Origin of the sequence: Phyllobacterium sp. 0TCS1.6A, assembly GCF_026420825.1 — a bacterium.
Classification (GTDB): domain Bacteria; phylum Pseudomonadota; class Alphaproteobacteria; order Rhizobiales; family Rhizobiaceae; genus Phyllobacterium.
Map to the genome: position 1 here is coordinate 1 of NZ_JAPMAB010000001.1, position 113408 is coordinate 113408.

At 62.0% G+C, this 113408-nt stretch carries 107 protein-coding genes (1 of these 107 running past the window's edge); 54 read left to right on the forward strand and 53 right to left on the reverse strand.

Annotation, left to right across the window (positions count from 1 at the left end):
- A partial coding sequence (locus OSJ75_RS00005; RefSeq protein WP_267225978.1) for a hypothetical protein occupies positions 1 to 191 on the forward strand: 191 nt, incomplete at its 5' end.
- Between the two features lie 48 nt (positions 192 to 239).
- Here OSJ75_RS00005 and OSJ75_RS00010 read toward each other — a convergent pair.
- On the reverse strand, positions 240 to 1001 hold the full coding sequence (locus tag OSJ75_RS00010) for an SDR family NAD(P)-dependent oxidoreductase (protein ID WP_250018539.1): 762 nt from the start codon (positions 999 to 1001) through the stop codon (positions 240 to 242).
- 357 nt (positions 1002 to 1358) lie between these two features.
- Here OSJ75_RS00010 and OSJ75_RS00015 point away from each other — a divergent pair, with 357 nt between their 5' ends.
- The 6 genes from OSJ75_RS00015 to OSJ75_RS00040 all read left to right on the forward strand — a co-directional run bounded on the left by OSJ75_RS00015 (position 1359) and on the right by OSJ75_RS00040 (position 7064).
- Positions 1359 to 2966 (forward strand): ABC transporter substrate-binding protein, encoded by a 1608-nt coding sequence (locus tag OSJ75_RS00015; RefSeq protein WP_250018540.1) that lies wholly within the window; start codon positions 1359 to 1361, stop codon positions 2964 to 2966.
- Positions 2967 to 3087: 121 nt separating this feature from the next.
- On the forward strand, positions 3088 to 4092 hold the full coding sequence (locus tag OSJ75_RS00020) for an ABC transporter permease subunit (RefSeq protein WP_250018541.1): 1005 nt from the start codon (positions 3088 to 3090) through the stop codon (positions 4090 to 4092).
- 12 nt (positions 4093 to 4104) lie between these two features.
- Positions 4105 to 5016: an ABC transporter permease subunit gene (locus tag OSJ75_RS00025; RefSeq protein WP_250018542.1), complete on the forward strand. Its 912-nt coding sequence runs from the start codon at positions 4105 to 4107 to the stop codon at positions 5014 to 5016.
- Between the two features lies 1 nt (position 5017).
- Positions 5018 to 5875, forward strand: a complete 858-nt coding sequence (locus OSJ75_RS00030) for an ABC transporter ATP-binding protein (protein WP_267225985.1) — start codon at positions 5018 to 5020, stop codon at positions 5873 to 5875.
- Positions 5872 to 6705: a dipeptide ABC transporter ATP-binding protein gene (locus tag OSJ75_RS00035; RefSeq protein ID WP_250018544.1), complete on the forward strand. Its 834-nt coding sequence runs from the start codon at positions 5872 to 5874 to the stop codon at positions 6703 to 6705. Before OSJ75_RS00030 ends, OSJ75_RS00035 begins: the two co-directional genes overlap by 4 nt.
- A gap of 77 nt (positions 6706 to 6782) precedes the next feature.
- Positions 6783 to 7064: a hypothetical protein gene (locus OSJ75_RS00040; protein WP_250018545.1), complete on the forward strand. Its 282-nt coding sequence runs from the start codon at positions 6783 to 6785 to the stop codon at positions 7062 to 7064.
- A 3-nt stretch (positions 7065 to 7067) separates the two neighbouring features.
- Here OSJ75_RS00040 and choV read toward each other — a convergent pair whose 3' ends face one another.
- The 3 genes from choV to OSJ75_RS00055 all read right to left on the reverse strand — a co-directional run bounded on the left by choV (position 7068) and on the right by OSJ75_RS00055 (position 9971).
- Positions 7068 to 8108, reverse strand: a complete 1041-nt coding sequence (gene choV, locus OSJ75_RS00045) for a choline ABC transporter ATP-binding protein (RefSeq protein ID WP_267225989.1) — start codon at positions 8106 to 8108, stop codon at positions 7068 to 7070.
- Complete coding sequence (choW, locus tag OSJ75_RS00050; protein ID WP_250018547.1) at positions 8105 to 8947, reverse strand: choline ABC transporter permease subunit; 843 nt, start codon at positions 8945 to 8947, stop codon at positions 8105 to 8107. The genes choV and choW overlap by 4 nt, the downstream gene beginning before the upstream one ends.
- Positions 8948 to 9026: 79 nt before the next feature.
- The gene (locus tag OSJ75_RS00055; protein ID WP_267225992.1) at positions 9027 to 9971 is read right to left on the reverse strand and encodes a choline ABC transporter substrate-binding protein; all 945 of its coding nucleotides are present in this window, start codon (positions 9969 to 9971) and stop codon (positions 9027 to 9029) included.
- Between the two features lie 188 nt (positions 9972 to 10159).
- On the opposite strand from OSJ75_RS00055, the gene OSJ75_RS00060 reads away from it, so the two are divergent.
- The 6 genes from OSJ75_RS00060 (at position 10160) to OSJ75_RS00085 (ending at position 17547) form a co-directional block, all read left to right on the forward strand.
- Entirely contained in the window at positions 10160 to 10747 is a 588-nt protein-coding gene (locus tag OSJ75_RS00060; RefSeq protein WP_267225994.1) for a thymidine kinase, read from the forward strand.
- Between the two features lie 115 nt (positions 10748 to 10862).
- Entirely contained in the window at positions 10863 to 11951 is a 1089-nt protein-coding gene (locus OSJ75_RS00065; RefSeq protein ID WP_250018550.1) for a hypothetical protein, read from the forward strand.
- Between the two features lie 3 nt (positions 11952 to 11954).
- Positions 11955 to 13103 (forward strand): hypothetical protein, encoded by a 1149-nt coding sequence (locus OSJ75_RS00070; RefSeq protein ID WP_267225996.1) that lies wholly within the window; start codon positions 11955 to 11957, stop codon positions 13101 to 13103.
- 1 nt (position 13104) lies between these two features.
- Positions 13105 to 15015, forward strand: a complete 1911-nt coding sequence (locus OSJ75_RS00075) for an AAA family ATPase (protein WP_267225998.1) — start codon at positions 13105 to 13107, stop codon at positions 15013 to 15015.
- Positions 15015 to 16301 (forward strand): DUF6638 family protein, encoded by a 1287-nt coding sequence (locus OSJ75_RS00080; protein WP_267226001.1) that lies wholly within the window; start codon positions 15015 to 15017, stop codon positions 16299 to 16301. The genes OSJ75_RS00075 and OSJ75_RS00080 overlap by 1 nt, the downstream gene beginning before the upstream one ends.
- A gap of 115 nt (positions 16302 to 16416) precedes the next feature.
- Positions 16417 to 17547: a DUF2333 family protein gene (locus OSJ75_RS00085; protein WP_250018554.1), complete on the forward strand. Its 1131-nt coding sequence runs from the start codon at positions 16417 to 16419 to the stop codon at positions 17545 to 17547.
- A 57-nt stretch (positions 17548 to 17604) separates the two neighbouring features.
- Here the strand turns inward: OSJ75_RS00085 and OSJ75_RS00090 are convergent, their stop codons facing one another.
- Positions 17605 to 18066, reverse strand: a complete 462-nt coding sequence (locus OSJ75_RS00090; protein ID WP_250018555.1) for an Lrp/AsnC ligand binding domain-containing protein — start codon at positions 18064 to 18066, stop codon at positions 17605 to 17607.
- A gap of 110 nt (positions 18067 to 18176) precedes the next feature.
- Here OSJ75_RS00090 and putA point away from each other — a divergent pair, with 110 nt between their 5' ends.
- The 7 genes from putA to OSJ75_RS00125 all read left to right on the forward strand — a co-directional run bounded on the left by putA (position 18177) and on the right by OSJ75_RS00125 (position 30489).
- Positions 18177 to 21269: a bifunctional proline dehydrogenase/L-glutamate gamma-semialdehyde dehydrogenase PutA gene (gene putA, locus OSJ75_RS00095; RefSeq protein WP_267226003.1), complete on the forward strand. Its 3093-nt coding sequence runs from the start codon at positions 18177 to 18179 to the stop codon at positions 21267 to 21269.
- Positions 21270 to 21348: 79 nt separating this feature from the next.
- A complete protein-coding gene (locus tag OSJ75_RS00100; RefSeq protein ID WP_267226005.1) occupies positions 21349 to 23025 on the forward strand; it encodes a formate--tetrahydrofolate ligase in 1677 nt (558 codons plus the stop codon).
- Positions 23026 to 23283: 258 nt separating this feature from the next.
- A complete protein-coding gene (locus OSJ75_RS00105; RefSeq protein WP_267226007.1) occupies positions 23284 to 25467 on the forward strand; it encodes an anthranilate synthase in 2184 nt (727 codons plus the stop codon).
- A gap of 39 nt (positions 25468 to 25506) precedes the next feature.
- Complete coding sequence (locus tag OSJ75_RS00110; RefSeq protein WP_267226009.1) at positions 25507 to 26415, forward strand: cation diffusion facilitator family transporter; 909 nt, start codon at positions 25507 to 25509, stop codon at positions 26413 to 26415.
- Positions 26416 to 26701: 286 nt separating this feature from the next.
- Positions 26702 to 27658, forward strand: a complete 957-nt coding sequence (locus OSJ75_RS00115; protein ID WP_267226011.1) for an alpha/beta hydrolase — start codon at positions 26702 to 26704, stop codon at positions 27656 to 27658.
- 310 nt (positions 27659 to 27968) lie between these two features.
- The gene (gene leuA / locus OSJ75_RS00120) at positions 27969 to 29666 is read left to right on the forward strand and encodes a 2-isopropylmalate synthase (RefSeq protein ID WP_250018561.1); all 1698 of its coding nucleotides are present in this window, start codon (positions 27969 to 27971) and stop codon (positions 29664 to 29666) included.
- A 262-nt stretch (positions 29667 to 29928) separates the two neighbouring features.
- Complete coding sequence (locus OSJ75_RS00125) at positions 29929 to 30489, forward strand: hypothetical protein (protein ID WP_267226013.1); 561 nt, start codon at positions 29929 to 29931, stop codon at positions 30487 to 30489.
- Here OSJ75_RS00125 and OSJ75_RS00130 read toward each other — a convergent pair whose 3' ends face one another.
- A complete protein-coding gene (locus tag OSJ75_RS00130) occupies positions 30490 to 31419 on the reverse strand; it encodes a metallophosphoesterase family protein (protein WP_250018563.1) in 930 nt (309 codons plus the stop codon).
- Positions 31420 to 32129: 710 nt separating this feature from the next.
- Between OSJ75_RS00130 and OSJ75_RS00135 the strand changes: the two genes are divergently transcribed.
- A complete protein-coding gene (locus OSJ75_RS00135) occupies positions 32130 to 32600 on the forward strand; it encodes an NUDIX domain-containing protein (RefSeq protein WP_267226016.1) in 471 nt (156 codons plus the stop codon).
- A 2-nt stretch (positions 32601 to 32602) separates the two neighbouring features.
- On the opposite strand, the gene OSJ75_RS00140 is transcribed toward OSJ75_RS00135, so the two are convergent.
- Positions 32603 to 33586 carry a glutathione S-transferase family protein gene (locus OSJ75_RS00140; protein WP_267226019.1) on the reverse strand — a complete coding sequence of 328 codons (984 nt, stop codon included), beginning with the start codon at positions 33584 to 33586 and terminating at the stop codon, positions 32603 to 32605.
- A gap of 281 nt (positions 33587 to 33867) precedes the next feature.
- Here OSJ75_RS00140 and OSJ75_RS00145 point away from each other — a divergent pair, with 281 nt between their 5' ends.
- Positions 33868 to 34383 (forward strand): GNAT family N-acetyltransferase, encoded by a 516-nt coding sequence (locus OSJ75_RS00145; protein ID WP_267226020.1) that lies wholly within the window; start codon positions 33868 to 33870, stop codon positions 34381 to 34383.
- Between the two features lie 6 nt (positions 34384 to 34389).
- Here the strand turns inward: OSJ75_RS00145 and OSJ75_RS00150 are convergent, their stop codons facing one another.
- The 4 genes from OSJ75_RS00150 to OSJ75_RS00165 are packed head-to-tail and all read right to left on the reverse strand — an operon-like array spanning position 34390 to position 41211.
- Entirely contained in the window at positions 34390 to 36465 is a 2076-nt protein-coding gene (locus OSJ75_RS00150) for a hypothetical protein (protein ID WP_250019603.1), read from the reverse strand.
- A gap of 2 nt (positions 36466 to 36467) precedes the next feature.
- Complete coding sequence (locus OSJ75_RS00155; protein ID WP_267226025.1) at positions 36468 to 39293, reverse strand: DUF4159 domain-containing protein; 2826 nt, start codon at positions 39291 to 39293, stop codon at positions 36468 to 36470.
- Positions 39290 to 40204: a DUF58 domain-containing protein gene (locus OSJ75_RS00160; protein ID WP_267226027.1), complete on the reverse strand. Its 915-nt coding sequence runs from the start codon at positions 40202 to 40204 to the stop codon at positions 39290 to 39292. The genes OSJ75_RS00155 and OSJ75_RS00160 overlap by 4 nt, the downstream gene beginning before the upstream one ends.
- Positions 40204 to 41211: an AAA family ATPase gene (locus tag OSJ75_RS00165; RefSeq protein ID WP_250019606.1), complete on the reverse strand. Its 1008-nt coding sequence runs from the start codon at positions 41209 to 41211 to the stop codon at positions 40204 to 40206. Before OSJ75_RS00165 ends, OSJ75_RS00160 begins: the two co-directional genes overlap by 1 nt.
- Positions 41212 to 41334: 123 nt before the next feature.
- Between OSJ75_RS00165 and OSJ75_RS00170 the strand changes: the two genes are divergently transcribed.
- From OSJ75_RS00170 to OSJ75_RS00180, 3 genes are read left to right on the forward strand one after another with little or no spacing between them, the layout of a single operon-like run.
- Entirely contained in the window at positions 41335 to 41943 is a 609-nt protein-coding gene (locus OSJ75_RS00170; RefSeq protein WP_267226029.1) for a DUF1285 domain-containing protein, read from the forward strand.
- Positions 41940 to 42581 carry a CoA pyrophosphatase gene (locus tag OSJ75_RS00175; protein ID WP_267226031.1) on the forward strand — a complete coding sequence of 214 codons (642 nt, stop codon included), beginning with the start codon at positions 41940 to 41942 and terminating at the stop codon, positions 42579 to 42581. The genes OSJ75_RS00170 and OSJ75_RS00175 overlap by 4 nt, the downstream gene beginning before the upstream one ends.
- Entirely contained in the window at positions 42578 to 43849 is a 1272-nt protein-coding gene (locus OSJ75_RS00180; protein ID WP_267226034.1) for a CCA tRNA nucleotidyltransferase, read from the forward strand. Before OSJ75_RS00175 ends, OSJ75_RS00180 begins: the two co-directional genes overlap by 4 nt.
- 83 nt (positions 43850 to 43932) lie before the next feature.
- On the opposite strand, the gene OSJ75_RS00185 is transcribed toward OSJ75_RS00180, so the two are convergent.
- Positions 43933 to 44115, reverse strand: a complete 183-nt coding sequence (locus OSJ75_RS00185) for a DUF1059 domain-containing protein (RefSeq protein ID WP_250019610.1) — start codon at positions 44113 to 44115, stop codon at positions 43933 to 43935.
- A gap of 232 nt (positions 44116 to 44347) precedes the next feature.
- The gene (gene hemF, locus OSJ75_RS00190) at positions 44348 to 45262 is read right to left on the reverse strand and encodes an oxygen-dependent coproporphyrinogen oxidase (RefSeq protein ID WP_250019611.1); all 915 of its coding nucleotides are present in this window, start codon (positions 45260 to 45262) and stop codon (positions 44348 to 44350) included.
- A 155-nt stretch (positions 45263 to 45417) separates the two neighbouring features.
- On the opposite strand from hemF, the gene OSJ75_RS00195 reads away from it, so the two are divergent.
- Together OSJ75_RS00195 and OSJ75_RS00200 are read left to right on the forward strand one after the other, a co-directional pair.
- Positions 45418 to 45690, forward strand: coding sequence for a hypothetical protein (locus OSJ75_RS00195; RefSeq protein ID WP_250019612.1), 273 nt, complete (start codon positions 45418 to 45420; stop codon positions 45688 to 45690).
- A gap of 212 nt (positions 45691 to 45902) precedes the next feature.
- Complete coding sequence (locus OSJ75_RS00200) at positions 45903 to 47006, forward strand: ABC transporter substrate-binding protein (RefSeq protein ID WP_250019613.1); 1104 nt, start codon at positions 45903 to 45905, stop codon at positions 47004 to 47006.
- Between the two features lie 55 nt (positions 47007 to 47061).
- Here OSJ75_RS00200 and OSJ75_RS00205 read toward each other — a convergent pair whose 3' ends face one another.
- The gene (locus OSJ75_RS00205) at positions 47062 to 47529 is read right to left on the reverse strand and encodes a tRNA (cytidine(34)-2'-O)-methyltransferase (RefSeq protein WP_267226040.1); all 468 of its coding nucleotides are present in this window, start codon (positions 47527 to 47529) and stop codon (positions 47062 to 47064) included.
- A 339-nt stretch (positions 47530 to 47868) separates the two neighbouring features.
- Here OSJ75_RS00205 and OSJ75_RS00210 point away from each other — a divergent pair, with 339 nt between their 5' ends.
- The 6 genes from OSJ75_RS00210 to OSJ75_RS00235 all read left to right on the forward strand — a co-directional run bounded on the left by OSJ75_RS00210 (position 47869) and on the right by OSJ75_RS00235 (position 55342).
- The gene (locus OSJ75_RS00210; protein WP_267226042.1) at positions 47869 to 49719 is read left to right on the forward strand and encodes an ABC transporter ATP-binding protein; all 1851 of its coding nucleotides are present in this window, start codon (positions 47869 to 47871) and stop codon (positions 49717 to 49719) included.
- A 142-nt stretch (positions 49720 to 49861) separates the two neighbouring features.
- Positions 49862 to 51712, forward strand: coding sequence for an ABC transporter ATP-binding protein (locus OSJ75_RS00215; RefSeq protein WP_267226045.1), 1851 nt, complete (start codon positions 49862 to 49864; stop codon positions 51710 to 51712).
- A gap of 185 nt (positions 51713 to 51897) precedes the next feature.
- A complete protein-coding gene (gene petA / locus OSJ75_RS00220; protein ID WP_250019616.1) occupies positions 51898 to 52461 on the forward strand; it encodes a ubiquinol-cytochrome c reductase iron-sulfur subunit in 564 nt (187 codons plus the stop codon).
- A gap of 20 nt (positions 52462 to 52481) precedes the next feature.
- Positions 52482 to 53780: a cytochrome b gene (locus OSJ75_RS00225; RefSeq protein ID WP_250019617.1), complete on the forward strand. Its 1299-nt coding sequence runs from the start codon at positions 52482 to 52484 to the stop codon at positions 53778 to 53780.
- A 20-nt stretch (positions 53781 to 53800) separates the two neighbouring features.
- The gene (locus OSJ75_RS00230) at positions 53801 to 54664 is read left to right on the forward strand and encodes a cytochrome c1 (RefSeq protein WP_250019618.1); all 864 of its coding nucleotides are present in this window, start codon (positions 53801 to 53803) and stop codon (positions 54662 to 54664) included.
- Between the two features lie 132 nt (positions 54665 to 54796).
- Positions 54797 to 55342: an adenine phosphoribosyltransferase gene (locus OSJ75_RS00235; RefSeq protein ID WP_250019619.1), complete on the forward strand. Its 546-nt coding sequence runs from the start codon at positions 54797 to 54799 to the stop codon at positions 55340 to 55342.
- Between the two features lie 35 nt (positions 55343 to 55377).
- Here OSJ75_RS00235 and OSJ75_RS00240 read toward each other — a convergent pair whose 3' ends face one another.
- The 11 genes from OSJ75_RS00240 to lgt form a co-directional block, all read right to left on the reverse strand.
- A complete protein-coding gene (locus OSJ75_RS00240) occupies positions 55378 to 55854 on the reverse strand; it encodes a MaoC family dehydratase (protein ID WP_267227012.1) in 477 nt (158 codons plus the stop codon).
- Positions 55854 to 56321, reverse strand: a complete 468-nt coding sequence (locus tag OSJ75_RS00245; protein ID WP_250019621.1) for a MaoC family dehydratase — start codon at positions 56319 to 56321, stop codon at positions 55854 to 55856. The genes OSJ75_RS00240 and OSJ75_RS00245 overlap by 1 nt, the downstream gene beginning before the upstream one ends.
- A gap of 110 nt (positions 56322 to 56431) precedes the next feature.
- Positions 56432 to 57535, reverse strand: a complete 1104-nt coding sequence (gene ychF / locus OSJ75_RS00250) for a redox-regulated ATPase YchF (RefSeq protein ID WP_250019622.1) — start codon at positions 57533 to 57535, stop codon at positions 56432 to 56434.
- Between the two features lie 12 nt (positions 57536 to 57547).
- A complete protein-coding gene (gene pth / locus OSJ75_RS00255; protein ID WP_267226052.1) occupies positions 57548 to 58258 on the reverse strand; it encodes an aminoacyl-tRNA hydrolase in 711 nt (236 codons plus the stop codon).
- A 26-nt stretch (positions 58259 to 58284) separates the two neighbouring features.
- Positions 58285 to 58923, reverse strand: a complete 639-nt coding sequence (locus tag OSJ75_RS00260; protein WP_250019624.1) for a 50S ribosomal protein L25/general stress protein Ctc — start codon at positions 58921 to 58923, stop codon at positions 58285 to 58287.
- 206 nt (positions 58924 to 59129) lie between these two features.
- The gene (locus tag OSJ75_RS00265; RefSeq protein WP_250019625.1) at positions 59130 to 60062 is read right to left on the reverse strand and encodes a ribose-phosphate pyrophosphokinase; all 933 of its coding nucleotides are present in this window, start codon (positions 60060 to 60062) and stop codon (positions 59130 to 59132) included.
- A 145-nt stretch (positions 60063 to 60207) separates the two neighbouring features.
- The gene (locus tag OSJ75_RS00270) at positions 60208 to 60753 is read right to left on the reverse strand and encodes a hypothetical protein (RefSeq protein WP_267226054.1); all 546 of its coding nucleotides are present in this window, start codon (positions 60751 to 60753) and stop codon (positions 60208 to 60210) included.
- Positions 60754 to 60895: 142 nt separating this feature from the next.
- On the reverse strand, positions 60896 to 62047 hold the full coding sequence (locus tag OSJ75_RS00275) for a M24 family metallopeptidase (RefSeq protein WP_250019627.1): 1152 nt from the start codon (positions 62045 to 62047) through the stop codon (positions 60896 to 60898).
- A gap of 5 nt (positions 62048 to 62052) precedes the next feature.
- The gene (pgeF, locus tag OSJ75_RS00280; protein WP_267226057.1) at positions 62053 to 62838 is read right to left on the reverse strand and encodes a peptidoglycan editing factor PgeF; all 786 of its coding nucleotides are present in this window, start codon (positions 62836 to 62838) and stop codon (positions 62053 to 62055) included.
- Positions 62839 to 62892: 54 nt separating this feature from the next.
- Positions 62893 to 63987 carry a class I SAM-dependent methyltransferase gene (locus OSJ75_RS00285; protein WP_267226059.1) on the reverse strand — a complete coding sequence of 365 codons (1095 nt, stop codon included), beginning with the start codon at positions 63985 to 63987 and terminating at the stop codon, positions 62893 to 62895.
- Positions 63984 to 64835 carry a prolipoprotein diacylglyceryl transferase gene (gene lgt, locus OSJ75_RS00290; RefSeq protein ID WP_250019630.1) on the reverse strand — a complete coding sequence of 284 codons (852 nt, stop codon included), beginning with the start codon at positions 64833 to 64835 and terminating at the stop codon, positions 63984 to 63986. The genes OSJ75_RS00285 and lgt overlap by 4 nt, the downstream gene beginning before the upstream one ends.
- A gap of 241 nt (positions 64836 to 65076) precedes the next feature.
- Here lgt and OSJ75_RS00295 point away from each other — a divergent pair, with 241 nt between their 5' ends.
- Positions 65077 to 65379 carry an accessory factor UbiK family protein gene (locus OSJ75_RS00295; RefSeq protein ID WP_250019631.1) on the forward strand — a complete coding sequence of 101 codons (303 nt, stop codon included), beginning with the start codon at positions 65077 to 65079 and terminating at the stop codon, positions 65377 to 65379.
- A 22-nt stretch (positions 65380 to 65401) separates the two neighbouring features.
- Here OSJ75_RS00295 and OSJ75_RS00300 read toward each other — a convergent pair whose 3' ends face one another.
- Positions 65402 to 65575 carry a hypothetical protein gene (locus tag OSJ75_RS00300; RefSeq protein WP_250019632.1) on the reverse strand — a complete coding sequence of 58 codons (174 nt, stop codon included), beginning with the start codon at positions 65573 to 65575 and terminating at the stop codon, positions 65402 to 65404.
- 464 nt (positions 65576 to 66039) lie between these two features.
- On the opposite strand from OSJ75_RS00300, the gene OSJ75_RS00305 reads away from it, so the two are divergent.
- Positions 66040 to 66540: a YbjN domain-containing protein gene (locus tag OSJ75_RS00305; protein WP_250019633.1), complete on the forward strand. Its 501-nt coding sequence runs from the start codon at positions 66040 to 66042 to the stop codon at positions 66538 to 66540.
- Positions 66541 to 66552: 12 nt separating this feature from the next.
- Positions 66553 to 66888 (forward strand): tRNA-binding protein, encoded by a 336-nt coding sequence (locus OSJ75_RS00310; protein ID WP_250019634.1) that lies wholly within the window; start codon positions 66553 to 66555, stop codon positions 66886 to 66888.
- Between the two features lie 25 nt (positions 66889 to 66913).
- Here the strand turns inward: OSJ75_RS00310 and OSJ75_RS00315 are convergent, their stop codons facing one another.
- The 3 genes from OSJ75_RS00315 to OSJ75_RS00325 form a co-directional block, all read right to left on the reverse strand.
- Positions 66914 to 68209: an ATP-binding protein gene (locus OSJ75_RS00315; protein ID WP_416362508.1), complete on the reverse strand. Its 1296-nt coding sequence runs from the start codon at positions 68207 to 68209 to the stop codon at positions 66914 to 66916.
- 166 nt (positions 68210 to 68375) lie between these two features.
- Entirely contained in the window at positions 68376 to 69104 is a 729-nt protein-coding gene (locus tag OSJ75_RS00320) for a response regulator (RefSeq protein ID WP_250019635.1), read from the reverse strand.
- Positions 69105 to 69127: 23 nt separating this feature from the next.
- Positions 69128 to 69631, reverse strand: a complete 504-nt coding sequence (locus OSJ75_RS00325; RefSeq protein WP_250019636.1) for a MarR family winged helix-turn-helix transcriptional regulator — start codon at positions 69629 to 69631, stop codon at positions 69128 to 69130.
- A gap of 246 nt (positions 69632 to 69877) precedes the next feature.
- On the opposite strand from OSJ75_RS00325, the gene OSJ75_RS00330 reads away from it, so the two are divergent.
- The 3 genes from OSJ75_RS00330 (at position 69878) to OSJ75_RS00340 (ending at position 72074) form a co-directional block, all read left to right on the forward strand.
- Entirely contained in the window at positions 69878 to 70768 is an 891-nt protein-coding gene (locus OSJ75_RS00330; protein ID WP_267226065.1) for a branched-chain amino acid aminotransferase, read from the forward strand.
- A 136-nt stretch (positions 70769 to 70904) separates the two neighbouring features.
- Complete coding sequence (locus OSJ75_RS00335; protein WP_250019638.1) at positions 70905 to 71216, forward strand: hypothetical protein; 312 nt, start codon at positions 70905 to 70907, stop codon at positions 71214 to 71216.
- A gap of 210 nt (positions 71217 to 71426) precedes the next feature.
- Positions 71427 to 72074: an MBL fold metallo-hydrolase gene (locus tag OSJ75_RS00340; RefSeq protein ID WP_250019639.1), complete on the forward strand. Its 648-nt coding sequence runs from the start codon at positions 71427 to 71429 to the stop codon at positions 72072 to 72074.
- A 50-nt stretch (positions 72075 to 72124) separates the two neighbouring features.
- Here the strand turns inward: OSJ75_RS00340 and OSJ75_RS00345 are convergent, their stop codons facing one another.
- From OSJ75_RS00345 to OSJ75_RS00355, 3 genes are all read right to left on the reverse strand, one after another.
- Entirely contained in the window at positions 72125 to 72538 is a 414-nt protein-coding gene (locus tag OSJ75_RS00345) for a BA14K family protein (protein ID WP_250019640.1), read from the reverse strand.
- Positions 72539 to 72909: 371 nt separating this feature from the next.
- A complete protein-coding gene (locus OSJ75_RS00350; protein ID WP_250019641.1) occupies positions 72910 to 73125 on the reverse strand; it encodes a cold-shock protein in 216 nt (71 codons plus the stop codon).
- A gap of 376 nt (positions 73126 to 73501) precedes the next feature.
- On the reverse strand, positions 73502 to 74338 hold the full coding sequence (locus OSJ75_RS00355) for a transglycosylase SLT domain-containing protein (protein WP_416362509.1): 837 nt from the start codon (positions 74336 to 74338) through the stop codon (positions 73502 to 73504).
- Between the two features lie 143 nt (positions 74339 to 74481).
- Here OSJ75_RS00355 and OSJ75_RS00360 point away from each other — a divergent pair, with 143 nt between their 5' ends.
- The gene (locus OSJ75_RS00360; protein WP_267226071.1) at positions 74482 to 75201 is read left to right on the forward strand and encodes an HAD family hydrolase; all 720 of its coding nucleotides are present in this window, start codon (positions 74482 to 74484) and stop codon (positions 75199 to 75201) included.
- Here the strand turns inward: OSJ75_RS00360 and OSJ75_RS00365 are convergent.
- Both OSJ75_RS00365 and OSJ75_RS00370 read right to left on the reverse strand, forming a co-directional pair.
- A complete protein-coding gene (locus OSJ75_RS00365) occupies positions 75186 to 76700 on the reverse strand; it encodes a helicase HerA domain-containing protein (protein WP_250019644.1) in 1515 nt (504 codons plus the stop codon). The genes OSJ75_RS00360 and OSJ75_RS00365 overlap by 16 nt on opposite strands.
- A gap of 116 nt (positions 76701 to 76816) precedes the next feature.
- Positions 76817 to 77830, reverse strand: coding sequence for an NAD(P)-dependent oxidoreductase (locus tag OSJ75_RS00370; RefSeq protein WP_267226074.1), 1014 nt, complete (start codon positions 77828 to 77830; stop codon positions 76817 to 76819).
- Between the two features lie 138 nt (positions 77831 to 77968).
- Between OSJ75_RS00370 and OSJ75_RS00375 the strand changes: the two genes are divergently transcribed.
- Positions 77969 to 78568, forward strand: a complete 600-nt coding sequence (locus OSJ75_RS00375; protein ID WP_250019646.1) for a TetR/AcrR family transcriptional regulator — start codon at positions 77969 to 77971, stop codon at positions 78566 to 78568.
- Here OSJ75_RS00375 and OSJ75_RS00380 read toward each other — a convergent pair.
- Positions 78543 to 79844, reverse strand: coding sequence for an MFS transporter (locus OSJ75_RS00380; RefSeq protein WP_267226076.1), 1302 nt, complete (start codon positions 79842 to 79844; stop codon positions 78543 to 78545). The genes OSJ75_RS00375 and OSJ75_RS00380 overlap by 26 nt on opposite strands.
- Positions 79845 to 80018: 174 nt before the next feature.
- Here OSJ75_RS00380 and OSJ75_RS00385 point away from each other — a divergent pair, with 174 nt between their 5' ends.
- Positions 80019 to 80612: a TetR/AcrR family transcriptional regulator gene (locus tag OSJ75_RS00385; RefSeq protein WP_250019648.1), complete on the forward strand. Its 594-nt coding sequence runs from the start codon at positions 80019 to 80021 to the stop codon at positions 80610 to 80612.
- 18 nt (positions 80613 to 80630) lie between these two features.
- Here OSJ75_RS00385 and uvrB read toward each other — a convergent pair whose 3' ends face one another.
- The 5 genes from uvrB to OSJ75_RS00410 form a co-directional block, all read right to left on the reverse strand.
- Positions 80631 to 83438, reverse strand: a complete 2808-nt coding sequence (uvrB, locus tag OSJ75_RS00390; protein WP_267226080.1) for an excinuclease ABC subunit UvrB — start codon at positions 83436 to 83438, stop codon at positions 80631 to 80633.
- A 114-nt stretch (positions 83439 to 83552) separates the two neighbouring features.
- Entirely contained in the window at positions 83553 to 84464 is a 912-nt protein-coding gene (locus tag OSJ75_RS00395; RefSeq protein WP_267226082.1) for an HNH endonuclease, read from the reverse strand.
- A gap of 98 nt (positions 84465 to 84562) precedes the next feature.
- The gene (locus OSJ75_RS00400) at positions 84563 to 84820 is read right to left on the reverse strand and encodes a SemiSWEET family sugar transporter (protein ID WP_250019651.1); all 258 of its coding nucleotides are present in this window, start codon (positions 84818 to 84820) and stop codon (positions 84563 to 84565) included.
- 132 nt (positions 84821 to 84952) lie between these two features.
- Positions 84953 to 86122, reverse strand: a complete 1170-nt coding sequence (locus OSJ75_RS00405) for an alpha/beta hydrolase (RefSeq protein WP_250019652.1) — start codon at positions 86120 to 86122, stop codon at positions 84953 to 84955.
- A gap of 146 nt (positions 86123 to 86268) precedes the next feature.
- On the reverse strand, positions 86269 to 87465 hold the full coding sequence (locus OSJ75_RS00410; RefSeq protein WP_250019653.1) for a mandelate racemase/muconate lactonizing enzyme family protein: 1197 nt from the start codon (positions 87463 to 87465) through the stop codon (positions 86269 to 86271).
- A gap of 160 nt (positions 87466 to 87625) precedes the next feature.
- Between OSJ75_RS00410 and OSJ75_RS00415 the strand changes: the two genes are divergently transcribed.
- The gene (locus tag OSJ75_RS00415; protein WP_250019654.1) at positions 87626 to 88015 is read left to right on the forward strand and encodes an acyl-CoA thioesterase; all 390 of its coding nucleotides are present in this window, start codon (positions 87626 to 87628) and stop codon (positions 88013 to 88015) included.
- Here OSJ75_RS00415 and OSJ75_RS00420 read toward each other — a convergent pair whose 3' ends face one another.
- The 4 genes from OSJ75_RS00420 to OSJ75_RS00435 all read right to left on the reverse strand — a co-directional run bounded on the left by OSJ75_RS00420 (position 88016) and on the right by OSJ75_RS00435 (position 91846).
- Positions 88016 to 88438, reverse strand: coding sequence for a VOC family protein (locus OSJ75_RS00420; protein WP_250019655.1), 423 nt, complete (start codon positions 88436 to 88438; stop codon positions 88016 to 88018). It abuts the gene before it with no gap.
- 187 nt (positions 88439 to 88625) lie between these two features.
- The gene (locus OSJ75_RS00425; protein ID WP_267226087.1) at positions 88626 to 89591 is read right to left on the reverse strand and encodes an extensin family protein; all 966 of its coding nucleotides are present in this window, start codon (positions 89589 to 89591) and stop codon (positions 88626 to 88628) included.
- Positions 89592 to 89733: 142 nt separating this feature from the next.
- A complete protein-coding gene (locus tag OSJ75_RS00430; protein WP_267226089.1) occupies positions 89734 to 90618 on the reverse strand; it encodes a DMT family transporter in 885 nt (294 codons plus the stop codon).
- 85 nt (positions 90619 to 90703) lie between these two features.
- On the reverse strand, positions 90704 to 91846 hold the full coding sequence (locus OSJ75_RS00435) for a PQQ-dependent sugar dehydrogenase (protein WP_267226091.1): 1143 nt from the start codon (positions 91844 to 91846) through the stop codon (positions 90704 to 90706).
- A gap of 279 nt (positions 91847 to 92125) precedes the next feature.
- On the opposite strand from OSJ75_RS00435, the gene greA reads away from it, so the two are divergent.
- From greA to OSJ75_RS00450, 3 genes are read left to right on the forward strand one after another with little or no spacing between them, the layout of a single operon-like run.
- Positions 92126 to 92599, forward strand: coding sequence for a transcription elongation factor GreA (greA, locus tag OSJ75_RS00440; RefSeq protein WP_250019659.1), 474 nt, complete (start codon positions 92126 to 92128; stop codon positions 92597 to 92599).
- A gap of 2 nt (positions 92600 to 92601) precedes the next feature.
- Positions 92602 to 93660, forward strand: coding sequence for a glycosyltransferase family 4 protein (locus OSJ75_RS00445; RefSeq protein WP_267226094.1), 1059 nt, complete (start codon positions 92602 to 92604; stop codon positions 93658 to 93660).
- The gene (locus tag OSJ75_RS00450; protein ID WP_267226096.1) at positions 93657 to 94385 is read left to right on the forward strand and encodes a glycosyltransferase family 25 protein; all 729 of its coding nucleotides are present in this window, start codon (positions 93657 to 93659) and stop codon (positions 94383 to 94385) included. The genes OSJ75_RS00445 and OSJ75_RS00450 overlap by 4 nt, the downstream gene beginning before the upstream one ends.
- 12 nt (positions 94386 to 94397) lie before the next feature.
- On the opposite strand, the gene OSJ75_RS00455 is transcribed toward OSJ75_RS00450, so the two are convergent.
- Positions 94398 to 95021 (reverse strand): glutathione S-transferase family protein, encoded by a 624-nt coding sequence (locus OSJ75_RS00455; RefSeq protein ID WP_267226098.1) that lies wholly within the window; start codon positions 95019 to 95021, stop codon positions 94398 to 94400.
- Positions 95022 to 95261: 240 nt separating this feature from the next.
- Here OSJ75_RS00455 and OSJ75_RS00460 point away from each other — a divergent pair, with 240 nt between their 5' ends.
- Positions 95262 to 96464 (forward strand): pyridoxal phosphate-dependent aminotransferase, encoded by a 1203-nt coding sequence (locus tag OSJ75_RS00460; RefSeq protein ID WP_267226100.1) that lies wholly within the window; start codon positions 95262 to 95264, stop codon positions 96462 to 96464.
- A gap of 481 nt (positions 96465 to 96945) precedes the next feature.
- Here the strand turns inward: OSJ75_RS00460 and OSJ75_RS00465 are convergent, their stop codons facing one another.
- Together OSJ75_RS00465 and trxB are read right to left on the reverse strand one after the other, a co-directional pair.
- Positions 96946 to 97842 (reverse strand): LysR family transcriptional regulator, encoded by an 897-nt coding sequence (locus OSJ75_RS00465; RefSeq protein ID WP_250019664.1) that lies wholly within the window; start codon positions 97840 to 97842, stop codon positions 96946 to 96948.
- 59 nt (positions 97843 to 97901) lie between these two features.
- Positions 97902 to 98876, reverse strand: a complete 975-nt coding sequence (trxB, locus tag OSJ75_RS00470) for a thioredoxin-disulfide reductase (RefSeq protein ID WP_267226102.1) — start codon at positions 98874 to 98876, stop codon at positions 97902 to 97904.
- 276 nt (positions 98877 to 99152) lie between these two features.
- Here trxB and OSJ75_RS00475 point away from each other — a divergent pair, with 276 nt between their 5' ends.
- Positions 99153 to 100553, forward strand: coding sequence for a TrkH family potassium uptake protein (locus OSJ75_RS00475; RefSeq protein WP_250019666.1), 1401 nt, complete (start codon positions 99153 to 99155; stop codon positions 100551 to 100553).
- Positions 100554 to 100644: 91 nt separating this feature from the next.
- The gene (locus tag OSJ75_RS00480; protein WP_267226105.1) at positions 100645 to 101115 is read left to right on the forward strand and encodes an Lrp/AsnC family transcriptional regulator; all 471 of its coding nucleotides are present in this window, start codon (positions 100645 to 100647) and stop codon (positions 101113 to 101115) included.
- A gap of 106 nt (positions 101116 to 101221) precedes the next feature.
- On the opposite strand, the gene OSJ75_RS00485 is transcribed toward OSJ75_RS00480, so the two are convergent.
- Entirely contained in the window at positions 101222 to 101434 is a 213-nt protein-coding gene (locus OSJ75_RS00485) for a cold-shock protein (RefSeq protein ID WP_250019668.1), read from the reverse strand.
- A gap of 330 nt (positions 101435 to 101764) precedes the next feature.
- Between OSJ75_RS00485 and OSJ75_RS00490 the strand changes: the two genes are divergently transcribed.
- Positions 101765 to 103549, forward strand: coding sequence for an ABC transporter ATP-binding protein/permease (locus OSJ75_RS00490; protein ID WP_250019669.1), 1785 nt, complete (start codon positions 101765 to 101767; stop codon positions 103547 to 103549).
- A 21-nt stretch (positions 103550 to 103570) separates the two neighbouring features.
- On the opposite strand, the gene carB is transcribed toward OSJ75_RS00490, so the two are convergent.
- Positions 103571 to 107056: a carbamoyl-phosphate synthase large subunit gene (gene carB / locus OSJ75_RS00495; protein WP_267226108.1), complete on the reverse strand. Its 3486-nt coding sequence runs from the start codon at positions 107054 to 107056 to the stop codon at positions 103571 to 103573.
- A 322-nt stretch (positions 107057 to 107378) separates the two neighbouring features.
- Between carB and OSJ75_RS00500 the strand changes: the two genes are divergently transcribed.
- Positions 107379 to 108302, forward strand: a complete 924-nt coding sequence (locus OSJ75_RS00500; RefSeq protein ID WP_267226110.1) for a neutral zinc metallopeptidase — start codon at positions 107379 to 107381, stop codon at positions 108300 to 108302.
- A 9-nt stretch (positions 108303 to 108311) separates the two neighbouring features.
- Here the strand turns inward: OSJ75_RS00500 and OSJ75_RS00505 are convergent, their stop codons facing one another.
- Positions 108312 to 109031, reverse strand: a complete 720-nt coding sequence (locus OSJ75_RS00505; protein WP_267226113.1) for an aspartate/glutamate racemase family protein — start codon at positions 109029 to 109031, stop codon at positions 108312 to 108314.
- A gap of 141 nt (positions 109032 to 109172) precedes the next feature.
- Here OSJ75_RS00505 and OSJ75_RS00510 point away from each other — a divergent pair, with 141 nt between their 5' ends.
- The gene (locus OSJ75_RS00510; RefSeq protein ID WP_250019673.1) at positions 109173 to 109637 is read left to right on the forward strand and encodes an Lrp/AsnC family transcriptional regulator; all 465 of its coding nucleotides are present in this window, start codon (positions 109173 to 109175) and stop codon (positions 109635 to 109637) included.
- On the opposite strand, the gene OSJ75_RS00515 is transcribed toward OSJ75_RS00510, so the two are convergent.
- The 3 genes from OSJ75_RS00515 to carA all read right to left on the reverse strand — a co-directional run bounded on the left by OSJ75_RS00515 (position 109625) and on the right by carA (position 112029).
- Positions 109625 to 110191 (reverse strand): TetR/AcrR family transcriptional regulator, encoded by a 567-nt coding sequence (locus OSJ75_RS00515; protein ID WP_267226115.1) that lies wholly within the window; start codon positions 110189 to 110191, stop codon positions 109625 to 109627. The genes OSJ75_RS00510 and OSJ75_RS00515 overlap by 13 nt on opposite strands.
- Before the next feature lie 2 nt (positions 110192 to 110193).
- Positions 110194 to 110667, reverse strand: a complete 474-nt coding sequence (locus OSJ75_RS00520; RefSeq protein ID WP_267226117.1) for a nuclear transport factor 2 family protein — start codon at positions 110665 to 110667, stop codon at positions 110194 to 110196.
- A gap of 132 nt (positions 110668 to 110799) precedes the next feature.
- Positions 110800 to 112029, reverse strand: a complete 1230-nt coding sequence (gene carA / locus OSJ75_RS00525) for a glutamine-hydrolyzing carbamoyl-phosphate synthase small subunit (protein WP_267226120.1) — start codon at positions 112027 to 112029, stop codon at positions 110800 to 110802.
- Between the two features lie 277 nt (positions 112030 to 112306).
- On the opposite strand from carA, the gene OSJ75_RS00530 reads away from it, so the two are divergent.
- Positions 112307 to 112756, forward strand: coding sequence for a GatB/YqeY domain-containing protein (locus tag OSJ75_RS00530; RefSeq protein WP_250019677.1), 450 nt, complete (start codon positions 112307 to 112309; stop codon positions 112754 to 112756).
- Between the two features lie 226 nt (positions 112757 to 112982).
- Positions 112983 to 113408 carry the start of an autotransporter domain-containing protein gene (locus OSJ75_RS00535; protein WP_267226123.1) on the forward strand. The gene runs 3333 nt beyond the window's last position, so only the first 426 of its 3759 coding nucleotides appear in the window; it begins with the start codon at positions 112983 to 112985; its stop codon lies off the right edge, out of view.

Genomic DNA, 113408 nt, shown 5'->3' on the forward strand with positions numbered 1-113408 from the left:
GGGGTTGTCACTTCCGACTATCCGGCAACGCCACCCTTCCCCAGCAATCGAAACAGCACCGGAAGCTGCTCCCCCACCGGAAAGGATTTGTGCAGAATACCCCGGCTTCAAACAGGGGGGATAAGTTTTTTTGCGTGCCGGGGGGAAGAATGAGCGAAATCAGTAGCTTGCAGGGCGAAATATTTTTTTAGGCCGAAAATCTATCCCACCAGCAGGGCCATGAGAGGGAGGCGCGCCAATCACTTCGGGGCCATGCGGATGGCGCCGTCGAGCCGGATGGTTTCGCCATTGAGCATCGGGTTGTCGATGATGTGCAGCGCCAGCGCCGCATATTCCTCGGGCTTGCCGAGCCGCGAAGGGAAGGGGATCGAGGCGGCGAGGGAGTCCTGCACCTCCTGCGGCATGGCGAGCAGCATCGGCGTGCCGAATATGCCCGGCGCGATGGCCATCACCCTGATGCCGAAACGGGCGAGTTCGCGCGCCGCCGGGAGCGTCAGCCCGGCGATGCCGGCCTTCGAGGAGGCATAGGCGGCCTGGCCGATCTGGCCGTCGAAAGCGGCAACGGAGGCGGTGGAAATGATCACGCCGCGCTCGCCGCCTTCCAGCGGATCGAGCTTGGCCGCCCCGTCGGCGACGAGCCGCATCATGTTGAACGAACCGATCAGATTGACCTCGATCACGCGGCGGTAAAGCTCGAGGTCGTGCGGGCCGTCGCGGCCGACAATGCGGCCGGCATTGGCGATGCCGGCGCAATTCACCAGCACGCGCGGCGTGCCGAGCTCGGCGCCGATCCGGGCAATGGCCGCCTCGGCCTCGGAGGCGCTGGCGACGTTGCACGCGACGGCGATGCCGCCGATCTCCTGCGCCAGCGCCGTCGCCGCCTCGATGTTGATATCGACGATCGCGGTTCGCGCACCCGCCGCCGCCAGCGCCCGCGCCGTCGCTGCACCAAGGCCCGAGCCGCCGCCCGTCACAATTGCCGTCTGTCCGTCAAGCTTCACCTGGGCTCTCCTGTCATTTGCGGGCCGCATTCATGGATTTCGACTAGCACGAACGGAGTGGATTGGACAAACGCCCGGCTTGGCGCCCACAGCTCGGCTTTGCGCTCCGGTTTTGCGCTCAGGCGGGGCAAAATGCCCCCGATCGGCACGGGAGCGACGGTGGATTGGACGGAGATTTAGTGGAATCCACTGTTTTTCGATTTTCCAAGGGGCATTTTCCCAGAATTCCACATTATGATTATTGGTGTGGGTTGACTGCGAAGGAATCTGCTTGCATTGCGACATGGCAAAGGCTTCCATGCACGCTCGATTGCGGGCATGGGGGCCTGCAACAAAAAACCTCTGAAGGTGGACACCATGAATACCTACAAGAAACTCATTGCGGCCACGGCGCTTGCAGTGCTCGCCGGCGGTATGACGATGGGCGCGGCCTCGGCCAAGACCTTTGTCTATTGCTCCGAAGCATCGCCGGAAGGTTTCGATCCGGGCCTCTATACGGGCGGCAATACGTTCGACGCCTCCGCCCATACGGTCTATAACCGCCTGCTGGAATTCAAGCCCGGCACCACCGAGCCGATCCCCGGCCTGGCGGAAAGCTGGGAGATTTCCGACGACGGTCTCCAATATACGTTCAAGCTGCGCAAGGGCGTCAAGTTCCAGACCACGGATTTCTTCACGCCGACCCGCGACCTCAACGCGGACGATGTGATCTTCTCCTATGAGCGCCAGTGGAAGGCCGATCATCCCTGGAACAAATATGTCACCGGCACGTCGTGGGAGTATTTCGCGGGCATGGGCCTGCCGGAACTGCTGCAGTCGATCGAAAAGGTCGATGACATGACGGTAAAATTCACCCTCAAGCGCCGCGAAGCTCCGTTCCTCGCCAATGTCGCGATGCCTTTCGCCTCCATCATGTCGAAGGAATATGCCGACAAGCTCCAGGCCGACGGCGCCATGAACCAGCTGAACCAGAAGCCGCTCGGCACCGGGCCGTTCGCCTTCGTCGGCTACCAGCAGGATGCCGTCATCCGCTACAAGGCCAATCCGGATTACTGGGGCGGCAAGCAGAAGATCGACGATCTGGTCTTCGCGATCACGACCGACGCTTCGGTGCGTTACCAGAAGCTGAAGGCCGGCGAATGCCACCTGATGCCCTATCCGAACCCGAGCGACGTCGCCTCGATGAAGGCCGATCCGAACCTCAAGGTTGCGGAACAGGAAGGCCTGAACGTTGCCTATTTCGCCTACAACACCACGCAGGCCCCCTTCGACAAGGTGGAAGTGCGCAAGGCGCTGAACATGGCGATCAACAAGCAGGCCATCGTCGATGGCGTGTTCCAGGGCCTGGCAACGCCTGCCAAGAACCCGATCCCGCCGACGATGTGGTCCTATGACGAGGCGACGGTCGACGACAAGTACGATCCGGAAGCCGCCAAGAAGATGCTCGAAGAAGCAGGCGTCAAGGACCTGACGCTCAAGGTCTGGGCAATGCCGGTCGCGCGCCCGTACATGGTCAATGCACGCCGTGCCGCCGAGCTGATCCAGTCCGACTTCCAGAAGGTCGGCGTCAAGGTCGAGATCGTGTCCTATGAATGGGCCGAATATCTCGACAAGTCGAAGGACAAGAACCGCGATGGCGCCGTCATCCTCGGCTGGACCGGCGACAATGGCGATCCGGACAACTTCCTTGACACACTCCTCGGTTGCGATGCCGTCGGCGGTAACAACCGTGCACAATGGTGCAACAAGGAATTCGACGAGCTGGTGACGAAGGCCAAGGAAACGACTGACGTGGCAGAGCGTACCGCTCTCTACAAGCAGGCCCAGGCTGTCTTCAAGAAGGAAGCACCGTGGGCGACGCTCGATCACTCGCTGTCGGTCGTGCCGATGCGCAAGGGCGTCGAGGGCTTCCATCAGAGCCCGCTCGGCGACTTTGCCTTCGACGGTGTCGACATCGTCGAATAAAAAGGGTTACAACAATCTGAGGGATGCCCGGTTGCCGGGCATCCCTTCTTTGCTTCCCGCGCAGAAAAAACAAAAGGCGAAGGGCAAGCAGCGCCGCACGTCAGCGGCTAGAGGGTAGACAATGCTAAAATTTTTCGTGGGGCGCGTGGCCGTCATGTTCCTGACCTTCGTCGGGGTGTCGATCATCGCCTTTTCATTCATCCGCCTGTTGCCGGGCGATCCGGTGGCGCTGCTTTCGGGCGAGCGCGTCATGTCGCCGGAACGCCATGCGGCGCTGATGCACGATCTTGGCTTCGACCGGCCCATCGTCATCCAGTATTTCGACTATCTCTGGGGCGTCCTGCGCGGTGATTTCGGCACCTCCATCGTCACCAAGCAGCCGGTCCTCGACCAGTTCTTCCAGCTCTTCCCCGCGACGCTGGAACTGTCTGTCTGCGCCATCCTCTTCGCGGTGATCATCGGCATTCCGGCGGGCGTCTTCGCGGCCATCAAGCGCGGCTCCTTCTTCGATCAGGCGATCATGGGTACGGCGCTCATCGGCTTTTCGATGCCGATCTTCTGGTGGGGCCTGCTGCTCATCATGCTGGTGTCGAACACGCTGCAATGGACGCCGGTCTCGGGCCGCATCTCGCTGATGTTCTTCTTCCCGCCGGTCACCGGCTTCATGCTGATCGACTCGCTGCTTTCCGGCGAGACCGGCGCGTTCAAATCCGCCGTCAGCCATCTGATCCTGCCGACCATCGTCCTCGGCACCATTCCGCTTGCCGTCATCGCGCGCCAGACGCGCTCGGCAATGCTCGAGGTGCTTTCGGAGGATTATGTGCGCACCGCCCGGGCCAAGGGCCTCGGGCCGCTGCGCGTCATCGGCGTCCATGCGCTGCGCAATGCGATGATACCGGTCGTCACCACCATCGGCCTGCAGGTCGGCGTGATGCTTGCCGGTGCGATCCTGACCGAGACGATCTTTTCCTGGCCCGGCATCGGCAAATGGATGGTCGATTCCGTCAGCCGCCGCGACTATGCGGTCATCCAGGGAGCGCTTCTCATCATCGCGGCGACCATCATGATCGTCAATCTGGTGGTGGATCTGCTCTACGGTCTCATCAACCCACGCATTCGCCACTGAAAGGAGACGGTCATGTCAGAAACAACCGTTCATGGTGGCGTGTCCACCGATTCCTCGCTCCGACGCCGGCTCGCCGAATTCTGGTACTACTTCTCCGAGAATCGCGGCGCCGTCATCGGCCTCGTCTTCTTCCTGCTGCTCGTCCTCGTCGCCATCCTCGCGCCGTGGATCGCGCCGCACGGCCCCGCCGATCAATATCGCGACGCGGTGCTGCTTCCGCCGGTCTGGCAGGAACGCGGCAACGCATCCTATCTTCTCGGCACCGATGCGGTCGGCCGCGATATCCTGTCCCGCCTCATCTATGGCGCACGCTATTCGCTGTTCATCGGCGTCATCGTGACCTCGATCGCGCTGGTCGGCGGCATCGTCATCGGCGTCGTCGCCGGTTATTTCCGCGGCTGGGTCGATACGCTGATCATGCGGCTGATGGATATCATCCTCGCCTTCCCGTCGCTGCTGCTGGCGCTGGTGCTGGTCGCCGTGCTCGGACCGGGCCTGATCAACGCGATGATCGCCATCGCGCTGGTGTTCCAGCCGCATTTCGTGCGGTTGACCCGCGCGGCGGTGATGTCCGAAAAGACCAGGGATTATGTCATCGCCTCCAAGGTGGCGGGAGCCAGCCATTTGCGGCTCATGTTCAAGACCATCCTGCCGAACTGCACGGCGCCGCTCATCGTCCAGGCGACCCTGTCGTTCTCGAACGCCATCCTCGATGCAGCGGCCCTCGGCTTCCTCGGCTACGGCGCGCAGCCGCCCACACCCGAATGGGGCACGATGCTTGCCGATGCCCGTGAATTCATCTCCAGCGGCCAGTGGTGGGTCGTGACGCTCCCGGGCGTTGCCATCCTCGTCACCGTGCTTGCGATCAACCTCGTCGGCGACGGTCTGCGCGATGCCCTCGACCCCAAACTGAAGAGGAGCTGACATGCCAAAGCTGCTCGAAACAAAGAACCTCTCGGTAGGTTTCGAAACGAGTTCAGGCCAGTTCATGGCGGTGCAGGGCATCGACCTTTCGGTCGACGCGCGCGAAGTGCTCGCCATTGTCGGCGAGTCCGGTTCCGGCAAGTCCGTGGCCATGCTCGCGGTGATGGGCCTGCTGCCGAAGACGGCGACGGTGACCGCGGACAGCATGAGCTTCGACGGCCATGACATGCTCGCCATGAACGGCAGGCAGCGCCGCGAGATCATCGGCCGCGACGTCGCCATGATCTTCCAGGAGCCGATAGCCAGCCTCAATCCATGTTTCACCGTCGGCTTCCAGCTCGAGGAAGTGCTGCGCGTGCACATGAAGATGGACAAGAAGGCGCGGCGCGCCCGCGCCATCGAACTGTTCAAGCTGGTCGGCATTCCTTCGCCGGAGGAAAGGCTGAACTCGTTCCCGCACCAGATGTCGGGCGGTCAATGCCAGCGCGTCATGATCGCGATCGCCATTGCCTGCAATCCGAAGCTGCTGATTGCGGATGAACCGACAACCGCTCTCGACGTCACCATCCAGAAGCAGATCCTCGACCTGCTGGTCGGGCTGCAGGCAAAGCATGGCATGGGGCTGATCATGATCACCCATGACATGGGCGTCGTCGCCGAAACCGCCGACCGGGTGATCGTGCAATATAAGGGGCGCAAGATGGAGGAGGCCGACGTGCTTTCGCTGTTCGAATCGCCCAAACATCCCTATACGCGCGCGCTTCTTTCGGCATTGCCGGAAAATGCCACGGGAGACCGGCTGTCGACGGTGGCCGACTTCATGAAGCACGAGGCCGAAAGCGCAGGAGCTGCATCATGAGCGAGATCGTACTCGAGGGACGCAATATCGTCCGCGACTATCACGTCGGCGGCGGGCTGTTCAGCGCGGCCAAGACGGTGCACGCCGTCAAGGGCGTCAGCTTCAAGCTCGAAAAGGGCAAGACGCTGGCCATCGTCGGCGAAAGCGGCTGCGGCAAGTCCACGCTCGGCCGCATTCTGACGCTGATCGACCCGCAGACCTCCGGCGAACTCCTGATCGACGGCAAGGCGATCAACATCGCCCGCGACCGGGTGACGTCCGAGATGCGCCGCAAGGTGCAGATCATCTTCCAGAACCCCTATGGCTCGCTCAATCCGCGCCAGAAGATCGGCGAGGTGCTCGGGGAGCCGCTGCTGCTCAACACCAACAAGACTGCTGCCGAGCGGCGCGAACTCGCCATGCAGATGCTGGTCAAGGTCGGCCTCGGCCCGGAGCATTACAATCGCTATCCGCACATGTTTTCCGGCGGACAGCGGCAGCGCATCGCCATCGCGCGGGCACTGATGCTCAGCCCCAGCCTGCTGGTGCTCGACGAGCCGGTTTCGGCTCTCGATCTATCGGTGCAGGCGCAGGTGCTCAACCTGCTGGCCGATCTGCAGGACGAGTTCAACCTCACCTATGTGTTCATCAGCCACGACCTTTCGGTGGTGCGCTACATCGCCGACGAGGTGATGGTGATGTATTACGGCGAGGTCGTCGAATATGGCACGCGGGACGAGGTTTTCTCCAACCCGCAGCACGCCTATACCAAGACGCTGTTCGCGGCGACGCCGAAGTCCGACGTCGACAGCATCCGCGCGCGCATCGCCGCAAAGAAAGCTGCCGCTTGATTTAGCGCGCGGTTTATCCTTCACTTCTGGCGCCGGGCCTCGCAAGGGCCGGGCGCCAGACAAGCAGGAGGAAGCGCATGACCGACCGTCAGCCGATATCGACCGCACCCACGGATGGCTCCAAGATCCAGATTTTCTGGACCGACGAGGATGGCCAGGAAAACCAGTCGATCGGGCAGTACCGCTCGCTGGAGCGCCTGAAGGCCGGCGGCGGCCAATGGGACGAGACGGATGCGGGCTGGTGGGTGTTCACCGATTCCAGCACGCAGAAGAAGGTATCGCCCACGAGCTGGCAGCCCGCCGGCAAGTCCGATGAGGAGGCTGGCGACGGGGCTGGCGAGGAGGCCGAGGATCAGTGATCCTCAGTTCTTCTGGTGCTTCAGCAGGCCGCGCACGATGTCGTCGGCCGAGATCATCCCGAGAATAGCGCCGTTGTGAACCACGCCGACATCGCCGCTGTTCCTGGCGATCGCCTGCATGATGTCGCGGATCGGCGTCTCTGGCCGGGCCGTCGCCGCAAAGGGCCGCCCGGCGCGGCTGCGGTCGAGCTCGACCATCACGTCGGCGGCGGTCAGCACGCCCAGCGGGTTCATGTTGGCGACGAAGTCCGCCACATATTCATTGGCCGGGCGCATCAATATATCCTGCGCGGTGCCGCACTGGATGATGCGGCCGCCCTCCATGATGGCGATGCGATTGCCGATCTTCATCGCCTCGTCGAGATCGTGGCTGACGAAGACGATGGTCTTCCTGAGACGCTCCTGCAGGCTCAGGAGTTCGTCCTGGAGCCGGGTGCGGATGAGCGGGTCGAGCGCCGAGAACGGCTCGTCCATGAGAAGGATCGGCGCGCCCGTGGCAAAGGCGCGGGCAAGGCCGACGCGCTGCTGCATCCCGCCTGAAAGCTCGCCGACCTTGCGGTCCGCCCAATCCTTCAGATTGACGAGTTCAAGCTGCTGGCGGACGGCCTCGGCGCGTTCGGCACGGGAAACGCCCGAAAGTTCGAGCCCGAAACCGACATTTTCCTCGACAGTGCGCCACGGCAAAAGCCCGAACTGCTGGAACACCATCGACACCAGATGCTTGCGCAGGTCGCGCAATGTCGGCTTGTCGGCCTTGCCGACATCGATGGACCGGCCATTATTGTGCACGACGACGGAACCGCGCGAAATTGGATTGAGGCGGTTGATCGCCCGCAGCAAGGTGGATTTTCCGGAGCCGGACAGGCCCATCAGCACCAGGATTTCGCCCTCGGCAATGGTCAGCGAGCAATCATGGACGCCGAGCACATGGCCGGTTTCCGCCTGTATCTCGGTGCGGCTCCTGCCCTGGTCGGCCAGGGCGAGCGAAGCCTCCGTGCGCTTGCCGAAGACGATGGAGACGTTGTCGAGCGTTATCGCGGTCATTGGTCGTGCTCCTTGCCGGGGCGGAATATCCGGTCGAGCACGATCGCCACCACGACGATGACGAGGCCCGCCTCGAAGCCGAGCGCGGTGTTGACCGAGTTGAGCGCCCGCACCACCGGGACGCCGAGGCCGTCGGCGCCGACGAGGGCGGCGATCACCACCATGGAGAGCGAGAGCATGATGGTCTGCGTCAGACCGGCGAGAATCTGCGGCATGGCGTAGGGCAGTTCGATCTTCCACAGCAATTGGCTGGACGAGGCGCCGAAGGCCTCGCCGGCTTCGACGAGATGGATCGGCGTCGAGGAAACGCCGAGATGGGTGAGGCGGATCGGCGCCGGCAGCACGAATATCGCCGTTGCCAGCAGCCCCGGCACCATGCCGATGCCGAAGAAGACGATGGCCGGGATGAGATAGACGAAAGTCGGCAATGTCTGCATCAGGTCGAGAATGGGACGGATCGCGGCGTAGAATTTTGGCCGGTGCGCGGCGAGGATGCCGATTGGCACGCCGATGCCCATGCACAGGATGCAGGAGGAGAGCACCAGGGTCAGCGTCTCCATGGTCTCGCTCCAGTAGCCCTGGTTGAGGATGAAGAGGAAGCCGAGGATCGTCAGCAGCGAAACGGCGATGGAGCGCCGCAGGGCATAGGCGATCGCGGCGAAGATGGCGATCATGATCAACGGGTGCGGGTATTTCAGCACGAACATCAGCGCGTCGATGAAACCCTGCATGACGAGCGCGAGCCCGTCGAAAAAGCCCGCGAAATTGGTGGTGAGCCAATCAACAAGCGCCTTCGCCGTCTTCCCGACGGGTATCTTGTCTTCCGTCAACCAGTCCAAGCCGAATTGTCCCCCTGCATGATAGGATCAAAAGGCCACCCCGCGGGGCGGCCCATGACAAGTTTGAGTGCTCCGGCGGTTAGAGGCCGAGAGCTTCCTTGGCGGCGGGAAGGGCTTCCTTGCCGTCATAGGTGGTGACGCCGGCCAGCCATTGATCGAGGATCGCCGGATTGTCCTTGAGCCAGTCGGTGGCCGCTTCCGCCGCATCCTCGCCATCGTCGAGGATCTTGCCCATGATCTCGTTTTCCATCTGCAGATTGAATTTGAGATTGGTCAGGAACTTGCCGAGATTGGCACATTCGGCCGTGAAGCCGGCGCGCACATTGGTGTGGATGATGGCGCCGCCGAAATCCGGGCCGAAGACGTCATCGCCGCCCGAAAGATAGGCGAGCTTGAAGTTGGAGTTCATCGGATGGGGTTCCCAGCCGAGGAAGACGATCGGCTTCTCGCTCTTGGTATCCTTGGCGACCTGCGCGAGCATGCCCTGTTCGGACGATTCGGCCAGCTGGAAGTCCTTCAGCCCGAACTGGTCCTTGGCGATCATGTCGAGGATGAGCCGGTTTCCGTCATTGCCGGGCTCGATGCCGTAGATCTTGCCGCCGAGCTCATCCTTGAACTTGGCGATGTCCTTGAAATCCTTCAGGCCCTTGTCGTGGAGATATTGCGGCACGGCGAGCGTGTATTTCGCGCCGGTCAGGTTCGGGCCGAGGTCCTCGACGGTCTTGTTGTCCAGATAGGGCTTGATGTCGGCCGACTGGGTCGGCATCCAGTTGCCGAGAAAGACGTCGATGTCCTTCTTGCCAAGCGAGGCGTAGGTGACGGGCACGGAGAGCACCTTGATATCGGTCGAATAACCGAGCGCCTTCAGCACTTCGGTCGTTGCCGCGGTCGTCGCCGTGACGTCGGTCCAGCCGACATCGGCAAAGCGCACCGTCTTGCACGATTCCGGTTCCGCCGCGAGGGCCGCCGGGCTCGCGGCCAGGAGCGCCGCCAGGGCGACTGTCGTTTTGAACGTGATTTTCATCTGGTTCTCCCCTTCCGGCGTTTTCCGGATTTTTCAATTGTCAGAACCAAGCATCAATCGGCCGGGTGTTCAAGCATAGGCGCGCATAAAACGCGTCAAATCGCGACAGTTGTTGATATTCCGACAAAAGCTGTTGGCGACGGTTGACGCGAGGTTCAAGCCGCGCGGCAAGTCTGGTTAAAGCGGGCATGGCAAAACTCTATTTCAGCTATTCGGCAATGAATGCCGGCAAATCGACGCTGCTGCTTCAGGCCTCCTATAATTACCAGGAGCGCGGCATGAGGACGATGTTGTTCACCGCCGCGCATTATGCGGTGGACGGCGTCGGCAGGATCGTCTCGCGGCTCGGCGTCAGCGCCCCGGCGGAACTCTACCGCGAGGAAGACGATCTGTTCGCAAGGATCGAGGCAGCGAACGCCGCGGCGCCGCTGAGCTGCGTCTTCATCGACGAGGCGCAGTTCCTGTCGCGGCAGCAGGTATGGCAATTGGGACGCGTGGCGGACCGGTTGAACATCCCGGTCATGTGCTTCGGCCTGCGCACCGATTTCCAGGGCAAGCTCTTTCCGGGATCGTCGGAATTGCTGGCCATCGCCGATACGCTGCGGGAAATCCGCACGATCTGCCATTGCGGCGCCAAGGCGACGATGGTCGTGCGGCGCGACCAGCAAGGCAAGGCGCTGACCGAGGGGGCGCAGGTGGCAATCGAGAAGTCGGTCTATGTCTCGCTCTGCCGCAGGCATTGGGAAGACGAGACCGGGCGCATGACGGCGCCCTGATTCGGGTCGCCCAGCCAAATTATAATTGTATTTCTTTTCGCGCGGCAGCGGCGCAGCCTATATGCAATTGACGCGCCGATTGATAGTTTGTGGCCGTGGATAAGGGGAGACATGTATGGCGAGTTTGCAGAATTTCGATTCGGAAATCGAGAAAACCTCACAAATGGTCAAGGAGATGCGGACGAAGATCGACCAGTCCAGCGTCGTGCTCGATCAATTCGCCAAGACCGACGCCCGCATCGGCGCGCCGGATTTCGACATCGAGAACGCCCGCATCGAGGACGTCCTGCGCCAGCAGAAGGTGATGGAAGGCAATATCGCCGACCTCATCATCGGCCTCGAGGACGCCACGAACGTGTTCGGCGCCGAGTTCGAAAGCATGAAGGGCTATTCCGGCTGGGAAAAATTCGTCGGCATCTTCTCGAAGTCGAAGCAGCAGCGGCTGCGTTCGGACCGCGTGCGCAATATGTCGCTCGCCGGAAACCTGCAGGAGCTCCTGTCGAAATCCGACCGTATCGTCGGCATCCTGCGCGAACAGAAGAACGTTCTCGACGAGCGCTACAAGACTTCGGAAACCAGCCTCTCCGCCGTGATCGAGCGCCGCAAGGCGACGATCGCCGAGCTCGAGGCGACGCAGAAGCGGATCGAGGAACTCAATCCCCAGCTCCTCGACATCGAGAACCGCATCGCCTCGTCGACGGACCAGGGCGCGCGAACCGAGCTCGAGGGCGAGCGGTCCAAGCTCGCGACCGAATATAATGAGAGGCAGGCCAAGGAGCAGGAGCTCCTGGCCGAAAGCCAGACACTGGAGCGCTATACGTCAATGTTCCAGACTTTCGTCGATTCGCTCAACAACCAGATCGCGGCGCAGAGCACGCTGATCAACAAGCTGACCATCGATACGGAACAGCGCATCGTGCTCTACAAGGCGCTGGAGGATTCGCTGAAGACGGCGGCGCAGCAGGATGTCGCCCACAAGATCAATACACTTGGCAGCCAGGTCGACACGGCAGCCGAGGAGACGATGGCCGGTGTCGGCGCCGCGGCGCAGAAGCATATAGGCGATCTCCTTGAGATGCATGAAAAGAACATGGTCGGCTCGCAGGACATCCAGCGCCGCAAGAAGCTGGCCGACGACGCCTTTTCGCGGCGTTTTGCCGAAGTGTTGAAAAAGCACAATTCAGCGGACTACGTGCAGAGCTGATCCATGGCTCAGTCTGCTGAACTGACGGCTGCGGAGCGCTATTTCGATGCTATCCGCGCCGCGCTGGAAGGGTTGTCGGTGTTCCTGAACAATCGGGAATCCCCGCTCAACAAGCATGATCTCGTGGCGCAGACGGTCGCCGAATATCTGCAGCGGCTGACCGCTTCGTTCGAGTGCTGGCGCAATCGCATCGGCTTCACCGAACGCTTCCGCATCTCGCGGTCGGATAGCGGGTTTCCGGTGTTCCAGAATGTGCTCGAACTCGAGAACGACAAGAAGGGCGCGGCCGGGCGGCTGGCCTCGATCCCTGACGCCGACAGCCTGCGGGCCGAGATGGCGGATTTCATCCTGCGCCACCGGGTGTTTCCGGCCGAGCTGCAGAAGTCGATGGCCGAGCGGGTCTATCTCGAGACGGTGCAGCAGGGCGAGGTGTTCTCGCCCTTCCTGCTGCCGGTCACCATCCGGGTCGCGGTCAATCCGAAGACGGGCCGGCCCTATTATGTCGTGCATTGGGGCGCGTTCGACGGCACGTCCAACCTGCCGCTGGTCTACATGGCCGTGGTCGAGGATTCGTCCGGCGACATGGTCGATACGCTGGTGCGCGACGGCAAGCTCAATACGGACGTCAGGATACCCTTGCCCGTCGGCGGGCTGCTCAACCCGGAACTGGCGCGGCGCTTCGACGATTTCGCCGCCAGGAACTCCGCCTATTCGCTGTCGCCCGTCACCATCGCCACCAGCCTCGACAAGGACTTTCCGGAGCTGCACCCAAAGCAGTTGCGGCGCATCGTGCTTGGGCCGTTCTATACGGCCGGGATCACCGAACATAATCAGCGCGTGGCGGAAGTATTGGCGAAGGTGCGCAGGCCGGAGGATGCCTGGCTCCTCACCTGGACCTTGCAGGAAGTGTTCTCCACCGCCGAAAAGCCCGGCCGCCGCGGGCTGTGGTCGTCCGAACCCTCGCAGGAGGTGTTCCACATCAATACCGACGATCTCGAAGCGGCGCGGCAGGGCGTCAGCCATTATGAGCAACATGCGCTGGTGCCGCACGAGGCCTATCAGGCGCTCTACGCATCCGGTGAAGCATCGACCATTTTCACCGGTTTCCAGACGCATATATTGTCGAATGGCCAGGTAATCAGCGGGGTATGACATGGATATCGGCCTGACCACGATCGACGAGAAGGACATCGCCAGGCATCTCGCCACCGCCCAATCGATCGTGACGCGCTTCGTGGCCGTCGAGACGGGCGAAGGCAGGGGCCCGGCCGAGATCGCCGGGACGGGCCGGCGCTTCGTATCGACGGTTTCGACCGGCGGCCTGCGCAAGACGCGCGAGGTGGAACTGGCGCGGACGATCCAGTCGGTGCGGCCCGACGACCAGATGCTGTCGATCACGCAGCACACGCTGCTCTTCCGCGCCCGTCGGGGCGTCGCCGTTGCGCTTGCGGTGGCCGACATCTTCGCGCGGCAGAGCGATTTCGAAAGCCTGCGGGCGCGCAATGCCTCCGCGCCGCTGCAAGGCGAGGACGCGGCCCATTTCAAGCGGCTTCTCTCGGCGGCGTCCTATATCGCCGCCTTCACGCTCGCGGCCTATCTGGCGCAGTTCATCGAGGCGGATGGCGAGCCCGCCAATGACATCGCCGAGCCGGAATTCACCTTCGACACGGCGCAGGACGCGCTGAAATCCGTGATCGCCGGGCTCGACCGCGCCATGGCGGGCACGGCGGACGAGGCCGGCATGCTGCTCCACGCCAAGGGCTTCGCCGCGCAGGCGATCGAGGCGCTGTTGCAGCGCAAGGGGCGGTTCGAGGGGCTCGGCGTGTTCGAATCCATACATCTTCGTCTCGACAGCGACGATTTCACCCTGGACGGCTTCGACGTCGCGCCGTCGAAGAAGCGCACGCCGCTGGTCATGACCTTCCGCAAGCCGGAAGAGGTCGTCGGCAATCACATCGCCAAATACCAGTCGCTCAAGCTCGCCAAGATGCTGATGGCCTATGATTTCGACCGGCAGCTTAATCCTTTCGTCGAACTCGGCGGCTTCCTCTTCACCTTCATCGGCGATGGCGCGCCCGGCACCGGCAAGACGACGCTGATCCAGATGATCGCCGGGCTGCTCAATGATTACTGCCAGGTGGCGGGCTATGCCTTCCACTACGAGAATTTCGGCGTCGACCAGATTTCCTCCTATCAGGGCAAGTCCGGCCAGAATTGCCGGCAGTTCATCACCAATGTGCTCAATCCGCGCATCATCGGCTTCGGCACCATCGACGACATCGACCAGGTGGCGGCAAAGCGCTCGGACGACCGCGCCTCGTCGGGCCAGCAGGAGATCACCGGCGTGCTGATGGATGCCTTCGCCGGCGCCTCGACCGTCGTGCGCGGCAATTGCAGCTTCGGCATGTTCTCCAACTATCCCGAGAATGTCGACGATGCGCTGCGCCAGCGGGCAGGGGCGCGCTGGCTGGTGGACGGGCCGCAGACGCGCGACGATTATATAGACATATTCGCGCTGCTCGCCGGCAAGAACCACAAGATCCCGCTGGGCGAGCACCAGCTCTTCGAGGCGCAGCAGATCCAGCGCGCGGTGCAGACGGCCTATGAAACCCTGTCGAAGCCGCAGGAGGAGGGCATGCGGCTGGTCTATGAACGGTTCATCGCCGAACATGGCGAGCCGGAGACCATCGCCGATATCGGCACATATCTGCACATGATCAAGGAGCGCGAGCCGCGCTTCACCGGCCGGGCGATCAAGAATGTGACGGATGCGATCAAGATGCGGGCAATGGATATCGAACTGCCGGACGAATGGTTCGAACGGCCGGAAACTTTCATGCGCAAATCCTATGATGAGAAGAAGGCGATGATCGAGGAACTGCGCCAGCCCTTCACGATGGAAATGGTGCTTCAGGAAACCAATCGCTATGCGGATTCCGAATTCCGCTATTCCGATCGTTCGGACGATGCGGCGGTGGAAAAGATGATCCGCGATGCCCGCCTGCGCGAGCGGGCGGTGAAGCAGATCGAAACGCTGAAGACCGAGGGGCGGTGGGACGCCTGATGGACCTGCTTTACGAAAACGAGCTGATTTATGGCCGGCTGCTGCGGGTGGACCAGCCGCATCTGGTCGAGCGCTATAACAGGGCGCTGGCGTCCTTCGGCCTGCCGGCGACGAAGCTCGAAGCCTTCGATATCGACAGGACCGGCTTTTCGCCGCAGGTGGCGGCGGAACTGAAGGACCCGGCCTATCTCGACCCCAACGGCGTCAACCGGCGCTTCATCATCCTGACGCCCGCGCAGGCGCCGCTCCCGGTCGTCCACACGCAGTTCTCCAATACGTCGCAACTGATGTACGAGTTCTTCACCAGCAATGCGCGCGCCATCAATGCCCTGACGATCAAGGACGTCATCTATGGCGAGATCGAGGACAGCGTCTCGATCGTCAACGATATCGAGGACCTGCTTTCGATCAATCAGGTCGAATTCCGCGTCCTTTCCGCCCAGAACGTCATGGGCCAGGCGGCGGAGCTGCGCCTTCTGGTCGACAGGCTCAAGGACGAGCCGGACGCATGGCGCGACGATGCGATGCTGGAGCGCATGGTCGAGCTCGCCAAAGTGGCCGGGGACATCCGCGAGAATTCGCTGGTGCCGGACAAGGTGCTGTTTCGCCATTCGGCCTATTGGACCAGCCATTTCGGCGGGCTCTACGTCTTCGTCGACGATAACAGGACGACCGTCATCGGCGATCCGTCGGCGCCGGGTTTTCGCCGTTCGCGGCCCTGGCAGGTGGACTACATCTCCATCAAGGATGCCGAGCAGGTGTTCCAGTTCCTGGCGGTGACGTCGCGCATCGAGCTGCCGCGCGCGTCCTGGATCGAGCAATCCGGCTATCTGGAAAACCGGGGCGAGATGGTCATCCGCCATCTCATCCATGCGCTGGAACCGGAGCGCGACCTGGGCAGGATCGACCGCATCTGGCTGCAGACCTGGATCCATGCCAATGCCAGCCTCATCAATCATGACGGAACATGGCCCTTCCTCAATGCAGCCAAACGCGACCTCGCGCAGAACGGGCGCATCGACATGAACGAGGTCGATCCGCTGCGGCGCTTCCTCTTGATCAGGGCCTTGCCGCGCCATCCGGACGCCTGGCTGGTCAACCAGCTGATCAGCGATTTCGTGCCCTGGGACTTCCTCTCGCGCTACGTGTTCAACAAGCCGGGCTTCTATTCCGACTATCGAAACTGGAGCCCGAACTACCAGCACCATGTCGTCGACATGCTGAAGACGATGTATTTGAAGGACAAGGAGGGGCTGCGGAAGAAGCTCTATGGGCTCGCTTCCTAGGGCGCTGCGGCCAAAGCCGCCCAAAGTCGTTGTCGATGGTTTCAAAACATCCTATTTGAGATTGCAGAAGAGGCCGTCATAGCGGCCTTATGGACTTGGCCAGTGAGGAACCAGCATGCTCGAGCCCATCGTGAACTTTTTCAGCCGGATTTTCTCCCTTCTGGGCCGGGGGATCGGCTTCGTCATTGGTCTCCTGCTCTGGCCGTTTCTGTGGCTGGGCAGCTGGTACGGCCAGCGCGGCATCATCGCCAAGGCCGTGGTCGGGCTGGCGCTCATCGTCTGGCTGGGGCTCTATGGCTATTTCTTCTATGCCAGCCAGCTGTGGTCGAATTTCAACCCGGACTATGTCGCCGCCTATAATTTCAAGGAGAAGAACGTGCCGGCGGGCGAGCCGCTGACCGATCCGGCGCAGGCGGCTGGCACGCCGGCCAAGGCCTGCGCGCGCTCGGCCATCGTCGAGGTCACCGCCGACCTGACCGATTTCAACGTCAACCAGAATGCCTGGATATCGTCGATGCTGCTCTACAAGCTCGGCTTCTTCGGCATGGACTGGGACAGGACGCCGTTCCTCGACAACAAGGCATCGTTCCAGCGCGGCATCAATTCGGCCGTCCGGCGCACGGCGGTCGAACTCGTCGATACGCTCGGCCGCGTTCGCGGCACCTCGCAGATCGACGCCGATCTGCAGCGGGCGCGCGGCAATCTCCAGTTCACCGAGGATGCCTGGTATTTCGGCCTCAACCCCTTCGGCCCGAAGACGCCGACGCCGACCTATTACCGCACCGCCGTCAACGATCTGCGCACCTTCAACGGCAAGCTCGAAAACTGCAACGCGATCTTCGACGCCCGCGCCGACAATCTGATCCAGTTCATCGACCGCATCGCCAACGATATCGGCGCCACCTCCGCCATCCTCAAGGACCGGTCGGAGAATTTCAACAATGGCTGGTTCGACACGCGCGCCGACGACCGCTTCTGGTTCGCCTATGGCCAGCTCTATGCCTATTACGGGCTGATGAACGCCGCCCAGGTGGATTTCAACCAGGTGCTGACGGAAAAGCACCTCACTTCGCTGTGGGACGGCATGGACGGCCAGCTGCGCTCGGCCCTCGGCATCCAGCCCTGGATCATCGCCAATGGCAGCGAAGGCGGCTGGCTCCTGCCGAACCACCTGACCACGATGGGCTTCTACATCCTGCGCGTCCGCTCGAACCTGATCGACATCAAGCAGGTTCTCCAGCAGTAGCAGCTGTTATGCGGGGGGCGGACCGGGTGCCGGCCTCCTTGTTCAGGCAGGGTGAGGTCAGACGGGAAGCGACGAGCTTTCCTTGACCTCTTCCATGACCGCATAGGTGTGGGTTTCGCGCACGCCCGGCAGCGACAGCAGCGCGTCGGAGAGGAAGCGGCGGTAATGTTCCATGTCGGCGACGCGCGCCTTGACGAGATAGTCGAAGCCGCCCGCCACCATGTGGCACTCCATCACGTCGGGATTGCGCCGCGTGGCGGCGGCGAATGTCGCGAAGACGTCGGGTGTGGTACGATCGAGCTTGATCTCGACGAAGACCAGCATTGCGCGATCGAGCTTTTTCGGCGAAAGTTTGGCTGTATATCCAAGGATATAGCCATCGCGGGACAGGCGCTTGACCCGCTCGTTCGTCGCCGTCTGCGACAGGCTGATGCGCTCGGACAGTTCGGTATTCGAAAGCCGCCCGTCCTTTTGCAATTCGCGCAGGATGCGCCGATCGAGACTATCCAGATTCTTCATCGCTAAAATGCACCCCGTTTTTAGTGTTTTAACCCGATAATCTCTCGTTCATTGGTGAGAATAACCAAGTAAGATAGATTATATGGGAAAAATCAATCAGGAAAAGCTCGATGACCGAACAATTTAATGCCGACCGCAGTTTTTCAGCTCCCTATGCTCCCGACGACCAGAAACTGGTGGAGGATCTGCTGAATTCGATTGCGCTGCCGGAGGAAACCAACCGCCGGATCGACACGCGCGCGAGCAAATATATCGCCACCATCCGCAAGGAAGCCAGCGGCATTGGCGGCGTCGAGGATTTCCTGCGCGAATATGGTCTTTCGACCCGCGAGGGCCTCGCCCTGATGGTGCTTGCCGAGGCGCTGCTGCGCGTGCCGGATGCGGCGACGCAGGACAAGCTTATCGAGGACAAGCTGAAGCAGGGTCACTGGTCCGAGCACGAGCCGAGCGGCGATACCTGGTTCGTGTCCGCGTCCGCCTGGGCGCTCGGCCTGTCGGCCAAGGTGATCAAGCCGGGCGAAACGCCGGAAGGCGTGGTTTCCTCGCTCGTCAAGCGGATCGGGCTGCCGACGGTGCGCACCGCGACGAAGCAGGCCATGCGCTATCTCGGCCAGCATTTCGTGCTCGGCGAGACGATCAAGGATGCGCTCAAGCGCGCTGCCACCAACGAGGCCAAGGGCTATCGCCATTCCTTCGACATGCTGGGCGAGGGCGCGCGCACCCGCAAGGATGCCGCCAGCTACTTCAAATCCTATTCCGACGCCATCGATGCCATCGGCCGTGTCACCGGCAACAAGAAGCTGCCCGACCGGATGGGTATCTCGGTGAAGCTCTCCGCCCTGCATCCGCGCTATCTCGCCACGCATCATGCGCAGGTCATGGCGGAACTCGTGCCGGACCTGCTGGCGCTGGCCCAGAAGGCGAAATCCTACGATCTCAACTTCACCGTCGATGCCGAGGAGGCCGACCGGCTGGAACTGTCGCTCGACGTGATCGACCGCGTTTTCGCCGATCCCTCGCTCGATGGCTGGGATGGGTTCGGCCTCGCCATCCAGGCCTACCAGAAGCGCGCGTTGCAGGTGATCGAGCATGTGGACCGGCTGTGCGGCCGTCTTGGCCGCCGCATGATGGTCCGCCTGGTCAAGGGCGCCTATTGGGATACGGAGGTGAAGCGCGCGCAGGAGCGCGGCCTTGCCGATTATCCTGTCTTCACCCGCAAGCCGGCGACGGATGCGTCCTATCTTGCCTGCGCCCGCCGCCTGCTGGAGGCAAGGCCGCGGCTGTTTCCGCAATTCGCGACGCATAATGCGCTGACGGTGGCGATGATCCTCGAGATGGCCGGGGCGGACAAGAGCGGCTTCGAGTTCCAGCGCCTGCATGGCATGGGCGAAAGCCTCTACAAGCAGATCACCGAGCGGGACGACAGGATCGCCTGCCGCATCTATGCGCCGGTGGGCGGCTATCGCGATCTCCTGGCCTATCTTGTACGCCGGCTCCTGGAAAACGGCGCGAATTCCTCCTTCGTCTCCGTGGTGGGCGATAGCGGCGTGCCCATCGCCGACCTGCTGGTCCGCCCGGCGGAAAAGCTCAATGATGGCCGCGGCTACCGCCATCCGGATATTCCGCTGCCGCTGAAGCTCTATGGCAAGCGCGTGAATTCCGCCGGCGTCGAACTCGGCGACAGGAAGGAACTCGCGGCACTTTTGCATGGCATCGAGAAGGCCTCCCGCCCGGTCGGGGCTTTGCCGCTCGTTCCGAAGCTGCGGGCAAGCGGGGCCAGGCGGGACGTGGTTTCCCCGGTCGATGGTTCGCTCGTCGGCACGGTGGTCCCTGCCACCGCCGAAGAGGCGGCAATGGCCGTCGATGTCGGCCGTGCCGGCTTCGCCAGCTGGTCGCGGCTTCCGGTGGATACGCGTTCCAGGGCGCTGGAGCGGGCGGCGGAGCTCCTAGAGGAGCGGCGCGATCTCTTCCTCGACCTGCTCTCGCGCGAGGCCGGCAAGACGCTGGACGACGGCATTGCCGAGATACGCGAGGCGGTGGATTTCTGCCGCTATTATGCCGCCGAGGCGCGGCGCAAGTTCGGCTCGGACAAGTCCATGCCGGGGCCGACGGGCGAGGAGAACAAGCTGCGTCATCGCGGGCGCGGCACCTTCGTCTGCATCAGCCCGTGGAACTTCCCGCTGGCGATCTTCCTCGGCCAGGTGAGCGCGGCGCTCGCAGCCGGAAACACGGTCGTCGCCAAGCCGGCCGAACAGACGCCGCTCGTCGCCTTCGAGGCGGTCCGCCTGCTGCATGAGGCCGGCGTCCCTGCCGATGCGCTGCTCTATGTGCCGGGCGATGGCGCCGTCGGCGCCGCGCTGACCTCCCATCCCGCAATCGCCGGCGTCGCCTTCACCGGTTCGACGGATACGGCCTGGGCCATCAATCGCACCCTCGCCGCCAAGAAGGGGCCCATCGTTCCGCTGATCGCCGAGACCGGCGGCCTCAATGCCATGATCGTCGATGCGACGGCGCTGTCCGAGCAGGTGACGGACGATGTCGTCATGTCCGCCTTCCGCTCGGCCGGCCAGCGCTGCTCGGCGCTGCGCATCCTCTACCTGCAGGACGATATCGCCGACAACATGCTGGCGATGATCGAAGGCGCGGCGCGGGAACTGGTGCTTGGCGATCCGTCGCTGCCCTCCACCGATGTCGGGCCCATCATCGACCAGGACCAGCACGACATGCTGTCCGCCCATATCGCCGAGATGCGCAAGACGCAGAAGGTGCGCTTTGCCGGCGATGCGCCGGAAGGCGGGCTGTTCTTCGGACCGCATATCGTCGAGCTCGACGGGCCGCAGGCGCTGACGCGGGAGGTGTTCGGCCCCGTGCTGCATGTGGTGCGCTGGAAGGCCAGGGACCTCGACAAGGTGCTCGACCAGATCGCCTCGACCGGCTACGGGCTGACCTTCGGCCTGCATACGCGCATCGAAGCGACGGTCGCCAAGGTCGTCGATCGGCTCGATGTCGGCAATATCTACGTCAACCGCAACACGATCGGCGCGGTGGTCGGCACCCAGCCCTTCGGCGGCTCCGGCCTTTCCGGCACCGGCCCGAAGGCGGGCGGTCCGTCCTATCTCAGCCGCTTTGCCCTCGAACAGGTCGTTTCGGTCAATACGGCGGCGGCAGGGGGCAATGCCAGCCTGATCGCCATCGGCGAATAACCCTCGTTTGGGGATAGTTGTCGCGCGCTATCCCCAAACCGTCCCGGCGATGCTATGCAGGCACAAGGGAGAAACGCCCATGGCCAGTGTCAAATCCGATATCGAAATCGCCCGTTCCGCCAGCAAGAAGCCGATCGTCGAGGTCGGCGCCCGGATCGGCATACCGCCGGAACATCTCGTTCCCTATGGTCACGACAAGGCCAAGGTTTCGGCCAGCTTCATCAAGGGCAGGCAGGGCGCCAATGGCAAGCTCATCCTCGTCACCGCCGTCAGCCCGACGCCCGCCGGCGAGGGCAAGACGACGACGACGGTCGGCCTCGGCGACGGCCTGAACCGGATCGGCGAAAAGGCCATCGTCTGCATCCGCGAAGCCTCGCTCGGCCCCTGTTTCGGCACCAAGGGCGGCGCGGCCGGCGGCGGCTATGCGCAGGTCATTCCGATGGAGGACATCAACCTTCACTTCACCGGCGATTTCCATGCGATCACCGCGGCGCACAATCTGCTGGCGGCGATGATCGACAATCACATCTACTGGGGAAACACGCTCGATCTCGATACGCGCCGCATCACATGGCGGCGGGTGATGGACATGAACGACCGCGCCCTGCGCGGCATCGCCTCGGCGCTCGGCGGCGTTTCCAACGGTTTCCCGCGCGAATCAGGCTTCGACATCACCGTCGCCTCGGAAGTCATGGCGATCCTGTGCCTCGCGACCGATCTTGAGGACCTCGAGCGCCGGCTCGGCGAGATCATCGTCGGCTACCGCTTCGACAGGACGCCGGTCTATGCGCGCGACCTCGGGGCGGACAGGGCGATGGCGGTGCTCCTGAAGGATGCGATGCAGCCCAATCTGGTGCAGACGCTGGAGAACAATCCGGCCTTCGTCCATGGCGGGCCCTTCGCCAATATCGCCCATGGCTGCAATTCCGTCGTCGCGACGAAGACGGCGCTGAAACTGGCGGATTTCGTCGTGACCGAGGCGGGCTTCGGGGCCGACCTCGGCGCCGAGAAATTCTTCGACATCAAATGCCGCAAGGCCGGGCTGATGCCGGCGGCGGCGGTGATCGTCGCGACGGTGCGGGCCATGAAGATGCACGGCGGCATCGCCAAGGCCGATCTCGGCGCCGAGAACACGGCGGCGGTGAAGGCGGGCTGCGCCAATCTCGGCCGCCACATGGAAAACGTCCGCCAGTTCGGCGTTCCGGTGATCGTTGCCATCAATCATTTCACCGCCGATACCGATGCCGAGATCGAGACGCTCAAGGCCTTCGTCGCCGCGCATGGCGCGGAAGCGGTGGTGTGCAGGCACTGGGCGCATGGCTCGGCGGGCATCGAGGAACTGGCGCACAAGGTCGCGGCGCTCGCGAGGAGCGGCAGCGCGCAGTTTTCGCCGCTCTACGAGGACGAGATGCCGCTGTTCGACAAGATCGACACGATCGTCAAGCGCATCTATCGCGGCGCGGAGGCGGCCGCGGATGCCAGCGTGCTGGAACAGCTGCGCCGCTGGGAGGAGGCCGGCTATGGCCATCTGCCGGTCTGCATGGCGAAGACGCAATATTCGTTCTCAACCGATCCCGAACTGCGCGGCGCGCCGGTCAATCATGTGGTGCATGTGCGCGAGGTGCGCCTGTCGGCGGGCGCGGGCTTCGTCGTCGCCATCTGCGGCGAGATCATGACCATGCCCGGCCTGCCGAAATCGCCCGCGGCGGAGCGGATATTCCTCAATGAGGAAGGGCTGGTGGAAGGGCTGTTCTGAGGCGCCCGGCGCCGGGACGGCACTTCTGGGCAGCTGCTTCCAAATTTCCTGTTGCAAGCGGCGCCGGCTGGGGCTAACAATCGCGGCCATGAATACTGTCTGCATCATCTCGAATGGTTGGTGGTGGGTCGCGTCAAGCGGCCGCTAAAGCCTTTTGCATGCAGGTAAAAGGGACAGGGCCGCAACGGGTAATCCGGGCGGCCTTTTTGTTTGACCCCGTCCGGAATGCCCGAAAGCCAATGCAACAAGGAACGGAACATGCATAGAATTGAGGGTGACGTCGAGATTTTCGACACGAAGGGCGGGGTGACGATCACGCGGTCGCGGGCAGCGACGGATTACGCCACCGCCATCGACGGCTATGTGGATGCGCTGGATGAGCGGCGCGGCGCGGTCTTCTCGTCGAACTACGAATATCCGGGCCGTTATACGCGCTGGGATACGGCGATCGTCGATCCGCCGCTGGTCATAACCTCCAATGGCCGCCACATGACGATCGAAGCGCTTAATGGCCGCGGCGAGGTGCTGCTGGCGCCGATCCGCCAGGTGGTGAGCGATCTCGACGACGTGACGGTTTCGAACGCCAGCGCCGTGAAGCTCGATCTGGAGATCGCCCTGCCATCGCGGCCATTCACCGAGGAGGAGCGTTCGCGCATTCCTTCGGTTTTCACCGTGCTTCGGGCCATCGTGGCGCTGTTCTTCACCGAGGACGATGCAAATCTCGGGCTTTATGGCGCATTCGGCTATGATCTGGCCTTCCAGTTCGATCCGATCGAATACAAGCTGAAGCGCCCCGACGACCAGCGCGACATCGTGCTCTACCTGCCGGACGAGATACTCGTCGTCGATCACCATGCGGCGAAGGCATGGCTCGACCGCTACGATTACGCCTATGGGGGCCGATCGACGGAGGGGCTGCCGAGGACGACCGAAACCCGGCCATTCCAGCCGACCGACGCCATTCCGGGGCGCGGCGACCATAATCCCGGCGATTATGCCGAACTCGTCAAGAAGGCGAAGGAAAGCTTCATGCGCGGCGATCTTTTCGAGGTCGTGCCGGGCCAGACCTTCCATGAGCGTTGCGAGACGTCGCCCTCGGTCATCTCGCGCCGCCTCAAGGCGATCAACCCGTCGCCCTATTCCTTCTATATCAACCTTGGCGACAATGAATATCTGGTCGGCGCATCGCCGGAAATGTTCGTGCGCGTCGTCGGGCGGCGCATCGAGACCTGCCCGATCTCGGGAACGATCAAGCGCGGCGAGGACGCCATCGCCGATGCGGAACAGATCATAAAACTGCTGAATTCGAAGAAGGACGAGTCGGAGCTGACCATGTGCTCCGACGTCGACCGCAACGACAAGAGCCGCGTCTGCGAGCCGGGTTCGGTACGTGTCATCGGCCGGCGCCAGATCGAGATGTATTCGCGGCTCATCCATACGGTCGATCACATCGAAGGCCGCCTGCGCGAGGATATGGACGCCTTTGACGGCTTCCTGTCGCATGCCTGGGCGGTGACGGTGACCGGCGCGCCCAAATTGTGGGCGATGCGCTTCATCGAGGAGAACGAGCGCAGCCCGCGCGCCTGGTATGGCGGCGCCATCGGCATGGTCAATTTCAACGGCGACATGAATACGGGCCTGACCCTGCGCACCATCCGCATCAAGGATGGCGTGGCGCAGGTGCGCGCCGGGGCGACATTGCTCTATGATTCGGTGCCGGAGGAGGAGGAAGCCGAGACCGAGCTCAAGGCTTCCGCCATGATCGCTGCCGTCCGCGACGCCCACAAGAGCAACATCCCGGCGCAGGAGCGCGCGGTGGCCCGCGTCGGCGAGGGGCTGAACATATTGCTGGTCGATCACGAGGATTCCTTCGTCCACACATTGGCGAACTACTTTCGCCAGACCGGCGCGACGGTCACCACCGTGCGCTCGCCCGTGGCCGACGAGATCTTCGATCGCGTCAAGCCGGATCTGGTCGTATTGTCGCCCGGGCCCGGCATGCCGGAGGATTTCGACTGCAAGGCGACGATCAGGCGGGCGCGGGGCCGCCAGTTGCCGATCTTCGGCGTCTGCCTCGGCCTGCAGGCGCTGACGGAGGCCTATGGCGGCTCGCTGCGGCAATTGCACGTGCCCATGCACGGCAAGCCGTCGCGCATCCGCATCACCCGGCAGGGCAGGATATTCTCCGGCCTGCCGAAGGAAGTCACCGTCGGCCGCTACCACTCGATCTTTGCCGATCCGGTGCGCCTGCCGGATGAATTCATCGTCACCGCGGAAACCGAGGATGGCGTCATCATGGCGTTCGAGCACAAGAGCGAGCCGATCGCGGCCGTGCAGTTTCATCCCGAATCCATCATGACACTCGGGTCCAATGCTGGTATGCGCATGATCGAGAACGTCGTCGCACATCTGCCGCGGCGGGCAAAGGAGCGGGCGGCCTGACCGGCAGCCCGCATTGCATGGTCTGGTCCGGTGCTTGAAATGAATGGTGAGAACACGGTCAAGCGGCTGGCATTCTGGTCAATCTTCATCGGCGTGGCCGTGCTGGCGCTCAAATATTGCGCCTATTACGTCACCGGGTCGGTGGCGCTCTACTCCGATGCGCTGGAATCGATCGTCAATGTGGTGGCGGCGCTGGCGGCCTGGTGGGCGATCAGGGTAAGCCACAAGCCGGCGGACCAGAATCATCCCTATGGGCACCACAAGGCGGAATATTTCTCCGCCGTCATCGAAGGCGTGCTCATCATCCTTGCCGCCATCCTGATCCTGCGCGAGGTGTGGCTTGCCTGGGAAGCGCCGCGCCTGCTGGACCAGCCATGGACCGGCCTCGCCATCAACGGCGTCGCCTCGCTCATCAATGGCGTCTGGGGCTGGCTGCTCATCAGCGCGGGCCGCAGGCATCGCTCGCCGGCGCTCCTGGCCGACGGCAAGCACATCCTCACCGATGTCGTCACCTCCGTCGGCGTCTTTGCCGGCCTTGTCGGCGCGGTGCTGACGGGATGGACCGTGCTCGATCCGGCGCTGGCGGTGATCGTCGCGATCAATATCCTGGTGCAGGGCTGGGGCGTCATCGGCAATTCGGTGCAGGGGCTGATGGATGGCGGCGTGGCGACGGAGGAGACCATGCGCATCCGCGACATCATCTCCGCCAATGCCAATGGCGCGCTCGAAGTCCACGATCTGAAGACCCGCATCGCCGGCCGCATGACCTTCATCGAATTTCATCTCGTCGTCGAGGCCGACATGACCGTCGGCGATGCCCATGTCATCTGCGACCGGATCGAGGATGCGCTGATGAAGCAGATCCCCGATCTGGAAGTGGTCATCCATGTGGAGCCGGAGGACGAGGCAAAACTGCCGCCCGGCACGGCCGCAGTGCCCTTTGCGTGAGCCGCCGCCGTTGAGGCAAAGCCGCAACAGGCGTCACGATATATTTCAGTCGGTCATGATTTCGTTACAATTATGTTGACATAGAAGCAGCGTCACGTGACTAATCGCGTGGCAATGCGAATTCTCCGAAGCAATTCCGCGCAAAGCGCGAACATGGGGACAAGCTTTATACAGGATCATTCTCGCCGGGAGCGAGGATGCGGCACGCATGGCAGCTGGCTGAGCGCGGGTGGACGAACGCGGCTGTTTACAAATTTAGTTAACCTTTCACTACTAGGCTAAACTTATGGGTAAACACTTCAACTTTGCACTCATGGCGGGACTCTTCCTCGCGGTGGCCGCCATCGGTCCGGCCTCGGCGCGCGGCACCGATGACTGCGCCGTGAAATCCACTCCGGGCAAGGCAACGATCGTCACCGACGACGACGTTGATCCGCGTCCCGATACTGATAATATCCAGTCCGCCGATGCCTGCGCGCCGAAGAAGATCAAGACCGCGCCGCAGCCCACCGGCAAGGCTGTGCCGATAAATGTACTAGCCACGGGTGGTGTCAGCATCTTGAACAAGGCAGTTAAGGGCGAAATCATTCCGCAGAGCGAAGGCGCGCTCCGCGACGACCTGTCGTTCCGCTATCGCATCTACAGGCCGCAGGCCGCCAATGGCGATACGATGGTGCTGCTGCACGGCTCGGGACAGGACGAGACCAGCCTCGTTTCCTTCGCCTCGAAGATCGCGCCCAATGCGGTGCTTCTCGCCGTTCGCGGACGCGTCGTCCAGGATGGCTCGACCCGCTGGTACCGCCGGCTGACGCCGGTCAGCTTCGACCAGCAGGACATCCGCTCCGAGGCCACGGCCTTTGCCGAATTCCTCAGGCAGGCGACGGCCAAATACCGCTTCGACGCCAACCGCATGACCTTTCTCGGCTATTCGAACGGCGCCAACCTGATCAATTCGGTGATGATGCTCTATCCGGGCCTCGTCAAGCAGGCGGTGCTGCTGCGCTCGATGCCGGTGCTGACCGGCTCGGTCGATGCGGATCTGGCGCATGCGCGCGTGCTCACCGTGTCCGGCGCCGCCGACCAGCTCTATGCGCCCTATGCGCCGGCGCTGGAGGACATGCTGCGCTCGCATGGCGCGCGCGTCGAGGCCCGTTCGATCAAGTCGGACCATGGCCTCGGCAAGGATGATGTGCGCGTCGTCAGCGAATGGCTTTCCGGTGCGACCGCCCAGTTGAGAAAATAGGGTTTCCGCCCGGCTTCATTATCAAGATACTTGCATCATGGCGGCCAGTCGGTTACTTCTTGCCGCCATGAACACGCACGAGACATCTTTGTCCTTCTCCGTCCGCGCCCGCGGCACGGTTCGTCGTGCGCTACCGCTTCTTCTCGGCCTTATCGGCGATCGCCGGGCTCGTTGAGGAGCGTCCGGCGGTCGATGCCGCCGCAAGGCTCTCGCTCCTTACCCTTTACAAGACAAGTTCAACGCCTAAAAAGAATGCCGCGACTGCTGCCACCAGGCGCATCGGGCTGGAAACGAGAAGCAGATGACCGACATGATCAACCAATCAGCAAACAAGGGCATGCCGAGCGCGGCGCAGAAATACGAAGCCTATCCGCTCGTCGACATGAGAGACCGCCAATGGCCGTCGAAACGCATTGAAACCGCGCCGATCTGGTGTTCCGTCGACCTGCGCGACGGCAACCAGGCGCTGGTCGATCCCATGGGCCACGACCGCAAGGTGCGCATGTTCGCGCTGCTGCTCGACATGGGCTTCAAGGAGATCGAGATCGGCTTTCCCTCCGCCTCGCAGACCGATTTCGATTTCTGCCGCTGGTGCGTGGAGGAGGGCAATGTGCCGGACGACCTGTCGCTGCAGGTCCTGGTCCAGTGCCGGCCGGAGCTGATCGCGCGCACCTTCGAGGCATTGGAGGGCGCCAACCGGCCGATCGTGCATTTCTACAATTCCACCAGCGAATTGCAGCGCCGGGTGGTGTTCAACAAGGATGTCGGCGGCATCAAGGCCATAGCCACCGATGCGGCCAAGATGATCACCGACATGGCGGCGAAGGCCGGCGGTGGCTACCGCTTCGAATATTCGCCCGAGAGCTTCACCGGCACCGAACTCGAAGTCGCGCTCGACATCTGCAATGCCGTCAGCGAAATCGTCAGGCCGACCCCCGACAACAAGCTGATCATCAACCTGCCTTCGACGGTGGAGATGTCGACGCCCAACATCTATGCGGACCGCATCGAGTGGATGTGCAGGCAGCTCGACAATCGCGAAAACCTGATCGTCTCGCTGCACCCGCACAATGATCGCGGCACCGGCATCGCGGCGACGGAACTCGGGCTGATGGCCGGCGCCGACAGGGTCGAGGGCACGCTGTTCGGCAATGGCGAGCGCACGGGCAATGTCGATATCGTCACGCTGGCGCTGAACATGTTCACGCAAGGCGTCGATCCCGGCATCGACTGCTCCGACATCAACCGGATGAAGGAAGTCTACGAATATTCCAACCAGCTGGTGATACCCGAGCGGCATCCCTATGTCGGCGAACTCGTCTATACGGCTTTCTCCGGCTCGCACCAGGATGCGATCAACAAGGGCATGAAGGCGATCAAGCAGGCCAACAAGCCGCTGTGGGAAGTGCCCTACCTGCCGATCGATCCGCAGGATGTCGGCCGCAGCTATGAGGCGATCATCCGCATCAATTCGCAGTCGGGCAAGGGCGGCATCGCCTATATCCTGCAGGCGGATTACGGCCTCAACCTGCCGCGCGGCATGCAGGTGGAGTTCCGCGGGGACATCCAGGCGATCACCGACGAGGAAGGCAAGGAGATGCCTTCGCGGCGTATCTACGAGCGCTTCCAGGAGCTCTATGTCGAGCAGCCGGGCGGCCGCCTCAAATTCGTCGATCACCACACCTATCCGGATACTGAGCACAAGGGCATGCGCATCCTCTCCGCCGAGATCACCGATGGCGGCGAGACGAAGCGCATCGAGGGCAGGGGCACCGGGCCGGTCGATGGTTTCATCGATGCGCTGTCGCATTATCTCGGCTTCCGGCTGTCGGTGGTCAACTATTCGGAACATTCGCTCCAGCATGGTTCGGACGCCGCCGCCATCAGCTATATGGAGATCGAGCATCCGGGCGGGAAAATCTTCGGCGCCGGCATCAACAAGAACATCGTGACCGCCTCGCTCGAAGGCATCGTCTCCGCCGCGAACCGCATCCTCGCCTCGCGCTAGATTCGGGTCGCGAACAAGATGGATCGGGAGGTGTTTCGCCTCCCGGTCTTCGCGCCTAATGAATTAGAGCAAAGGCGCTGTTACACCAAAGGATAGGCCGAATTCCGCCAAGTTTCAGGTGCATTGAACGGGCAGGATTGCTACGCTCACGCGGTTCCGGATGTCCCGCGCGAGCGCTTTTTCTGAAAGTAAGATGCAAGAGAATTCCAACCCCAAAAGTCGGCTCAGCCTTGCAGAAGCAGTTCGCGGCGCGCAGATCGCCATGGCTGACAGGGGGGATTTTGCCAGCGATGCGCGCGAGGCCGATCTTGCCCGGATAGAGCTGCTGGCGCAGGATCTGCAGCCGGTGTTCGACGACGTGCCGGAGGACGACCAGCAATGGGATTTCGCCATCTCGAAAGGCCAGCAGCCGCGCCTGTGGATCGATGCGACCTCGCATGTGGTCATCGCCCGTGACCGGCGCACCTACCGGTTCCTGCGCGATACGCGCGCCGGGCGCATCGTCGTCGCCGAAGCGGTCGATATCCGCGCCATGGCCGATGCCGTCACCAATTACATCGCCGAGCGCATCGTCGAGCGGCGCTATCTGATGGAGGGGCGGCGCAGCGCCCTTGTCGATGCCAGGCCCGTCAAGGAAGCGAGGGAAGCGCCCGGCGCGCCGGTGGCGGTCACGGTGCCGGCCGGCAGCGCTCGGCAGCGGTCGCGCCTCAGCGCCTTCTTCACTGCCCTGTTCTGGTTCCTGATCGGCGCTTCGGCCGGTGCGGCGGCACTGGTGCTGTTGTTCCGGGAGCGCTTCGCCAGCCTTGCCGGTCTGGTCCAGTGACTAATATGTTCGCGCCAGTTGGGCGCCGACGGTCAGCTCATGTTCGCGGATCGTGCGGATGGTCATCTGCGCATCGACGATGCCGCGCTCCGTCATGCGGCATGTCCAGCCGGCATTGGTCCGCGCGATGCTGAAGAGATTGAACGCGCCGGCCGGCTTGTGGCTGCTGGCGAAGCCCTGGCTGGCGGATGGCACGCAGACTACCGGTATCGACCAGTCGGGCCCGCCTATCTGGTAGATGGTGGAAAGGTGGGTATGGCCGTGCAGCACGAGTTCGGCCCCGTGCTCGCGCACCGTGCGCTGGAAAAGCCCGATGCCGAGCAGGCGCTTGTGCGAGGGCGCAGCGCCGCGGACCGGCGGGTGGTGGATCATCACGACGCGGAACAGGCCGCGCCGGCCCGTCTCCGCCAGAATCTCGCCCAGCTTCTGCGCCTGCTTGCTGCGGATGTCGCCCGTTGCCATGAAGGGCGCCGTGGCGCGCGCCGATGAGACGCCGATGAGCGCGACGTCGCCGCGCACCCGCAGATAGGGAAATTCCACCGGGCTTTTCTCGGCGCTCTGGCGGTCGCCGCGCATCCATGCTTCCCAGAACAGCCGCGTCTTCTTCAGCGCGCCGGGCACATAGGCGTCGTGATTGCCGGGGACGACCGAGACATCGTCCGGATCGCCGAGCGTCTTCAGCCAGGCCCGCGCCGTTTCCAGTTCCTCGTCCAGCGCCAGATTGACGAGATCGCCGGTCACGGCAATGTGATCCGGCGCATTGGCCTTGAGATCGGCAATCACCATGTCGAGCGCGCCGCCGGCCATCGCCTCGCGCCGGTTGGAGCGCCAGTTGATATAGCCGGTAATGCGCTTTGAAATCAGCTCGCGCAGCGTCAGCGATGGCAGTGGCGACAGGTGTATGTCGGAGATGTGGGCGAGACGGAACATCGAATTAGCATTAGGGATTTATCGGCTCGAAATCCAGTGACAGAACAGTCGCACGGGCGGGGCCGTCGCTGCCGGTCTCTAAGCAATGGCAGGTACTGTACCGCGTGCTTCGACAAGCTCAGCATGAGGGAGGTTGGCTCATCATGAGGGAGGTGGTGGTCGTGCAACCCCTGCTGGATACAGAACATCCGCACCACGCCCGCGACAATCGCGTCTGGTCATTGAAATGGGGGGAGACGGGCGGTCTTCAGCGCGTCAGTAGGTATCAGGGTCGAGGTCCGAAGACCGCCCGCGACGTCTTTGCCTGCTGTTGCTGCGTTTGTCAGACGCAACAACCCGGAAACAAGAGCGCCACCTCCGTTTCCTTCTGCAGTTTGCCGGCCAATCGGGATTGTCACTTCCGACTATCCGGCAACGCCATCCTTTCCCAGCTTGTCGAAACAGCTCCGGAAGCTGCTCCCCCACTGGAAAGGACCGAATCAAAATAACCCGGTTCCAAAGTGGTGGGATAAGTTTTTTGCGTGCCGGAAGGAAGATTGAGCGAAATCAGCAGCTTGCAGGGCAAAATATTTTTTTAGGCCGAAAATCTATCCCACCGCGCGGGCCATGGGAGGGAGGGCGGGGTTTCAAACAACGCCGAAGCGGTTAGACTGACGGGCAGAATCTTTTTTGGGCCGGCTTCATGACGTGCCGCAGACGATGGATGTTCCATGGCGGATAATCGGCGCAGATGGCGGCACCGCCTGTTCCACACCTATTTCCTCATGCGCCGGCCGATGACGCTCGGCGCGCGCGGCGTGGTCTTCGACGAGGCCGAGAATTCCGTTCTCCTCATTCGCCATACCTATGTGCCCGGCTGGCAGTTTCCCGGCGGCGGCGTCGAGACCGGCGATACGCTGGAAGACACGCTGGCGCGCGAGATACTCGAGGAAAGCAGCGTCGAACTCACCGGCCGGGCGCACCTGTTCGCGATCTACCAGAACGCCCATGCCTCGCGCCGCGATCATGTCGCGCTCTATGTCTGCCGCTCGTTCCGGCAGGCGGCGCCCTTCGTGCCGAACCGCGAGATCGCCGAGGCGGCGTTCTTCCCGCTCGGCGCCCTGCCGGAGGGGACGACGCCGGCAACGCGCCAGCGCCTGGCGGAAATCTTCGAGGGCAGGGAGATACCGCTGGTCTGGTAGGCCTAGCTGCGGGCCGCGAACCGCCCGCGATCATGCGGCGCGCCATTGTCGATATCGGGGCCGAGCGGGATGATGCCCGTCGGGTTTATGGTCCTGTGGCTGCCGTAATAATGGGCCTTGATATGAAGCATGTTCACCGTCGGGGCGACGCCCTCGACCTGATGGAGATCGCGCAGATAATTCGACAGATTGGGATAGTCGGCGATGCGCTGCCTGTTGCATTTGAAATGGCCGACATAGACCGGATCGAAGCGCAGCAATGTGGTGAAGAGCCGCCAGTCGGCCTCCGTCAGCCTGTCGCCGACGAGATAGCGCTGGCCGGAGAGCCGCGCCTCGACCTCGTCCAATGTCGAGAACAGCTGCGTGAACGCCTCCTCATAGGCCTCCTGCGTGGTGGCGAACCCGGCGCGATAGACGCCATTATTGATGTTCGGATAGATGATGGCATTGATCTCGTCGATCTGGCTGCGCAGTTCGGCGGGGTAGAAATCCGGCGAGCCGTTGTCGCCGAATGCCGAATTGAACATGCGGATGATCTCGGCGGATTCATTGGAGACGATCGTGTCGCGCTTCTTGTCCCAGAGCACCGGCACGGTGACGCGGCCGGAATAGCCAGCATCGGCGCGCGTATAGACCTGGTGCAGATAGTCATAGCCGAAAAGATGATCGCCGGTGGCGCCGTCGCGGATGCGGAAGGTCCAGCCATCGGCGCCCATGAAATGATCGACGACGGAGAAGGAAACCTGTTCCTCGAGGCCTTTCAGCGCCCGGAAGATCAATGTGCGGTGCGCCCAGGGGCAGGCATAGGACACATAGAGATGGTAGCGGCCGGGCTCCGGCTCGAAACCGCCGCTGCCGTTCGGGCCGGGGCTGCCATCGGCGGTGATCCAGTTGCGGAACTGCGATTGCGAGCGGATGAACCTGCCGCCGCTCGATTTGGTGTCGTACCATTGATCATGCCAGACGCCGTCGACCAGAACACCCATTGCCGGTATCTCCTATTCCTGCCTGCCCCAATCAATAGGGACTGCCGCCGGCTTTGGCGAGGCGCATGGGGTGAACAATGCGTCACCATTCGCCGATGCGGCGGCGATTTTCCGGTTTACCTCGGCCGTTTTTGATGCTAGGCGGAAAAAATGGAGAAGATTTTGACAGGAAGCCTGTTCATCCGACGATGAACCTGACCCGCGCCGGAAAGGCGGCGGACACTTCCCGATTGCCTTCCTTGCTGGAAGGCGCAGCCGAACTCCATAAGAAGAATCCAAGCATGTTGAGCCATGTTGTAACCTATGTGCCGGAAGAGCCGGTGCATGATGCTGCCATCGAGGAAATCAACCGGGAAGCCTTCGGGCCCGGCCGTTTCACCCGCGCGGCCTACCGCATACGCGAGGGCGGCCCGCATGACAGGGCGCTGTCCTTCGTGGCGCTCAACGGTATCCATGTGGTCGGCTCGGTGCGGCTGACGCCGGTGCTGATCGGCGAAACGCCGGCAATGCTGCTCGGTCCGCTGGCCGTGCGGCCGGCATGGAAGAAGCAGGGCATCGGCGCCGCACTGATGCGGATGAGCATGGAGGCGGCGCGGACCGCCGGCCACCAGCTCGTCATTCTCGTCGGCGACGAGCCCTATTATGCGCCATTCGGCTTCCGCCCGATCAAGGGCCACCAGATCGAGATGCCGGCCCCGGTCGACCCGGAGCGCTTCCTCGCCTGCGAACTGCTGCCGCTGGCCCTGCAGGGCGTGCAGGGCAGGGTCAGGCATGCGGATTTCGCCGAGACTTGCTGACAGCGCTCAGCGCCCCTCGCGATACCACATGCCGCCGAGCACCAGGATCATCGCGGCAAGGCCGAGGAAGCCCGAGAACAGCGGCAGGCGATCGACGCTCTTCAGCACGGTTTCATTGGTGGGGCGCAGGCCGATCCAATTGTCGCCGCTGGCGCTGCCGGCACCGCGCGAGGCGATGATGCTCGGAATTTCGATGGCCTGCCGGTCGGCGGCGTCGCGGAGCCGGCGCGTTCCGCCGCCGCTCTGCTGCGCCAGCGGATCGAGCTTCGCGCCGGTCGAGACATTGTCGGCAAATTCGGGCGCATCGACCGGCCCGACATGGGCGAGCGTCGTCAGGTCGCCGCTGGCGATCTGATAGAGGCCGATATCCTTCATGGCGACCGAGGCGGTGAAGACGCCGGGTTCGGTCTCCGTCAGCGGTATCGAACGGTTTTCGCCGGTCGGCGTGATGACGCGCGCGGGCTCCGCCGTCTTGGCCATGGTCTGGCGGCGGATTTCGAGGTTGCGGCCGCTGCCTTTGGCGGTGAGCGCTTCTTCCTCGAGTTCCGGCTCCTTCATCAGCCAATGGGCGATGCGCCGGTAAAGGGCGGCATGGGGCCCGCCGCCTTCGAAGCCGCGCGCCCAGAGCCAGCCCTGGTCGGAGAGGAACATGCCGACGCGTCCTTCGCCGAGCCGGTTGAGCACGAGCAGCGGCTTGTCGCCGGCATCCATGACGACCTGGCCCTCGGGGCGGTTGACGTCGATGACGCGGAACCAGCGGCTCCAGGCGGGCGGCTCCTGCGTGCTGCCTTCGAGACCGCGCGTCACCGGGTGCCGCTTGCCGAGGTCGCTGAGGCGCGGATAGAAGGCCTTCTCCTCGATATTGCCGGTCGGCACCGCCGGCAGCACGGAGAGCAGCGGCGTATTGGCGATCGACATGTTGCTGGCATATTCCGGCCCGGCAGCGATCAGCAGCGCGCCGCCCTTCTGCACGTAATCATTGATGTAGTCGTAATAGAGCAGCGGCAGCACGTCGCGGTGCTGGTAGCGGTCGAAGATGATGAGGTCGAACTGGTCAATCTTCTCGACGAAAAGCTCGCGCACCGGGAATTGTATCAGCGCCAGTTCGGGCAGGGGGGTGTCGTCCTGCTTTTCCGGCGGGCGCAGGATGGTGAAATGGACGAGATCGACCGAGGCATCGGATTTCAACAGGTCGCGCCAGGTGCGCTCGCCATTATGCGGTTCGCCCGAGACGAGCAGCACGCGCAGATTCTCGCGGATGCCGTCGACCATGGCCACGGCGCGGTTGTTCACCTCGGTCAATTCGCCGGGAATGGCCTCGACGATCAGTTCGACGATATTGACGCCGGCGCGCGGCAGCGTCACCTGCAGCGGCATTTCCTCGCCGATGATCGCTTCCTCGCGGTTCACCTCATTGCCGTTGACGCGCACGCTGACCTGGGCGCGGCCGCCCGCCGGTTCGCCGGCGCCGGTGACCTTGTAGGTCATTTCCTGCGGCTTGCCCGTAAGGCCGAAACGCGGCGCGCGGATGAACTGGACCCGCCTGTCGAGTTCGCCCGGCCGGCCGGTGATCAGGCCATGCAGCGGCGCATTGAAGCCCAGTCCGGCGAGGTTCGGCGGAATGTCGTGGACCTGCCCGTCGGTGATCATGATCGCGCCGCCGATCCGTGCCGGCGGCACGTCGCGAAACGCGCCGTTCAGGGCGGCAAAGAGCCGCGTCGACATGGCGTCGTCGTCCTGGTTGCCGGTCTCGACCGTGCGCACCTCGAATTGCGGCAGGCGGGCTAGCGCGGCCTTGACCTCGGCCAGCGCCGCATCGGTATCCGTCCTGCGGTCGCCGAGCTCCTGGCTCTGGCTGCGATCCGCCACGAGGGCGACGACGCTCCTGAGCGGCTCGCGCTCCTCGTTGATGACGATCGGATTGACCAGCGCGATGGCGAAGGCGGCGACGGCCAGCAGGCGGATGAGGCTGCCGCGCTGGCGGAAGTAGAGTCCGGCCAGCGTCAGCGCCAGCAACGGCAGCAGAATGGCTGCCAGCAGGACATTCGAGACGAGGGGCTGGAAATCCAGGGAAAGATACATGGCTAATTCCCCAGCCGCAGCAAGAGGTCCGGCACATGGACCTGGTCGGATTTGTAATTGCCGGTCAGCATGTACATGACGATGTTGATGCCGGTCCGGAAGGCATGCACCCGCTGCACCGGATCATTGGGGATCGTCGGCAGCATGGGCGTTCCATCGGCATTGATGGCCCAGGCGCTGGCGAAATCATTGCCGGTGATCATGATCGGCGATACGCCGTCGCCGACCCTTACCGGCCGGTCGGCGCGCTGTTCGCCGGCCGTGGAAGCCTCGACCCAGAGCGGGCTGCCGCGATAGCGGCCGGGAAAATCCTGCAGGATGTAGAAGGATTTGGTCAGGACATGGTCGCTCGGCACGGGCTCCAGCGGCGGGATGTTCAGGCCGGAAAGGATATCGCGCAGGCGCTGGTTGGCCGGCGTCGAGGAATTCTCGAAATTGATCGCCGCCGCGTCCTGGTCGCGCGTGTCGAAGAGCACGGTTCCACCCTGTTTCATATAGGCGTCGATGCGGGCGATCGCCTCGCGCGAGGGCATCGGGGCGGAGGGATCGAGCGGCCAGTAGATCAGCGGGAACACCGCGAGCTGGTCGCGTCCGGGATCGATGCCGACGGGATCGCCGGGCTCCAGCGCCGTATTGTCGGTCAGCGCCTTGGAAAGTCCGGCCAGCCCGGCCTTGCTGATATCGTCAACCGCGCGGTTTCCGGTGATGACATAGGCGAGATGCGTGACGTTGATGGCGTCGAGGATGGCCTGGTCGCCGGGCTTGCTGTCGTTCTGCTGGGCCTGCGCTGCAGGCGGCGCCATGAGCAGCGCCGAGGACATGACGAGGAACAGCAGGACGGCGGCGGCCGGAATGCGCGGGCGGCGGCGCAGATGCCCCGCAAGCCACAGCATGGCAAGGGCGTCGAGGGCGAGAAGCAGCGCGGCGATCGAGAACAGCGGCCCGCGCAATGCGAAGGATTCGTCATCCGCATATGGCGCCGTCGTCACAGGCAGGGCGATCTCGGGGCGGGACAGCGCCTTGATCTCGCCGGACGCATCGAAGAGGTTGAGCGCCGTCATCGCATCGGCAACGCCATAGAAGCCGGGCGGGTTCTCGTAGCTGACCCGCGCGTCCGGGCGCTCCACCAGCGGCCGCGTTTCCCCGGTCGGCGGCGTCAGCACACCCGCACCGTCGAGCGTGAGATAGGGCGGCAGCACCCGCGACTGCTGCGCGTTGTTCTCGGGCGTCGCCGCACCCGTGCTGGCGGAGAGCGAGACGATACGATGCAGCATGTCGACGAAACTGCCGCTGATCGGCAGGTTCGACCAAGTGGCCTGCGGCGTGACGTGGAACAGGACGAGCTGGCCCTTGCCGCGTGTCTCGCCGGTGACGAGCGGCGTGCCGTCGGCAAGATTGGCCCAGCTCTTCTCGTAGAGATCGGCCGATGGTTCAGCCAGCACCTGCCGCGTCACCGTCACGTCCTGCGGCGTCGGCAGGCCGGCGAAGGGACCGCTTCCCGGAAATGCGGCGACGGGCTGTGCCTCCTTCCAGGACAATGCACCGCCGAGCGAACGTTCGCCCTTGCGCAGCGTCACCGGCAATAGCGGATCGCCATCGCTGCTGCCGGCGAGGCGCGGCCCGGCGAAGCGGATCAGCGTGCCGCCCTTGTCCACCCAATCGGTCAGGCTGCGCTCCATCTCGGCGGGCAGCTTGCCGATGTCGGCCATGATGATGACGGCGGGCTTCTGTTCGAGAAGTTCGGGAATGGCAGCGGCGAGCTCGGCATTGCGCGGCCGCAACAGGTCGGCGAAGGGCTCGAGCGCGCGGGAGATGTAATAGAGCGGCGAAAGCAGCGGCTGCGAAATATCCGCGTCGGACCCCGAGAGCAGCGCCACGCGGCGGCGCTTGTTGTTGTCGTCGATCAGGAAGGTCGCGGCGGCCTGCTGCGTGCCGTCGACACGAAGGCTGTGAAAATCGTTGCGAAGCTCGTAGGGCGCCGTGATCGTGGCTTCGCCGGCGGTCTGGTCGACGCCGAACACCATGCCCGTCTCCGCTATGCGCCGGCCCTTTTCATCGAAGGCGCCGATGGTGATGGCGCTTTGCGAGCGGTCATTGCTGGCGCGCACCGCACGGACGGTCAGGCCATTGGCATTGTTGTTCGCCTGGGTGATCGCCACGAGATGGGAAATCGGCGGCTGGTACCAGAGCAGCGAGGCGATCCCCGTGCCCTCCAGCGCCTTGACTGCCGGGGCGACGTCCGGCGTCTCGACGCCGTCGGTCAGATAGGCGACACGCGTGCCGCGCGCTTCGCCGACGATGGTCGCAAGGCGCTGGAAGGCCGCGCTGCGATCGACGGGAATGGGCCTGACCGCCATGGCCTGCAGGCGCTCCAGCGCCGTGCTGGCATCGAAGGGGCCGGCGTCGATATTGGTCTTCTCGGCGGTCCCGAGCAGGTAGATCAACGCACCGGAGGCTTCCGCGTCGGCAATCAGCCGCTCGGCGGTCTCCTTGCGCTGGTCCCAGTCTTCGTTGGAGGACCAGCCATTGTCGATGACGATGGCGATGGGCTCCCTGCCGGTCAGCGCCTCGGTGCGCGGGTTCCAGACCGGTTCCGACAAGGCCAGGATGACGAGCGCCGCAAGTATGAGCCGCAGCAGCGTCATCCACCACGGGCTCTTGTTCGGCGTCTCTTCCTTCTGCTTCAGCTGGGCGAGGATCTTGAGCGGCGGGAATATCTCGGTGACCGGGCGCGGCGGCGTGACGCGCAGCAGCCACCAGATGACCGGCAGCGCCAGCAGCCCGGCCAGCATCAGCGGGGCGCCGAAGGCGAGGGGGAGGGCGTTCATGCCGCGCTTCCCTTGTAGCCGACGCTGGCGGTCATGTTCATGTGCACGCTGACAAGCGCGTCGGAAGCCAGCCGGTCGGTCCGGTTGAACGTATAGCTCCAGCCGAGGCGGCGGCAGAATGAACTGAGGGCGTCGCGCCGGGCATAGAAGAGCGTGCGGTAGTCCTGCGCATAATCTTCCGCGCGGCCGAAAGTGATGGCGGTGCCGGTTTCGGGGTCGACGAATTCCGTCCGCCGCCTGTAGGGAAAGTCCTCCTCGGCAGGATCATGGATTTCGACGAGATGCGCCCGCGCCCCGGCATGGGCGATCGCCTCCAGCATGGCGAGGGTCTCGTCGACCGGATCGAGAAAATCGCTGACCAGGACAACCTCCGAAAAGCGGCGGATGCGGGTAAGGTCCGGCCTTGGGCTCAGATTGTGGTCGTGGGCAAGCGACGTGGCGAGGCGCTCGGCGCCATTGCGGGCCGAGAAGGGATCGACGACGCCCGGAAAGCCGATGCGCTCGCCGCTGCGCGACAGCAGCTCGGCCAGCGCCAGGACCAGCACGAGTGCGCGCGATTCCTTCGACACCGGCGCGAGTTCGGATCGATAGAGCATCGAGGACGACGGGTCCGCCCACAGCCAGACCGTATGCGCCGCCTCCCATTCCTGGTCGCGTATATAGGTGCGGTCGTCGCGGGCGGAGCGGCGCCAGTCGATGCGGGCGACGGCTTCGCCCTCCGAATAGGGCCGGAATTGCCAGAAGCTCTCGCCGACGCCGCTCTTGCGGCGGCCGTGCCAGCCGGTATTGACCGTATTGAGGATGCGGCGTGCCTCGACGAGCAGATCCGGCAGCAGCGCAGCCCGCTGGCGGGCGCGGGCAAGAGCCTCGCCGCTCCGGGTGCGTTGGACCTGCTCGCCGATCGCTGCCATCAGAGGACGGCCTTGGTCAGGTTTGCGATGACGTCGCGGACATTCATGCCATCGGCCCGCGCGGCGAAGGTCAGCGCCATGCGGTGCTGCAAGACGGGTTCGGCGAGCGCCTTCACATCGTCGACCGATGGCGCCAGCCGCCCGTCATAGAGCGCACGGGCACGGGCGCACAGCATCAGCGCCTGGCTGGCCCGCGGCCCGGGACCCCAGGAGATGAACTTGCGGGCAATGTCATTGTCGGCGCCGGGGCGGGCGGCGCGCACCAGCGTCAATATCGCATCGACGACGCCTTCCGGCACGGGCATGCGGCGGATGAGCTTCTGCATGGCGCGCAGCCGTTCGGCGTCGATGACCTTCACGGCCCTGGCTTCGCCGGTGCCGGTGGTCGCGAGCAGGATCTGCCGCTCCGCGTCGAGTTCCGGATAGAGGATGTCGATCTGCATCAGGAAGCGGTCGAGCTGGGCTTCCGGCAGCGGATAGGTGCCTTCCTGCTCCAGCGGGTTCTGCGTGGCGAGGACATGGAACGGCAAGGGCAGGTCGTAACGCTCGCCGGCGATGGTGACGTGATATTCCTGCATGGCCTGCAGCAGCGCCGACTGGGTGCGCGGCGAGGCGCGGTTGATCTCGTCCGCCATCAGCAGCTGGGCGAAGACGGGGCCCTTCACATAGCGGAAATAGCGCTTGCCATGGTCGTCCTGCTCCATGATCTCGGAGCCGAGAATATCGGACGGCATGAGATCGGGCGTGAACTGGATACGGCGCTCATCGAGGCCGAGCACGGTGCCGAGCGTCTCCACCAGCTTCGTCTTGGCGAGGCCGGGGACGCCGACGAGCAGGGCGTGGCCGCCGGCGAGAAGCGCGACCAGCGTGCGCTCGATGACGCTTTCCTGGCCGAAAATCACGGTGCCTATGCCGGATTTGACCTGGGCGATCTCGGCCAGTGTCCGCTCAGCCTCGGCGATCATTTCCTTCGGGTCAGCCGCGACCTCGGTTTTGATCATGGTCATGGATTCACCTCTTCGCTGGTATCTGCTCGGATTCTTACATAAATGACTGTAAATCACTATGTCATGCTGACAAGCATTCCAACGGTGACTATTTCGTGACGTCTCCACAAAAAGGGAGCGAGGATGGCCAGCACAGAACGCACACCGAAAGACGCCGGAGGGCTGGAGGCGCTGATCTCCCGCGCCGCCTCCACGACGAGGGGCCTGCCGCCGGTGGAGCGGTGGAATCCGGAATTCTGCGGCGACATCGACATGGAGATAGGCGCCGACGGAACGTGGTTCTACATGGGCACGCCGATCGGGCGTCCGGCGCTGGTGCGGCTGTTCTCGACCGTGTTGCGCAAGGACGAGGATGGCAGGACCTATCTCGTCACGCCGGTGGAAAAGGTCGGCATCCGCGTGGCGGACGCGCATTTCCTCGCCGTGGAAATGAATGTCGCCGGTACGGGCGACGACCGCAGGATGACTTTCCGCACCAATGTCGGCGATGTGGTGGAGGCCGATGCCGACCATCCGCTGCGCTTCGTCGTCGACGAGGACAATGGCGGGCTGAAGCCTTATCTCAGGGTGCGCGGCAGGCTGGAGGCGCTGCTGTCGCGCCCGGTGACTTATGAACTGATCGGCCATGGCGAGGAGATCGACATTGACGGGAAAACCATGTTCGCCGTGCGCTCGGCGGGCGCCGTCTTCCCGATCATGCCGGCCGGCGAACTGGAAATGCAGAGCCTATGAACGATTTCAGTCAATTGCATGAAGGTTTTTCGGCCCGGGCCTTTGCATCGCGCGTCGCCCTGAAAGGCGACGAGGATCTTGCGGGCGAATATGGCGATCACGTCCTCAATCCCGATCTCGATGCGAGGATCGGCGGAAATCCGCTGCGCGACGCGGCGGTGCTGGTGCCGGTGGTCGATCGCGGCGACGAGGCGAGTGTCATCCTGACGCTGCGCAACGCCAATATGCGCAAACATTCCGGCCAGGTGGCCTTTCCCGGCGGCGTCATCGATCCCGAGGATGGCCATGTGCCGGAAGTCGCGGCCCTGCGCGAGGCGCATGAGGAAATCGGCCTCGAACGTTCGCGCGTCGAAATCGTCGGCAGGCTGCCGAAATACCTGACCACGACCGGCTATTCGATCACGCCGGTGCTCGGCCTGGTGCGTCCGCCGTTCCAGCTTGAGCTCAACGAGGCCGAAGTGGCGGATGCCTTCGAAGTGCCGCTGTCCTTCCTCATGAACCCTGAAAATCACCGCCGCGAGAGCCGCGTCTGGCAAAACAGGGAACGGTTCTATTATACGATGCCGTTCGGCGACCGGTTCATCTGGGGCGCCACCGCCGGCATCATCCGCACGCTTTATGAAAGATTATACGCTTGAGCACGAACCTCTCCATCGCCGACCGCGCGCCGTGGCTGCATGAGCCCGGCCTGCAAAGATTGCTCGCCATGCTTGCCGCCGAGGGCGAGGAAGCACGCATCGTCGGCGGCGCCGTGCGCAATACGCTGCTGGCCGAGGAGGTCGGCGATATCGACGTCGCCACCACCTGCCTGCCGGGGGAGACGCAGCGGCGGGCGCTGGCGGCGGGGTTCAGGGCCATCGATACCGGTTCCGACCATGGCACGATCACCGTCATCGTCGAGGGCAGGCCCTATGAGGTGACGACGCTGCGCTCCGACATCGATACGGATGGCCGGCATGCGCAGGTCGCCTTCGGGCGCGACTGGGATAGCGATGCCAGGCGGCGCGATTTCACGATCAATGCGCTCTATGCCGATGCGGACGGGACGATCGTCGATCTCGTCGGCGGCGTCGCCGATATCGAAGGCCGCGTGCTGCGGTTCATCGGCGATCCGGAAGAGCGGATCAAGGAGGATTATCTGCGGATATTGCGCTTCTTCCGCTTCTTCGCCTGGTATGGCAAGGGACGGCCGGAGAGCGAGGGGCTGAAAGCCTGCGCCCGGCTGAAGGAGGGCATGGCGCGGCTCTCCGCCGAGCGGATCTGGTCCGAACTGAAGAAGCTGCTCGCCGCGCCCGATCCTTCGCGCGCATTGCTGTGGATGCGGCAGGCGGGCGTGCTGACGGCGGTGCTGCCCGAAAGCGAGAAATGGGGCATCGATGCCATCCATGGCCTCGTCAAGGCCGAGCAGGGTCTTGGCTGGCATGCCGATCCGCTGCTGCGGCTCGAAAGCATCGTGCCGCCGGATGCCGCGCGCATGGAGGCGCTGTCGACGCGGTTGAAGCTGGCCAATGGCGAACGCGACCGGCTGTTGCGCTGGGCCGAAACGGTGATGCCTGCGGCGGAAATATCGGAGGCGGGCTTCGCCAGGCGGCTCTACCGCAGCGACGTTCAGGGCATGACCGACCGGCTGCGCCTGGAACTCGCCTCGGCGCGGGCCAAGGCCGAGGAAGACAATGGCGCCCTGATGCGCGCCGGGCATATTTCGAAGCTGCTGGCACAGGCCGGCCGCTACGAGCGGCCGCGCCTGCCGATCACGGGCGGCGATATCGTCGCTGCCGGCATCCCGGAGGGGCCGCGTGTCGGCGAGCTCCAGCGCAGGCTGGAGGAAGAGTGGGTTCAATCGGGCTTCAGCATCGACCGGGCGGGGCTTTTGTCGAAGCTGCGGGAAGCTGCGGCTGAAAGTTGAACAACCGCAGCAACCTGTTCGCAAATTGATTCCCGTAATGCGGGCAAATAGCTGTTTCGAAAGGCTTCTTGCCAGCCTTTAGTCTAGGCGGCCCTGCCTTTTTCCGGCTGGATATTGGCCTTGATGGTCTCCAGCATCTGCGGGCGGATTTCGGTTTCGCCATGGGTCTCGCGCAGATGTTCGCTGGCGCGCCGGATGATTTCAGCTTCGGTGTCGTGACGCGTATGCCACTGGCAACCGGGAACGATGCAATCGAGTTCTTTCACGGTTCTTCTCCCTTCGCTACGCGCGGCCGCAGCCGCGCGCCGTTTCACAACGGTGCGGAGTATAACGCATGGAAGGCAGATTTGATCCCCCGAAAGTCGATTATGGCCATTTCCCCCGCGCGGCACCGCCGCGCTCAGAGTCACTTACAACGCGGCACCGCCGCGCTCAGAGTCACTTACAACGCGGCAGCGCCGCGCTCAGGGTCACTTACAACGCGGCACCGCCGCGTGATCAGGGCCATTTCACGGTGGGAGGCATCGACGACAGGATCGAATCGACATTGCCGCCGGTCTTGAGGCCGAAGATCGTGCCGCGATCGTAGAGCAGGTTGAACTCGACATAGCGTCCGCGCCGGATGAGTTGCTCCTGCCGCTCCTTGTCGGTCCAGTCCTGGTTGAAATTCTGCCGGACGAGATAGGGGTAGACCACCGAGAATGCCCGGCCGACATCGCGGGTGAAATCGAAATCCGCGTCCCATCCGCCATTCTCGTCGGTGGAGCGAAGCCAGTCGTAGAAGATGCCGCCGGTGCCGCGGGGTTCCTTGCGGTGCGGCAGGTAGAAATATTCGTCGCACCAGTTCTTGAACTTGGCGTAGTCCGCAACGGCGGAATGCTTGTCGCAGACGAATTTCATCGCCTTGTGGAAGGCCATCGTGTCCGGGTCGTCCGCCGTGCGCTTGCGGTCGAGCACCGGCGTCAGGTCGGCGCCGCCGCCGAACCATTGCCGCGCGGTGACCACCATGCGCGTGTTCATGTGGACTGCGGGCACGAACGGATTCTGCGGATGGGCGATGAGCGAGATGCCGGAGGCCCAGAATCGCGGATCCTCGTCGGCGCCGGGTATCTGCTTGCGGAACTCGGGCGAGAATTCGCCATGCACGGTCGATATGTGGACGCCGACCTTTTCGAAGACCCGGCCATTCATGATGGACATGGTGCCGCCGCCGCCATTGCCGCCCTCGCGCTGCCACGGCGTCCTGACGAAGCGGCCGGCCGGCCGGTCGGAAAGCGGGCCCTCGAGCTCATCCTCCAGCGTTTCGAAACTGGCGCAGATCTTGTCGCGAAGTTCCTCGAACCAGGCCATCGCCGCAGCCTTCTTTTCCTCGAGGTTCGGCGGGAGTGTGGCGGGAATATCGGGACGTTCCATGGCAAAGAATCCTTGTTTTTGCGGACAATAGCACAAGAACTTCGCTCAAGAAGATCGCTCCGGCGGCAGCTTTGGTCCATGCACAAAAAATGACTCGTTTTCTCGCGCACCAGCACATAATCTAGTCCGCAGAGGGTTTGGTGAAGGATACGTCGATGGTTTCCAGAACACCCGGATCGCAATATCCGAAGCCTCCGCTTGACGGCCTGCGAAAGAGGCTGAAGGAGAGCCGCCAATCGGGTAGCGGCCAGCGCGGCGCCTTTGTCCGCGAGAGTTTCAAGCTGCCGCGCACGGCTGCTCGCGCCAAGGCGCGGGAATGGTTCGAGCAATATCCGAAGGCCGCCTACTGGACCGAGATCGAAAGCTGGTATGAGCGCCCGGGCGACATCATCGAATTCACGATGCGACGTTTGCCCAATGCGGATTGAAAATTGATGATTTCGCTTAAAAAACGGGCGATCTGCGCTCAAATCAGCGCAAAAATGCAGCATTTCTCGCTCAAGTCTTAAATATAATGGAGAATTCCGTCTGGTTTCGCTGATTTGGCAAACAATCTGGCTGACAGCCAGTATTAAAAACATTAGAACTTTCGCCAGCACCGGAGAACCTTCCGGACGCGCAAAAAAAATGGAGGACAAAAATGCGCTTATCCTTGATCTCGGGCGTGGCACTGGCTGCCGTCATGGCAATGACGTCGTTGGCGAAGGCCGATATCGTCGTCGGAATCATCGCTCCGGTTACGGGACCCGTCGCCGCCTATGGAACGCAGGTGAAGAACGGTGTCGAGAGCGCCGCCGAAGCGATCAATGCGGCCGGCGGCATCAAAGGCGAGAAGATCGTAACCAAGGTCTTCGACGATGCGGGTGAACCCAAGCAGGGCGTTTCCGTTGCCAACCAGGTGGTGGGCGAGGGCATCAAATACGTGGTCGGACCGGTGACTTCCGGTGTCGCCATGCCCGTTTCGGACGTCCTGGCGGAAAACGGCATCGTGATGGTAACGCCGACGGCGACCACGCCGGAGCTGACGACGCGCGGCCTCGAAACCATTTTCCGCACCTGCGGCCGCGACGACCAGCAGGCGGATGTCGCCGGCAAATATATCCTCGACAACTTCAAGGACAAGCGCATCGCCATCGTCTATGACAAGACGCCCTACGGCACCGGCATCGGCAATGGCCTCAAGGCCGTGCTGAACAAGGGCGGCGTGACGGAAGTCGTGTTCGAAGGCATCAATGCCGGCGAAAAGGACTATAGCGCGCTGGTTACCCGCCTGAAGTCGGAAAAGGCCGAGGTCATCTATTTCGGCGGTTACCATGCGGAAGGCGGTCTGATTGCGCGCCAGCTGCATGACCAGGGCATCAAGGCCCAGCTCATCGGCCCGGATGGCCTGTCCAATACCGAATACTGGGCCATCGGCGGCGATGCCGCAGCCGGCACGCTGTTTACCAACAGTGCCGACCCGACGAAGAACGAGGCTGCCTCGAAGGTGGTCGAGGCGCTTGCCGCCAAGAACATCCCGGCGGAAGCCTTCACGCTCAACGCCTATGCGGCCTTGCAGGTGATTGCCGGCGCCATGGAAAAGGCAGGCTCGACCGACGCAGCCGAAGTTGCCGCCAAGATCAAGTCGGGCGAAAAGTTCGCCACCGTTGCCGGAGAGCTCAGCTATTCCGAGACGGGCGACCTGACCTCGCCGACCTTCGCCTTCTACAAGTGGGAAGCAGGCAAGCCGGTCCAGCTCGACTGATCTGAAAACCGGTCACCAATGAATGAAGCCGCCGGCCGCAATGCCGGCGGCTTCATTATTGCTGCAGCTGCCGGATGGCTTCGCCGGTGGCCATCGCCGCCGAAACCGCGAGATTGAGCGAACGGGCGCCCTCGACCATCGGAATGATGAGGCGCGCATCGGCGGCCGCGTGGACGTTGTCGGGCACGCCGGCCGATTCGCGGCCGAGAAGCAATATGTCGCCGGCCTGGAAGCCGAAGGCGGTATAGGCGGTGGCGGCCCTGGTGGAAAAGAGCAGCAGTCGGCGCTTCTCGGCCTGCCTCCAGGATTCGAACGTCTGCCAATCGGCGTGGCGCCGCAGCGCCGCCTGTTCCAGATAGTCCATTCCGGCCCGTTTCAGCGAACGGTCGGAAATATCGAAGCCGGTGGGCTCGATCACGTCGACGCCGAGGCCAAGGCATGCGGCCATGCGCAGGATGGTTCCTGTATTGCCGGGAATATCGGGTTGATAGAGCGCGATGCGAATGTCGGGTGCCTGGACCACGATCAAACTCCCGGTTCGAATTCGACTAAGGGTGCAAAGAATGCCCCTCGCTTTTCGATCCTATTACCGGTATAGGGGGAGCACCGCAACAAGGCTGAGTTGGAGGTGTCGATGACAGATTTTTTCCGACTTCTTCCGATCCGGAGCGCCCGTCCCATGCGACAGGCTGCCGGAATGATCAGCGGCGTTGTCCCGGTTCAAGCCATCTAGCAGCTTTCCCGACATTACCGCTAGACCCCGCGGCAATCGCACGTCCGGATCATCCTCGCAACGCGCATATGCGCCGGACCGGACTGCCCCGCAGGGCCCTTCTCTATTTGATTTCAAAGAGGTTTTAGAATGTTTCGCTGGTTTGAAAAGAGGCTGGAGCCTTTTCCCGTCGCCGATCCGAGCGAGCCGCCGAAGTCGCTGGTGGCCTTCTGCCTGCACTATACCAAGGGCGTCTGGGGCTGGCTCAGCGTCATGGCCGTCTGCACCGCCGCCATCGCCGTGCTGGAAGTGTCGATGTATGCCTTCATGGGCAATGTCGTCGACTGGCTTTCCAACCAGTCGCGCGAGACCTTCCTGGCGCAGGAAGGCTGGCGCCTGGCGCTGATCGCCGGCATCGTGCTCATCGTCATGCCGGGCGTCGTCCTGCTCGATTCGCTGGTGATCCACCAGACCTTGCTGGTCAATTATCCGATGCGCATCCGCTGGATGGTGCATCGCTACGTCATCCGCCAGTCCATGACCTTCTTCCAGGACGAATTTGCCGGACGCATTTCGACCAAGCTCATGCAGACGTCTCTTGCCGTCCGCGAAACGGTGATGAAACTGCTGGACGTCCTCAACTACGTCATCGTCTATTTCACCGGCACGCTGCTGATCGCGGCGGCGGCGGATCTGCGGCTCATGCTGCCGTTCCTGCTGTGGCTCGCCGCCTATATCGGCCTGATGTGGTACTTCATTCCGCGGCTGCAGGTCGTTTCCAAGCAGCAGGCGGATGCGCGCTCGACCATGACCGGGCGCATCGTCGACAGCTATACGAACATCGCCACCGTGAAGCTGTTCTCGCATTCGCGCCGCGAGGAATCCTATGCCAGGGAGGGCATGGATGACTTCCTGCGCGTCGGCTATGCGCAGATGCGCATGGTGACGGGCTTCCATGTCAGCCTCTATGTCATCAACTGCCTGCTGCTGTTCTCGGTCGCCTCCATCGCCATCTGGCTCTGGCTGGGCGCATCGATCAGCGTCGGCGCCGTCGCGGTCGGCATCGGCCTGGTGCTGCGGCTCAACGGCATGTCGCAATGGATCATGTGGGAAATGTCGGCGCTGTTCGAGAATATCGGTACGGTGGAGGACGGCATTACCTCCATATCCTTGCCGCGCCTCGTTTCCGACGAGCAGAATGCCCCGGCGCTGAAGGTGACGAGCGGCGAGATACGCTTCGACAATATCCGCTTCCATTATGGCAAGGGCGGCGGGATCATCGACGATCTGTCGCTGGCGATCCGCCCCGGCGAGAAGATCGGCCTTGTCGGCCGGTCGGGCGCGGGCAAGTCGACGCTCGTCAATCTGCTGCTGCGCTTCTACGATCTCGAAGGCGGCCGCATCCTTATCGACGGGCAGGACATCTCGAAGGTGAGTCAGGATTCGCTGCGCGAAAACATCGGCATGATCACGCAGGATACCTCGCTGCTGCACCGCTCGATCAGGGACAATGTCCTTTATGGCAAGCCCGCCGCCTCCGAGGAGGAGATGCTGCGTGCGGTGGCCAATGCGCAGGCCGACGGCTTCATCGAACTCGCCACCGATCCGAAGGGCCGGCGCGGCTTCGATGCGCATGTCGGCGAGCGCGGCGTCAAGCTTTCCGGCGGCCAGCGCCAGCGCATTGCCATCGCCCGGGTCATGCTGAAAGACGCTCCGATCCTGATCATGGACGAGGCGACCTCGGCGCTCGATTCGGAGGTCGAGGCCGCCATCCAGGACAATCTCTACAGGCTGATGCAGGGCAAGACCGTCATTGCCATCGCGCATCGGCTGTCGACGATTGCCGCCCTCGACCGGCTCGTGGTGATGGAGAAGGGGCAGATCGTCGAAAGCGGCACCCATGAGGAACTGATCGCGGCGGGCGGCATCTATGCCGGCCTGTGGTCGCGGCAATCCGGCGGCTTCCTCGGCCTCGACGACGACAAGGCGGCTGCCGAATAGGCCGCTTGCCAAAGCCGGATTGGCCCGAACTTTGATTTGACGGCCGGACTGCCTTGGATGAAGGTGGTCCGGCCGATTTCCTTTGCGCCCCACCAGAATTTCCGTTCGAAACCGTTAGAAACCCCCGGTCGAAACAATTGATATGAAATATATTTTTGCATTGTTCGAAAACTGGATCGATCCCTATGCCGCGGCGCCTTCGCAGCAGGTGCCGACCCGTACGCTGGCCTTCATGTGGTCCTATGTGCGCCAGCAGAAATTCGTTTTCCTGGCGATGCTCATCTGCAGCGGCTTCATCGCCCTGTTCGAGGCAAGCCTGTTCTGGTTCGTCGGCCAGCTCGTCGACATTCTCGCCGCCACGGACCGCGCCGCCGGCTGGAACGGCCTGATCGAAACGCACGGACCGACGCTGCTCTTCATGTTCCTGGCGATATTCGTCGGCCGCACGCTGGCGCTTTCGCTCGCCGCGCTCGTCGAGGAACAGGCGATCGTGCCCGGCTTCAACAATCTGGTGCGCTGGCAGGCACATCGCGTCGTATCGGGGCAGAGTCTTGCATTCTTCCAGAACGATTTCGCCGGCCGCATCGTCAGCAAGGTCTGGTCGACCGGCCAGGCGCTCGGCGATTTCATGATCACCCTGCTGCAGGCGGTGTGGTTCAGCCTGATCTATTGCGCGACGACGATCGGGCTTGTCGGCCAGCTCGACTGGCGGCTGGGCGGCGTCATCATCGTCTGGCTTGGCATATTCGGACTGAATGCACGCTATTTCCTGCCGCGCATAAGGCAGGCGGCGAAGGAGACGGCCGAGACGAGCTCGCTCGCGACCGGGCAGCTCGTCGATGGCTACAGCAATATCCAGACGCTGAAACTCTTCGGCACGGCGAGCCGCGACGACGCCTATCTGAAGCGCGGCATGGACAAATGGCTCGAGGCCGTATCGACGCTGACGCGCGGCCTCACCGGCATCCGCATGTCGCTGGCGCTGACGAGCGGCGCGATGATCAGCGTCGTCGCCATCGTCTCGATCGATCTCTGGCTCGATGCGGAAATATCGTCGGGGGAGGTGGCATTCACGCTCGGTCTCGTCCTCAGATTGAGCATGCTGCTGAATCGCATGATGGCCAACCTCAACGGCCTGCTGCGTAATTACGGCACGGTGCAGAATTCCATGGAACTGCTCGCACGGCCGGTGAAAGTGACCGACAGGCCGGGCGCGACGGAGCTGGAGGTGACGTCCGGGGAGATCGAGTTCGCCAATGTCGACTTCAATTACGGCCAGGGCGCCGATGTCATCCGCAATTTCAACCTGACCATCCGGGCGGGCGAGAAGGTGGGGCTCGTCGGCCGATCCGGCGTCGGAAAGTCGACGCTGGTCAATTTGCTCCTGCGCTTCTACGACATCGATGGCGGGGCGATCCGCATCGATGGCCGCAATATCGCCGATGTGACGCAGAACTCCCTGCGGCGGCATATCGGCGTCGTCACGCAGGATACGTCGCTGCTGCATCGCTCGATCCGCGACAATATCATCTACGGCAAGCCCGACGCTTCCGAAGCCGAACTGGCGGATGCCGTGCGCCAGGCCCATGCCGACGGCTTCATCGCCGAACTGGTGGACCAGCGCGGCCGCCGCGGCTTCGATGCGCAGGTGGGCGAAAGGGGCGTCAAGCTCTCCGGCGGCCAGCGCCAGCGTATCGCCATCGCCCGCGTCATGCTGAAGAACGCGCCGATCCTGGTGCTCGACGAGGCGACGTCGGCGCTCGATTCCGATGTCGAGGCGGCGATCCAGGAAAGTCTCTATGCGCTGATGCGCGGCAAGACCGTGATCGCCATCGCCCACCGGCTTTCCACCATCGCGGCGCTGGACCGGCTGGTGGTCATCGACCAGGGCCGGATCGTGGAAGCGGGCACGCATGGGGAACTGCTTGCCGCCGGCGGTATTTATGCTGCGCTGTGGCATCGCCAATCCGGTGGATTCATCGGCAATGAATGACAGCAACTTGTCCCTGCGACATCCTGCCCACATGGCGCTGTCAGGCTGGACAAGCTCATGCGACACGCTTAGAAACCGTCCAATGTGTGGGGGATTCCGCATGGTTCATGCCATGAGCCTGTCTGGTGTTATTCTGACGGCGCGGACCCTCTCCCTACGTAGTTATTCGGAAAGGAACAGGCCCCGTGAGCGCACACGATACCACCGAGCCTACACGGCGTGACTTCCTCTATATAGCGACAGGTATGGCCGGTGCGGTCGGTGCAGGCGCTTTTGCCTGGCCCTTTATCGATCAGATGCGCCCCGATGCCTCGACGCTGGCAGTCTCGTCGATCGAAGTTGATGTTTCGGCTCTGACCCCCGGCATGTCGCTGACAGTGAAGTGGCGCGGCAAGCCGATCTTCATCCGCAACCGCACGCCGAAGGAAATCGAAGACGCGAAAGCGGTCAATATCAGCGAATTGAAGGATCCGGTGGCGCGCAATTCCAATCTGGCCACCGACGCCCAGGCAACCGACGATGATCGCATCGCCGCCAAGGGCAAGGAAAACTGGCTGGTCATGGTCGGCGTATGCACCCATCTCGGCTGCATCCCGCTCGGCCAGCAGGGGGATTTCGGTGGCTGGTTCTGCCCATGCCACGGTTCGCACTACGATACGGCCGGACGCATCCGCAAGGGCCCTGCGCCGGAGAACCTGCCTGTTCCGCCGCTTACATTCATTTCCGATACCGTCATCAGAATCGGTTAAGGTTTCAGGGGAGACACGATATGAGCGGTGGACATTCATCCTATACGCCCAACACCGGCATCGAAAAATGGATTGACGCCCGGCTGCCTTTGCCGCGTCTGGTCTATGATTCATTTGTGGCCTATCCGGTTCCGCGCAATCTGAACTATGCCTATGCCTTTGGCGGCATCCTGGCGATCATGCTCGTTGCGCAGATTCTGACCGGCGTCGTACTGGCCATGCACTATGCGGCCGAGACCGGCCTGGCGTTCAATTCGGTCGAGAAGATCATGCGGGACGTCAATTCCGGCTGGCTGCTGCGCTATCTGCACGCCAATGGCGCGTCGATGTTCTTCCTCGCCGTCTATGTCCACATCTTCCGTGGGCTCTATTACGGCTCCTACAAGGCGCCGCGCGAGCTTCTGTGGATCCTCGGCGTGATCATCCTGCTCCTGATGATGGCGACCGCCTTCATGGGCTATGTCCTGCCCTGGGGCCAGATGTCCTTCTGGGGCGCGACGGTCATCACCGGCTTCTTCACCGCCTTCCCGATCATCGGCGAGCCCATCCAGCAATTGCTGCTCGGCGGCTTCGCGGTGGACAATCCGACGCTCAACCGCTTCTTCTCGCTGCACTACCTGCTGCCGTTCATGATCGCCGGCGTCGTGGTGCTGCACGTGTGGGCGCTGCATGTGACCGGCCAGACGAACCCGACGGGCATCGAGGTCAAGTCCAAGACCGACACGGTCGCTTTCACCCCCTATGCCACGGTGAAGGATGCTTTCGGCCTGGTGCTGTTCTTCATCGTCTTCGCCTATTTCGTCTTCTACATGCCGAATTTCCTTGGCCACCCGGACAATTACATCCCGGCCGACTCGCTGAAGACGCCGGCGCATATCGTTCCCGAATGGTACTTCCTGCCGTTCTACGCGATGCTCCGCGCCATCACCTTCAACATCGGGCCGATCGACTCCAAGCTTGGCGGCGTCCTGACGATGTTCGGCTCGATCGCCATTCTCTTCATCGTGCCCTGGCTTGACACGTCGAAGGTCCGCTCCGCGGTCTACCGGCCCTGGTACCGGCTCTTCTTCTGGCTCTTCGTGATCGATGCCATCCTGCTCGGCTGGCTGGGCTCGCGTCCTGCGGAAGGCCTCTACACGGTGTTCTCGCAGATCGGCACCGCCTACTATTTCGGCTTCTTCCTCATCCTCATGCCGCTCCTCGGCCTGATCGAGACGCCGCGCCGCCTGCCGAACTCCATAACGGAGGCCGTGCTGGAAAAGACCAAGAATGGTGGCCAGCCCGTTGGCGTGGCCGCGGCACCGGAAACAAAAGGCTGAGAATCGTGAAGGACATGGTCATGAAGAAAATCCTGCTCGGTCTTGCGGCTGCCGGTCTTGGAACAATGCTTGCCTTCGGTGGCGTCAATGCCGCCGAGGAAGCCCACAATGCCGCCGAGCCAACGCATTTCCCGATCAAGAAGCCGGAAGAGCTCAACTGGACCTTTGCGGGGCCATTCGGCTACTACGACAAGCAGCAGCTGCAGCGCGGCCTGAAGATCTACAAGGAAGTCTGCTCGGCCTGCCATTCGCTCAACCTCGTTGCATTCCGCTCGCTCGAGGAGCTCGGCTATTCGGAAGCCCAGGTGAAAGCCTTCGCGGCCGAATATGAAGTGCCGGATGCGCCCAATGCCGATGGCGAGATCGTCAACCGCAAGGCTATTCCTGCCGATCACTTCCCGTCGCCCTATCCGAACGCCCAGGCCGCAGCTGCGGCCAATGGCGGCGCAGCCCCGCCCGATCTTTCGCTGATCGCCAAGGCGCGCTCGGTCGAGCGCGGCTTTCCGCGCTTCATCTTCGATATTGCCACGCAGTATCAGGAAGGCGGCCCGGATTACATCCACGCCCTGCTGACTGGCTTCGGCGAGACGCCGCCGGAAGGCATGCAGATTCCGGAAGGCACGCATTACAACCCCTATTTCATCGCCGCCAAGTCGCTGGCGATGGCCCAGCCGCTGCAGGATGGGCAGGTGACCTATGATGACGGCACGCCGCAGACCCTGGCGCAATATTCGCAGGATATCGCCGCCTTCCTGATGTGGACGGCCGAGCCGCATCTCGAGGACCGCAAGAAGACCGGTTTCCGCGCGATGATCTTCCTCGTCCTGTTTGCGGGTTTGATCTATGTCGCCAAGCGCCGGATCTGGTCTGACGTTCCGCACTGATCCCCGGCGGATCGAAGGTTTGGGAAAGGGCGCGCAGCGCCCTTTTCTTTTGCGTGTGTGGCCAGTTAAGGTTCAGGGCCAAAATTCCGGACCAGCCTCGGTCGGGAAAGTCGAAGATCGCGAGGACGACAGATGGATTCATCTTTGAAGCAGACACTGATCGATTCCATCCGGAACATACCGGACTATCCGAAGCCCGGGGTCATGTTCCGTGACATCACCACCTTGCTCGGCAATGCGCGCGCCTTCCGGCGTGCGGTCGATGAGCTCGTGCATCCCTATGCGGGTGGCAAGGTCGACAAGGTCGCCGGCATCGAGGCGCGCGGCTTCATCATCGGCGGCGCCATGGCGCACCAGCTCTCGTCGGGCTTCGTTCCGATCCGCAAGAAGGGCAAGCTGCCGCACGATACGGTGCGCATCGCCTATAGTCTCGAATATGGTGTCGACGAGATGGAGATGCACCGCGACGCCATCGTCCCGGGCGAGCGCGTCATCCTCGTCGACGATCTCATCGCCACGGGCGGCACGGCTGAGGCCGCGGTGAAACTGCTGCAGCAGATGGGCGCCGACATTGCCGCGGCTTGTTTCATCATCGACCTGCCGGAACTGGGCGGCCGCAGGAAGCTGGAGGCGCTCGGCGTGCCGGTGCGGACGCTGGTCGAGTTCGAGGGGCACTAGAGCGGCCAGCAGGGCCGATCAGCGCTGTAAACGCCTCAGGAGGCGGACGGAAGCGCGATGAGTGCCGCGCTGTCGAACTCCATGACCCTGTCGCCGTTCTGATTATAGGCGGCGGACGACATCTGCATCATCTGCCAGCCCGGCCGCGACTTCAGCGCGCGCAATTCGCGGATCGTGCGGGTGAAGCGGATCGTATCGCCGACATAGACCGGCTTCAGCCATTTGAGATTCTGGAATCCCGGGGAGGGGCCGAATTGCGGTGGGGTCTTTCCCGCCTTGTGCCAGGCCCTGGCAAGCGTCGTCATGTTGGCGACGTTCAAGCGCATCCATATGGCGGTCGTATGCCAGCCTGAGGCGCACAGCGCGCCGAAATTGCTGTGCCGCGCCGCTTCGGGATCGACATGGAAGCGCTGCGGGTCGTATTTCGTGGCAAAGGCGACGATTTCCTCGGCGGTGAACAGATGGCTGCCAAGATCGATCTCGACGCCCAGCAATTCCTCGATATCCGTCATCACGACTGCACCTCCCGCAACGAGAACATCGCCACGTGCTGGATCTCGCAAACCAGCGTGCCGTCCTGCTTGACCATTTCATGGCGCAGGGTCACGAACCCCAGCGAGGGCTTCGACTTCGATACGCGCCGGTCCAGGACGAAGGTGGTGCCGGTCAGGCGGTCGCCGGCAAGGACGGGCGCCCGCCATTTCACGTGCTCGATGCCGGGGGCGCCCTGCGAGGTGGAATCGAGGAGATAGGCGTCGCACATCATGCGCATGAAGATGCAGACCGTGTGCCAGCCCGAGGCGGCAAGCCCGCCCAGGATGCTGGCCTTGCCGGCCGCCTCGTCGAGGTGGAACGGCTGCGGATCGAACTGCGACGCGAATTCGATGATCTCGTCCGCGTCCACCTGCTTTGAGCCGAGGGATAATTGCCGGCCTATGGTGAAATCCTCATAGGCGTATCGGGGCGTAGCGGTGGTCATCGGCACCTCGCATGCTTGGACGGTCTCGCGCGTCGCGCTTACTCCTTTTTAGGCGATCCCGGCGGAAAAGCCAGTGCGGCTTCGCCCTCCGGTACAGTGCGGCTTCGCTCTTACGTATTGAAGCGGAAGAGCATGATGTCGCCGTCCTGGACGACATATTCCTTGCCTTCGTCACGCGCCTTGCCGGCTTCCTTCGCCGCCGTTTCGCCGCCCAGCGTCACGTAATCATTATAGGCGATGGTCTGCGCCCGGATGAAGCCGCGCTCGAAATCCGTATGGATCACGCCGGCCGCCTGCGGTGCCTTGGAACCGCGTTCGACGGTCCAGGCGCGCGCTTCCTTCGGACCGACGGTGAAGTAGGTGATGAGGTGCAGCAGCTTGTAGCCGGCCCGTATGAGGCGGTCGAGGCCGGGTTCCTCGAGGTTCATCGCGTCGAGATATTCCTTTGCCTCGTCCTCGGGCAATTGCGCCACTTCCGCCTCGATGGCGGCGGAGATGACCACCGTTTCGGCGCCCTGGGCGGTCGCCATTTTCGCGACGGCTTCCGTATGGGAATTGCCCGTCGCCGCATCGTCTTCGGCCACGTTGCAGACGTAGAGCACGGGCTTCGACGTGAGGAGGTTCAAGCCCTTCAGGATAGCAAGGTCCTCGGCGGCGATGCCGTCCAGCATGAAGCGGACGGGACGGCCTTCCTGCAGCAGCGCGAGAGCGCGCTCCATGACGGGAAGGACGGTCAGCGCCTCCTTGTCCTTGCTGGTGGCGCGCTTGCGGAACTGGGCGGCGCGGCGTTCCAGGCTTTCCAGATCGGCCAGCATCAGCTCTGTCTCGACGGTCTCGGCATCCGAAACCGGATCGATCCGGCCCTCGACATGGGTGATATCATCATCCTCGAAGCAGCGCAGGACATGAACCACGGCGTCCACCTCGCGGATATTGGCGAGGAACTGGTTGCCGAGGCCTTCGCCCTTGGAAGCGCCGCGCACGAGGCCGGCAATATCGACGAAGCTGATGCGCGTCGGCACGATATTGGCGGATTTGCCGATCCTGGCGATCTCCTGGAGCCGCGGGTCCGGCACGGCCACTTCGCCGGTATTGGGCTCGATGGTGCAGAATGGGTAATTGGCTGCCTGGGCGGCAGCCGTTTTCGTCAAGGCATTGAAAAGCGTCGATTTGCCGACATTGGGCAAGCCAACGATGCCGCATTTGAAACCCATAATGTGCGATCCTTATTCTTTCTTGCCGAAGAGCTTGTTCAGCATGTCGGCCATGGGGCCGGACGTGGGAAGGTTGGGGGCGGGGCGGTTCTGCCGCGCCTGCCGGATATGGCTTTGGCCGGTGGATTTTGCAACCGGCCTTTCGGTGCTTCCGCCCTTGGCCGTGGCGAGCGAAACGCGATTCATGAAGCCTGCATCATCGCCCTTGACCAGGAGGCCGGCATGGTCGGCGATCGCCTGCAGCATCGGCTCGAGCCAGTCGGCATCGGATTTGGCGAAATTGCCGAGGACATGATGCGTCACCATCTCCTTGACGCCGGGATGGCCGATGCCGAGGCGGACGCGGCGATATTCCTTGCCGCAATGGGCGTCGATGGACCTGATGCCATTGTGCCCGCCGGCGCCGCCGCCCGTCTTCACCCGCATCCTGCCTTCCGGCAGGTCGAGTTCGTCATAGATGACGACGAGGTCGGCCGGAGCGAGCTTGTAGAAGCGCATTGCCTCGCCAACAGCCTGGCCGGAAAGGTTCATGAATGTCTGCGGCTTGATGAGTATGGCCTTTTCGCCATCGATCGTTCCGTCGCACAGGAGTGCCTGAAACTTCTTCACCCAAGGTGAAAAGCCATGGCGGCGGTGAATCTCATCCGCCGCCATGAAGCCGATATTATGCCTGTTATGGGCATATTGAGAGCCCGGATTGCCAAGACCTGCAATGAGCAGCACGTGACGAGGCTCCCTTGACCAGGCGATTATTCGCCGTCTTTTGCTTCGGTCTCATCGCCCTCGGCAGCAGCTTCGGTCGTCTCTTCCTCTGCAGGCAGGACAGCCGGGGCCGCGATGGTGGCAATGGTGAAGTCACGATCCTGGATGACCGGCGTAACGCCCTTTGGCAGGGGCACGGACGAGATATGGATCGAATCGCCGATGACCTTGCCGGTCAGGTCGATTTCGATCGCATCCGGGATGGCATTGGCCGGAACGTGCAGCTCGACATCGTGACGAACGATGTTCAGAACGCCGCCGCGCTTGATGCCAGGTGCGAGTTCTTCATTGATGAAGTGGATCGGCACATGAACATTGACGACCGACTTTGCCGATACGCGCAGGAAGTCGACATGCAGCGGCTTGTCGCTGACCGGATCGAGCTGATAATCCTTCGGCAGTGCCTGGATCGTCTTGCCGTCAAGAACGATGTTGGCAATGGTGGTTTTGAAACCGCCGCCGTGAATCTTGTAATACAGCGTCTTGTAGTCGAGGGTGATGGAGATTGGCGCCTGCTTGTCACCATAGATGACTGCCGGCACTTTACCGTTGCGGCGAATGTCCCGGGCGGACCCCTTACCGACCCGTTCGCGCGCCTCGGCCTTGAGCTCGTATGCTTCGCTCATGGCATTTCCTTTCGAGGTTCAAATCTGGAGTGTTCTCTGACGCCAACGGCACCCAAAAAACATGATGCGGCCATGCCCTTCCCGCGGGAAGAGCGACCGCAACATTCCGCGTTGCCTCCAAGGGTGTCTACGCGGATGGCGGCTCTATAGCGGAAAGCGCCGGCATGTGCAAGTTGCACGCGGCCCTCGGGCCGCTGCGGCTGCGATCAATCGAAAAGGCTGGAAACGGATTCTTCCGACGCCGTTCTCGCCACGGCTTCGCCGATGAGGTCGGAGATGGTGAGGACGCGGATATTATGCGCTGCCTCGATGGCCGGGGTCGGCTGGATCGAGTCGGTGATGACGAGTTCCTTGAGCTTGGAGCCCGTGATGCGGGCGACCGCGCCGCCGGAAAGGACGCCATGGGTGATATAGGCGGTGACGCTCGTCGCGCCTTTCGCCAGAAGCGCTTCAGCGGCGTTGCACAGGGTTCCGCCGGAATCGACGATATCGTCAAAAAGCAGGCAGTCCTTGCCGGAAACCTCGCCGATGACGTTCATGACTTCCGATTCGCCCGGCCGGTCGCGGCGCTTGTCGACGATGGCGAGCTGCGCGTCTATGCGCTTGGCAAGCGAGCGTGCACGGACGACGCCGCCGACATCGGGCGAGACGACCATGACATTGGACGTGCCGTAGCGGGCGCGCACGTCCCGCGCGATCACCGGTACGGCATAGAGATTATCGGTCGGGATATCGAAGAAGCCCTGGATCTGGCCGGCATGGAGATCGAGCGTCAGCACGCGGTTGGCGCCGGCTTCGGTGATGAGATTGGCGACGAGCTTGGCCGAGATCGGCGTGCGCGGCCCGGGTTTGCGGTCCTGCCGCGCATAGCCGAAATAGGGAAGCACGGCGGTGATGCGCTTGGCCGACGAGCGGCGGAACGCGTCGATCATGATGAGAAGTTCCATCAGATGATCATTCGCCGGATAGGAAGTGGACTGCATGACGAATACGTCTTCGCCGCGAACGTTTTCCTGAATCTCGACGAATATCTCCTGATCGGCGAAGCGCCGGACACTGGCCTTGCCGAGTGGAATGTTGAGATATTTGGCGACTGATTCAGCGAGAACGCGATTGGAATTGCCCGCGAAGAGTTTCATGCCGTATTTTCCTCACGTCTTTTTCAGAGCGTCAGCCAAGGGAAGGATATGGCGGGCCTTTTACTGCGACTGACGGACAATGCAAGCGCGGTGCCGTGATTCATGTGGGATTCAGTGAAGTAAACTGCCGGAACGCGTAAATATGTCACGTCTTCGGGGTGGAAATCCAGCTCATATAGCCGTCGATTGCCTTGTCCGCGATGCCCTCCATTGTCGCGGCCGGTACGCTGCTCCATGGATCGGCACCGCCGCCAGCCACTTTTTCCTGGCCCTGGATGCGGTGCAGGCGGGTACCGGCGGGATCGAGAACGTCCCAGACATAGATGATCGTCGTCTGGTTGCCATCGGCCAGCGCGGAGAAATAGCCCTTCATGATGTGGGTATTGTCATTATCGCTGGCGGTGCCGAGCGTGATGCCCCTGGACTTGGCCAGCGCGGACAGGCGCTGCGAAAGCGGCGTGGCCGCGGCGATGGGCGCGCCGACGATAGGCGCGAATCGCAGTTTTGCCGTTTGCGCCACCCCGGGCGAAGCGGGAGCGGCCGGCTGGCCCGGCGCAGCGGTTGTTGGCCCGGCGGTTGCCGGCCCAGTGGTTGCCGGCCCGGTGGTTGCCGGTGTTGGCGCCTGCGCCGGGTCGGTAGTCGGCGTGGCGGCGTTCTGCGTCGGCGGCAGGTCCGCCTTGGTTACTCCCATGGGAGATTCTGAACTGTTGCAGGCGGAAAGTCCGATGGCTGCCGACAGTGCGGCGGCGCTAATCAACGCATAGCGGAACTTCATCTTCACTCAAACCCCAAGACGACCCAGTGGTCAGCTGCATAGCCATGAGACAAGAGTTTTATTTGACGATTAAGTCAAGTCCCAGGCGAGAAAGCGGCTGGGCCGCGCCATTTGTCGTCAGGTAGGTCCTGCCGAGTGTCATCGCGCTCTGGCTGTCGGAATCCATGATGATCATATGGGCGAACAGCGTCATGTCGGGCTGGATGGGCTCGGGATTGCCCGAATAGAACATCGGCATGTCCATCCATGACGGCGTGAACCGCGCTCCGACCGAATAGCCGCACGCATTCAGCCGATGCCGCGTCAGGTCATGGGCCTCCATGACCTTCGAATGCGCCTCGAACACGTCGCCGAAGGTCGAATCGGGGGTGAGGGCGGTTTCCACCGCTTCCAGCGCCTCGCGGGCCGCGTCATAGAGTTCCTGATGGCGTTTCGAAACCTTGCCGGTCAGGATCGTGCGCATCATGGGCGCATGGTAATGGCGATATACGCCCGACCATTCGAGCGTCAGCTGGTCGTTCTTGGTCAGTTTGCGCCGTCCCGCCTTGTAGCGGCAGAGCAAGGCATCGTCGCCGGAACCGATGATGAACTCGTTGGCGGGATAATCGCCGCCGCCGGAGAAGATCGCCGAATGCATGGCGGCGAGAATGGCGCCTTCGTCGGCTCCGGCCTTGACGAGCTTCAGCGCTGCCTCCAGCGCTTCGTCGCCGAGCGCCGCCGCCTTCTTGCTGAAGGCTATTTCGGCGGGGCTCTTCAACAGGCGAAGCCTGTCGACGAGGCCGGAAGCATCGACCAGTTGCCCGAAGGCCGCCAACTGCTCGTCCAGCTTGCGCCCATTGGCGGCGGTCAGTCCATGCGTCTGGTATTCGATGCCGATCCGGCAGCCGAGAAGATCGAGATCGTTGAGAAGCTCGCGCAGGTCCGCCGCCGGATTGGCATTGTCGCGGTCGGCCCAGACGACGATGTTTTCGATATTGGAGGTGTGGCGGGCCTGCCGGAGATCCGCCGACCGCGTCATCAGGACATTGCTGCCGTCCGCCTTGACCACCAGGCACTGGAAAAAGCAGAAGCCGAAAGTGTCATAGCCGGTGAGCCAATACATGCTTTCCTGCGAGAACAGCAGCATGGCATCCAGTTTCTGCTCCGTCATGACCATCATGAGGCGGTCGCGACGGGCGCTGAATTCTTCCGGTTCGAAATGAAGCGCCATGATGTCTACTCCGTAATCGTGATTGCCGAAATCTGGCGGCCATAGTCGGGTTCGTTGCGGTGGGTCGTGCGGCGATAGGAGAAGAACCGATCCTCATCCGCATAGGTGCAAAGCCGCAGCGCGGAAGCGTTGACGCCGGTCCCTTCCAGCCTGTGAAGAATGAAGCTCCACAGATCGAACATGAAACGGTCACTGCGGCTGCCATCGCGAAAGAAACTCGTATATTTCCTGTCGGTTCCGGCGAACTGGTCGTAAAATTCCTGCCCGACCTCATAATTTTCGGGGCCGATCGTCGGTCCGAGCACGGCTTCGATGCGCTCGCGCCTGGCCCCGAGGGCAATCATCGCTTCGACGGTATTTTCCAGCACACCTGAAATCGCGCCGCGCCAGCCGGCATGGGCAGCGCCGATCACCCTGGCGTCGGGATCGGCGAAAAGGATCGGGCCGCAATCGGCCGACAGCGAGCCGATGACGATGCCGGGCGTCGCGGTGACCATGGCGTCCGCCTTCGGGCGCTCGCCGTCGAAGGGGGCATCGACGGTGATGACGTCGGGCGAATGCACCTGATGCACCGTCACGAGATGCGACAGCGGCGCCCGAAGCGCCTGCGCCACGCGCCGCCGGTTCTCGGCCACCCTGGCCGGTTCGTCCTTCGAGCCGCTGCCGACATTGAGCCCACGATAGATCCCGTCCGAAACGCCGCCCTGGCGCGTGAAGAAACCATGCTCGATTCCCCGCCGTCCGGCCGGCGCCAGCTGGGGAGAACGGATCGGTTCGGGAGTGTCTGTCATGGTCGCACCGGCTGCTTCAAAGGTTGCGGATGGTGGTCGAGCTATGGCGCGAAGTCAATTGCGGTCTCGCGCCATATTGAAGGGAAAGGTGGTGGTGGCGGCGTCGGTCACGCACAATAGCTTGAAGAGATGTCCCATCTGGTCGGGGCCGGCAAGCCGTTCGACGTCGGCGCGAATCTGCTCCTGATAATCTGTGGATTTATCCCGGCCAAGCGCGCCGGCGCGATCGAGAAGCCCCATCGCCAGCAGGAAATCGCCCTGGGTCATTGTCGCCGTCCGGCATTGCTCCGCATTTGCCGCCTGCACAAGTGCATGGAAGTCCACATGGGTGGTGACATCCGCCTCGCCCGGCGTATCGAGAACATCGACATGATCGTGGCTGCGCAGCGCCTGCAGCGTGTCGCCGAAGCCGGCCTGCAAATGGCCGTAGTCGACCAGCAGCGCGGCGCCGCGGCTCCGGCCTATGCGGGAGGCGATTTCGCGCATCAGGGCGACGCGCTGCGGCGATATCTCGAATATGGTGCCTTCCGCCGCAAGGGCATGCCCAGCCGGCAGCAAACCGGCATCCAACGTGCCGGTGCCGGCGATGAAGTGCAACCGGTCGTCATCGTCCGCAACCAGAAGGCGCTCGACGAAATGGCCCCGGTGTTTCACATATTGCCGGGTGGGGATGGCGTCGAACAGTTCGTTGGCGACGAGGATCAATGGCAGCCGGCTCGTCGTATCGAGCTGTGTGCGCCATTCGATGGCCAGACGATGGTGCGCGAGCTTGCGGCGCTGCAATTCCGCCAGCCTGTCGCTGAGCTCCACCATGTGGATGCGGGCGGCGGCGCAGAAGGCCGGCGAGAGCCTGGCGACGGTGCGCAACAGATCGTCCATCAGCGTGCCGCGGCCGGGGCCCATCTCGCACAGGACGAAGGAAGAGGGCGAGCCCATCTCCTGCCAGGCATTGATGCACCAGGCGCCGAGCAGTTCGCCGAACATCTGGCTGACTTCCGGCGCCGTTATGAAGTCTCCTTCGGCCCCGAATGGCTCCCTCGTCGTGTAGTAGCCATCCTTCGGGTCGAAAAGGCATAGCGCCATATAGTCGGCGACGCTGATAGGGCCGTTCAGCCTTATCTGCCGCACTATGCGCTGCTTGAGGCTCATCGTCCCGTCGGGGTCTCGGGGTTGCGCGCGGACAGGACGAAGCCGATGCCGACCAGCACCATGGGGATCGAAAGGATCATTCCCATCGTCAGCCAGCCGCCATAGAGATAGCCGAGCTGCGCATCCGGTTCCCTGAAGAACTCCACGAAGATCCGCGATACGCCGTAAAGCGCGACGAATGTGCCGCTGATGAAGCGCGGGCTCTTCAATTTGCGGCCAAAGAAGATGAAAAGCGCGAGAATCGTGAACAGAACGATGCCTTCGAGGGCCGCTTCATAGAGCTGGCTCGGATGCCGCGGCATCGGGCCGCCCGTCGGGAATACGATGCCCCACCACACATCCGTCGGCCGCCCCCACAATTCGCTGTTGATGAAATTGGCGACGCGGACGAGCCCAAGCCCGACGGGCACGCCGGCGGCTATCGTATCGAGCATGCTCGACACGTTGATCCTCCTGGCGCGAGCGAAGAGCACCATTGCAAGAATGGTGCCGAGCATGCCGCCGTGGAAGGACATGCCGCCTTCCCACACCTTGAAGATGTCGAGCGGCTGGGCGAGATAGCGCTGGAAGTCGTAGAACAGTATGTAGCCGATGCGCCCGCCGAGGACGACGCCGAGCGCGGCCCACAGGACGAAATCGTCGAGATCGGTCGGCTTCATCGGCGGTGTATTGTTGGCCCAGAGGCGAGGCTGGCTGACAAGCTTCTTGGCATACCACCAGGCGAAGAGGATGCCGACGACATAGCCGAGCCCGTACCAATGCACCGACAATGGTCCGATACTGAAGATGACCGGATCGATATTGGGAAAGGCAATGGCCGAGAAGGTCGGCAACAGGACTTCGTTCACAACGCACTCCGGATAGATTTGCACATCGGCGCGGACCATGCGCGAGGGCTTGTTGGCCGTCAAGCCACAGCCCGGGTAAGTTTTGCCGGAGCGCCGCCTTGCCTCGAGCGACGGAACCTTTGCAGGCCCCGCAAATTGTAGGGGTCCAGGGGCTGTGTCATAATGATCGTATTCGCACGGGCAGCTTCCAATCGAATGGGTTTTCCTTTATTCGCTTGGGCAATCAGAGAGGTATCAGCCAATGACCAATGGATCGAACCGCGTTCTTGATGAACTGGCCAAACTCGTGACCGACGCCGCCGGCGCTGCCCAGGGCGTGCGCAAGGAAGTGGAAACGGCGTTCCGGGGACAGGCGGAACGCCTTCTCAACACGATGGACGTCGTCCAGCGCGAGGATTTCGAGGCCGTGCGGGAAATGGCGATCCGGGCGAGGGCCGAGAACACTGCGCTGCTCGCGCGGATCGAAGCATTGGAAGCCCTGGTGGGCAAGACGCCAGCGGAAAAACCCGTAAAGCCCGCTGGCACGAGAGCCAGGAAATCCTGATCCTGGCCGATCGAGAAGTGGCTCAGGCCTGATTGTCTTCGGCGAGGTCTTCCTCGCCAGCCGCCAGGGCGGCTTCCTCGGTCTCGAAGGGCCCTACCTTCGGGCCTTCTTCATCATCTATGGTGATGGTGTAGTACCATTTTCCGTCATCATTCTTCTGCATTGCCCGTATTGTGGTTTCAGCTTCGTCGGCCATGATTCCGGTCCTTTGATGGGGTTGGTCTGTGGTACGCGCCGACTTTAGCGGCGGTTCTTATCGCCGATATGACGGGCGCCGCATCGGCAGGTGCAAGAATAATCGGCCCGCGGGCCCTTCCATCTTCTTTCCCCAAAAATAAATCGCAAGTCTTTATCAACAGGGACCGAGCGCCGAAAAGCCTTTGCATAGAGTCATTTAAAGGCAGCTTGTGAATCTTTTTCAGAACTTCTGTCCACATGCATTCCGCTCAAATCGCCGAAAGGGGACTGGCGCTGGGACTCAGCATCAATACACTGAAATTACAGCATGATTCGTGGCAGCGATCATGCCGCGGCCAGAATAAGCGGGCCGCAATCCGGCGGGTGCGTTCTTCCTGCTGGAGAGTTTCGAGCGTTGACGGTGTGCTGGGTGCGCCTCCTCTGGTGGCGTTTTACGATATTCGATTGAGCAGGGAATGGGCGATGAGCCTTCTGGAAATAGAGATTGCGAGAGACTTACACCCGGTGGACGTAATCGAGCATGTCGCCCTCACGAATGAGTGGGCGTTCGAACGTACTGGAGAAGACGAGATTGCCATCACCGTCGAGGGGAACTGGACCGATTACCAGATCTCCTTTTCCTGGATGGAGGATTTCGAGGCTCTTCACCTGGCCTGCGCCTTCGATATCGCCGTCAGCGAGCCGCGCGTCAACGAAGTGCAGCGGCTGCTGTCGCTCATCAACGAACAGCTGCTGATGGGGCACTTCGATCTGTGGCGGCAGGAAGGCGCGATCATGTATCGGCAATCGCTGCTGCTCTCCGGCGGCGTGGAGCCGACGGGCAAGCAGGTGGAGGTGCTGCTGGCAAGCGCGCTCGATGCCTGCGAGACATATTTCCAGGCGTTTCAGTTCGTCGTCTGGTCCGGCTCGACCGCGCGGGAATCGCTCGACAGCATCCTGTTCGAGACGATCGGATCTGCCTGACGGATTGCGGCCATGACGATAAGTTTTGCGGATTTTGAAAAGGTCGACATCCGGGTCGGCACGATCATCGAAGCTGAGCCTTTCCCGGAAGCGCGCAAGCCCGCCTTCAAGCTCAAAATCGATTTCGGCGGCGAGATCGGCGTCAAAAAATCATCCGCCCAGATCACGAAGCGGCACACGATCGAGGAACTCGTCGGGACGCAGGTGATGGCGGTGGTCAACTTTCCACCGCGGCAGATCGGACCCTTCATGTCCGAGGTGCTGACGCTCGGCTTCCCGGACGAAAACGGCGATGTCGTTCTTGCCGCCATAAGCCGTCCCGTCCCCAATGGCGGCCGGCTTTTCTAGCCGCCTGCTTCTAATATTGTCGGCATCAGGCCGGGATGCGGATGATGGCGCGCAGGCCCTTTTTCGGGCTTTCATCCAGAATGATGTCCCCGCCATGGCTGCGCGCTATATCGAGCGCGATCGCAAGCCCGAGCCCCGTGCCGCTCGAATCCTGATTGCGCGCCTCGTCGAGGCGGAAAAACGGCTTGAACACTTCCTCGCGCATTTCCTTCGGTATCCCCGGCCCGTCATCATCGATGGTTATCGTCAGCCATCCATCGCGGTGGTCCGCCAGTACATAGACGTTCCTGGCGTAGCGGAACGAGTTCGACACGAGGTTCGACACCAGCCGTGAAAACGCGTTGGGGCGAACCTGGATTTCGGCAGGGCCGCGTATGGTCGATGTAAAGCCGCGGCCGAGCAGATTGCCTTCCTCCTTCAGCTTGGCGAAAACGCGGTCGAGATTGACCGTCCCGGTTTCCTCCTCGGCCTCGCTGCGGGCAAAGGCGAGATAGCCCTCGAGCATGGACTGCATGTCCTCGACGTCCTGTTCCATGGCGGCCGTATCGAGCCTGTTGCTGACGAGTGCGAGTTGAAGCTTGAAGCGCGTCAATATGGTCCGCAGATCATGGCTGACGCCGCTGAGCATGGTGGTGCGCTGCTCGATCTGCCGCTCGATGCGCTCACGCATGACGATGAATGCCGCGCCGGCGCGGCGAACTTCCTCCGCTCCGCGCGGCTTGAAATTGGGCGGCGCCGGCCGTCCCTTGCCGAAACTGTCGGCAGCGGCGGCAAGCTGCTGGATCGGCTTGATCTGGTTTCGCAGGAAGAGAATGGCGATCGCGAGAAGAACCAGCGCCGAACCGGCCATCCATACCAGGAATATCAGCGTGTTGGAGGCATAGGCCTGGCTGCGGCGGGCGAAGACGCGCAGCACCTTGTCCTCGAGCTGGATACGGATTTCGACGAGATCCGAGTCGCCGACCGTATCGATCCAGAACGGCCGGTTGATCTGGCGGGTTATCTCCTCGCTCAGGATGCTGTCGAGGATGGAGAAGAACGGTTTGGGACCCGGAGCGGGCAGGGGATCGAGCGGAAGGATCGAAATGTTCAAGGCAAGCCGTTCGCGTGAAATCCGGATGAGGTTCTCATGGCCGGGGTCCTGAGGAAATGTGTCCATCAGGTCGATGATGCCGGAAATGTCGCGCACGACTGCCGTCGAAAGCCGCTGGGTGACGGTCTGCCAATGGCGTTCCATGAACACGAAAGCGATGAGCGACTGGAGCAGCACCATCGGCGCGATGATGATGATGAGCGAGCGGGCATAGAGCCGCTTGGGCATCCAGCGCGCGAGCCAGCGGGTAAATTTCCGCCATGGCCCGAACAGCGTGCTTCGCTTGCGGCGCCAATGGCGTTTTCGGACCGCGAGCGCGCGGCCCGCAGTGTCGCGTGATGCCATATCGGTGTCCGCTCGCGATTTGCGCCTGGTATTCGTCGGGAGTGCCTCTCTACTCAACGCTCAATTTATAGCCGACGCCTCTGACGGTCTGCAACCAGACCGGATTGGCGGGATCGTTTTCGATCTTGCGCCGCAATCGGTTGATCTGAACGTCGATCGTGCGCTCGCCCACTTCGCCTTCCTGGCCGGTCAGTTCGTGGCGCGGCACCGTTTCGCCGGCACGCTCGGCGAAGATGGCCATGATATCCTGCTCGCGATCGGTCAGGCGGATGACATCGCCCGAGCGCTTCAACTCCCGCTTGGCGATGACGAAAGTATAGGGACCGAACACGATCTGCTCGATCTTGGCCTGCGGCGCCGGCGCGCCTCGCCGCAATATATTGTTGATGCGCAGGATCAGTTCGCGCGGGTCGAAGGGCTTCGGCAGGTAATCATCCGCGCCAGCTTCGAGTCCGGTGATGCGGCTGTCGGTTTCGGAGAGCGCCGTCAGCATGAGGATTGGCACGTTCTTTTCCTGCCGCAGCGACTGCGTCAGCGCGACGCCGCTTTCACCCGGCATCATCACGTCGAGAATGAGCAGGTCGTAATCGATGCCCGCAAGCTTCCGGCGCGCCTCGTCGGCATTCGCGGCCACCGTAATGCGAAAGCCGCTGCCCGTGAGATATTGCGACAGCAGGTTGCGGATTCGGGTGTCGTCGTCGACGATCAGCAAATGCGGCGCGTCGTCCGACAATTGGGCCGTTTCGCCTTCGGTTCTCGCGTCCTTGGTCTGTTCCATATCTCCCCCTTTCTTCCCAGGTTCTACCCCGTCTTCGGCAAGCTGTCGATCTGTTGCCATTGGGCAGGGTTCACCATCGCCTTCAGAAAATGCTCGACTATCGCCCGGTCGCCCGGGCCGATTTGTTCCAATGCACCGCTAATGCGGCGTGATTGCGGTGCCGCAAGCTGCAGCGCCAGGTCCCGGCCCTTCGGCGTGGGGTAGAGTTCACGCTGGCGCCGGTCCTTCGGGCCCGGAACCTGCACGACATGGCCGGTGTCGATGAGCTGTTTGAGCACGCGGGCGAGGCTTTGCTTGGTTATCTTCAAGACGTCAAGCAATTCCGCCACCGTCATTCCGGGCTTTCTGTTGATGAAGTAGAGGACGCGGTGATGGGCGCGCCCGAATGCCAGCTTTTCGAGGATGAGATCGGGGTCTGCGGTGAAATCCCTATAGGCGAAGAAGAACAGCTCTATGATGTCCAGTTGCTCGGCATCCTGGCGGGTCAGGGCTGTCTCAATTGGCCGTTCTGGTGTATAAGAATTCATGCAGGATCCCCGGTTTTGCAGAAATTATGTCAGCTTTGTTGACTTAATTTTAGACTGCTGATAATTTTTGGCAAGCTGTTGGCCGGCATTTTGAAGCTTTCGAAAAGCCAAGACGTGTTTCTATGATATTTTCCTCATTCGAAACGCCTGTTGGCGCCGTTTACGATGGTACACCAATTGGACGCCGGGACCAGTTGGCGCAACGACAAATCCCGCTGAATCAGGAAACAGGCCTGGAGGAAAAAGATGGCATCCGTCCCATTCGATCAATTGGAAGGTTATATCTGGATGAACGGCGAGTTCGTCCAATGGGCAGATGCCAAGATTCACGTGCTTTCGCACGGCCTTCATTATGCCAGTGCGGTCTTCGAGGGTGAGCGCGCCTATGGCCGCGAGATCTTCAAGCTCAACGAGCATACCGAGCGCCTGCACGAATCGGCGCGTATTCTCGGTTTCACCATTCCCTATTCCGTCGAGGAACTGAACGATGCCTGCCGCAAGCTGCTGGTAAAGCAGGGGTTCGAGGATGCCTATGTGCGTCCGATCGCATGGCGCGGCAGTGAATCGATGGGTGTCGCGGCGCAGGCGAACAAGATCAATGTGGCAATCGCCATCTGGCAGTGGCCGAGCTATTTCGACCCGGCACAGAAGCTGAAGGGCATCCGGCTCGATCTGGCGGAATATCGCCGTCCCGATCCGCGAACCGCGCCTTCCAAATCGAAGGCAGCCGGCCTCTACATGATCTGCACCATTTCGAAGCATGCCGCCGAGGCCAAGGGCTATGCCGACGCGCTGATGCTCGACTGGCGCGGCCAGATCGCCGAAGCGACCGGCGCCAACGTGTTCTTCGTCAAGGATGGCGCCATCCACACGCCGACGCCCGATTGCTTCCTGGACGGCATCACCCGCCGCACCGTGATCGATCTTGCCAAGCGCCGTGGCTACGAGGTCATCGAGCGGGCGATCATGCCGGAAGAACTCGCCGGATTCGAGCAGTGCTTCCTCACCGGTACGGCGGCGGAAGTAACGCCTGTTTCGGAGGTCGGGCCCTATAAATTCACAGTCGGTGAGATCGCCGCAAATTTGATGAATGATTACGCTGCAGAAGTAACGCCAAAGAAAGCTGCCGCAGAATAACGCGCTTATTTTCCCCTGTTTTAAACTTGATGCGTCTTTATTGACGCATCAAGTTGTTTGACTTTGCCTAAAACTTGGTCATCATGACAATTGTCAGGCATGAGTCTGACGTTGAAACGTTGACGGGGTGTCCATTATGGAAGCGCTTCTACCTATAGTCATTCAACTTATTTCAGGTGGCGTCGGCGGCAATATCGTCGGCTCTCTACTGAAGAACCTGAGTCTCGGGACAACCGGCAATTCCGTTGCCGGTGCTGTCGGCGGTCTGATCGGCGGTTACCTCACGCAATTCCTCGGTGCCGGCGGTGCTGAAGCTGTCGCAACTGCTGCCGCTTCGTCCGGTCTGGATTTCGGAGCGATCATCGGCCAGATAGCAGGTGGCGGCGTAGGCGGGATCATCCTGACTGCAATTGCCGGCGCGATAAAGAACTCGATGGCCAGAACCTGATCGTTCTTCGCAAGTGTTTCCTGGGCGGTCGTTGGGCCGCCCTTTTCATGTCCGCAATCCGGTGAATTAACCCGCGCCATGCGTCACCAATCGCGCGGCGAAGGTTCTCTACAGTCGGAAATTGCTCTAGGCTCCGCCTTTGAGCGGTGCGCATGCACCGATTCAGGTGGAGGCGCGGCATTGCCCGCGCGAACTGGACAGGATTGAAATATGGGACAATTGCAGGCCGGTATTATACCCGTGACGGCCTTTCAGCAGAACTGCACCATCCTTTTCGACAGTGAAGACAAGCATGGGGTGCTCATCGATCCGGGCGGCGACAATGATCAGGTGCTGCGCGCGATCCGCGAGAACGACATCGTCATAGAGGCGATATGGATCACGCATGGCCATATCGATCACGCAGCCGGCGCCATGGACATGAAGGAAGCGCTGGGCGTGGATATTGTCGGGCCACATGAGGCGGACCGTTTCCTGCTGGAGAGCATCGAGGCGAAGGCCGAACAATATGGCATTTCCGACAAGGTGAGAAACTGCACGCCGGACCGCTGGCTGAACGACGGCGACGTCGTCTCCTTCGGCTCGCATGAATTCGAGGTCCTGCATTGCCCGGGCCATGCGCCTGGCCACGTCGTATATTACAACCGCGCGGCCAAGTTCGCCCATGTCGGCGACGTCCTGTTCAATGGTTCGGTAGGGCGCACGGATCTGCCGGGCGGGGATCACGCCGCGCTCATCAATTCCATCAAGACGAAGCTCCTGCCGCTCGGGGACGATATCGGCTTTATCTGCGGACATGGTCCGGGAGGCCGTTTCGGCGAGGAGCGCCGCACCAATCCGTTCCTGGCAGGGACATGAAAAAGCCGCCGCTGGGATGGCGGCGGCTGGATCCGGTTTTGTCTATATGATCAATCCGCGTTGCAGAAATAGTCGCGGCCGTCATAGCCGCGGAAGGTGCCCGTCTCCGGATTGAAGGAGCGGTAGCGATCCGAGCAGTAGCGGTACCATTCACGCGACCAAGGCTCGGCGCTGCCGTAATAGCGCGGTGCGCGAACCTCGCGGTAGACACGGACCGGCTCGCGGTAGACGCGCCTGTCGTCGTAATCGCGGTAGACGACTTCCGGCTCGCGCGGCTGCGCCAGCGCGCCGCCGATCAGGGCGCCAGCGGCAAGTCCGATAGCGCCGGCGGCAAGTGCGTCGCCGCCGCCGCGGTGATGATGCCGGCGCCAGCGGTGGTGGTCAGCCGATGCCGACGATAGCGGTGCGACGACTGTTGCAACGACCGCCGTGGCAAGAATGGCAAGTTTCGTACCTTTGTTCATGTTTTCGCCTCCTTGAAGCATCTGGCGCGCATCTGCCGCCGAAATTGTTTGGGCCATCAGGTCATTCAGACCGGCCATGCTCCATTTTTATGCCGTTCAGAATGAATGCAAGCTGAACGATCATGACATGAAGAAGGTTGCAGCATGCCATGTCCTGCCTGCATTGTTCCACGGAACACAGACATGAGGATTTCAGCATTTCCAAGGCAAAAGCAAGGTTATGGCACGCAGTGCGCGCTGGGAGTTGCAGAAGATGCTCACCGCAACAAAACTTCCCCCAATCGCAGTTGGGGGATAGCTTGGATCACAGGGGCGTTCCAAATCGGGCAATGCCCGGATGAAAAACCCTGATCTGACCGTTTATCGGCAGATTATTCCGTGATCGAAATGTTGACGGCTTTCGGGCCCTTGCCGCGACGATCCGGCTCCGTATCGAAGGAGACCTTCTGATTGTCCGCAAGGTTTGTCAGCCCCGAGGCCTGTACAGCGGAGATGTGGACGAAGATGTCTGCCGCGCCATCATCCGGCTTGATGAATCCAAAGCCTTTCTCGCTGTTGAAGAATTTGACCGTACCGGTCTGTGCCATGCTCAGTTCCTTTTTCATAACTACCGCGTCCCCCTCTGTGGGTCTGCGGGCTTTGTAGTGCCGTCTCCGGGTAGATGACCTTCGACGATATAATGCAGGCAGTTCTCGAATTCAGGAAAGGAGCCGATCATTGCCGGGATTTCTCCCGACCCGGTATTATTGCGGTTCCGGCGCGCCGTTCTTCCAGTCTTCCAGTGTTCATAGATGCCCGAGCAACTCAAGACTGCTAGAATAACTGTTTTTTGGCAAGCAAAAGTTTTTCTACCATTTGGGGCGTCAGGTAGAATGAACCTGCAAGCCTGTGCAACCGGCATAGAACTTGGCAATTATACGTGGCGGGCGTGCGCCTTCCCGGGTCAACACTTGGCGCTCGCAGCTAGCGGTTGCGCATGACGATGCAGGCACCACCGGCGGTACGCAATTCGGTGCAGATTTCATTCGCCTCGGTCCTGCTGTCCGAACCGATGCGAACGGCATAGACGCCGCGACGTCCCATTGGGCTGCGGTGGCGGCTGATCACAGGCTGGTGCTTGCCAATAATGGCCGGAAAGCTGCGCCTGAGCCGGACAAGTTGCCTTTCGGCGGCGCTGCGGCGGAAATTGCCGGCGATCTGTATGCCCCAGGGTTTTGGCTTCACCTGCGCCATCGCCACGGTGGCGAAGCGGATGATCGGCAGGCGGCGGCATGCCTGGTCGAAGCCGAGCTTGGCATCGAGCGGGCGATTGGTGATCTCGGCGCCGGCGGCGAAGTCGTCCGGTGAGCGGCCGGTGATGTTCAGCACGTATTCCTCGGTTTCGAGCGGCAGGAACCCGCCGCTCGCCAGCCATTTCGAAACGCGTGTCGGCCCGGCATTATAGGCGGCCGCCGCCAGGCCCCAATTGCCGAACGCGCGGCGCAGTTCCTTCAGAAACGCCGCCGATGCAGGTAGAGCAGCGGCGAAATCATAGGGCTTGGCAAGACCGCGCTCTTTCGCGGTGCCGGGCATGAATTGCGCAATCCCCTGGGCCCCGACAGGGCTGGTGGCATTGGTGTCGAAGCGGCTTTCCTTCCAGATCAGGCGGGCGAAGAAGTCGCGCGGCACGCCGTGGCCGTCGGCGCTGGTGGTGAGCGCGGCGCATATCTGGGCGACGCCCGGTTCCGGCGGCGGCGCGGGCCGCACCAGGGCAGCATTCTCCGCAGCGTTCGCAATCTGCGCGCAGGACAGCACGATCATGCCCAGGATGAGTTGCTTCGACCAGTTCACGCGGTTCTCGTCATGAGAGAAATATCGCTTCATTAAACACAGCATCGCGTCCAATGAAAGATGGCGCGCGCATTCCTCTTAGTGACCGGCCCGCAATTTGCTATAGATGTCCCATGGCGGATTCGATAACGACGATCGGCTTCGATGCCGATGACACACTTTGGCAGAACGAGCAGTTCTTCCGTTCGTCGGAACGGCAGTTTGCCGCGATGCTCGCACCCTATTTCGACGGCGACGATCTGATGGATCGCCTTCTCGCCGTGGAGAAGCGCAATCTGCAATATTATGGCTTCGGCATAAAAGGCTTCACCCTGTCGCTGGTTGAAACGGCGATCGAGGTCACCGATGGCAATGTTCCCGCCTCGGTGATCGCCGACATCCTTGCCGCCGGCCGCGAAATGCTGTGGCATCCCGTCGAGACATTGCCGCATGTGACCGAGACGCTCGAGGGCCTGGCCGACCGCTACCGGCTCGTCCTCATCACCAAAGGCGATCTGTTCGACCAGGAGCGCAAGCTGGCGCAATCCGGCCTCGGGGATTTCTTCGACGCCATCGAGATCGTCAGCGACAAGGATCGCTCCACCTATGAGCGGATATTCACGCAGCATGGCGATGGTCCACGGCACGCGGTCATGGTCGGCAATTCGCTGAAATCGGACGTGGTTCCGGCGATAGAGGCGGGAAGCTGGGGCGTTTTCGTGCCGCATGAACTGACATGGGTGCTCGAACATGTGGACGAGCCGGTTTCGAGCAGCCGGTTCCGGCGCATCGAGACATTGCGGGCGCTGCCCGAAGTGCTTGCGGAAATCTCTGCCGCTTATTCCGCCGCCTGAGTGTCGAAGCCGGCGTCGTCGGGTGCATTCGGATCGCCCGCCGCTGTTTCGAGGCCGAGATCCGGGAACGCAACAATGCGGTTGCCGGTGAAGTCGGTGCGGACGACAATGAGGCCACGCTCCTCGAAATAGGTCAGCAGCCGCCGCGCCCGGCGTGCGGAATGGGTGCCGTAGGCGCGGGCCAGGGTGGCATCCGACGGGCAGGGCGCGCCGGTAACCGCCGCCTGCGCCACGATGAAGAATACGCCCTGCACGTCGTCCGGCAGGGTCTTCGACAGTTCCAATGCCTGCTGCCAGGGTTCGCCGCGCGCCGTCTCGCCATCGATGCCGGCCCGTGCGACTGCCAGCCGGCGCCGAAAGGCGGGCAGGGGCAGCTGCTCTCCCGGCACCTTGCGAATACGGCAGCGCACCAGAAAGTCCTGGTAGAGCACGGCATCGTTGCGAAAGGAGGCGTCGGGGTCGTCCAGCATGTCGCGCATCACCGCCTCGAGCAGCGCATCGCGCTCGGCCTCGTCGATCTCCGGAAAGAGCGTCGGCGCGGCGCGCTCCTCCTGCTCCGTGGACCGCGCCTGGCTGAGCTGGGTCAATATATCGGCCGTCGGCATGGGTGGCGGCGGCGGGGCCTTGCGGATCGGCGCGCGCCGCTCCTCGGGCGAGGGGGTGAAGATAAGTTCCCGCGCATCCTCGCCCGGCTGCGGCAGTGGCGTCAGCTTGGGGCTGGAGGAACGGGCAGAGGTCTCGACAGCGCCGATGGTCACCGGCAACGGGCGGCGCGACAGCGCCGGGCCGAGCGCGATGAAATTGCCGCGGGCAAGATCGCGGAACTGCTCCGCCTGCCGCCGTTCCATGCCGAGAAGATCGGATGCGCGGGCCATGTCGATATCGAGGAAGGTGCGCCCCATCAGGAAGTTGGAAGCTTCGGCGGCGACATTCTTGGCCAGCTTGGCCAGCCGCTGCGTCGCGATCACGCCGGCAAGGCCGCGCTTTCTGCCTCGGCACATGAGATTGGTCATGGCGCCGAGCGACAACTTCCGCGCCTCGTCGGAGACCTCCCCGGCCACGGCGGGTGCGAACAACTGGGCTTCGTCCACCACGACGAGCATCGGATACCAGAAATCGCGCTCCGCATCGAAAAGACCGCCGAGAAAGGCAGCGGCGCAGCGCATCTGCTGCTCGACGTCCAGCCCTTCGAGGTCCAGCACCACCGAGACGCGGTGCTGGCGGATGCGTCCGGCGATGCGCGTCAGTTCGTTTTCGGTGCGGGCGCCATCGACGACCACATGGCCGTATTTCTCGGCGAGGGTAACGAAATCCCCCTCGGGATCGATAACGCATTGCTGCACCCATTGCGCGCTCTGCTCCAGCAGGCGGCGCAACAGATGCGATTTTCCCGAACCGGAATTGCCCTGCACGAGAAGGCGCGTCGCCAGCAGCTCCTCAAGGTCGAGCATGGCTTTTGCGCCTGCGGGCGCTGCTCCCATGTCGATATCGACCTTCATTTCAGCTCCAGATCCAGTGATTCCGCGCGCAATGTTCTGCGCGCGGACTGTCTAGCATTCCTTGGCCGCCCATGCGCCGGTTGCGATCAAAAATCGGCAGTTAACCACAGCTGGTTTCATCGTGTTTCCTTGAAGATGGTGCCGAAGGCCTTCATCTGCGCGACGACGTAATCGGCATCCATGATGCTCTCCGGGAGGAAAAGCCCCGGCTTCAACGCCTGCCCGTCCCTCAGGCCTAGCGCACGCTCCACGGCGAGCGCCACGTGCAGCGCCGTCAGCGGAGCCTGTCCTTGCGGGTGGACGATATCCAGACGGCGCTTGCCGCTGCCGGCATCGGCAGGCGTGCCCTCCATTTCGATCGCGATTTCCGTGGAGAATGCTTCGCCGCGGCGACGGCTGGCGGATGTGCCGTAGACGAGGTCGACCCGGATCGATCTCGCATTGGTTGCGGTCGATAGGCTGAGAACGTCGAGGGGCGCATAGCCGGTCGCCTCCATTGCAGTGCCGTCAACATCGGTGAAGGAACGCCGCGCCTCATCCTTGTCGGCCCAGTGCCAGCGCCCATCGACCAGTTGCAGCGGGCTCGGCGCGGATTCCGTCAGGCGCACGAAATCAGCATAGGCCGCGGGGCCGCCCATGTCCTCCTCGTCGAGCACGACGGTAATCCTGATGCTGTCGATGGCGCTGAACTGGCGGGCCATCTGTATCGCCGGGAACGTCGCCGCACCGGCCAGCCAGTTGCTTGCCATGAGAACAGGCGCGGCGTCGGGCTTGCTGATGGCGAGAGCCATTTCCGGGCCGACTTCGTAGACCCCGCTCGATACGGTGATATGGGGCAGGCCCTTGCGCTGGGCGTAGCGCATGGAGTTGAGCGTGTAGTCCTTGACGAAAACGGCGAGGGCGCTGAACCCCGCTTCGGCCGGAAGGGCGAGATCCGCCTGGTCGAGATCGACCCGGACGGCTGTCGTGTTGGGAAAGCGTGCGGCGACTGCCTGCGCCTTGGCCAGATCGCGCCCGCCCACAGCGATGGAAAGATCGGGATATAGCTTCCGCAATGTCTCGACCGCCTTGGAGCCTACTATCCCGGAGCCTCCGATGATGAGCGCCGGCTTGCTGCTATTGGTGTTCATGCCTGAATTCCTTTACAAGTTCGCGTTGGAACGGGCATGTTCGACATGAGTGCCCGTTTATGCTACTATTAGTAAGTTACTGATAGTAGCATAACAAGGCATGCGTGAAATTATTATTGGACCTCGTGGCGAATGGCGATGAACGTTGCAAGAAAGATGGCAAGGCAGGACCGGCGCAAGCAGCTCCTCGACAAGGCGCTGACCATTGTGCGCGAAGAGGGGACGGACGCTCTGACCCTTGGCCATCTGGCGGAATGCGCCGGTGTTAGCAAGCCGATCGCCTATGAGCATTTCGGCACGCGCAGCGGCTTGCTGATCGCGCTCTATCAGCTGCTGGACGACCAGCAGGTGGACAAGCTCGTCGCCGCACTGGAGCAGGCGCCGAAACATCTGGAGGACGTGGCCCGGACGCTCAGCTACGCCTACATGGATTGCTGTCGCTCGATGGGCCCCGAATGGTCGGCGATTTCCGCCGCTCTCAAGGGCGACGAACAGATGGAGGCATTCCAGCTGCAGCTGATCGACGATTATGTCGACAGCTACTGCTCGATCCTCGCGCCCTACAGCAGCCTCGACCGGCAGCAATTGCGGTCGCGCTGTGTCGGCATCATCGGCGCGGCGGAAGCCATCGCCCGCGAGATGATGCGGGACAAGCTCGAAGTCTCAGCGGCCGCAGACCTGCTGCGGTCGCTGATCATGTCCTGGCTGGCGCCTAGCCGGCATGAGCCGGCTGCATGACGTCCTTCTTGGCGTGCTTGCTGATCGTCAGGACGAGCAGCGCGGCGATGAGGCACAATATCCCGGCCACCATGAAGGCAGGCATGTAGGTCTGGTACTCGGTCCGCGAAAAGCCGCCGCCATAGGCCGCGGACGCTGCACCGAGCTGGTGCCCGGCGAACACCCAGCCGAAGATCAGTCCCGCCTTCTCCCGGCCGAAACGGTCGGTGGCGAGTTTCACCGTCGGCGGCACGGTGGCGATCCAGTCCAGGCCGTAGAACATGGCGAAGAGCGAAAGCCCGTAGAAGGAAAAATCGGAATAGGGCAGGTAGAGCAGCGACAGGCCGCGCAATCCGTAATACCAGAACAGCAGCCAGCGATTGTCGACACGGTCCGATAGCCAGCCGGAGCCGATCGTTCCGAAGAAGTCGAAGAAGCCCATCATGGCGAGGACGCTGGCGGCACCGACGGCGGCCAGGCCGTAATCGCCGCACAAGGCGACGAAATGCGTGCCGACAAGCCCGTTGGTGCTGGCGCCGCAAACGAAGAATGTCGCGAACAGCACCCAGAACGTGCTGCTGCCCGAAGCCTCCTTCAGTGCTAGAAGCGGCATGGTCACCAGTGTCAGAAGCCCGCCGGTCACCTTGGGCGCAGGAACAATGTCCTTCTCGCCATAGGCCGGCAGCCCGACATCGGCAGGCCTGTCGCGCATCAGGAAGAATACGGCGATGACCGCCACGGTCAGAAGCGCACAGATCAGCATGACGGCGGTGCGCCAGCCATAGGTCTCGCTCAAGGACGCCATCAGCGGCATGAAGGCAAGCTGGCCCGTGGCGGAACTGGCGGTCAACATGCCGAGCACGAGGCCGCGCCGCTCCGTGAACCAGCGAGCGGCCACTGTCGCGCCGAGCACCATGGCGGTCAGGCCGGTTCCGAAACCGACCACGACGCCCCAAAGCATGATCAATTGCCAGATTTCAGTCATGGCCAGCGATGCGAAGAGCCCGCCCACGATCAGGGCCAGCGCGACGCAAACGACCCGCCTCACTCCGAAATAATTCATGAAAGCCGCCGCAAATGGCCCCATCAGGCCGAAAAGCAGCAGGCGAATCGAAAAGGCGATGGCGATATCGCGTGTTTCCCAGCCGAATTCCTTTTCCAGCGGAACAATAAGAACGCCCGGAGCACCCACCGCTGCGGCCGTGACGAGCATGGTGAGAAAGGTGACTGCGACAACGACCCAGCCGTAGTGGACGTTGCGCTTCGCGAGAATATTTGCCAGCGGAGTGGAAAGCATGAGCGATCTTTCAAACAAGGAGAGCGATGACTATATCGATAAGTTAGATGATGGTCATCATATTTGACTATTCATGACGAGCATCATATAAATTGTCAAGAGACCGATCCTAGGAAAAGCGGAAGCATTCCCGACTGGGGGAGAACTCATCCTTGTAGAGGAAGGGGAGCGCAGATGCGCGTCAGTAAGGAGCAGGCAGCGGAGAACCGCGCCCGTATCGTCGAGGTCGCGAGCAGGCAGTTCCGGCAGAAGGGATTTGGCGGCATCGGCGTCGCCGATGTGATGAAGCAGGCGGGCCTGACGCATGGCGGCTTCTATGGCCACTTCGCCTCCAAGGACGATCTCATCGCCGAATCATGCGATGCGGCGATGAAACGCTCGGCCGAGAAATGGTCGCAACTGGTCGAGCAGGACCGGGAAAGCGCGCTCGACGCCATCATCCTGTCCTATCTCAGCAAGACCCATGAGGGCAATCTCGCCAATAGCTGCACCATGTCCATGCTCGCGCCGGACATTGCCCGGCATGGCGGCGAGGTGCAGGCGCGCTTCACCGAAGGCACCAAGCGGCTGCTCGACATCATGTCGCTGGTGGTCGACGAGCCTTCGCAGCAGGCGAAGCGGAAGAAGGCGCTGGAGATAATGGCAGGCCTGGTCGGCGCCGTGGTTCTGTCCCGTGCATCGGATGATCCGGATTTCGCCGATGAAATCCTCGATGCGGTTCGGTCCGGTTTCCAGGGCTCCGAGCCGGAAAGCGGAAATACGCCTTAAATATCGACCCAGCCGCGATCAGCGGCCGGGACGCCCCGTCTTGCCTGGGCGGCGCTTGCGCTTGCCGTCATCCTCATAGGAGCCAGCCCCCGCTCGCTCGCGGCGGATGATGGTGTGATCATTGCGGTTCGTGCCGGTGAAGGCCGGCTTTTCCGGGATATTGCCCGGCAGCGGCTTCTCGGTTCGTCCCACTGTCATCTCGTCCAGCGTGTTCTTGCGGAAACCCTTCGGCGCGAGCGGCCGGGTGCTGTCGCCGCCCATTTCGTCGAGATGCGGCTTGCGGAAGACGCCGGCCGGCGTTTCGCCATCCTCGGTGACGACGCGGTGAGCGGCCCGTCCGGCATTGTGCCGGCCCTTGGTGCGCCCCGTGACAGGACTTTCCAGCTCTACTTCGCGGGCCATCGGATCGTCGGAAATGGCAAGTTCCGTATCGCGCAGGCGCTTGATCTCGTCGCGCAGCCGTGCGGCGACCTCGAAGTCGAGATCGTCGGCGGCGTCGCGCATCTGGCGCTGCAGATGCTCGAGATGCGCCTTGAGATTATTGCCGACCATGGTACCGGAATCGGCAAAGCCGGAAATATCCGCCATGACGTGGTCGCGCTCGTAGACGCTGTTGAGGATATCGCCGATATTCTTCTTCACGCTTGCCGGCGTTATGCCGTGGGCGATGTTGTAGGCCTCCTGCTTCTCGCGGCGGCGGCTGGTTTCCGCCATCGCCCGTTCCATCGACCCGGTAATATGGTCGGCGTAGAGGATGACCTTGCCGTCGACATTTCGCGCGGCGCGGCCGATCGTCTGGATCAGCGAGGTTTCAGACCGGAGGAAGCCTTCCTTGTCCGCATCCAGAATGGCGACGAAGCCGCATTCCGGTATGTCCAGGCCCTCGCGCAGCAGGTTGATGCCCACCAGCACGTCGAAAGCGCCGAGGCGCAGGTCGCGCAGGATCTCGATGCGTTCCAGCGTGTCGATGTCGGAATGCATGTAGCGCACGCGGATGTTCTGCTCGTGGAGATATTCCGTCAGGTCCTCGGCCATCCGCTTGGTCAGCACGGTGACGAGCGTGCGGTAGCCCTTTGCGGTCGTCTCGCGGATTTCGCCCAGCACATCGTCGACCTGCGACTTGGCGGGGCGAACCTCGACCGGCGGGTCGATAAGACCGGTCGGGCGGATGACCTGCTCGGCGAACACGCCGCCGGACTCCTCCATCTCCCAGCCACCCGGCGTCGCGGAGACGGCAACGGTCTGCGGCCGCATCGCATCCCACTCTTCGAAACGCAGCGGCCGGTTGTCCATGCAGGAGGGCAGGCGAAAGCCATATTCCGCCAGCGTGGCCTTGCGCCGAAAGTCGCCCTTGTACATCGCGCCGATCTGCGGCACGGTCACATGGCTTTCGTCGATGAAGACCAGCGCATTGTCGGGGATGTACTCGAAAAGAGTGGGCGGCGGCTCGCCCGGCTTGCGGCCGGTGAGATAGCGCGAATAGTTCTCGATGCCGGCGCAGGAACCTGTCGCTTCAAGCATTTCTAGATCGAATGTGCAGCGTTGCTCGAGGCGCTGGGCCTCCAGCAGCCGCCCGGCCTCCGTCAGTTCCACCAGCCGGTGCTTGAGTTCTTCACGGATCGACTTGATCGCCTGGTTCAGCGTCGGCCGCGGCGTCACATAATGCGAATTCGCGTAGATCTTGACCGAGCGCAGGTCGCCGGTCTTGTGGCCGGTCAGCGGATCGAATTCGGTAATTGCCTCGATCTCATCGCCGAAAAGCGAAATTCGCCAGGCGCGATCCTCCAGGTGGGCGGGGAAAAGCTCGATCGTATCGCCGCGCACACGAAACGAGCCACGGGAAAAATCCGCCTCGCGGCGCTTGTACTGCTGGGCCACGAGGTCGGCGAGCAGCGCGCGCTGGTCGAGCCGGTCGCCGATCTTCATTTCGAAGGTCATCGCCGTATAGGTTTCGACCGAACCGATACCGTAGATGCACGATACCGAGGCGACGATGATCACATCGTCGCGCTCCAGCAGCGAACGGGTAGCCGAGTGCCGCATTCGATCGATCTGCTCGTTTATCGAGGATTCCTTCTCGATATAGGTGTCGGAGCGCGGCACATAGGCTTCCGGCTGGTAATAATCGTAGTAGGAAACGAAATACTCGACGGCATTGTTGGGGAAGAACGACTTGAACTCGCCATAGAGCTGCGCGGCAAGGGTCTTGTTCGGCGCCAGGATGAGAGCCGGCCGCTGGGTCGCCTCGATCACCTTCGCCATGGTGAAGGTCTTGCCGGAGCCGGTGACGCCGAGAAGGACCTGCGTCCGGTCGTCATCGCCGATGCCGGAAACAAGGTCGGCAATGGCCGTCGGCTGGTCGCCGGACGGCGTGTAGTCCGTCTCCATGCGGATCGGGATGCCACCTTCCGATTTCTGCGGGCGGGCGGGCCGATGCGGCTGCCAGGCCGTGCCGTTCTTGAACAGCGGGTTGCCGCTCTCGATCAGGGCGGACAGGGCGGCGACGGTAGCCGTGGCGCCGCCGGGCGCTATGCTGCCGGCGTCTTCCAGCGAAATGTCCAGCCCCGCGACCGGATTGAGACCGGCGGCGGCGCGCGTCTTCGGATCGGATGAGCCGCCGATCGACGTGCCACGCGACGTGCGCGCGGCAGGCGCTTCCTTTGCGGGTTTCTTCGTCCTGGCGCGCGGCTTTGCGGCCTGATCCGACTGTTTCGTTATGCCGACAGCCCAATCGCTGATGCTGCCGGAAAGCGGCGTGCCTTCCAGCTCCGGTTGCGGGGTTTCGCCGAAACCGTCGGTGCTGTGTTTCGATGGTGACTTGGTCATGGGGCAAATATGGTTAGAGTCTGCCGAAATGGAAAGGGGCATCGCCCGGAAAGCGCACCGCCGACACAACCTCCTGACACCAAGCTGTCAGGAAGTTGTCATGATATGCGGCGTTCAGGGACGGAAAATATTGCTCCGGTGATAGTGCAGCAATCCCTGGTGCGGCCAGTGATAAGGGTCTTTCGGCAGGTGTATGCGCGCCGGCTTCCTGATCAGGAGGTCGCACACCGCTTTCTGCCCCGCAATGACCGAGGACACCAGTATCGTGTAATCCGCGTCGATCGACAGCAGGCCCTTGTCGAACAGCCAGTGGATGGTGCGGCTGAGGGCGATACCGTTTCCGGCGGAGTCGGAACCGGATTTTTCGATCGGCCGGATATGCGCGCATTCGATCTCATGCCGGCCGTCCGGAGCCTGGAGGCAGGTGCCCGTCATGGCACAGGTCCATCCATAGGCCTCGCCGATAAGCCGGCGGAAGGCGCGGTCGCGCAGGAGCGGCGAGGTGAGAATCCGGGTGCGTTCATCGGCGGGAGGAGGGTCTTCCCCAAAGCCGAAGCCGTAATTGGCGTGGCCAATCCGGGGCGGTTCGATCCATGCCTCGCCCATGCCGGCGCGCAGGATGGTCATGCAATCCTCGTCCGACAGGCGCCGGGCTTCCTGCTGCACCAGCGATGAATTTACCGAACCGTCGATCTGGCGCATGGCCGATTCGTAATAGGAACTGGGATAGGGCGCGCGGAAGGGCACGGGACGCGGGAACTCGAAATATTGCTCCACCTTGGCAAGCCAGTAGGCCGGATCGGCGGTGGGGCGGATGGCGGCGACGCTGGCGGCAGCGAAATAGCCGGCCAGGCGGCCAGCATAGGCCTCGTTGGGGCGGCGCGGCGAAGAAAAATGACCCAGTCGCCGAGCTGCTCGCCGATAATGTCGAGATATTTCGTCCGAAAGCGGAATCCAGCCTGAAGCGGCCCAACGCTCCCGACGCCGGAGCGAACGTTGAAAATGGCTGCCATGCGGCGGAATCACTGCTCGTCATTTCCACGACAGCATGGCTCAGCCTACCCGAATGCGAAACGAACCCCAAATTGCAAATGCGGGCTTCAGCCGCAACTCAGGCGCCGGCTTCAGCCGTAGCGCAACTTCAGGCCGAGAATGGTCAGGATGAGGAGCAATGTCAGGCCATTGGCGGCGATGACCGGCCAGGAGCCGATCAGGAGCCCGTAGCAGAGCCAGAGAAAGACGCCGAGGGCGAGCGAAACATTGGTGATCAGCGAAATGCTGGCCGTTTCGCGGTAACGAACGATCTTCATGATCTGGGGGATCCAGCACATGGTCGTGATGATGGCAGCAAGACTGCCGACAAGCTCGATATGGAACGGCACGGACGGCTCTTTCGCGCAAGAAAATAAAAACAGTATATGAGCGGTTTCATCGCTAAAATACAGCGGAATCGTGACGTAACCCGCCGAATTCCGTCAGGTTTTTCATAGGGCTTACCCGCAGCGGCCGCAGTTCTATCGGACGACGTCGAGCAGGCGCGCCGGCAGGTAGATCACCAGCGATGCCGCCCCGGTGATGACGGAGGTTCCGTCGGCCAGAACGGCCTGTCCCGGTGATTGCTCGTCGCCTTCGAGGACGCGCTGCGAAAGCTCGCCGCTCCGCGCCATTTTCATGAGCGTGGGCGAGCTCGCAAAGACGCCGTGTGAGCCCCCGTCGAGCGATGACGCATCGAGCACGACGATGCCGAGACTCTGCAACGCGGGAATGCTGGAGCCGTCGCCGACCCGCGGATGGCCACCGACGATCCGGCTGGAGACGTTGAGGGCGCGGTCGGCGCGGGAAACCAGCACCGTGAACGGTTTTGGCAGGGTGCCGATATCCTCGGCCTGCTGCTGGAAGACGTCGATGTCGATATCCGGCGCAGCGAGCATCACGCCGGAGAAGCGGTTGAAGACCGCCCGGTCGCCGCTTTCCGCCAATTCCTTCAGCGCCTCCATGACGACGAAAGAGCCCATGGAATGGCCGAGCAGCAGTATCTTGCTAGCATTGGAACGCGCCGCTACGCGCAGCGTCTCCGCCAGGCCGTCGCGGCCGAAGGTGGCGCTGTCGCGATCATAGACGTAAAGACCGATGGAGCCGGCTGACGGCCAGGCATAGTGCAGCGTGACGCCGGGAATCGCGTAATCATGCGCGATCTGCGCGGCGCGAAAGACGCTGTCGGCAAAATTATTGTTGTAGCCATGGACGAAGACGAGCAATTCGCGCTGATTGGCGGGCCGGCGCGCGAGCTCGGCGTTCAATTTGTCCAGAAACAGTTGCTCCCTGTCATAGGGCTGGAAAATGGTCGCGGCGAAGTTGCGGGCCGGATTCGGCTTGGTCGTCGATTTTTCCACCTGGCCGGATTTGTGGCTCGGCGGAATGCCGATATCCACCCGCGCAAAGTTCAGCTCGGCGGAACGTCTGGCGGAAAATGGCAAGGAAAGATTGTCGGAGCGCTCGCGGCTGGTTGCGACGAAGATCGGGACAACCGCCTTCGGCCCCTTGGTTTCGCTCAGCCTCGGGGCTGGCACAGCCGCGCTTGCCTTGACAATGCCTGTCTCCTTTAGCCCCAGGACCGCCTTCCCGCCGCAGCCGGCAAGGAGGAACGGGATGAGCAGAATGACTGACAGACGCGACAACGCCATGGCTCAACTCCACACTACCATGCACCGCTTGAAACAGTATTTTGCCGCCGCTGCAACCGCAATCGCCATTTGCGCGGCTTGTCGTGCTGCCTATTTCGCCGCGCGTGACAAATTTTCCACAGCCGTACCGCGTCCGCAGGGGGCGGTTACAGCGGCAGCGGGTCGCGCCCCATGCCGAGATGAAGCTCATGACCGGTATAGGCGTGGCGCTCGGCAACTTCCTCGTCCAGTTCAACGCCGAGGCCGGGTTCGGTCGGCGGAATGACATAGCCTTCTTCCCAGCGCAGCGGTTTCTTCAGGATCTCGGCGTGGAAGCCGCCAAACCCCTGGATACATTCAAGGATCAGGAAGTTCGGACTGCATGTGGCGAGCTGTATGTTGGCTGCGCCGACGAGCGGCCCGCAATAGAGATGCGGCGCGACCTGGGCGTGGAACGTCTCCGCCATGCCGGCGATCTTCTTCGCTTCCAGCAGCCCGCCGACACGGCCGAGATTCATCTGCAGGATATTGGCGGCACGGTTCACGAGCAGGCGCTGGAATTCGTATTTCGTGGTCAGTCTCTCACCCGAGGCTATGGGAATGGAGGTATGCTGCTGCACATAGCCCATGTTTTCCGGCATATCCGGCGGCACCGGCTCTTCCAGCCAGAGCGGATCATAGGGTTCGAGCCGTTTTGCAAGCCGAACGGCGCTCGCTGGCGTCATCTGCCCATGGGTGCCGAACAGCAGGTCCGCCTTGCTTCCGACCGCCTCACGCACGAGTTTCACGAATTTTTCGCCGAGATCGAGCTGTTCGAGCGATAATTGGCGCGGATCGAAGGAGGTATAGGGCGCGACCGGGTCGAATTTGACGGCAGTATAGCCCTCGCCGACATATTCTGCGGCGCGCGCGGCCGAAGCCTCGGCATCCCAGTAGATAGCCGATGTCTCGCCGAGTTCCGTCTTCGGATAGATATAGGTGTAGCTGCGCAGCCGCTCATGCACCCTGCCGCCGAGAAGCTCGTAAACCGGCTTGCCGGCTTCCTTGCCGATTATGTCCCAGCAGGCCATCTCCAGCGCGGACACCGCGCCCATCAGCGTGGGGTCGGGGCGCTGCGAGAAGCCGCTCGAATAAGCGCGGCGGAAAAATTTCTCGATATGGTGCGGATCTTCGCCGATCAGCCAGCGTCCGGCGACATCTTCGACGATCTGGCGCATGATCTGCGGGCTGATCGTCGAATTATAGGCTTCGCCATAGCCGACAACGCCGGTATCGGTGGTCAGCTTGACGAAGAGAAACCAGGTGCCGCCGAATGAAGGGGGAGGATTTCCCACGACGAAGGTTCTGACATCGGTGATTTTCATGGCTCGTCCCGCATTGTTTCCAAGAGACTAGGGCAGCGACCTCGACCGGCAAAAACCGGGTAGCGACCCGCTATGTCACGTTTCCGACAGTTCGAAGGCTTTTCAAACCCGCCGTGACACAGCATTCTTGCTTCGGCGAATCCCGTCCGAGGAGTAATCTATGACCGAACCGACCAATCCGATAGGCGAACTGACCTTGCGCACCCTGGCCATGCCTGCCGATGCGAATGCGGCGGGCGATATTTTCGGCGGCTGGGTCATGGCGCAGATGGACCTTTCCTGCGGCATAAGGGCGGCCGAGCGGGCGAAGGGACGTGTCGTGACCGCCGCGGTCAAGGAAATGGCCTTCGCCAAGCCCGTCAAGATCGGCGACACACTCTGCATCTATACGCAGGTGGCCGGTGTCGGCCGGACGTCGATCACCCTGAAGGTGGAGGCCTGGGCGCAACGTTATCTCACCGACATCATGGAGCGGGTGACCCATGCCGATTTCGTCATGGTCGCACTGGACAAGGAAGGCAAGCCGACACCGGTGCCGGCGGAGGAGTGATCAGCTACCGCTGCCGATCATATATTTGTCCCAGAACCCCGCCTCGGCTTCTGTCTGTTCCACGATGTCGATCCAGAGGCCGGATGGATCATGGAAGCCGAAGCGCCGCTGTCCGAACGGTTCGTCCGTCAGCGGATATTCGATCGTCAGGCCTGTCGCCGCGATCTTGTCGAAGGCCGCCCCGGCATCGTCGACCTGCAATTCGAAACACATGCCCGTGCCGCTGAACGTCTCGGAACCTGGCGGTGACGAGGGATGATCGGGTGTCATGAAGGCGATGGATGCGGACTGGTCTTCGGCGGATAGCCAGCAGAACCACGTGCTGTCGAATCCGCTGACGAAGCCGAGATGCCTGATCCAGAAGTCGCGGCAGGCTTCCTTGCGGTCGGTGACGATGATCGGATAGCGATCGTTGAAGCGCATATGAGATCTCCCTTCTTCTCCGAGCCGGATTAGACAGGAACGAGCCGGGCTGACAAGGGGCGCCTGTCAGGAGAGTTTATCTGGCTCCTGCGGAAAGGCGCGCATTCTCGCATCGAAATTCATGTATCGATTCAACTCGCTGCCAATCTGATTCCGTCGGGGCTGCCAATGCGTTGATTTCATTGTCCTAGCGGCAGGCGCGCCTTCCATTGCGCCGCTGCATCAGGTCGAAGTGGAAGTGGTCGCCATGGAAGCGGTCATAGCCCGGGCCGAGGACGGTGGTGAAGTAATCGCAAGCGTCGGAGCGTACGCTGTTGAGCAGGCCGCGTTGGCGGAAGGAGAACAATCCGGGCTTCTGCACCTTGATCGCCTTGCCATTGTTGAGCGTGATCCTGGAGATATCGAGGGCATTTCCGCGCGAATGTTCCGACATCGCCCTGCCGCGCTGGTTGCTCATGGTGCGGCAGGAGTAGCTGGACGCCTGATGGATGGTATTGATGCCTGACAGATAGCGAAGGCGGGTCGATGGCGTCAGGTCGCTCTTGACCCAGCGGGCGAAGGCGAGCGTCATCTGGCAGTTCAATGTGGCAGCCGGTTTCAGCTTGATGTTGCCGCTGGCGAAGCCGCTGACCTTGAGCGGATGATCGATGCGGCAGACGCCGCCATCATTGATCGGTTCCCCTTCGGCGAAGACCACGCCCAGTCGCTTCAGTTGCGTGCGGCAAGCGGCTTCGCTGCCGGAGAGCGCATAGGCCGCCTGGCCGCGGGCGACGGGATCAGGCACCGACGCCGGGAACCCGTATTCGTCCGGGCTGCTCTGATAGGTCTGCGCCTCTTCTTCCTCTGCGCGGGCGAGCGAGGGTGTTTCAGGTTCTGCGGGCTGTTCGGCCTGCGGGATATCGGCGATCCGGGCCGTTTCGGATGATTGGCCGGCATCGTCGACGACGGATGGGACCGGCTCGGCAACGACGAGAGGATCGGCCGCAATCTGGGGCGACTGGCTGGCATAATCCGCCGCCGTCGAAGCGCCGACATCGGCGGAAGGGCGCGGTGTTTCACCCATGCCGCAAGCGCTGAGCGCCGTACAGGCGCAAAGTGCGAGCATGACCGGTATGCGTTCAAGACGCAGGGCGGATGACAACGCGATACCCATGTCACCATATCCTTCTGCCGTAGCCGCTGTGGGTGCGGCAGCCGCGAACATCTGAAATCAGGAGTAGCAGCAAAGGGTAAAGGAAAGGTCAGCGGGGCTGTTAAGCCCTATGTCGCAATTGAGGCGGGGCGCGCCGCCGCTGTCAGGCAGTGGCGCGTTTGCGCATCGCGGGTATCAGTTCGACGGCGATCATGGCGATGAAGATCAGGGCGCATCCCGCCATGCCCTGCACGCCCATGCGCTCGCCGAGCAGGATGGTGCCGAAAAGGGCGGCGAACAGCGCTTCCGAGGACAACATGATTGCCGCCTGCGGCGCGGTGGTGAAGCGCTGGCCGATTGCCTGCAGGGTGAAGCCTATTCCCGAGGAGAACACGCCGGCGAAGATGATCTCCGGCGCGACAGCGAGGATCAGGGCGGGGTTCGGGGTCTCGAGCGGGAGGGAAATCAGCATGCTGAGCACGCCGCAGACAAGGAACTGCACCAGCGAAAGCATGATCGGACGCCCGCTGCGGATGGCGATGCGGCCCATGAATATGATCTGGAGAGCCCAGAAGATGGCGCAGGCGACGATCAGCCAGTCACCGGTCGTCAATCCTTGCAGATGCCCACCGGACAGAAGATAGATGCCGGCGAGCGCCGACAGCGCGCAGGGCCAGACTACCGGATGCGGCCATTGGCGATAGATGATCACGGCCAGGAAAGGCACCATGACCACATAGAGGCCGGTGAGGAAGCCGGCATTGGTGACGGTGGTCGTCTCGAGGCCGATCTGCTGCAGGATCGAGCCGATGAACAGCAGCACACCGAGGAAAGCGAAGCCGTAATAATCGGCCCGGGATAGGGGCGACGCTGCAGCCCTGGCTTCCCGGATGGCCAGCGGCACGACGGTCAGGGCGGCGAGCAGGAAACGCAGCCCGACGAACGTATAGGGGCCGATATTGCTCATGGCGCTCGACTGGGCGACGAAACCCAGGCCCCAGATGGCCCCGGCCGCTAGCAACAGAATATTGGCACGCGCATGCGTCATCGAATCCCCGCAACTCCCACCGCGGTCCTCGACGCGCAGTCCTCGCAATGGCTCTATCCAAGGAACGGTCCGGCGGCAAGCCCGATCAGGCGCCGGATGCCCGGGTCAGGCGCACAATCTTGCCGTTGCTGTCATCGGTCAGGAGGTAGATCGAGCCATCCGGTGCAACACGAACGTCGCGAATCCGGCCGAATTCGCCCTCGAACAGCCGTTCCTCGCCCTTCATGGCGCCCTTTTCGTCGCGGTCGAGGCGGACGAGGAGTTCGAACTTGAGCGCCCCGGCGAGAAGATCGCCGTTCCATTCGGGAAACATCTTGCCCTGATAGACCGCGAGGCCCGAAGGTGCGATGGAGGGGTCCCAGTAATAGAGCGGCTGCTCATAGCCCTCGGCTTCCGTGCCGACGCCGATCTTGGCGCCCGAATAGTCCTCGCCATAGCTGATGACGGGCCAGCCATAGTTCCTGCCGGCGCGGGGCTGGTTGATTTCATCGCCGCCCTTGGCGCCATGTTCCAAGGTCAGCAGCGAGTTCGTGACCGGGTCCCATGCCGCCCCTTGCGGATTGCGATGACCCTTGGACCACAATTCGGGAAGGCCCTTGCCGCCATCCGCGAACGGGTTGTCCTTCGGGATCGAACCATCGGCATTGATGCGCAGGACTGAGCCGGCGTGATCCTTGAAATCCTGCGCCCGTTTCTGCTCGCCGCGCTCACCCATGGTCACGAAGAGCTTGCCATCGGGCGCGATGACGATGCGGGAGCCGAAATGCTGGCCCTTTTGCGTCTTGCGGTTCATCGAAACGAGGACTTTGACATCCTCCAGTGCCGCGGAGCCGTCCGTTTGTACGAGCCTGGCGCTGGCCAAAGCCGTTCCCGCGCCGCCACGGCCGGGTTCCGAATAGGTGAAATAAATGCGTCCGCTTCGTTCGAATTCCGGTGCGAGCGCCACGTCAAGCAAGCCGCCCTGGCCCCTTGCCGCCACGTCGGGCACGTTTTCGATCGGTTTCGAGGCCTTGCCGTTGCGGACGATCCGCATGGTGCCGCTGCGCTCCGTGACCAGCAGGGCGCCATCCGGAAGGAACGCCAGGCCCCAGGGATGGTCGAGATTGTCGACCACCGTATCGGCGGCGACAGTCACTGTTTCCGTCTTGTAATCCTTGGCGATGGCCGTCGATGGCAGGGATGCGATGGCGAAAGCACCGATCAGTAGAAACTTGACTTTGCTTTTCATGAGTTCCGTCCTCGATCCATTGGTATAATCCGGGCAACGCATTGTATTTGTGCATAATTGCACGCGGGGGTGGTGTCACAGTGACGTGATCCGGCGTCGAAGCGGCGCCTCGGGATCGGTAGTGCGACATTTTCCACTTTCTTCGTGAAATCGCCTGAAACGGTGCTATATTAAGCGCAGATTGCATGAACGGTTCCGGAGTATGCGCTCTGGTGACCGTTTTCTTTTTGTGCCGAGGCCCGCAGAGAGGCTGTGGCACGTTCTGAGAAAGGAGAGGGCATGGAAAAGGTCCCGATGACTCAAGGTGGATTTGATAAGCTCAAGGAGGAGCTGCGCTGGCGCCAGCAGGAAGAGCGGCCGCGCATCATTCAGGCCATTGCCGAGGCGCGCGCCCATGGCGACCTTTCGGAGAATGCCGAATATCACGCCGCCAAGGAGGCCCAGAGCCACAATGAAGGCCGCATCGGCGAATTGGAGGACCTGACCGCCCGCGCGGAAATCATCGATATTTCAAAGCTGTCGGGCGACAAGATCAAGTTCGGAGCGACCATCGAGCTGGTGGACGAGGATACCGAGGAGGAGAAGGTCTACCAGATCGTCGGCGACCAGGAAGCCGATCCCAAGGCTGGCCGCATCTCGATTTCATCGCCGATCGCCCGGGCCCTCATCGGCAAGAGCGAGGGCGACACGATCGAGGTCAATGCTCCAGGCGGGGCGCGTTCCTACGAGATTCTCGGCTTCAAATTCATCTAGGCGTGCCAAGCTCCCTTACCGACATCGAGGTGATAGCCCCGAACTTCAAGCGCAAGCTTTCGGGGGTCACCTCGACTATCGTGCAGCTGATACCGTTGCAGCGCGCGAAGGGGCTCAATATCACGACCATCGGTCCCGGCCTGCCGCCATCTCTTCCGCGGATAGGTTGGTCGTCGCTGCTCGGCCTCTGGTCGCGCCCGAAGCATCGTCCCTTCCGCATATGGCATGCCCGGCGCAACAATGAGATGCTGGCGGGCATCGTCCTGCGCTGGCTTTGCGGCTCGCGGCTGAAGCTTGTCTTCACCTCCGCCGCGCAGCGTGACCACAAGCCGTTCACCAAATGGTTGATACGCCGCATGGATGCCGTCATCGCGACGAGCGGAAGGTCCGGCAGCTTCCTCAAAGTGCCGCATCGCGTCATCATGCACGGCGTCGATACCAGCCTGTTCCATCCTCCTGCCAACGCCGACGACCGCTTCGAGGCGTCCGGCCTGCCCGGAAAATATCTCGTCGGCTGCGCCGGCCGCATCCGCCCTTCCAAGGGCACCGACCTGTTTGTCGATGCCATGATTGCGCTTCTGCCGCACTATCCGGATTGGGCGGCAGTCATGACAGGGCGCACCACGGCCGAATTTGCGAATTTCGAGGCGGAGCTGCGCAGCCGCATTGCTGCCGCCGGGCTGCAGGACCGCATTAAATTCCTTGGCGAGGTGCCCGACGTGCGTCCCTGGTACCGCAGGATGACGCTTTATGTGGCGCCGTCACGCAATGAAGGCTTCGGCCTGACGCCGCTCGAAGCCATGGCTTCGCAGACAGCTGTTATTGCCAGCGATGCGGGAGCCTATGCCGAGATGATAACGCCGGAGACGGGCAGGGTGGTGCCGGCGGGTGACGGCGAGGCGCTGAGACAGGCGATCGAACCATATCTTGCCGATCCGGCGAAATGCCTGGCCGCAGGGCAGGCGGGGCTTGCGCATGTGCGCACGAACTTCCCGCTCGAGAAGGAGGCCGCGCAGATACTTGACGTCTATGAGACGCTGTTCGCCGGAGGGGCGCGATGACAGTGCAGGGCTTCATCATCCATCTGCAACGGGCGGAACGGCGCGGCGAGCATGCGCGGTCGCTGATCGACAATCTCCCCGTGCCGACGGAGATTCTGGACGCGGTGGATGGGGAAGCCATGTCGGAGCCCGAGATTGCGGGTGTCTTCCGGCGTTCGCTGCACCAGCCCTGGTACCCGTTCGCATTGCGCAAATCCGAAATCGCCTGCTTCCTCTCCCACCGCAAGGCGTGGCAGGAGATCGTCGACCGCAATCTGTCCGCGGGGTTGATCGTCGAGGATGATGTCGAGCCCGGCGAAGGCTTCGATGCGCTGTTCAGGCTCGCCGCGAGCTCCATCCAGCCGAACGACTATATCCGTTTTCCACGCTGGGAGCGCGGCGAGAACGGCGATGTCGTCGCGGCCGAAAATGGCCTGTCGATCATCGAGCCGCGCCTGCCCGGGCTTGGCATGCAGATGCAATTGGTCGGTGTCGAGGCGGCGCGCGCCCTGCTGGCCGCCACGCGGCGCTTCGACCGACCTGTCGATACGACCATCCAGATGGGTTGGCTGCACACCGCTCGTATACTTTCGGCGCGGCCGATCGCCATCAGGGAGATCGATTTCGATCTCGGCGGTTCGGTCGTCCAGAACAAGAAGAAGACACTGGCGGCGCGGCTCTACCGCGAGGTGATGCGGCCCTGGTACCGCTTCACGCTCTATATGATCAACCGATTGCAGGGCTGAACGGCCCGCCGCTCATTGCGCGCCGTCGGGCAGCCAGTCCACCGGCACATGGCCTTCATCCGCCGCGACGCGCCCGAGCCACTTTGCCACGGAAGGATAGGCCGAAAGGTCGAAGCCGCCATGATTGGCCGTGTGCGTATAGGCGTAGAGCGCGATATCCGCGATACTGAAACTGCCGCCGGCGAAATAGGGCGTCTTCTGCAACTGCGTCTCCATGACGAGCAGGGCCTTGTTGCCGCCTTCCAACGTGGCCGCCAGCCGTTCCGGCGTCGCCTCGCGGGCGCGCTCCGGATAGACCATGAGAGCCCGGCGCACGGCGATATAGGGTTCGTGGCTATATTGTTCGAAGAACAGCCATTGATACATGAGCGCGCGTTCATAGGGATCGGACGGAATGAAGCGCGTGCCTTCCGCCAGGTGAAGCAGAATGGCATTGGATTCGGCCAGCAGTCTGCCATCGTCAAATTCGAGCAGGGGCACCTTGCCGTTCGGGTTCCTGGCCAGGAAGTCCGGCTTGCGCGTCGAGCCGTCCACCGAAGATATCGCGACATGCTCGAACGGCATTCCCAGTTTCGCCATCAGGAGGCGAGGCTTGTAGCAGTTTCCCGAGTCGATCTGCGAGTATAGTTTTGGCATCGTTCTTCTCCTGTGGCGCGCGACTATTTCCGGTGCCTTTCCCTGTGTCCAATCAATTTGGTTGAAGAGATACGTTAGCTGCCCTTATGTTTGCGCAGCTGTATGTCACACCCTGCACATAAAGTGCGCGATGTGAAGTCCATAGGGTATGCTTTCGCTTGCGATTCCAGAGGCATTGCGACATAGCAGTCCCGCAAACCGAATACCGGTCATCAACCCTCGTATCAGGAGAACGATACCATGGCATTCCTCGCCGACGCCCTTTCCCGTGTGAAGACTTCCGCAACGATTGCGATCACCCAGAAAGCGCGGGACCTGAAAGCTGAGGGACGCGATGTCATCTCTCTCTCCGTCGGGGAGCCGGATTTCGATACGCCAGATAATATCAAGGAAGCCGCAATTGCTGCAATCCGGCGCGGCGAGACGAAATATACGCCCGTCTCCGGCATTCCCCAGCTGCGCGAGGCGATCACCCGCAAGTTCAAGCGGGAGAACGAGCTTGATTACAAGCCCAACCAGACGATCGTCAGCACCGGCGGCAAGCATGTCATCTACAATGCGCTGCTTTCGACGCTGAACCCCGGCGACGAGGTGATCTGCGTCGCGCCCTACTGGGTCAGCTACCCGGAGATGGTTTCGCTCTGCGGCGGCATCCCGGTGATCGTGTCGGCGGTGCAGGCGAATGAATTCAAGCTGCAGCCCGAGGATCTGGAGCGCGCAATCACGCCGAAGACCAAGTGGATCATCATGAACTCCCCGTCCAATCCTTCCGGTGCGGCCTATACCTGGGATGAGATGAAGAAACTGACGGACGTGCTGGTCCGGCATCCGCATGTCTGGGTCCTGACCGACGACATGTACGAGCACCTGACCTATGGCGACTTCAAATTCGTCACGCCGGCGCAGGTCGAGCCCAACCTCTATGAGCGCACGCTCACCATGAACGGCGTCTCCAAGGCCTATGCGATGACCGGATGGCGCATCGGCTACGCTGCCGGGCCGATCGAACTGATCAAGGCCATGGACATGGTGCAGGGCCAGCAGACATCGGGAACGAGCTCGGTTTCGCAATGGGCGGCGGTCGAGGCGCTGGATGGCACGCAGGAACATCTGCCGGTGTTCAAGAAGGCGTTCGAGGCGCGGCGCGACCTTATCGTCTCCATGCTGAACCAGACGAATTTCCTGGAATGCCCCAAGCCTGAAGGTGCCTTCTACGTCTATCCGTCCTGCGCCGCTGCGATCGGCAAGACGGCGCCGTCGGGTAAGAAGATCGAGACCGACGAGGATTTCGTCAGCGAGCTTCTCGCCAGCGAGGCCGTGGCGGCGGTGCATGGCTCGGCATTCGGCCTTGGACCGAACTTCCGTATTTCCTACGCAACCTCCGATGCAAATCTGGAAGAGGCAGGCAAGCGGATACAGCGTTTCTGCGCAAGCCTGCGCTAGAGCCGAACGACCTGGAGCCGAAAGGCCTGGAGCCGAAAGACAGGGGCCCTTCGGGGCCCTTTTTTGGCGACAGAAAGCAAGCTCCCGACAAAAGGCAGGCGCTCGAAGCCGATGCAGTTTCAGTGTTCTGGAAAGAAAAGAGGCCGGACGTAAGCCCGGCCTTGAATTTTGAAGGTGCCGTTTCCGGCGAAACCTCCAGAGGGGAACACTTGCGGCGCGCAAAATGGGAGGAGGAGACGCGCCAGCAAGTGAGTTGGATATGAGGCCTTTGACCTGGGCTTTCAACCCCGCGTTTTTGCATTGCACCTATGCGGCTGGTGCATAGCTCCTGTCCGACCGGCTATTCCGGCACAGGCGTTTCGGATACCACCTGATATGCGCAAAATCATGCCAGCGCCGGCGGCACGGGCGGAAGCAAAATTTTTCTGCATTCGGTCGAATAAACTGCTTCGCGGCGGCATAAACCGGCGGATCGGCGAAATTAATATGACCAGGTGCGGGCCTTGTTGAACAGGAAATCCCGGAAGACGTGCAATTTGGCGGCGTTCTTGATACCCTCTGGATAGCAGAAGAACGTATCGAAGGACGGCAGTTCCATTTCAGGAAGCAGGCGGACCAGGGTGGAATCCTTTTCCACCATGTAGTCCGGCAGCACGCCGATGCCCACGCCCTTCTGTATCGCCCGCTTGATCGACAGGAGATTGTTGATCTGCAGGACGGCCGGGCGCTGGTTGCCGTCGGACCTGCCGATGATTTCCAGCCAGTTCAGATTTGTCAGATAGGAGGGGGCGGGTTCGCCGAAACTGACGATCCTGTGGCTGTCGATCTCGTCGATGCTTTCGATCTTGCCATATTTCGCAATATAGCTTGGCGCGGCATAGACGTGCATGTGCACGGTGAACAGCCGCCGCTGGATGAGGTCCGGCTGCTGCGGCTGGCGCAGGCGAATGGCGCAATCCGCGTGGCGCATCGTCAGGTCCAGTTCCTCATTGTCGAACAGGAGCTGCAGCTGCACTTCCGGAAAGAGTTCGATGAATTCCTGCACGCGCTCCACCAGCCAGCCGGAACCAAGCCCGACCGTCGTCGTGACACGCAGCTTGCCTGAAGGCCGGTCCTTGCTTTCGGTGAGGCGGGAGCGGACGTTCTCCAGCTTCATCAGCACTTCGTGGGCGGTGCGGTAGAGAACCTCGCCCTGTTCGGTCAGTATGAGGCCGCGGGCATGCCGGTGGAACAGCGGCACGCCGACATCCTGTTCCAGTGCGCTTACCTGGCGGGAAATGGCAGATTGCGACAGATGCAGCGTCTCGGCAGCATGGGTGAACGACCCAGCTTCCGCCGCAGCATGAAATATTCGCAACTTGTCCCAATCAAGCGACATCGCGCCGTTTCTCCCCCTTTCCGGACCCCGTATGCGGGGCCGGCTCCTTCATATGGCCTCTATTCGGCAGCCTGACGTACCGGTTCCTGCGCCGCCAGCCACCGCTCGGCTTCGAGCGCGGCCATGCAGCCCATGCCGGCCGCGGTAACGGCCTGCCGGTATATGTCATCGGTCACATCGCCAGCCGCGAACACGCCCGGAACATCCGTCGCAGTCGAATCGGCGGCAGTCCATAGATAGCCATTCGGCTTATGTTTCAGTTTCCCCTTGAACAGTTCGACCGCCGGCGCATGGCCAATGGCGACGAATACGCCATCGGTGGCAACGTCGGTGGTCTCGCCGGTCTTCACATTCTTCAGACGAACCCCGGTAACGGAGGCAGGCATCGGAGCCTTCGCTTCGCTGCCGGTGATCTCATCGATCACATTGTCCCATATGACTTTGACATTTTCTTTGCTGAGCAGGCGGTCCTGCAGAATCTTTTCGGCACGGAAGCCATTGCGGCGATGCACGATGGTGACCGATTTGGCGATATTGGCAAGATAGAGCGCCTCTTCCACCGCGGTGTTGCCGCCGCCGACCACGACCACATCCTTGTTGCGGTAGAAAAAGCCGTCGCATGTGGCGCAGGCCGAGACGCCGAAGCCCATATAGGTCTGCTCGCTGGGCAGGCCCAGCCATTTGGCCTGTGCGCCCGTGGCAATGATCAGGGCGTCGCAGCTATATTGCGTGCCGCCATCGCCGATGAGGCGGAAGGGGCGGACGGAGAGGTCGACTTCCGTGATGATGTCGTTGATGATCTCGGTGCCGACATGTTCCGCCTGCAGCCGCATCTGCTCCATCATCCAGGGGCCCTGGACCGGATCGGCATAGCCGGGATAGTTTTCGACGTCGGTGGTGATCATCAACTGGCCGCCCTGCTGCAATCCTGCGACGATCACGGGTTTCAGGTTGGCGCGTGCCGCATAGATGGCTGCCGTGTAACCGGCCGGACCGGAACCGATAATGAGGACGGGCACGTGGCGCTGTGTCATGATCAAACCTTGACGTAGATAATCGGACGCGTGAAGGCTTTTGGCGGCCTGTCACCTTCTTGAGCCATAAAGTAGTGTTTGATGACCCTTCCTTGCAAGGTCTGCTTATAATATAGACGGGTTAGCCACAGCTTGTATGCGCCAGGGCACGGAATATCGTCGCTGGCTTTGGCCGTGGAGGTAAGTCTATGAAATATAAGCTGTCCAAAACGCGACCACGAGGCTGATCCCATCCTTCGAACCATTGCCAACATATGCGCGCGTTTTGGTCTCGTCATGGGCGGGATGATGCTCGTGCCGGCGCTGGTGGATCTGCACATCGGCAATAGCGACTGGCTGGTTTTCGTTCAGTCGGCCCTGTTCACCGGCATCCTCTGCGGGCTGGTGCTGCTGGCGACGCAGAATGTCGAGATACGCTTCACGCCGCGCCTCGGATTTCTGCTCATCGTTGCCGTATGGCTGACGGCGGCCTTGCTGGGTTCGCTCCCGCTCTATTTCTCGACATTGCCGATTAGTTTCATAAGGGCCCTCTTCGAATCCCTGTCCGGCCTCACTTCGACCGGCGCGACCGTGCTTACCGGGCTCGACCGAATGCCGCGCGGCATATTGATGTGGCGCTCGCTGCTCTGCTGGTTCGGGGGTCTCGGCTTCATCGGCCTCGGGCTGCTGCTCCTGCCGTCGCTGCGTGTCGGCGGCATCCAGCTGCTCCACATGGAATCCTCCGACAAATCGGAGAAGATACTGCCGCGCGTGCATCAGATCGCGACGGGCATAACCCTGGCCTATTTCATCCTGACGGTGCTTTGCATGGCGTCGTATTTCGCCGCCGGCATGGGGATGTTCGATGCGGTCAACCACGCCCTGACGACCGTTTCCACCTCGGGTTTCTCCACCCACGACAGTTCGCTCGGCTTTTATGCGCATAACAGGCCCATTCTGATTATCGCCACGGTGTTCATGACGCTCGGAGCGCTTCCCTTCGTGCTCTATATCAAGGCGCTGATGCCGCAGCGCTTCGTATCCTTTGCCGATCCGCAGGTTTCGCTGTTCTTCATCATCGTCATCAGCCTGAGCGTGTTTCTGGCCATCATGCTGAAGATCGAGACCGGCATTGCATTCGGCGACGCATTGATCGCGGCCTCGTTCAACCTTGTCTCCGTCATATCCACGACGGGTTTCGCCACGGAGGACTACCAGCTCTGGGGGGCGGAGGCCCTGGGCGTGTTCTTCCTGGTGACATTCCTCGGAAGCTGTGCCGGTTCGACCTCCGGCGGCATCAAGCTCAACCGGGTGATCATCCTGTGGCAGCTCGCTTCGGCGACCCTGACGAAACTCATAATGCCCAATGCCATCATCAAGATGCGCTATGGACGCTCCGAGATCACCGAGGAAGTGGCGCAGTCGGCGCTGCTGTTCATGTTCCTCTACACGGCATCCCTGATCCTTGGCGCAAGCGCCCTTGCGATGCTGGGCAATGATCTCGGCACGGCGATAACCGGGGCGCTGACGGCCCTTTCCAATGTCGGTCCCGGCTTTGGCGATACGATCGGGCCGGTCGGCAATTTCTCGACATTGAACGAACCATCGCTGCTGGTCTTGAGCTATCTGATGCTGGCGGGGCGGCTCGAAATCATAACGGTCGTGATCCTTTTCACGCGCCGCTTCTGGAGCCGCTGATGGGAAGCTGTTTGCAACTGGTCCGGGATGCAGTACACAGCGGCAGGAATCGCATATGTTAGCCACATCTGGGACAGGATAAGATTACACCATGCCTTTGACGGCGGATCTCGACGCGATCGACTGGAAAATTCTGAAACAACTGCAGGAAAATGGCCGCATCACCAATGTGGAATTGGCTGAGCGGGTTGGAATCTCTGCCCCGCCATGCCTGCGGCGTGTCAGGAAGCTGGAGGAAAGCGGGATAATCCAGGGATACCGCGCCATTCTGAATGGCGGGATTCTGGGTCAGGACATCGTTGCCTTCTGCATGATCCGCCTGCATCGCCAGTCCGATGCCGACCTGAAGAGCTTTGCCGAAAAGACCAATAGCTGGACGCTGGTGCGGCGGGCGTGGATGGTCTCGGGGGAATCGGATTTCCTGCTGCATTGCGTGGCGCCGGACCTGAACACGTTCCAGAATTTCGTCATCGAAGAGCTGACCTCGACGCCGAATGTCGATTCGGTGCGCACGTCCCTGACGATCCGCTCGGTCAAGAACGAGCCGCTGATCGTCCTTTAGCGTTGTCTTGCCCGATAATTGTCGTGCCCGGGTAGCGGGCAAAGAAAAAGGCGGGAAGAACCCGCCTTTTTGCATTGAGGAAAACCAGGCCACGGGGGCCGGATAATCAGCCCTCGACGCTGAGATTGTCAGCGGACGACTTGCCCGAACGGCGGTCCTGAACGATTTCGTAGTTGATCTTCTGACCATCATTGAGACCGCGCAGACCTGCACGCTCAACGGCAGAGATATGAACGAAAACATCCGCACCACCGGTGTCAGGCTGGATGAATCCGTAGCCCTTAGTGCCGTTGAACCATTTCACTGTTCCCGAAGCCATGGGAAGTTCCTTTCAGGTATATAAGAGAGACAGCATAAACAAATGCTGCCCAGGGAATCGAACCTATGCAATGGAGTTCATCAGGAAGCGCAACAGGTTACGCGGTCGCAAAGTCACTCGACCGATAAAATCGATGTGAAATACATAGGACAGAATTCCGGGCAAGACAAGCGGGTTTGGAATCGGCGCCGACCGACGTTCCGGCCGCACCGTTGCAAGCGACGGGAATGGACCTACATTGCAGGAAGAAACCGCACGGCCTTCAGTCCGCTTTGCGGCGCAAACTGCTAGAATAGCCGGGCCGAATCAGGGTCGTGGACGGGAGAGACTATGGCGAAGAGGAAAGCCGATCGGACGCCGCCGACCGCCGTTGCCGGTGAAGTCCAGTCCGGATTGCTCTCCCAGCTTCGCGTCATCGTCGACATCTACTGGAATTCCCCTGTCCGCAACCGGCTGATCCTCCTGGTCCTCGGCGTATTCGCCATCATCATCGTCACCTCCGCCGGGCAGGTATTGCTCAACCGCTGGAACGTCCCGTTCTACGATGCACTTTCGCGCCGCGACCTGCCGGCATTCACCGAGCAGCTCATGGTGTTCATAGGCATCGCCTCGGTATTGCTGGTCCTCAGCGTTGCGCAGACCTGGCTCAACCAGATGACCCGGTTGAAGCTGCGCGAGGGGCTGACCCGCGATCTCATCGGCGAATGGCTGGTGCCGCGGCGGGCTTTCAAGCTCTCCAATTCCGGCCCTATAGGCGTCAATCCGGATCAGCGCCTGCATGAAGATGCACGGCATCTGGCGGAAATGTCGACCGATCTTGGCTTCGGCCTGCTGCAAGCCTCGATATTGATGGTCAGTTTCGTCGGGGTTCTCTGGTCGCTGTCGAGCGGCTTCGTCTTCAACCTCTATGGCTACAGTTTTTCCATCCCGGGCTACATGGTATGGGCGGCCATACTTTACGCGGCGTCTGCCTCCTGGCTCAGCTGGCTCGTCGGCCGCAAGCTCATCAAATACAATGCCGATCGCTACCAGAAGGAATCGGAACTGCGCTTCTCCCTGATGCGGGTGAACGAGCATATCGATGCCATTTCGCTCTATCGTGGCGAGGCCGACGAGAAGCGGCGCCTCGGCTTCGATGTAGACAGCCTGCTGGCGGCCATCCGGCTGCTCGTCACGGCGCTGACGCAGCTCACCTGGGTGACGTCCGGCTATGGCTGGTTCACCATCGTCGCGCCGATCCTCGTCGCTGCCCCGGTCTATTTTGCCGGGAATCTTTCGTTCGGCGGCCTGATGATGGCCATCGGCGCCTTCAACCAGGTCCACGCCGCGCTGAAATGGTTCGTCGATAATTTCGGCGCCATCGCCGATTGGCGCGCGACCCTCCTGCGCGTGACGTCGTTCCGGCAAGCCGTGCAGGCGACCGACATCATGAACGGCGTCGAACAGCGCATCGGCTTTGCCGAAGGCGAGGCGAATGAATTGCGGCTGGATGCGCTAAAGATATCGGCGCCGCGCATGACCGTGCGCCTCAAGGAGAAGGCGGCGGTGGTGAAGGAGGGCGAGCGTGTCCTCATCACGAGCGAGACCGGTATCGATCGCACATTGCTGTTCCGTGCGATTGCCGGTCTCTGGCCGTGGGGCGCCGGAACCGTGACGCTGCCGGGCGGCAAGGAAATCATCTACATGCCGCGGTTGCCCTATTTTCCGCCGGGAAGCCTGCGCGAGGCCATGTCATATCCGCTGGGCAAGGATGGGTTCAGCGATAGCCAACTCGTCGATGCCCTGCACAATCTCGGCCTGAAACGCCTCGAAACCATGCTGGATTTCAATGCGCGCTGGGAAAGGGAGCTGAGCGACGATGAACAGCAATCGCTGGCATTCGCCCGGCTGCGTCTGCACAAGCCGGATTGGGTGGTGATCGACGAAGCACTGGATGGCATGGAACCCGATGCACGCGAGCTGGCGCTGGCCGTCTTGCGCGACGATCTCGGGGCATCGACAGTGGTTCATATCGGCAGGGAAGACAAGGATGACCATGTCTTCTCCAAGGTGCTGCACTTCGTCAGCGATCCCTCCGGCCATGGCCTGGAGGGTACGGGCGTGACCGGCGTTTAGCCCGGCCCGGATTGCTCCGGACTAGGCGAAGTAGTCCTGCAGGGGCCTGACTTCGAGTGAACCCGCCTTCAGCGCTGCGATCGCCTCCGCCACCGCGTCCGCGCCCGAAAGCGTCGTGTAATACGGCACTTTCTGCATCAGGGTCGCGCGGCGCAATGATTTGGAGTCGGAGATTGCCTTCGCGCTGTCCGTCGTGTTGAAGACGAGCTGCACCTGCCGGTTGCGGATCGCGTCCTCTACATGCGGACGCCCTTCCTGCACCTTGTTGATTTTCTGTGCCTCGACGCCATTCTCGCCGAGGAACCTCGCGGTTCCGCCCGTAGCGAGAATCTTGAAACCCAGTTCCGCCAGGCGCTTGACCGGCGCGAGTATCCGCTGCTTGTCCTCGTCGCGTACCGAGACGAAGAGCGTGCCATCGCGAGGCAGATCGACGCCAGCGCCAAGCTGGGATTTCGCGAAAGCGAGGGCATAGTCGTAATCCAGGCCCATGACTTCGCCGGTCGAGCGCATTTCCGGTCCAAGCAATGTGTCGACGCCGGGGAAGCGTGCGAAGGGGAAGACCGCTTCCTTGACGGCAATGTGCTTGATCGCCCCCGCGGCAGGCTTGCCGCCATAATTGGCCAGCGCACCCTCCAGCGTTTCGCCGGCCATGATGCGAGCCGCCACCTTGGCGATCGGCTTGCCGACGGTCTTGGCGACGAAGGGAACGGTCCGCGATGCGCGCGGGTTCACTTCGAGCACATAGATCGTGTCGTCCTTGATCGCATATTGCACGTTCATGAGGCCGACGACATTGAGGGACTTCGCCAGCGCCGCGGTCTGCTGTTCCAGTTCGGCGACGGTAGCAGCAGAAAGCGAATGAACGGGAAGCGAGCAGGCGCTGTCGCCGGAGTGGATGCCGGCCTCTTCGATATGCTCCATGATGCCCGATATCCAGGTGTCCTTGCCGTCGCAGAGGCAATCGACGTCGACTTCCGTCGCCAGCGTAAGGTAGCGGTCGAAGAGAAGCGGGTTCTTTCCCAGCAGCGTGTTGATCTGGCCGGTCTTGTCGTTCGGATATTTCTGCTTGATATCCTCGGGAACGAGTTCCGGCACGGTGTCGAGCAGATAGGTCTGCAATGCGCGCTCGTCGTGAATGATCTGCATGGCACGGCCGCCAAGCACGTAGGAAGGCCGCACCACGAGCGGGAAGCCGAGTTCGCTGGCGATCGTGCGCGCCTGCTCGACCGAATAGGCGATGCCGTTCTTCGGCTGCGTCAGGTCGAGCTTCACCAGCAGCTTCTGGAACCTGTCGCGATCTTCCGCAAGGTCGATCGCATCGGGCGAAGTGCCGAGGATCGGAATCCCTGCTTTTTCGAGCGCATCGGCGAGTTTCAGCGGCGTCTGTCCGCCAAACTGCACGATGACGCCGTGCAGCGTCCCTGCCTGCTGCTCGGCGCGCAGGATTTCCAGCACGTCCTCGGCCGTCAGCGGCTCGAAATAGAGCCGGTCGGACGTGTCGTAGTCGGTGGAGACCGTTTCCGGATTGCAGTTGACCATGATGGCCTCATAGCCGGCATCGCGAAGCGCAAAGGCGGCATGGCAGCAGCAATAGTCGAATTCGATGCCCTGGCCGATACGGTTTGGACCGCCGCCGAGGATGACGACCTTCTTCCGGTCGGATACCTGCGCCTCGGAAGCCGTCTTTCCGGCGAATGGCACTTCATACGTAGAGTACATATAGGCCGTGGGCGATGCGAACTCGGCCGCGCATGTATCGATGCGCTTGTAGACCGGGTGTACCTCCAGCCTGTTGCGCAGCTTCGTCACGTCGCTCACCTCGATTTTTGCGAGGCTGGCGAGGCGGGCATCGGAGAAGCCCATGCCCTTCAGCATGCGCAGGTTCTGTGCATCCTGCGGCAGGCCATGTTCGCGTACACGCTCTTCCGTGGCGATGATCTCGGCCATCTGTTCGAGGAACCATGGATCGATCTTGCAGCCTTCGTGGACCTCCTCGACCGAAAGCCCCATGCGCAGCGCCTGGGCCACCATGCGCAGCCGGTCCGGTGTCGGCGTACCGATGGCGGCTCTTATGGCATTGTTGTCATTTCCTTCGCCAAGACCGGGAATGGCGATTTCATCAAGGCCGGTGAGGCCTGTCTCAAGACCGCGCAGCGCCTTTTGCAGCGATTCCTTGAAGGTGCGTCCGATCGCCATGACCTCGCCGACGGATTTCATCGCCGTGGTGAGCGTCGGCTCGGCGCCGGGGAATTTTTCGAAGGCGAAGCGCGGTATTTTCGTGACCACATAATCGATCGAAGGTTCGAAGGAGGCCGGTGTCGCGCCGCCGGTGATATCGTTCTCCAGCTCGTCCAGGGTATAGCCGACAGCCAGCTTGGCGGCGATCTTCGCAATCGGGAAGCCGGTCGCCTTCGATGCCAGCGCCGAGGAGCGGGAGACGCGCGGGTTCATTTCGATGACGATGAGACGGCCATTGTCGGGATTGACCGCAAACTGCACGTTCGATCCGCCGGTCTCCACACCGATCTCGCGCAGCACCGCGATCGATGCGTTGCGCATGATCTGGTACTCCTTGTCGGTGAGCGTGAGGGCAGGGGCGACCGTGATGGAATCTCCGGTATGAACGCCCATCGGGTCGATATTCTCGATCGAGCAGATGATGATGCAATTGTCCGCCTTGTCGCGGACGACCTCCATCTCGTATTCCTTCCAGCCGAGGACGGATTCTTCGATCAGGACTTCGGTCGTCGGCGAGGCATCGAGGCCGCTGCCGATGATCTCGTAGAATTCCGCGCGGTTATAGGCGATGCCGCCACCGGTGCCGCCCATGGTGAAGGACGGCCTGATGATGGCCGGCAGGCCGACATGATCGAGCGCGGCGCCGGCCATGCCGAGCGCATGCGCAACATAGCGCTGCTTGCGGTCGCCTTCGCCGAGCTGCCACTCGGTCTCGAGTTTGTCGAGCGCCGCATCGAGTTCGGCGCCGGTATATTTCGCCTTGACGGCCTCGCGCTGTTCCTGGTGCAGCTTCCTGTCGAGGTCCTTCACTTCGGTGGCATTGGCCAGCATGGAACGCGGGGTCTCGAGGCCGATCTTGTCCATGGCCTGGCGGAACAGCGCCCGGTCCTCGGCCTTGTCGATCGCTTCCGCATTGGCGCCGATCATCTCCACATTGTAGCGATCGAGCACGCCCATCCGCCGCAGCGAAAGCGCCGTATTGAGCGCGGTCTGGCCACCCATGGTCGGCAGCAGGGCGTCCGGCCTTTCCTTGGCGATGATCTTGGCGACGACTTCCGGCGTGATTGGCTCGATATAGGTGGCGTCCGCCAGTTCCGGATCCGTCATGATCGTCGCCGGATTGGAGTTCACCAGGATGACCCGGTAGCCTTCTTCCTTCAGCGCCTTGCAGGCCTGTGTGCCCGAATAGTCGAATTCGCATGCCTGGCCGATAATGATCGGTCCCGCGCCGATGATCAGTATGGATTTGATGTCGGTGCGTTTCGGCATGTTCTTTTCCTATCCATGGCGGCTGCACAAAAAACCGCACGGATTGACCGTACGGGCAGGCACACAATTCATAATGCGAGGCTAAGGCTGCCTTATAGGCAAAGGATTCGGTTTGTGTAACCCCAAAAAACGCCAATCCCTGCTTTTTCGCGGGCTTCCGGCAATAAATTTCAGCCTTTTGCGGCAACGTTTATGCCGACGCGTGTAACTAAACACAGCTCCACGTTGAAAAACGCGAGCGCTCATGAAACAAATGATGTTGAAGAGTGTTTTAGTTCGCTTGCCGGCCATTCATTGGACGGCCCAAAGGGAGATGGAGTGGATGCGTTGGCAAGGTCGCAGACAGAGTGACAATGTTGAAGATCGGCGCGGTGAAGGGGGAGGTTTTCCTGGCGGAATAGGACGCGGCGGGGGGTTCCGGATACCTGGCGGGTCGGGAATAAGGACGGCGCGGGGCGGTGGCCTTTCGGGCATCATCATCCTGGCGGCGATCTTCCTGTTCCTGAAATTCTGCACCAATATCGACCCGATGCAGATTCTCGTCGACGGCGGCGGCGGCCAGCTTCTGCCCGGCGGCCAGAGCCAGACCGATACGTCGGTCAAGAACAATGACGAGATGACCCAGTTCGTGCGCACCGTGCTCGCCGAAACCGAAGATACCTGGAGCGGCATTTTCCAGGCGTCGGGACAGAACTATCCCGCGCCGACGCTGGTGCTGTTCGATGGCCAGGTGCAGTCCGCATGCGGCTTCGCAAGTTCGGCGTCGGGCCCGTTCTACTGCCCGGGCGACAAGAAGCTCTATATCGACCTGCGCTTCTACGATGAACTGGACCGTAAATTCGGGGCTTCCGGCGATTTTGCCCAGGCCTATGTTCTTGCGCATGAGGTCGGCCATCATGTGCAGAACCTGATCGGCGTTCTGCCGAAGTTCAATCAGATGCGCCAGAGCATGGGACAGGCGGAGGCCAATGCCATGTCTGTGCGGGTCGAGCTTCAGGCCGATTGCTTTGCGGGCATCTGGGGGCATTTCACCCAGCAGAAGGGCATTCTCGATGTTGGCGATCTCGACGAGGCCCTGAATGCCGCGCAGCAGATCGGCGACGACACGCTGCAGCGCCGCACGCAAGGCTATGTCGTGCCGGAGAGCTTCAACCACGGCACGTCAGATCAACGCAGCGCGTGGTTCAAGCGCGGTTTCGAGAGCGGCAAGCTGGAGAGCTGCGATACGTTCAACGCCAATATCTAGCAGAGAGGATCAGCGGTGGCTCGCCGCTGCGGCTGATCTTTCCAGCGCATGATCGACCGCCGCCCGCGCATGGATGGCGGTCGAATCGAACAGCGGGAGGGCAAGATTGTCTTCCGTGAGCGACAGGCAGATTTCGGTGCAGCCGAGGATCACGCAATCTGCCCCGGCGTCCTTGCCACGCTCGACGATCTTTTCCAGCGCCTGCCGCGATTCCGGCTTCACAACGCCGCAGCAGAGTTCGTCGAAGATCACTGAATGCACCTTCGCGCGATCGATCTCGTTCGGAACGAGCAGATCCAGCCCGAAATGCGTTTTCAGGTAGTCCGCATAGAAGCCGTGCTCCATCGTGTAGCGCGTGGCGAGCAGAAGCGGACGCTTCATTCCGGCATCCGCCAGGGCACGTCCGGTTTCGGCGCGGATGTCTATGAGCGGAATGTTTACGGCCGCGGAAACGGGTTCTGCCACCAGGTGCATGGTATTGGTGCAGATCAGGACGCAGTCGGCGCCGCCCAGCTCCAGCCGCCTTGCCGCGTCGGCGAGGAGCATGCCGGCATCATGCCAGCGGTCGGCCTTCTGCAGGGCGACGACCTCGGAGAAATCGAGCGACTGCATGGCGATCCTGGCCGAGACCAGCCCGCCGAGGCGGTTGCGCACTTCTTCATTGATATGGCTGTAATATACTGCCGTGCTTTCCCAGCTCATTCCGCCAATCAGGCCGATCGTCCGCATTGCCATCTCCTCTTCGTTGACGACATGATACCGGTGTATCCGACGGAAAACTCGGCGATTTGCGTGGCATTGCAGTATTATTGTGCAACAAATGAGCGTATCACTTCTTGAGCGCGCAAAATAACGGCGGAGGCAGGGGTAATGATCGATGATCGGGATCGCAAGATTCTGCATCTGCTGCAGCAGAATGCTGCCATGCCGGTTACGGACCTTGCCGAGAGGGTCAGCCTTTCGGTGTCGGCCTGTTCCCGCCGGGTCCAGCGGCTCGAGGATGAGGGCTATATCAGCCGGCGCGTGGCGCTGCTCGACCGGGCAGCAGCGGGATTGCCGACGACGATGTTCGTGATCGTGCGGACCGCACGCCACTCGGCTGAGTGGCTGGAACAATTCAGGGCTGCGGTTCTCGAAATCCCCGAGATCGTCGAGGTGCACCGGATGACCGGCACCATCGACTACATATTGAAGATCGTTCTTCCGCGCGTCGAAGCCTATGATGCGATCTACAAGGCCCTCGTCGAAAAGGTCGAGTTCTTCGATATTTCTGCCTCCGTCTCCATGGAGACACTCAAATCCACCACTGCGCTTCCGACCAATTACGTTGCCTGAGCCGAAAGGTCGGATCTGATCCTGTCCATGCTGCGCTGGAACAACTCCGGCTGATCGAGCGCCCGCGCCAGTACAAGCGCTCCCTGGATGGCGATCAATGTGTCTTCGGACAGGGTCTCGGCGCGGGATGCCGTGTCGCCGCGCCGCTGCAGGGCATCGGCCAATGCCGACCTCCATGCTGCGAAATAGTCGTTGACGCGGGCCGCGAAGCGGTCGCGCACATTGTCCAGCGCAAAGGCGCCGATCAGGCAGATGCGGCGCCCGGAATGGAAATAGGCGCTCACATCGTCGCACATGGTCATCAGCGCCGCCTGCGGGTCGGCCGAACTGCGCAGCGGCTCATAGATGCGATGCTCGAACCATTGGCCGATCTCGTCGATGACAGCGGCGGCCATCTCTTCCTTCCCGCCCGGGAAGAAGTGGTAAAGGCTGCCCTTTCCAAGACCCGTTCGGGCGCCGATAATCGCAAGACTGGCGCCTTCATAGCCACATTCGCGGAAAATCTCGGCGAGTCGAGGCAGGATATCGGCTCTTTCGGTGATGGTTTTCGCCAAACTCAAAGCTCCAGCCCGGACAGGCCGGGATGGTCGGACGGGCGTGGTCCCGATCGATCCCAGAAGAACTTCCTGTCCGTTTCCGCGATGGGCAGATCATTTATCGAGGCAAAGCGCCGACGCATGAGCCCGTTCTCGTCGAACTCCCAGTTTTCATTGCCATAGGCACGAAACCAGTTGCCGGAATCATCGTGATATTCATAGGCGAAACGCACGGCGATCCTGTTGTCGGAAAAGCTCCACAATTCCTTGATGAGGCGATAATCGAGCTCCCGTATCCACTTCGCCTTAAGGAAACTGACGATCTCTGCGCGGCCACGAATGAATGTCGATCGATTGCGCCAGAAACTGTCGACGGTATAGGCGAGGGAGACGCGCTCCGGGTCGCGGCTGTTCCAGCCATCCTCGGCAGCGCGGACCTTCTTCGTTGCGCTCTCCAGATCGAATGGCGGAAGCGGCGGGCGTTGTTCGGTCATAGACGAGCTTCCCTGTACTGAGCGGTCAAGATTGTACCGATTAGTACAGTACTGGCTGTCATTGTCAAGCACGCTCGACCGCAGGAGCAGTTCGCCATATCGAGGGCCGGTGAAGGCCGCGACGTCGGCTGGTCAGGCGGCGTGTTCGCGTTCGGGCAGCGTCTCCAGTCCCTTGCGCTGACGGATCAGGTTGAAGAACCGGCGGAAGAGATAGTGCGAATCCTGCGGGCCCGGCGAGGCTTCGGGATGATGCTGCACTGAAAAGACCGGACGCCCGGCGATGCGAAGACCGCAATTGCTGCCGTCGAAGAGCGAAACATGGGTTTCCTCGACGCCGTCGGGGAAGCTCTGCGCATCCACAGCGAAGCCATGGTTCATCGAAACAATCTCGACCTTGCCGGTCGTATCGTCACGGACGGGATGGTTGGCGCCGTGATGGCCCTGATGCATCTTTTTCGTCTGGCCACCGACCGCGAGCGCCAGCATCTGGTGCCCGAGGCAGATGCCGAAGACGGGAATGTCAGTCTTGATGAGTTCCTTGATCGCGGGCACGGCATATTTGCCCGTGGCCGCCGGATCGCCAGGCCCGTTCGAGAGAAAGATACCATCCGGCTCATAGGCGAGCACGTCTTCCGCCGTTGCTGTCGCCGGCAGGATCGTCACCTTGGCTCCAAGCCCGGCGATAAGCCGCAATATATTGCGCTTGATGCCGTAATCGATGGCGACCACGTGGAATTCGGGCTGTGACTGCTCGTCGAAGCCCTTGTCCCAGACCCATGGTTTCTCGGTCCAGACGAAGCTCTGCCCGGACGTCACTTCCTTGGCGAGATCGAGGTCGAGCAGGCCGTGCCACGCCGCGGCGCGCTTCTGGAGCGCCGGGATGTCGAACTTACCCTCGGGATCATGGGCGATAACAGCGTTCGGACTGCCGTTCTCGCGGATCAAGGCAGTGAGCGCCCTTGTATCGACGCCGCAAAGGGCGATGACGCCGCGCGACTTCAACCATTCGTCGAGGCCCTGTGCCGCGCGATAGCTGGACGGGGAGGTGATGTCGGCCTTGAAGATCGCGCCGACGGCCCCTGCGCGCTTGGCCGGGGCCAGATCCTCGATGTCTTCATTGTTGGTGCCGACATTGCCGATATGCGGGAAGGTGAAGGTGACGATCTGGCCGGCATAGGACGGGTCTGTCAGGATCTCTTCATAGCCGGTGAGGGCAGTATTGAAGCAAACTTCCGCTTCGCATGCGCCCGTTGCACCCAATCCCTTGCCCTCGATGACGGTACCATCCGCCAGTACAAGTAAAGCGGTAGGTTTAAACTCGCTCCAACCTGCGGTTTTGGTGTCGTTCGGCAAGGTGTTCATTTGGCACTCCTGGCGGGCCCGCCAAAATGGATCGTCCGGGCATTGAAAAATACTTCGGAATACTCCATATGACGTGGCTGATCGCGATGGTTGAATTATCACCCACCGCAGAAACTATGAAGATGTCTGGCTAGGTCCCAGTCCATAAACAAAATAGCACGCCCGGTCAATTGGATCACGAGTGAGATCTTGGGATAATCATGTCTGCGGATATGAGCGTTTCTTGATTTCGCTCGGCACGATTACTAGTGTGTGCGGATAACAGGAGAGTGAAGCCATGCGCGAGATAATCGCCGAGGCACTGAATAAAGCCGTAAAGGAACAGGACAAGAGCCGCATTTCCACGCTGCGCTTGATCATGGCCGCCATCAAGGATCGGGATATCGTCAATCGCGGGATCGGCAAGGAGCCGGTAAGCGGAGACGAAATCAGCACCATCCTGGCCAAGATGATCAAGCAGCGCGAGGAATCGGCGAAGCTCTACGAGGAGGGCAACCGCCTCGAACTGGCCGAACAGGAACGCGCTGAAATCGAGATCATACGCGATTTCATGCCGCAGCAGTTCTGCGAGTCGGATATCCGTAACGCGTGCAGCGAGATCATCGGCGAAATCGGCGCCGGTGGCCTCCGCGACATGGGCAAGTGCATGAACGCCCTGAAGGAGCGCTATGCCGGCCGCATGGACTTCAGCAAGGCGAGCGGCATCGTCAAGGAAATCCTGCAATAGGCAGGCGGGCCGGCGTCGATTCGCGCTCGTCGAAGAACAAATATCAAGTGGCGCATCTCGGATGTGGCCGATCCTGCGGGCAGTGTCATGAAACATGCGCTGCCCGTAAATATGTCTATTCGACACTAAATGATGCTCATTGCGGGTGGGCACTTGACGCCAACGCCGACTTGCCCACTAATTAGCCGAATAGTTTAGTATTTTTTATTGTTCGGGATTTTTCATTATGCCTTTTCACGCCACTTCTGCGGCTTTTTCCGCACGTCATCACTCGCTCTCCGCTTCCCGCAAGTTTCTGAAAAGCTCCGCATGTATCGCCCTGATTCTTGTCGCGACGAGTGCCACGGCACTCGCTGACGGGAAGTACTTCAATGCCGATGGCAGCAGGACCGATGATCTGGAAGCGGCAGCAGCGACCTGGCGTACGCCGGAATTTCTAAAGGATCACGCCCTGGCAGGCGTCAAAGCGGAATATGCCTATGCCCAGGGGATCACTGGCGCAGGCGTCAAGATTGGTGAGGTAGACTCCGGTATTCTGGCAAGCCATCCTCAACTTGCCGGCAAGTTCACTTCACTCAAGGTGGAAGGCACCTACGGCGCGGATGGCGACAGGTATGAAGGTAAGAAGGCCGGAAAATGGAGCTGGAAGAAA

Bases quoted from the DNA above. Each gene is read 5' to 3' on its own strand.
- OSJ75_RS00015 (WP_250018540.1), top strand. From the start codon at position 1,359: ATGAATACCTACAAGAAACTCATTGCGGCCACGGCGCTTGCAGTGCTC.
- OSJ75_RS00020 (WP_250018541.1), top strand. From the start codon at position 3,088: ATGCTAAAATTTTTCGTGGGGCGCGTGGCCGTCATGTTCCTGACCTTC.
- OSJ75_RS00025 (WP_250018542.1), top strand. From the start codon at position 4,105: ATGTCAGAAACAACCGTTCATGGTGGCGTGTCCACCGATTCCTCGCTC.
- OSJ75_RS00030 (WP_267225985.1), top strand. From the start codon at position 5,018: ATGCCAAAGCTGCTCGAAACAAAGAACCTCTCGGTAGGTTTCGAAACG.
- OSJ75_RS00035 (WP_250018544.1), top strand. From the start codon at position 5,872: ATGAGCGAGATCGTACTCGAGGGACGCAATATCGTCCGCGACTATCAC.
- OSJ75_RS00040 (WP_250018545.1), top strand. From the start codon at position 6,783: ATGACCGACCGTCAGCCGATATCGACCGCACCCACGGATGGCTCCAAG.
- choV (WP_267225989.1), bottom strand. From the start codon at position 8,108: ATGACCGCGATAACGCTCGACAACGTCTCCATCGTCTTCGGCAAGCGC.
- OSJ75_RS00055 (WP_267225992.1), bottom strand. From the start codon at position 9,971: ATGAAAATCACGTTCAAAACGACAGTCGCCCTGGCGGCGCTCCTGGCC.
- OSJ75_RS00060 (WP_267225994.1), top strand. From the start codon at position 10,160: ATGGCAAAACTCTATTTCAGCTATTCGGCAATGAATGCCGGCAAATCG.
- OSJ75_RS00065 (WP_250018550.1), top strand. From the start codon at position 10,863: ATGGCGAGTTTGCAGAATTTCGATTCGGAAATCGAGAAAACCTCACAA.
- OSJ75_RS00070 (WP_267225996.1), top strand. From the start codon at position 11,955: ATGGCTCAGTCTGCTGAACTGACGGCTGCGGAGCGCTATTTCGATGCT.
- OSJ75_RS00075 (WP_267225998.1), top strand. From the start codon at position 13,105: ATGGATATCGGCCTGACCACGATCGACGAGAAGGACATCGCCAGGCAT.
- OSJ75_RS00080 (WP_267226001.1), top strand. From the start codon at position 15,015: ATGGACCTGCTTTACGAAAACGAGCTGATTTATGGCCGGCTGCTGCGG.
- OSJ75_RS00085 (WP_250018554.1), top strand. From the start codon at position 16,417: ATGCTCGAGCCCATCGTGAACTTTTTCAGCCGGATTTTCTCCCTTCTG.
- OSJ75_RS00090 (WP_250018555.1), bottom strand. From the start codon at position 18,066: ATGAAGAATCTGGATAGTCTCGATCGGCGCATCCTGCGCGAATTGCAA.
- putA (WP_267226003.1), top strand. From the start codon at position 18,177: ATGACCGAACAATTTAATGCCGACCGCAGTTTTTCAGCTCCCTATGCT.
- OSJ75_RS00100 (WP_267226005.1), top strand. From the start codon at position 21,349: ATGGCCAGTGTCAAATCCGATATCGAAATCGCCCGTTCCGCCAGCAAG.
- OSJ75_RS00105 (WP_267226007.1), top strand. From the start codon at position 23,284: ATGCATAGAATTGAGGGTGACGTCGAGATTTTCGACACGAAGGGCGGG.
- OSJ75_RS00110 (WP_267226009.1), top strand. From the start codon at position 25,507: ATGAATGGTGAGAACACGGTCAAGCGGCTGGCATTCTGGTCAATCTTC.
- OSJ75_RS00115 (WP_267226011.1), top strand. From the start codon at position 26,702: ATGGGTAAACACTTCAACTTTGCACTCATGGCGGGACTCTTCCTCGCG.
- leuA (WP_250018561.1), top strand. From the start codon at position 27,969: ATGATCAACCAATCAGCAAACAAGGGCATGCCGAGCGCGGCGCAGAAA.
- OSJ75_RS00125 (WP_267226013.1), top strand. From the start codon at position 29,929: ATGGCTGACAGGGGGGATTTTGCCAGCGATGCGCGCGAGGCCGATCTT.
- OSJ75_RS00130 (WP_250018563.1), bottom strand. From the start codon at position 31,419: ATGTTCCGTCTCGCCCACATCTCCGACATACACCTGTCGCCACTGCCA.
- OSJ75_RS00135 (WP_267226016.1), top strand. From the start codon at position 32,130: ATGGCGGATAATCGGCGCAGATGGCGGCACCGCCTGTTCCACACCTAT.
- OSJ75_RS00140 (WP_267226019.1), bottom strand. From the start codon at position 33,586: ATGGGTGTTCTGGTCGACGGCGTCTGGCATGATCAATGGTACGACACC.
- OSJ75_RS00145 (WP_267226020.1), top strand. From the start codon at position 33,868: ATGTTGAGCCATGTTGTAACCTATGTGCCGGAAGAGCCGGTGCATGAT.
- OSJ75_RS00150 (WP_250019603.1), bottom strand. From the start codon at position 36,465: ATGTATCTTTCCCTGGATTTCCAGCCCCTCGTCTCGAATGTCCTGCTG.
- OSJ75_RS00155 (WP_267226025.1), bottom strand. From the start codon at position 39,293: ATGAACGCCCTCCCCCTCGCCTTCGGCGCCCCGCTGATGCTGGCCGGG.
- OSJ75_RS00160 (WP_267226027.1), bottom strand. From the start codon at position 40,204: ATGGCAGCGATCGGCGAGCAGGTCCAACGCACCCGGAGCGGCGAGGCT.
- OSJ75_RS00165 (WP_250019606.1), bottom strand. From the start codon at position 41,211: ATGACCATGATCAAAACCGAGGTCGCGGCTGACCCGAAGGAAATGATC.
- OSJ75_RS00170 (WP_267226029.1), top strand. From the start codon at position 41,335: ATGGCCAGCACAGAACGCACACCGAAAGACGCCGGAGGGCTGGAGGCG.
- OSJ75_RS00175 (WP_267226031.1), top strand. From the start codon at position 41,940: ATGAACGATTTCAGTCAATTGCATGAAGGTTTTTCGGCCCGGGCCTTT.
- hemF (WP_250019611.1), bottom strand. From the start codon at position 45,262: ATGGAACGTCCCGATATTCCCGCCACACTCCCGCCGAACCTCGAGGAA.
- OSJ75_RS00195 (WP_250019612.1), top strand. From the start codon at position 45,418: ATGGTTTCCAGAACACCCGGATCGCAATATCCGAAGCCTCCGCTTGAC.
- OSJ75_RS00200 (WP_250019613.1), top strand. From the start codon at position 45,903: ATGCGCTTATCCTTGATCTCGGGCGTGGCACTGGCTGCCGTCATGGCA.
- OSJ75_RS00210 (WP_267226042.1), top strand. From the start codon at position 47,869: ATGTTTCGCTGGTTTGAAAAGAGGCTGGAGCCTTTTCCCGTCGCCGAT.
- OSJ75_RS00215 (WP_267226045.1), top strand. From the start codon at position 49,862: ATGAAATATATTTTTGCATTGTTCGAAAACTGGATCGATCCCTATGCC.
- OSJ75_RS00225 (WP_250019617.1), top strand. From the start codon at position 52,482: ATGAGCGGTGGACATTCATCCTATACGCCCAACACCGGCATCGAAAAA.
- OSJ75_RS00230 (WP_250019618.1), top strand. From the start codon at position 53,801: ATGAAGAAAATCCTGCTCGGTCTTGCGGCTGCCGGTCTTGGAACAATG.
- OSJ75_RS00235 (WP_250019619.1), top strand. From the start codon at position 54,797: ATGGATTCATCTTTGAAGCAGACACTGATCGATTCCATCCGGAACATA.
- OSJ75_RS00240 (WP_267227012.1), bottom strand. From the start codon at position 55,854: ATGACGGATATCGAGGAATTGCTGGGCGTCGAGATCGATCTTGGCAGC.
- OSJ75_RS00245 (WP_250019621.1), bottom strand. From the start codon at position 56,321: ATGACCACCGCTACGCCCCGATACGCCTATGAGGATTTCACCATAGGC.
- ychF (WP_250019622.1), bottom strand. From the start codon at position 57,535: ATGGGTTTCAAATGCGGCATCGTTGGCTTGCCCAATGTCGGCAAATCG.
- OSJ75_RS00260 (WP_250019624.1), bottom strand. From the start codon at position 58,923: ATGAGCGAAGCATACGAGCTCAAGGCCGAGGCGCGCGAACGGGTCGGT.
- OSJ75_RS00265 (WP_250019625.1), bottom strand. From the start codon at position 60,062: ATGAAACTCTTCGCGGGCAATTCCAATCGCGTTCTCGCTGAATCAGTC.
- OSJ75_RS00270 (WP_267226054.1), bottom strand. From the start codon at position 60,753: ATGGGAGTAACCAAGGCGGACCTGCCGCCGACGCAGAACGCCGCCACG.
- OSJ75_RS00275 (WP_250019627.1), bottom strand. From the start codon at position 62,047: ATGGCGCTTCATTTCGAACCGGAAGAATTCAGCGCCCGTCGCGACCGC.
- pgeF (WP_267226057.1), bottom strand. From the start codon at position 62,838: ATGACAGACACTCCCGAACCGATCCGTTCTCCCCAGCTGGCGCCGGCC.
- OSJ75_RS00285 (WP_267226059.1), bottom strand. From the start codon at position 63,987: ATGAGCCTCAAGCAGCGCATAGTGCGGCAGATAAGGCTGAACGGCCCT.
- OSJ75_RS00295 (WP_250019631.1), top strand. From the start codon at position 65,077: ATGACCAATGGATCGAACCGCGTTCTTGATGAACTGGCCAAACTCGTG.
- OSJ75_RS00300 (WP_250019632.1), bottom strand. From the start codon at position 65,575: ATGGCCGACGAAGCTGAAACCACAATACGGGCAATGCAGAAGAATGAT.
- OSJ75_RS00305 (WP_250019633.1), top strand. From the start codon at position 66,040: ATGAGCCTTCTGGAAATAGAGATTGCGAGAGACTTACACCCGGTGGAC.
- OSJ75_RS00310 (WP_250019634.1), top strand. From the start codon at position 66,553: ATGACGATAAGTTTTGCGGATTTTGAAAAGGTCGACATCCGGGTCGGC.
- OSJ75_RS00315 (WP_416362508.1), bottom strand. From the start codon at position 68,209: ATGCCCAAGCGGCTCTATGCCCGCTCGCTCATCATCATCATCGCGCCG.
- OSJ75_RS00320 (WP_250019635.1), bottom strand. From the start codon at position 69,104: ATGGAACAGACCAAGGACGCGAGAACCGAAGGCGAAACGGCCCAATTG.
- OSJ75_RS00325 (WP_250019636.1), bottom strand. From the start codon at position 69,631: ATGAATTCTTATACACCAGAACGGCCAATTGAGACAGCCCTGACCCGC.
- OSJ75_RS00330 (WP_267226065.1), top strand. From the start codon at position 69,878: ATGGCATCCGTCCCATTCGATCAATTGGAAGGTTATATCTGGATGAAC.
- OSJ75_RS00335 (WP_250019638.1), top strand. From the start codon at position 70,905: ATGGAAGCGCTTCTACCTATAGTCATTCAACTTATTTCAGGTGGCGTC.
- OSJ75_RS00340 (WP_250019639.1), top strand. From the start codon at position 71,427: ATGGGACAATTGCAGGCCGGTATTATACCCGTGACGGCCTTTCAGCAG.
- OSJ75_RS00345 (WP_250019640.1), bottom strand. From the start codon at position 72,538: ATGAACAAAGGTACGAAACTTGCCATTCTTGCCACGGCGGTCGTTGCA.
- OSJ75_RS00350 (WP_250019641.1), bottom strand. From the start codon at position 73,125: ATGGCACAGACCGGTACGGTCAAATTCTTCAACAGCGAGAAAGGCTTT.
- OSJ75_RS00355 (WP_416362509.1), bottom strand. From the start codon at position 74,338: ATGATCGTGCTGTCCTGCGCGCAGATTGCGAACGCTGCGGAGAATGCT.
- OSJ75_RS00360 (WP_267226071.1), top strand. From the start codon at position 74,482: ATGGCGGATTCGATAACGACGATCGGCTTCGATGCCGATGACACACTT.
- OSJ75_RS00365 (WP_250019644.1), bottom strand. From the start codon at position 76,700: ATGAAGGTCGATATCGACATGGGAGCAGCGCCCGCAGGCGCAAAAGCC.
- OSJ75_RS00370 (WP_267226074.1), bottom strand. From the start codon at position 77,830: ATGAACACCAATAGCAGCAAGCCGGCGCTCATCATCGGAGGCTCCGGG.
- OSJ75_RS00375 (WP_250019646.1), top strand. From the start codon at position 77,969: ATGAACGTTGCAAGAAAGATGGCAAGGCAGGACCGGCGCAAGCAGCTC.
- OSJ75_RS00380 (WP_267226076.1), bottom strand. From the start codon at position 79,844: ATGCTTTCCACTCCGCTGGCAAATATTCTCGCGAAGCGCAACGTCCAC.
- OSJ75_RS00385 (WP_250019648.1), top strand. From the start codon at position 80,019: ATGCGCGTCAGTAAGGAGCAGGCAGCGGAGAACCGCGCCCGTATCGTC.
- uvrB (WP_267226080.1), bottom strand. From the start codon at position 83,438: ATGACCAAGTCACCATCGAAACACAGCACCGACGGTTTCGGCGAAACC.
- OSJ75_RS00405 (WP_250019652.1), bottom strand. From the start codon at position 86,122: ATGGCGTTGTCGCGTCTGTCAGTCATTCTGCTCATCCCGTTCCTCCTT.
- OSJ75_RS00410 (WP_250019653.1), bottom strand. From the start codon at position 87,465: ATGAAAATCACCGATGTCAGAACCTTCGTCGTGGGAAATCCTCCCCCT.
- OSJ75_RS00415 (WP_250019654.1), top strand. From the start codon at position 87,626: ATGACCGAACCGACCAATCCGATAGGCGAACTGACCTTGCGCACCCTG.
- OSJ75_RS00420 (WP_250019655.1), bottom strand. From the start codon at position 88,438: ATGCGCTTCAACGATCGCTATCCGATCATCGTCACCGACCGCAAGGAA.
- OSJ75_RS00425 (WP_267226087.1), bottom strand. From the start codon at position 89,591: ATGGGTATCGCGTTGTCATCCGCCCTGCGTCTTGAACGCATACCGGTC.
- OSJ75_RS00430 (WP_267226089.1), bottom strand. From the start codon at position 90,618: ATGACGCATGCGCGTGCCAATATTCTGTTGCTAGCGGCCGGGGCCATC.
- OSJ75_RS00435 (WP_267226091.1), bottom strand. From the start codon at position 91,846: ATGAAAAGCAAAGTCAAGTTTCTACTGATCGGTGCTTTCGCCATCGCA.
- greA (WP_250019659.1), top strand. From the start codon at position 92,126: ATGGAAAAGGTCCCGATGACTCAAGGTGGATTTGATAAGCTCAAGGAG.
- OSJ75_RS00450 (WP_267226096.1), top strand. From the start codon at position 93,657: ATGACAGTGCAGGGCTTCATCATCCATCTGCAACGGGCGGAACGGCGC.
- OSJ75_RS00455 (WP_267226098.1), bottom strand. From the start codon at position 95,021: ATGCCAAAACTATACTCGCAGATCGACTCGGGAAACTGCTACAAGCCT.
- OSJ75_RS00460 (WP_267226100.1), top strand. From the start codon at position 95,262: ATGGCATTCCTCGCCGACGCCCTTTCCCGTGTGAAGACTTCCGCAACG.
- OSJ75_RS00465 (WP_250019664.1), bottom strand. From the start codon at position 97,842: ATGTCGCTTGATTGGGACAAGTTGCGAATATTTCATGCTGCGGCGGAA.
- trxB (WP_267226102.1), bottom strand. From the start codon at position 98,876: ATGACACAGCGCCACGTGCCCGTCCTCATTATCGGTTCCGGTCCGGCC.
- OSJ75_RS00475 (WP_250019666.1), top strand. From the start codon at position 99,153: ATGGGCGGGATGATGCTCGTGCCGGCGCTGGTGGATCTGCACATCGGC.
- OSJ75_RS00480 (WP_267226105.1), top strand. From the start codon at position 100,645: ATGCCTTTGACGGCGGATCTCGACGCGATCGACTGGAAAATTCTGAAA.
- OSJ75_RS00485 (WP_250019668.1), bottom strand. From the start codon at position 101,434: ATGGCTTCGGGAACAGTGAAATGGTTCAACGGCACTAAGGGCTACGGA.
- OSJ75_RS00490 (WP_250019669.1), top strand. From the start codon at position 101,765: ATGGCGAAGAGGAAAGCCGATCGGACGCCGCCGACCGCCGTTGCCGGT.
- carB (WP_267226108.1), bottom strand. From the start codon at position 107,056: ATGCCGAAACGCACCGACATCAAATCCATACTGATCATCGGCGCGGGA.
- OSJ75_RS00500 (WP_267226110.1), top strand. From the start codon at position 107,379: ATGCGTTGGCAAGGTCGCAGACAGAGTGACAATGTTGAAGATCGGCGC.
- OSJ75_RS00505 (WP_267226113.1), bottom strand. From the start codon at position 109,031: ATGCGGACGATCGGCCTGATTGGCGGAATGAGCTGGGAAAGCACGGCA.
- OSJ75_RS00510 (WP_250019673.1), top strand. From the start codon at position 109,173: ATGATCGATGATCGGGATCGCAAGATTCTGCATCTGCTGCAGCAGAAT.
- OSJ75_RS00520 (WP_267226117.1), bottom strand. From the start codon at position 110,667: ATGACCGAACAACGCCCGCCGCTTCCGCCATTCGATCTGGAGAGCGCA.
- carA (WP_267226120.1), bottom strand. From the start codon at position 112,029: ATGAACACCTTGCCGAACGACACCAAAACCGCAGGTTGGAGCGAGTTT.
- OSJ75_RS00530 (WP_250019677.1), top strand. From the start codon at position 112,307: ATGCGCGAGATAATCGCCGAGGCACTGAATAAAGCCGTAAAGGAACAG.